The organism is Clostridium sp. 16K-1-R1 (assembly GCF_023921145.1).
Classification (GTDB): domain Bacteria; phylum Bacillota; class Clostridia; order Clostridiales; family Clostridiaceae; genus Sarcina; species Sarcina perfringens.
This window is the reverse complement of the sequence record NZ_CP046515.1, coordinates 1730142-1845484: the sequence shown is the minus strand read 5'-3', so window position 1 is coordinate 1845484 and position 115343 is coordinate 1730142. Positions and strand designations below refer to the sequence as shown.

General features: G+C 28.0%; 92 protein-coding genes, 1 other RNA gene, 4 riboswitches and 1 other annotated feature (2 of these 98 cut by a window edge). Of the genes, 69 read left to right on the top strand and 24 right to left on the bottom strand.

Translation table 11 applies throughout. The features are described from left to right. Nucleotides 1–679 carry the 3' portion of a calcium/proton exchanger gene (gene cax / locus GOM42_RS07985; protein ID WP_057231557.1) on the top strand. The gene continues 368 nt to the left of window position 1, outside the view, so the window shows 679 of its 1047 coding nt (coding positions 369–1047); its start codon lies beyond the left edge, outside the window; its stop codon occupies nucleotides 677–679. Between the two features lie 135 nt (nucleotides 680–814). On the opposite strand, the gene GOM42_RS07980 is transcribed toward cax, so the two are convergent. The 4 genes from GOM42_RS07980 to GOM42_RS07965 all read right to left on the bottom strand — a co-directional run bounded on the left by GOM42_RS07980 (nucleotide 815) and on the right by GOM42_RS07965 (nucleotide 5429). Beyond that, nucleotides 815–1891 (bottom strand): histidinol-phosphate transaminase, encoded by a 1077-nt coding sequence (locus GOM42_RS07980; protein WP_057231555.1) that lies wholly within the window; start codon nucleotides 1889–1891, stop codon nucleotides 815–817. A gap of 108 nt (nucleotides 1892–1999) precedes the next feature. After that, nucleotides 2000–2695, bottom strand: a complete 696-nt coding sequence (thiT, locus tag GOM42_RS07975) for an energy-coupled thiamine transporter ThiT (RefSeq protein ID WP_057231553.1) — start codon at nucleotides 2693–2695, stop codon at nucleotides 2000–2002. A 90-nt stretch (nucleotides 2696–2785) separates the two neighbouring features. Continuing rightward, nucleotides 2786–2890: riboswitch (TPP riboswitch) on the bottom strand. A gap of 95 nt (nucleotides 2891–2985) precedes the next feature. Then, on the bottom strand, nucleotides 2986–4299 hold the full coding sequence (locus tag GOM42_RS07970) for a sodium-dependent transporter (protein ID WP_003460070.1): 1314 nt from the start codon (nucleotides 4297–4299) through the stop codon (nucleotides 2986–2988). Nucleotides 4300–4649: 350 nt separating this feature from the next. Further along, nucleotides 4650–5429 (bottom strand): histidinol-phosphatase, encoded by a 780-nt coding sequence (locus GOM42_RS07965; protein ID WP_011590819.1) that lies wholly within the window; start codon nucleotides 5427–5429, stop codon nucleotides 4650–4652. Nucleotides 5430–5737: 308 nt separating this feature from the next. Here GOM42_RS07965 and GOM42_RS07960 point away from each other — a divergent pair, with 308 nt between their 5' ends. From GOM42_RS07960 to GOM42_RS07945, 4 genes are all read left to right on the top strand, one after another. Next, nucleotides 5738–6241, top strand: a complete 504-nt coding sequence (locus GOM42_RS07960; RefSeq protein ID WP_003449110.1) for a GNAT family N-acetyltransferase — start codon at nucleotides 5738–5740, stop codon at nucleotides 6239–6241. A gap of 236 nt (nucleotides 6242–6477) precedes the next feature. Beyond that, complete coding sequence (locus GOM42_RS07955; RefSeq protein ID WP_110077152.1) at nucleotides 6478–11610, top strand: CehA/McbA family metallohydrolase; 5133 nt, start codon at nucleotides 6478–6480, stop codon at nucleotides 11608–11610. A gap of 80 nt (nucleotides 11611–11690) precedes the next feature. Further along, nucleotides 11691–12839 carry a YibE/F family protein gene (locus GOM42_RS07950; protein WP_110077151.1) on the top strand — a complete coding sequence of 383 codons (1149 nt, stop codon included), beginning with the start codon at nucleotides 11691–11693 and terminating at the stop codon, nucleotides 12837–12839. A 91-nt stretch (nucleotides 12840–12930) separates the two neighbouring features. Further along, nucleotides 12931–13683: a hypothetical protein gene (locus GOM42_RS07945; protein WP_003460038.1), complete on the top strand. Its 753-nt coding sequence runs from the start codon at nucleotides 12931–12933 to the stop codon at nucleotides 13681–13683. 51 nt (nucleotides 13684–13734) lie between these two features. On the opposite strand, the gene GOM42_RS07940 is transcribed toward GOM42_RS07945, so the two are convergent. Continuing rightward, entirely contained in the window at nucleotides 13735–14361 is a 627-nt protein-coding gene (locus GOM42_RS07940) for a TrkA C-terminal domain-containing protein (protein WP_003449118.1), read from the bottom strand. A gap of 212 nt (nucleotides 14362–14573) precedes the next feature. Here GOM42_RS07940 and GOM42_RS07935 point away from each other — a divergent pair, with 212 nt between their 5' ends. From GOM42_RS07935 to ybaK, 6 genes are all read left to right on the top strand, one after another. Beyond that, entirely contained in the window at nucleotides 14574–19010 is a 4437-nt protein-coding gene (locus GOM42_RS07935) for a discoidin domain-containing protein (protein ID WP_110077150.1), read from the top strand. A 112-nt stretch (nucleotides 19011–19122) separates the two neighbouring features. Continuing rightward, a complete protein-coding gene (locus GOM42_RS07930) occupies nucleotides 19123–20073 on the top strand; it encodes a ribonuclease Z (protein ID WP_110077149.1) in 951 nt (316 codons plus the stop codon). A gap of 78 nt (nucleotides 20074–20151) precedes the next feature. Continuing rightward, nucleotides 20152–20712, top strand: coding sequence for an AAA family ATPase (locus GOM42_RS07925; RefSeq protein WP_003460069.1), 561 nt, complete (start codon nucleotides 20152–20154; stop codon nucleotides 20710–20712). A 163-nt stretch (nucleotides 20713–20875) separates the two neighbouring features. Beyond that, the gene (locus GOM42_RS15685) at nucleotides 20876–21004 is read left to right on the top strand and encodes a hypothetical protein (RefSeq protein WP_257243429.1); all 129 of its coding nucleotides are present in this window, start codon (nucleotides 20876–20878) and stop codon (nucleotides 21002–21004) included. 189 nt (nucleotides 21005–21193) lie between these two features. Next, on the top strand, nucleotides 21194–21568 hold the full coding sequence (locus GOM42_RS07920) for a hypothetical protein (protein ID WP_003460061.1): 375 nt from the start codon (nucleotides 21194–21196) through the stop codon (nucleotides 21566–21568). A 403-nt stretch (nucleotides 21569–21971) separates the two neighbouring features. Then, nucleotides 21972–22457, top strand: coding sequence for a Cys-tRNA(Pro) deacylase (ybaK, locus tag GOM42_RS07915; RefSeq protein ID WP_003460289.1), 486 nt, complete (start codon nucleotides 21972–21974; stop codon nucleotides 22455–22457). Between the two features lie 125 nt (nucleotides 22458–22582). On the opposite strand, the gene GOM42_RS07910 is transcribed toward ybaK, so the two are convergent. Further along, nucleotides 22583–22969, bottom strand: coding sequence for a hypothetical protein (locus tag GOM42_RS07910; RefSeq protein ID WP_003449125.1), 387 nt, complete (start codon nucleotides 22967–22969; stop codon nucleotides 22583–22585). Nucleotides 22970–23156: 187 nt separating this feature from the next. Between GOM42_RS07910 and GOM42_RS07905 the strand changes: the two genes are divergently transcribed. The 3 genes from GOM42_RS07905 (at nucleotide 23157) to GOM42_RS07895 (ending at nucleotide 26086) form a co-directional block, all read left to right on the top strand. Further along, nucleotides 23157–23525, top strand: a complete 369-nt coding sequence (locus GOM42_RS07905) for a DUF2164 family protein (RefSeq protein ID WP_003449139.1) — start codon at nucleotides 23157–23159, stop codon at nucleotides 23523–23525. Nucleotides 23526–23690: 165 nt separating this feature from the next. Next, entirely contained in the window at nucleotides 23691–25343 is a 1653-nt protein-coding gene (locus GOM42_RS07900) for a C40 family peptidase (protein ID WP_110071374.1), read from the top strand. 140 nt (nucleotides 25344–25483) lie between these two features. Next, complete coding sequence (locus GOM42_RS07895) at nucleotides 25484–26086, top strand: hypothetical protein (protein WP_252597641.1); 603 nt, start codon at nucleotides 25484–25486, stop codon at nucleotides 26084–26086. A 259-nt stretch (nucleotides 26087–26345) separates the two neighbouring features. Here the strand turns inward: GOM42_RS07895 and GOM42_RS07890 are convergent, their stop codons facing one another. Next, a complete protein-coding gene (locus GOM42_RS07890; RefSeq protein WP_003460746.1) occupies nucleotides 26346–26909 on the bottom strand; it encodes a CYTH domain-containing protein in 564 nt (187 codons plus the stop codon). Nucleotides 26910–27048: 139 nt separating this feature from the next. Here GOM42_RS07890 and GOM42_RS07885 point away from each other — a divergent pair, with 139 nt between their 5' ends. After that, on the top strand, nucleotides 27049–28092 hold the full coding sequence (locus GOM42_RS07885) for a nucleoid-associated protein (RefSeq protein ID WP_003460745.1): 1044 nt from the start codon (nucleotides 27049–27051) through the stop codon (nucleotides 28090–28092). A 46-nt stretch (nucleotides 28093–28138) separates the two neighbouring features. Here the strand turns inward: GOM42_RS07885 and fba are convergent, their stop codons facing one another. The 3 genes from fba to GOM42_RS07870 form a co-directional block, all read right to left on the bottom strand. After that, nucleotides 28139–29005 (bottom strand): class II fructose-1,6-bisphosphate aldolase, encoded by an 867-nt coding sequence (gene fba / locus GOM42_RS07880; protein ID WP_003449129.1) that lies wholly within the window; start codon nucleotides 29003–29005, stop codon nucleotides 28139–28141. Nucleotides 29006–29099: 94 nt separating this feature from the next. Beyond that, the gene (locus GOM42_RS07875; RefSeq protein WP_003472712.1) at nucleotides 29100–29534 is read right to left on the bottom strand and encodes a DUF4363 family protein; all 435 of its coding nucleotides are present in this window, start codon (nucleotides 29532–29534) and stop codon (nucleotides 29100–29102) included. Beyond that, complete coding sequence (locus tag GOM42_RS07870) at nucleotides 29531–30229, bottom strand: DUF421 domain-containing protein (RefSeq protein ID WP_003472738.1); 699 nt, start codon at nucleotides 30227–30229, stop codon at nucleotides 29531–29533. Before GOM42_RS07870 ends, GOM42_RS07875 begins: the two co-directional genes overlap by 4 nt. A gap of 130 nt (nucleotides 30230–30359) precedes the next feature. Between GOM42_RS07870 and GOM42_RS07865 the strand changes: the two genes are divergently transcribed. Continuing rightward, complete coding sequence (locus GOM42_RS07865) at nucleotides 30360–32015, top strand: nucleoside kinase (RefSeq protein WP_025647962.1); 1656 nt, start codon at nucleotides 30360–30362, stop codon at nucleotides 32013–32015. A 190-nt stretch (nucleotides 32016–32205) separates the two neighbouring features. Here the strand turns inward: GOM42_RS07865 and galT are convergent, their stop codons facing one another. Both galT and GOM42_RS07855 read right to left on the bottom strand, forming a co-directional pair. Continuing rightward, nucleotides 32206–33702: a UDP-glucose--hexose-1-phosphate uridylyltransferase gene (gene galT / locus GOM42_RS07860; RefSeq protein WP_110077148.1), complete on the bottom strand. Its 1497-nt coding sequence runs from the start codon at nucleotides 33700–33702 to the stop codon at nucleotides 32206–32208. A 122-nt stretch (nucleotides 33703–33824) separates the two neighbouring features. Next, the gene (locus tag GOM42_RS07855; RefSeq protein ID WP_003460744.1) at nucleotides 33825–34988 is read right to left on the bottom strand and encodes a galactokinase; all 1164 of its coding nucleotides are present in this window, start codon (nucleotides 34986–34988) and stop codon (nucleotides 33825–33827) included. A gap of 225 nt (nucleotides 34989–35213) precedes the next feature. On the opposite strand from GOM42_RS07855, the gene GOM42_RS07850 reads away from it, so the two are divergent. Further along, nucleotides 35214–36236 (top strand): aldose epimerase family protein, encoded by a 1023-nt coding sequence (locus tag GOM42_RS07850; protein WP_110077147.1) that lies wholly within the window; start codon nucleotides 35214–35216, stop codon nucleotides 36234–36236. A gap of 256 nt (nucleotides 36237–36492) precedes the next feature. On the opposite strand, the gene mglC is transcribed toward GOM42_RS07850, so the two are convergent. The 3 genes from mglC to mglB all read right to left on the bottom strand — a co-directional run bounded on the left by mglC (nucleotide 36493) and on the right by mglB (nucleotide 40179). Then, complete coding sequence (gene mglC / locus GOM42_RS07845) at nucleotides 36493–37521, bottom strand: galactose/methyl galactoside ABC transporter permease MglC (protein WP_003449090.1); 1029 nt, start codon at nucleotides 37519–37521, stop codon at nucleotides 36493–36495. After that, a complete protein-coding gene (mglA, locus tag GOM42_RS07840) occupies nucleotides 37493–39040 on the bottom strand; it encodes a galactose/methyl galactoside ABC transporter ATP-binding protein MglA (RefSeq protein WP_003449162.1) in 1548 nt (515 codons plus the stop codon). Before mglA ends, mglC begins: the two co-directional genes overlap by 29 nt. Nucleotides 39041–39114: 74 nt before the next feature. After that, nucleotides 39115–40179 carry a galactose/glucose ABC transporter substrate-binding protein MglB gene (gene mglB / locus GOM42_RS07835; RefSeq protein WP_025647963.1) on the bottom strand — a complete coding sequence of 355 codons (1065 nt, stop codon included), beginning with the start codon at nucleotides 40177–40179 and terminating at the stop codon, nucleotides 39115–39117. Nucleotides 40180–40396: 217 nt separating this feature from the next. Between mglB and GOM42_RS07830 the strand changes: the two genes are divergently transcribed. Continuing rightward, on the top strand, nucleotides 40397–41410 hold the full coding sequence (locus tag GOM42_RS07830) for a substrate-binding domain-containing protein (protein WP_110077146.1): 1014 nt from the start codon (nucleotides 40397–40399) through the stop codon (nucleotides 41408–41410). 117 nt (nucleotides 41411–41527) lie between these two features. Here GOM42_RS07830 and GOM42_RS07825 read toward each other — a convergent pair whose 3' ends face one another. Further along, entirely contained in the window at nucleotides 41528–42367 is an 840-nt protein-coding gene (locus GOM42_RS07825) for a patatin family protein (protein WP_252597640.1), read from the bottom strand. 122 nt (nucleotides 42368–42489) lie between these two features. Further along, nucleotides 42490–42599, top strand: a riboswitch (TPP riboswitch). Nucleotides 42600–42674: 75 nt separating this feature from the next. Here GOM42_RS07825 and thiD point away from each other — a divergent pair. The 9 genes from thiD to GOM42_RS07780 all read left to right on the top strand — a co-directional run bounded on the left by thiD (nucleotide 42675) and on the right by GOM42_RS07780 (nucleotide 52433). Beyond that, nucleotides 42675–43469, top strand: a complete 795-nt coding sequence (thiD, locus tag GOM42_RS07820; RefSeq protein ID WP_003460602.1) for a bifunctional hydroxymethylpyrimidine kinase/phosphomethylpyrimidine kinase — start codon at nucleotides 42675–42677, stop codon at nucleotides 43467–43469. Nucleotides 43470–43480: 11 nt separating this feature from the next. Further along, entirely contained in the window at nucleotides 43481–44278 is a 798-nt protein-coding gene (thiM, locus tag GOM42_RS07815) for a hydroxyethylthiazole kinase (RefSeq protein ID WP_003460606.1), read from the top strand. Beyond that, on the top strand, nucleotides 44271–44894 hold the full coding sequence (gene thiE, locus GOM42_RS07810; protein WP_003460600.1) for a thiamine phosphate synthase: 624 nt from the start codon (nucleotides 44271–44273) through the stop codon (nucleotides 44892–44894). The genes thiM and thiE overlap by 8 nt, the downstream gene beginning before the upstream one ends. A 230-nt stretch (nucleotides 44895–45124) precedes the next feature. Beyond that, nucleotides 45125–46903 carry a DNA helicase RecQ gene (gene recQ / locus GOM42_RS07805; RefSeq protein ID WP_252597639.1) on the top strand — a complete coding sequence of 593 codons (1779 nt, stop codon included), beginning with the start codon at nucleotides 45125–45127 and terminating at the stop codon, nucleotides 46901–46903. 89 nt (nucleotides 46904–46992) lie between these two features. Continuing rightward, nucleotides 46993–48915: a PrkA family serine protein kinase gene (locus GOM42_RS07800; RefSeq protein WP_003460607.1), complete on the top strand. Its 1923-nt coding sequence runs from the start codon at nucleotides 46993–46995 to the stop codon at nucleotides 48913–48915. A gap of 3 nt (nucleotides 48916–48918) precedes the next feature. After that, on the top strand, nucleotides 48919–50097 hold the full coding sequence (gene yhbH, locus GOM42_RS07795) for a sporulation protein YhbH (RefSeq protein ID WP_003460597.1): 1179 nt from the start codon (nucleotides 48919–48921) through the stop codon (nucleotides 50095–50097). A 26-nt stretch (nucleotides 50098–50123) separates the two neighbouring features. Further along, nucleotides 50124–51473, top strand: coding sequence for a SpoVR family protein (locus GOM42_RS07790; RefSeq protein WP_110077143.1), 1350 nt, complete (start codon nucleotides 50124–50126; stop codon nucleotides 51471–51473). A 51-nt stretch (nucleotides 51474–51524) separates the two neighbouring features. Next, nucleotides 51525–52061: a rubrerythrin family protein gene (locus GOM42_RS07785; protein ID WP_003460610.1), complete on the top strand. Its 537-nt coding sequence runs from the start codon at nucleotides 51525–51527 to the stop codon at nucleotides 52059–52061. 21 nt (nucleotides 52062–52082) lie between these two features. After that, entirely contained in the window at nucleotides 52083–52433 is a 351-nt protein-coding gene (locus GOM42_RS07780) for a hypothetical protein (RefSeq protein ID WP_003453576.1), read from the top strand. 46 nt (nucleotides 52434–52479) lie between these two features. On the opposite strand, the gene pssA is transcribed toward GOM42_RS07780, so the two are convergent. Continuing rightward, on the bottom strand, nucleotides 52480–53001 hold the full coding sequence (gene pssA, locus GOM42_RS07775) for a CDP-diacylglycerol--serine O-phosphatidyltransferase (RefSeq protein ID WP_003453570.1): 522 nt from the start codon (nucleotides 52999–53001) through the stop codon (nucleotides 52480–52482). Nucleotides 53002–53315: 314 nt separating this feature from the next. On the opposite strand from pssA, the gene GOM42_RS07770 reads away from it, so the two are divergent. Continuing rightward, nucleotides 53316–54197, top strand: coding sequence for a YegS/Rv2252/BmrU family lipid kinase (locus tag GOM42_RS07770; protein ID WP_003460604.1), 882 nt, complete (start codon nucleotides 53316–53318; stop codon nucleotides 54195–54197). A gap of 72 nt (nucleotides 54198–54269) precedes the next feature. Then, nucleotides 54270–54950 (top strand): hypothetical protein, encoded by a 681-nt coding sequence (locus tag GOM42_RS07765; protein WP_011590755.1) that lies wholly within the window; start codon nucleotides 54270–54272, stop codon nucleotides 54948–54950. A 168-nt stretch (nucleotides 54951–55118) separates the two neighbouring features. On the opposite strand, the gene GOM42_RS07760 is transcribed toward GOM42_RS07765, so the two are convergent. The 3 genes from GOM42_RS07760 to GOM42_RS07750 are packed head-to-tail and all read right to left on the bottom strand — an operon-like array spanning nucleotide 55119 to nucleotide 57266. Continuing rightward, on the bottom strand, nucleotides 55119–55811 hold the full coding sequence (locus GOM42_RS07760) for an amino acid ABC transporter ATP-binding protein (protein ID WP_011590754.1): 693 nt from the start codon (nucleotides 55809–55811) through the stop codon (nucleotides 55119–55121). 11 nt (nucleotides 55812–55822) lie between these two features. Further along, nucleotides 55823–56464: an amino acid ABC transporter permease gene (locus GOM42_RS07755; protein ID WP_003476607.1), complete on the bottom strand. Its 642-nt coding sequence runs from the start codon at nucleotides 56462–56464 to the stop codon at nucleotides 55823–55825. Nucleotides 56465–56477: 13 nt separating this feature from the next. After that, nucleotides 56478–57266 carry an amino acid ABC transporter substrate-binding protein gene (locus tag GOM42_RS07750; protein ID WP_110077142.1) on the bottom strand — a complete coding sequence of 263 codons (789 nt, stop codon included), beginning with the start codon at nucleotides 57264–57266 and terminating at the stop codon, nucleotides 56478–56480. Nucleotides 57267–57605: 339 nt separating this feature from the next. Here GOM42_RS07750 and GOM42_RS07745 point away from each other — a divergent pair, with 339 nt between their 5' ends. From GOM42_RS07745 to nth, 6 genes are all read left to right on the top strand, one after another. Beyond that, on the top strand, nucleotides 57606–58877 hold the full coding sequence (locus GOM42_RS07745) for a CBS domain-containing protein (RefSeq protein WP_003477931.1): 1272 nt from the start codon (nucleotides 57606–57608) through the stop codon (nucleotides 58875–58877). A gap of 58 nt (nucleotides 58878–58935) precedes the next feature. Then, nucleotides 58936–59172: a binding site (T-box leader), on the top strand. A 43-nt stretch (nucleotides 59173–59215) separates the two neighbouring features. Further along, nucleotides 59216–60118 (top strand): cysteine synthase A, encoded by a 903-nt coding sequence (cysK, locus tag GOM42_RS07740; protein WP_110077141.1) that lies wholly within the window; start codon nucleotides 59216–59218, stop codon nucleotides 60116–60118. Nucleotides 60119–60136: 18 nt separating this feature from the next. After that, nucleotides 60137–60646, top strand: a complete 510-nt coding sequence (gene epsC, locus GOM42_RS07735; RefSeq protein ID WP_003450775.1) for a serine O-acetyltransferase EpsC — start codon at nucleotides 60137–60139, stop codon at nucleotides 60644–60646. A gap of 144 nt (nucleotides 60647–60790) precedes the next feature. Continuing rightward, nucleotides 60791–61783 carry a tRNA epoxyqueuosine(34) reductase QueG gene (queG, locus tag GOM42_RS07730; RefSeq protein WP_011010387.1) on the top strand — a complete coding sequence of 331 codons (993 nt, stop codon included), beginning with the start codon at nucleotides 60791–60793 and terminating at the stop codon, nucleotides 61781–61783. A 37-nt stretch (nucleotides 61784–61820) separates the two neighbouring features. Further along, the gene (locus tag GOM42_RS07725; RefSeq protein ID WP_003477926.1) at nucleotides 61821–62525 is read left to right on the top strand and encodes a lysophospholipid acyltransferase family protein; all 705 of its coding nucleotides are present in this window, start codon (nucleotides 61821–61823) and stop codon (nucleotides 62523–62525) included. Nucleotides 62526–62536: 11 nt separating this feature from the next. Continuing rightward, nucleotides 62537–63166 carry an endonuclease III gene (gene nth / locus GOM42_RS07720; RefSeq protein WP_057231524.1) on the top strand — a complete coding sequence of 210 codons (630 nt, stop codon included), beginning with the start codon at nucleotides 62537–62539 and terminating at the stop codon, nucleotides 63164–63166. 29 nt (nucleotides 63167–63195) lie between these two features. Here the strand turns inward: nth and GOM42_RS07715 are convergent, their stop codons facing one another. Further along, the gene (locus GOM42_RS07715; protein ID WP_011590751.1) at nucleotides 63196–64059 is read right to left on the bottom strand and encodes a DMT family transporter; all 864 of its coding nucleotides are present in this window, start codon (nucleotides 64057–64059) and stop codon (nucleotides 63196–63198) included. A 201-nt stretch (nucleotides 64060–64260) separates the two neighbouring features. Between GOM42_RS07715 and GOM42_RS07710 the strand changes: the two genes are divergently transcribed. The 24 genes from GOM42_RS07710 (at nucleotide 64261) to GOM42_RS07595 (ending at nucleotide 95284) form a co-directional block, all read left to right on the top strand. Beyond that, on the top strand, nucleotides 64261–66624 hold the full coding sequence (locus GOM42_RS07710) for a PAS domain-containing sensor histidine kinase (RefSeq protein ID WP_011590750.1): 2364 nt from the start codon (nucleotides 64261–64263) through the stop codon (nucleotides 66622–66624). Nucleotides 66625–66743: 119 nt separating this feature from the next. Continuing rightward, nucleotides 66744–67649 (top strand): D-alanine--D-alanine ligase, encoded by a 906-nt coding sequence (locus GOM42_RS07705; protein WP_003481378.1) that lies wholly within the window; start codon nucleotides 66744–66746, stop codon nucleotides 67647–67649. Nucleotides 67650–67722: 73 nt separating this feature from the next. Then, entirely contained in the window at nucleotides 67723–68688 is a 966-nt protein-coding gene (locus GOM42_RS07700) for a glycoside hydrolase family 25 protein (RefSeq protein ID WP_003481377.1), read from the top strand. A gap of 164 nt (nucleotides 68689–68852) precedes the next feature. After that, nucleotides 68853–70415: a VanW domain-containing protein gene (locus tag GOM42_RS07695; RefSeq protein ID WP_011590749.1), complete on the top strand. Its 1563-nt coding sequence runs from the start codon at nucleotides 68853–68855 to the stop codon at nucleotides 70413–70415. Between the two features lie 157 nt (nucleotides 70416–70572). Then, nucleotides 70573–71406 carry a Cof-type HAD-IIB family hydrolase gene (locus GOM42_RS07690; protein ID WP_003473016.1) on the top strand — a complete coding sequence of 278 codons (834 nt, stop codon included), beginning with the start codon at nucleotides 70573–70575 and terminating at the stop codon, nucleotides 71404–71406. An 88-nt stretch (nucleotides 71407–71494) separates the two neighbouring features. Next, on the top strand, nucleotides 71495–71956 hold the full coding sequence (locus tag GOM42_RS07685) for a tRNA (cytidine(34)-2'-O)-methyltransferase (RefSeq protein WP_003450463.1): 462 nt from the start codon (nucleotides 71495–71497) through the stop codon (nucleotides 71954–71956). Nucleotides 71957–71970: 14 nt separating this feature from the next. Beyond that, a complete protein-coding gene (locus GOM42_RS07680) occupies nucleotides 71971–72810 on the top strand; it encodes a DegV family protein (protein WP_003470185.1) in 840 nt (279 codons plus the stop codon). A 90-nt stretch (nucleotides 72811–72900) separates the two neighbouring features. Further along, on the top strand, nucleotides 72901–73971 hold the full coding sequence (locus GOM42_RS07675) for a BMP family ABC transporter substrate-binding protein (protein WP_003470182.1): 1071 nt from the start codon (nucleotides 72901–72903) through the stop codon (nucleotides 73969–73971). Nucleotides 73972–74029: 58 nt separating this feature from the next. Then, nucleotides 74030–74203: riboswitch (cobalamin riboswitch) on the top strand. Between the two features lie 369 nt (nucleotides 74204–74572). Then, a complete protein-coding gene (locus GOM42_RS07670) occupies nucleotides 74573–75088 on the top strand; it encodes an ECF transporter S component (protein WP_003450471.1) in 516 nt (171 codons plus the stop codon). After that, a complete protein-coding gene (locus GOM42_RS07665) occupies nucleotides 75069–75836 on the top strand; it encodes a hypothetical protein (RefSeq protein ID WP_011590748.1) in 768 nt (255 codons plus the stop codon). The genes GOM42_RS07670 and GOM42_RS07665 overlap by 20 nt, the downstream gene beginning before the upstream one ends. Before the next feature lie 250 nt (nucleotides 75837–76086). Further along, the gene (gene rpoN / locus GOM42_RS07660; protein WP_011590747.1) at nucleotides 76087–77472 is read left to right on the top strand and encodes an RNA polymerase factor sigma-54; all 1386 of its coding nucleotides are present in this window, start codon (nucleotides 76087–76089) and stop codon (nucleotides 77470–77472) included. Nucleotides 77473–77698: 226 nt separating this feature from the next. Then, nucleotides 77699–78733, top strand: a complete 1035-nt coding sequence (locus GOM42_RS07655) for a sugar-binding domain-containing protein (protein WP_003450474.1) — start codon at nucleotides 77699–77701, stop codon at nucleotides 78731–78733. 90 nt (nucleotides 78734–78823) lie between these two features. After that, the gene (gap, locus tag GOM42_RS07650; protein ID WP_003460339.1) at nucleotides 78824–79822 is read left to right on the top strand and encodes a type I glyceraldehyde-3-phosphate dehydrogenase; all 999 of its coding nucleotides are present in this window, start codon (nucleotides 78824–78826) and stop codon (nucleotides 79820–79822) included. A gap of 143 nt (nucleotides 79823–79965) precedes the next feature. Then, nucleotides 79966–81159: a phosphoglycerate kinase gene (locus GOM42_RS07645; protein WP_003450483.1), complete on the top strand. Its 1194-nt coding sequence runs from the start codon at nucleotides 79966–79968 to the stop codon at nucleotides 81157–81159. 243 nt (nucleotides 81160–81402) lie between these two features. Continuing rightward, nucleotides 81403–82149: a triose-phosphate isomerase gene (gene tpiA / locus GOM42_RS07640; RefSeq protein WP_003450470.1), complete on the top strand. Its 747-nt coding sequence runs from the start codon at nucleotides 81403–81405 to the stop codon at nucleotides 82147–82149. Between the two features lie 124 nt (nucleotides 82150–82273). After that, nucleotides 82274–83812: a 2,3-bisphosphoglycerate-independent phosphoglycerate mutase gene (gene gpmI / locus GOM42_RS07635; protein ID WP_011590746.1), complete on the top strand. Its 1539-nt coding sequence runs from the start codon at nucleotides 82274–82276 to the stop codon at nucleotides 83810–83812. A 565-nt stretch (nucleotides 83813–84377) separates the two neighbouring features. After that, on the top strand, nucleotides 84378–85835 hold the full coding sequence (gene gadC, locus GOM42_RS07630; RefSeq protein ID WP_003460335.1) for a glutamate:gamma-aminobutyrate antiporter: 1458 nt from the start codon (nucleotides 84378–84380) through the stop codon (nucleotides 85833–85835). Nucleotides 85836–86042: 207 nt separating this feature from the next. Continuing rightward, a complete protein-coding gene (locus GOM42_RS07625) occupies nucleotides 86043–86183 on the top strand; it encodes a hypothetical protein (RefSeq protein ID WP_199408000.1) in 141 nt (46 codons plus the stop codon). A gap of 379 nt (nucleotides 86184–86562) precedes the next feature. Then, nucleotides 86563–87858, top strand: a complete 1296-nt coding sequence (gene eno, locus GOM42_RS07620; protein WP_003460354.1) for a phosphopyruvate hydratase — start codon at nucleotides 86563–86565, stop codon at nucleotides 87856–87858. 1615 nt (nucleotides 87859–89473) lie between these two features. Further along, on the top strand, nucleotides 89474–90031 hold the full coding sequence (locus GOM42_RS07615; RefSeq protein ID WP_060796330.1) for a tryptophan transporter: 558 nt from the start codon (nucleotides 89474–89476) through the stop codon (nucleotides 90029–90031). Between the two features lie 188 nt (nucleotides 90032–90219). Then, the gene (secG, locus tag GOM42_RS07610; RefSeq protein WP_003477916.1) at nucleotides 90220–90450 is read left to right on the top strand and encodes a preprotein translocase subunit SecG; all 231 of its coding nucleotides are present in this window, start codon (nucleotides 90220–90222) and stop codon (nucleotides 90448–90450) included. Between the two features lie 290 nt (nucleotides 90451–90740). Continuing rightward, nucleotides 90741–92996 (top strand): ribonuclease R, encoded by a 2256-nt coding sequence (gene rnr / locus GOM42_RS07605; protein WP_252597638.1) that lies wholly within the window; start codon nucleotides 90741–90743, stop codon nucleotides 92994–92996. Between the two features lie 755 nt (nucleotides 92997–93751). Continuing rightward, nucleotides 93752–94222: an SsrA-binding protein SmpB gene (gene smpB, locus GOM42_RS07600; RefSeq protein WP_003456486.1), complete on the top strand. Its 471-nt coding sequence runs from the start codon at nucleotides 93752–93754 to the stop codon at nucleotides 94220–94222. Nucleotides 94223–94675: 453 nt separating this feature from the next. Then, a complete protein-coding gene (locus GOM42_RS07595) occupies nucleotides 94676–95284 on the top strand; it encodes a hypothetical protein (protein ID WP_110077138.1) in 609 nt (202 codons plus the stop codon). A 347-nt stretch (nucleotides 95285–95631) separates the two neighbouring features. Here GOM42_RS07595 and GOM42_RS07590 read toward each other — a convergent pair whose 3' ends face one another. Beyond that, entirely contained in the window at nucleotides 95632–96621 is a 990-nt protein-coding gene (locus GOM42_RS07590) for a tetratricopeptide repeat protein (RefSeq protein WP_110077137.1), read from the bottom strand. Between the two features lie 172 nt (nucleotides 96622–96793). Between GOM42_RS07590 and GOM42_RS07585 the strand changes: the two genes are divergently transcribed. The 4 genes from GOM42_RS07585 to GOM42_RS07570 all read left to right on the top strand — a co-directional run bounded on the left by GOM42_RS07585 (nucleotide 96794) and on the right by GOM42_RS07570 (nucleotide 104611). Beyond that, nucleotides 96794–97372 (top strand): xanthine phosphoribosyltransferase, encoded by a 579-nt coding sequence (locus GOM42_RS07585; RefSeq protein ID WP_003465824.1) that lies wholly within the window; start codon nucleotides 96794–96796, stop codon nucleotides 97370–97372. Nucleotides 97373–97697: 325 nt separating this feature from the next. Further along, nucleotides 97698–98058, top strand: a transfer-messenger RNA (tmRNA) gene (gene ssrA / locus GOM42_RS07580). Nucleotides 98059–98179: 121 nt separating this feature from the next. Next, nucleotides 98180–101680 carry a hypothetical protein gene (locus GOM42_RS07575; protein ID WP_110077136.1) on the top strand — a complete coding sequence of 1167 codons (3501 nt, stop codon included), beginning with the start codon at nucleotides 98180–98182 and terminating at the stop codon, nucleotides 101678–101680. A gap of 348 nt (nucleotides 101681–102028) precedes the next feature. Beyond that, on the top strand, nucleotides 102029–104611 hold the full coding sequence (locus GOM42_RS07570) for a P-loop NTPase fold protein (RefSeq protein ID WP_158524430.1): 2583 nt from the start codon (nucleotides 102029–102031) through the stop codon (nucleotides 104609–104611). Nucleotides 104612–104680: 69 nt separating this feature from the next. On the opposite strand, the gene GOM42_RS07565 is transcribed toward GOM42_RS07570, so the two are convergent. Beyond that, complete coding sequence (locus GOM42_RS07565; protein WP_110077134.1) at nucleotides 104681–105133, bottom strand: DUF1097 domain-containing protein; 453 nt, start codon at nucleotides 105131–105133, stop codon at nucleotides 104681–104683. Nucleotides 105134–105441: 308 nt separating this feature from the next. On the opposite strand from GOM42_RS07565, the gene GOM42_RS07560 reads away from it, so the two are divergent. The 4 genes from GOM42_RS07560 to GOM42_RS07545 all read left to right on the top strand — a co-directional run bounded on the left by GOM42_RS07560 (nucleotide 105442) and on the right by GOM42_RS07545 (nucleotide 110758). Then, nucleotides 105442–106539 carry a S41 family peptidase gene (locus GOM42_RS07560; RefSeq protein WP_110077133.1) on the top strand — a complete coding sequence of 366 codons (1098 nt, stop codon included), beginning with the start codon at nucleotides 105442–105444 and terminating at the stop codon, nucleotides 106537–106539. 301 nt (nucleotides 106540–106840) lie between these two features. Further along, complete coding sequence (locus GOM42_RS07555; protein ID WP_004456063.1) at nucleotides 106841–107248, top strand: MarR family transcriptional regulator; 408 nt, start codon at nucleotides 106841–106843, stop codon at nucleotides 107246–107248. Nucleotides 107249–107293: 45 nt separating this feature from the next. Further along, on the top strand, nucleotides 107294–109192 hold the full coding sequence (locus GOM42_RS07550; protein ID WP_110077132.1) for an FUSC family protein: 1899 nt from the start codon (nucleotides 107294–107296) through the stop codon (nucleotides 109190–109192). Nucleotides 109193–109576: 384 nt separating this feature from the next. Continuing rightward, nucleotides 109577–110758, top strand: a complete 1182-nt coding sequence (locus GOM42_RS07545) for a nucleoside transporter C-terminal domain-containing protein (RefSeq protein ID WP_003456667.1) — start codon at nucleotides 109577–109579, stop codon at nucleotides 110756–110758. 119 nt (nucleotides 110759–110877) lie between these two features. Here GOM42_RS07545 and GOM42_RS07540 read toward each other — a convergent pair whose 3' ends face one another. Further along, entirely contained in the window at nucleotides 110878–111627 is a 750-nt protein-coding gene (locus GOM42_RS07540; RefSeq protein ID WP_003465816.1) for a GntR family transcriptional regulator, read from the bottom strand. 418 nt (nucleotides 111628–112045) lie between these two features. On the opposite strand from GOM42_RS07540, the gene GOM42_RS07535 reads away from it, so the two are divergent. Together GOM42_RS07535 and GOM42_RS07530 are read left to right on the top strand one after the other, a co-directional pair. Then, nucleotides 112046–113434 carry an MFS transporter gene (locus tag GOM42_RS07535; RefSeq protein ID WP_003477900.1) on the top strand — a complete coding sequence of 463 codons (1389 nt, stop codon included), beginning with the start codon at nucleotides 112046–112048 and terminating at the stop codon, nucleotides 113432–113434. A gap of 223 nt (nucleotides 113435–113657) precedes the next feature. Beyond that, nucleotides 113658–113741: riboswitch (cyclic di-GMP riboswitch) on the top strand. A gap of 142 nt (nucleotides 113742–113883) precedes the next feature. Further along, a protein-coding gene (locus GOM42_RS07530; RefSeq protein ID WP_110077131.1) for an NPCBM/NEW2 domain-containing protein crosses the window boundary here: on the top strand, nucleotides 113884–115343 show its start. Its footprint extends 3604 nt past the window's final position; the window shows 1460 of its 5064 coding nt (coding positions 1–1460); its start codon is at nucleotides 113884–113886; its stop codon lies off the right edge, out of view.

The window sequence follows — 115343 nt, the reverse complement described above, 5'->3', positions numbered from 1 at the left end:
GGAAACTAGTTCAAGTATGTTGTTATTTGCTGTTATTGGATTAACAATTCCTGCTATATTTATGCATACAATAAAGCCAGAATTTTTAAACACAAAATATGAAAGTTTAAGTGTAATAGTTGCTATAGTAATGTTTGCTATATACATATTAAGTTTAATATTCTCATTTTTCACTCATAAGGATATATATGCAGTGGAACAAGATGAGGAAGATGGAGAAGCTAAATGGTCATTAAAAAAGTCTATAACAGTGCTTGTTGTAGCTACAGTAATAATTGCCATAGAGAGTGAATTTTTAGTTGGGGCAGTAGAACCAATGACAGAGACTCTTGGGTTAAGTAAGCTTTTTGTAGGTATAATATTAATTCCTATAATAGGTAATGCTGCAGAACACAGCACTGCAATAATAATGGCAATGAAGAATAAAATGGATGTTTCAGTAGAAATAGCTATAGGATCAAGTCTGCAAGTTATTTTATTTGTGGCTCCAGTATTAATATTTTTAAGTCTTATATTTAAGCCTATGAGCATAATATTTAATGCTTTTGAATTAGTAGCTTTAATAGTTTCTGTACTTATAGCTAATAGAATTGTTAATGATGGAGAATCAAATTGGCTTGAAGGGGTACAACTTTTAGCTGTTTACATAATAATAGCAGCTATGTTTATGATCGTTTAAATTAAAAGATTAATTAAATAAAACAGGTAAATTTTAAAAAGTACTTATAATATAAGATATAATTTCAAAAATTAAGAGGTTGCATATATAATTAATAATAAAAATTATGTATATGCAACCTATTAATTTTTTAAATTATAAAAATAAATTTTTAAGATTTTCTATAAGAAGTTTATTATCTTCAGGTTTTAAGACACAAACCCTAAAGAAATATTCATTTAAACCTTCAAAAGAAGAACAGTTTCTTATTATTAATCCTTTTTCTAAAAGTTTATTATAAAGTTCAGTAGCAGTGAACTTTTTAGATGTAATTTTACAAAGTATAAAGTTACTGTAACTTTCATATACCTTTAAGTCCTTTATTGAACTTAATTCTCTAAATAAATAATCTCTTTCTTCTTTTAACTTAGAAGTATTTGAAAGAATATACTCTTTATCCTTAAACATAATTTCTCCCATTGTTGTAGCAAAGATATTTATATTCCACAAATCAAGTTTTTCAACCATTGACTTTTTAATTTTTTTATTAGAAATAAGTCCATAACCTAATCTTATACCTGGAGTTGAGAAAAATTTAGAAGTTCCTCTAATTACAAATAGATTATCAAATATATCAACCAGTGGAGTAGAGGAGTAAATTTCAGGCTCTGTAAACTCAACATAAGTTTCATCAACCATGAATATTGATGAAGTATTTTTTAGTAATAAAGAAATTTCATCCTTTGAAAAGGCGAATCCAGTAGGATTATTAGGATTACAAATTATAACTAAATCAAACTTTGAAGAGTTTATGCTATCTATTAATTTGTTAACATCTATTTTAAAGTTATCTTCTTCTCTAGAAAAAAACTTAGTTATTTCACAATTTATCTTTTCAAGTTCACTTTCATATTCTGAATAAGATGGAGAAAGTAATAAAGCTTTTTTAGGGTTTATAACACTTATAAAAGAGGAGATTAGTTCTGTAGCTCCACTACCAACTATAATATTTTCTTTTTTGCAATGACAATATTGAGAGATTGACTCCTTTAAATCTTTATATTTAGGATCTGGGTATATAGAAACCATATCAATATTATTTAAAATTGCATCTTTAGCTTTTTTAGATGCTCCAAAGGGATTTATATTTGAACTAAAATCTTTAATATCTTTTTTATTTATACCTAATTCATTTGATAAATCAAATAAATTAGCACCATGATTAATACTCATAAGTACCTCCTAAGTTTATATAACTTTTTATCTCTTATCTATAGTATAATTCTTTAATTAAAAAATAAAAAGGTCTAGATTTTAATGAAATCTAGACCTTACTTTATTTTAAGATGCGTATTTGCTTGTTACGCTTTTAGAACTTATGGCTTTAATAAGTCTATTAATAGGTAAAATGCCTAAAAGTACTACACATATTAAACCATCAGCACCTATTAAAGAACCATTTACTAAAAATGAATATAGAATTGGAGACATTCCTTCAGGAGCAAAGGATCCGAAGAAAACAACTCCTGAAATAAAGTGAGCCAAAAATTTTAAAAATATTGCTACTACAGCTCCTGAAATTCTATGATTTTTAAAGAATCCTGCTACCCCTAATGCCATATATGGTATAGGATAATCAAATAATACTTGTACAGGATGAAGGATATATGGATCTATAAATAAGGAAATTATACCAAATAAAAATCCAGTAAGCATTCCAACTAATGGACCATAAGCATAAGCAATAAGTATTATAGGAATCATACTACCTAAAGTTATTCCTCCACCTTGAGGAAATTTATATATCTTTAGCATGTTTAATACAGCAGTAAGTGCTAAAGCAATTCCTATTGTTGTAAGCATTTTTGCATCAAATTTGATATCTTTAGCCTTTATAAGTAAAACTAATATTATTAGGACTCCTATTAAAGTGAGAATTGTTAGTGGATTAGTTACAATCTCCTTAAAATTTCCTCCTAAATTAATTGATGAAAAACTTTGAATAAAATCATTTATTATTTGTGAAAATGACATCATAGTTTTTACCCCCTCCTTAAACTTTAAGTGTGCTTAGAGAGTCTAAAGAATGTAAATAAAAAACCGAATCTAAATATAGATCCGGTTTAAATACAGCCCTAAACGCTTCCCTACGCTGGAATTAACCAGATCAGGTGTTGAGGGTTAATGATAAAATAATCATCTCTCAGCCTAAAGGCACCCCTAGCACATGAAATAATTCTAAGTATATTTTATATGCAAATGACAATTAGGTCAAGTAATATTAATTATTAAATAAAAATTTTTATCAAAACTTACAATGTTTAAATTTAACCTATACCACCATATATTATTCCAAGAATTATTACTAGTATAGTAACTAAGATAAAAATGTATTTCCCTAAAGGAATAAACCATTTTCCAAGTTTTTTATGAGCTCCCTTATTTACTTCTATTAATACATTTTCGCCACCAATAATATAGTAGAATACAACAGCTACCAATAAAGCACAAAGTGGAGAAATTATTATTGTAATAAGATTTGAGAAGTTATCAAAGATTCCCATATTTAATGATAAAGGTATTCCACATAAAAAACAAAGGACTGATATTATAATTGAAGTTTTTATTCTATTTGACTTAAAGTGAGCCATGAAAGCTTCAACAGGCCCCTCTAACATATTTACAGAGGATGAAATAGCAGCAAATATTACACTAAGAAAAAATAATGTACTTAGTAAGGCACCAAAATTCATACCTTGAAATATTTTTGGTAAAGTTATAAACAATAAAGATGGCCCAGATGAAGGATTTAATCCATATGCAAAAACTGCTGGCATAATCATAAAAGATGCTAAAAGGGCAGCCAAAGTATCAAATATGGCAGTTTGTATTGCAGATGATGGAATATCAAATTTATCATTTATATAACTACCATAAACAACCATACCGCATCCATTAAGGGAGACTGTGAAAAATGCTTGGCCAAGAGCCATTACCCAAGTATCTATTTTAAATAAGTTTTCCCATCTTGGAACTAATAGATATTTGACTCCTTCAAAAGATCCTGGTAAAGTTAGAGATCTTATGATTAAAATTATAAAAATTAAAAGAAGTAGTGGCATAACTATTTTGTTTAATTTTTCTATACCACGGTCTATTCCTAAAGAAACTATTATTAAAGTTAATATTATTGCTAGGGAAAACCAAAAGATTGTATTAGGTGTACCAGCAAAATTACTAAAGTAAGTAGTAGTATCAATAGTATTAATAGATCCAGTTAAACTTAAGAAAAAGTATTTAAGAATCCAACCTATTACTATAGAGTAGAATATAAAAACTCCTGTTAATCCTATAGGAGGGAGCATACCAAAGAATTTTCCTCCCTTTAATGATTTACTTTTAAAAGATTCAACTATACCAGTATATGAACCTGCTTTAAACTTTCTACCAAAGGAAAATTCAGTTATAAGACCTGTAGTTCCAAGTATAAAAACAAATAAAAAGTATGGTATTAAGAAAGCAGCACCTCCATATTGACCAAGTCTGTAGGAGAATAACCATATGTTACCAAGACCTAAAGCAGCGCCAACACAGGATATTACAAATCCAAACTTTCCAGTAAAATTTTCTCGTTCTTTCATTTAAAATACCTCCTAGATTTTTATATAAATATAAAAAAATAGGTCATATAGTTAAACTATACGACCTATAGGGTATTAAAACTCTTTATTAAGGCCATATAGTATTACCTATGTGACCTATCTTTATAACGAAAATTAAGCCATCATAGATACAATCCAAAATTCCTTTGGAGTTTGTATCTATGACTGCATATATTCAATCATAAATACAAACTATCTATAATAGCAATAATAAGAATTATTAAGTTTTGCTTTTATTAAGTTTGTACTATTTATCATAAAAAATTCTCCTAAAAACAAATTTACATTGATTATATACCTAAAAATATTAAAATGCAAGGTTTTAATTGTTAAATATTATCAATAATGTTTAAATTAAGATTGTTAGTAAGGGTATAGGCATAATCCATAGTATTATCCCAAAGATCACAAGGAGTGTGACAATCAGAGTTAATTATGGTTTTAACCTTTGCTAAAGAAACCTTATTCCAAAACTTTTCATAGGGATAAGGGAATCTTTCTCCATCAGAATATTTTTTCTTTCCTCTTCTAATACCGTTTGCATTAAATTCTAATATGAAATCATATTTTTTTGCTGTATCAATAATTAAATTACAGGCTTTATCACAATTTTCGTCCCAAGGAAAATCATTTATAAAGATTAAATCAGGGTGAGCTACAAAGTCAAAGTATCCACTTTTTATACCAAGACAAATACTTTTAGCATATTCTATATACTCTTTAGTACTTTTTAAGGAATATGTATTTTTCAATTCGCCATTTTCAGTTAAAAATAAGTGTTGACCTAGAGCTAAGTAATCAAATTTGAGCTCATTTTTTAGGTAATTATAATAAAAATCATCTGAAGGCAAATATTCTATTTCCAAACCAATTTTAATCTGAATAAAATTTTTAAATTTTATTTTAAGTTTTTCTAAAGTAGTCTTATATTCCTCAAGTTCGTTAAAGTTCATTCTAAGATTAAATCTATTATCTGGATAAGGACCATGATCACTAAATCCTAAAATATCTAAGTTGTTTTTTATAGCTGCATCAATATAATCCTTATCTTCTCCCTTAGCATGTTTACATCTTTTAGTATGGGTATGAAAATTAATTTTTTTTAACATAAATTCCACTTCCTCTCCTCAAATAGAGTATATCAAAAAAGCAAATAAAAGATAAATATTAATAAATTTTAAACAGAAAAATGTTAACAGAAAATTCTTTGACTTTTTCTTTTGAATAAAATAAAATTATTCCACGATAAGTAATGAACCATATTTAAAGCAGATAGTTTACAAAGGAAACTTTATCTAATTAAAGTTATTTTATTATTAATATTTAAAGGAGATATGAACATGGGGTAAAATTTTGATTTAATTTTTTGAATAAAACATTATTTTAAATTAATTTATTAGAAGAGGTAAAAAGAGGAATGAAAATAAGATTAATAGAAGAACATGAATTAAACAAGGTTAAAAGTATTTATGATAATGTTGTAAAAGAAATGAATTTAAGAGGACTTTATAATTGGAACGAAAGTTATCCCAATACTGAAATAATTTTTAAGGATATCTCTAATAAACATCTTTATGGAATAGAAGCTTCTGGAGAAATAGTAGCTGTTGCAACTATTAATGATTATGCTTATGATGTTTATAATGATATTGCATGGCAAGTTGATGGACCATTTTTGTCATTTCATAGAATAGCTGTTTCACCATCTCACAGGGGAAAAGGATATGGAAGAAAAATGATAGATTTTGTAGAAGAAATGGCAAAGGAAAAAAAGTGCAATTCCATAAGAATTAGTGCTTATCATAAAAATGAAAATGCAGTTAATTTATATAAAAACTTAGGATATGTACATGTAGGAGAAATGATGTCTATGAGAGATATAGTAGAACCTTTCTTATGTCTTGAAAAATCAATAATGTGATTATGATATGAACCAATTTATAGTTTTAAATAGACTATGAATTGGTTTTTTTATTGTTAAATTTGCATTAAGGTTATGTAAAGTGAGAATAATGAGTTTTTTTTATGAATAAACATATAATGAATGCTATGAAAAAAATAGGGTAAAAGATTAAAAAATGTAGTTATTACTCTATATATGTTGAAAAGAGGGGAGGGAAAATTAGCATTTAAAAATTTGTTTCAAGGGGGATTCATATGAAAAAGGATTATAAGATTTTAATAACTAAAGCATTATCCTTAAGCATGGTAGGAAGTTTATTTACATCTTATCCTACTTTTGCTAAGGAAATTAAGATACAAGAGGGAGACTTAATAATATCTGAATATTTACATGGACCATCTAATTCAAAGGCTATTGAAATATTTAATGGAACAGGGGAAGGAATAAATCTTTCTAATTATGATTTGGCTGTATATTCAAATGGAAAATATGAGGGAAGTCCAGTTTCTCAAGGGTTAGAAGATAAGATTATAGAAAGTGGAGAGACTTATGTAATTTACAATAACCAAGGGAAAGATGAAAAATTTACTGAGATTATAAATGATTTAGAAAATAAATTAGGGGTAGGAAGCCAAACAGTAGGTTTCAATGGTGATGATGTTGTATTACTTAGAAAAAATACTGGAAATGGATACGAAATAATAGACTCCTTTGGAGCTAAGACAGAAAAAGATAAAAAGTTTTATGATAGTAAACTCATAAGTGCTAGAAGAAAATCTGAAATAAAAGATGGTGAAAATAACATAGATAAAACACCATTTGATGTTTCTATTCAATGGGATGTAGATACAGAAAATTTATATGATGATTTAGGAAAGCATGATATTTCATGGAGTGAAGGAGAAAATCCTTCAGGAAAAGTTCTTAAGGTAAAGGAAGCAAGAAATAAAAACTTAGGAGAGGAAGTTACTACAAGAGGTGTTGTAACTTTTAATGATAGAAATAAAACTCTCCATATACAGGATGAAACAGGAGCTATTGCAATTTCAAACTTTAAATCAGGAGTGGATTTTGGAGCAATAACTAAGGGGAATAAGATTGAAATAAGTGGCACATTAGATAATTTTAATGGATTACTTCAAGTACAAGCTACTGATATAAAAGTCTTAGGAGATTTAGGAATGCCTGATCCTAAGTTAGTTACTATTAAGGAATTAAAAGAGTCAAATTTTGATTCTCATTATATTGAGTTGAAAAATACAGTAGTTGATTTAGAAGCTAAAACATTAACACAAGGAGAGGATGTTTTAGATATTTACTTTATACCTTCAGGTTTAGAGGTTAAAACAGGAGATTTAGTAGATGTAAAAGGCGTTATTGGAAGATTCAATGATAAAGTTCAACTTTATGGTTCTTCAGCAGAGTTTACAAAAATAGTTGAAGATAATGAAAGTCCTGTAATAACTCATAAAAAAATTGAAAAGGCCAATATAAACGAAGATTTAAACATTGAAGCTAAAGTAAGTGATAATAATAAATTAGAAGAGGTATCTATTAGCTTTAAGGGAAAAGAGGATACTGAATTTAAAAAAGTAGTATTAAAAGAGGAAGATGGAATATTTAAAGCTTTAATACCTAAGGAAGATTTAAAAGCTTCTGGAATGGAATATTATATTGAAGCTAGTGATGGTAAAAATATTTCAAGAGTACCAGAAAGTGGAGTATATGCTTTTCAGGTAGTAGACGAAGACTTAAGTGGACCTGAGGTTAAGAATGTTTTACCTAAGGAAAACTCAAGTGTAGGAGAAAACAGAAAACCTATTATAAGTGGAGAATTTATAGATAATTCTGGAGTAAATGTAGAAAGTGTAAAAATTAAATTAGATAATGAAGATATAACTAAAGTAGCTAAAATAACAGAAACTGGTTTTTTATATGAGATTGAGAAAGACTTAGAGGATGGAGAACATAGAGTAGAAGTTAGTGTAAGTGATTCTTTAGGAAATAATAGGGTGAAAGAATGGAAGTTTAGAGTAGGAAAGATAAATCATTATTATGGACAACTACATTCACATACTAATATTTCAGATGGAACTGGAAGCTTAGAGGATGCTTATAAATGGGCAAGAGATGAAGGTAAGGCTGATTATTTTGCCGTAACAGACCATTCAAACTGGTTTGATAATGATACTGAAGCCAATATAAATGATGGATCAATGAGTAAAGCTTGGACTAATGCTCAAAATATATCTGATAAATATAATGATGATGGTAACTTTGTTGCTATGTATGGTTATGAAATGACTTGGTCAGGATCTACTGGAGGATGGGGACATATAAATACATTTAATACTCCAGGATTTGAAACAAGAAAAAATAGTGATATGAATTTAAAAAATTATTATAATACTATTTCTCAATTACCAGAGTCAGTTTCTCAATTAAATCATCCAGGAAAGACTTTTGGCGATTTTGCAGACTTTAGTTTTTATAGCGAAGGAGCAGACAAGGTAGTTAATTTAATAGAGGTTGGAAATGGAGAAGGACCGGTGAGAGGCAGTGGATATTTCCCAAGCTATGAATATTATACAAGAGCTTTAGATAAGGGATGGCATGTTGCTCCTACTAATAACCAAGATAATCATAAGGGAAAATGGCTTACAGCAAATGATGCTAGAACAATAATATTATCAGAAGAAAATTCAAGGGATGCTTTATATAAAGCTATGAACAAAAAGCAAGTGTATTCTTCAGAGGATAAGAATATGACTATTGATTATACTGTTAATAATCAAATAATGGGAAGCAATTTAGGTGAAGTAGAAGACTTAGATTTTAATATAGAAATAAATGATGAGGATAAAGAGGATACTATAAAGAAAGTTTCAATAATAGCTAATGGGGGAGTAGAGGTTATTTCAAAGGAATTTAATAGCAATAAAGTTTCTTGGAATTTTAAGCTTAAACCTGAATATAGCTACTATTATGTGAAAGTAGTACAAGGAGATCAAGATATTGCAGTTACAGCTCCAGTATGGATTGGGGAAAATGTAAATGTAGGATTAAATGAATTAAAAACTGATAAAGATATGCTTTTAGTTGGTGACGAGGCTAAATTCTCAATAGAAGTTTATAATAATAGTTCTGAAAGATTAAACAATATAAAGGTTGAATTCTTCAATGGAGAAATTTCAGATGAGAAGAAAATTGGAGAAGAAATTATAGAAAGCTTAGAAGGAAATAGCTTAAAGGAAAGTTCTATAACATGGCAACCTGAAAGAGTAGGAGAATTTACTATTTATGCAAAAGCTACAATTTCAATAAATGGAACAGACAAGACATTTACTAAGAGTTCTAAGATAGAAGTTGTAAATGAAGGTGATGTTTATAAGGTAATGATAGATGGAGCTCATGCTAATCAATATGTAACAGGAAACTATGCAGGAAAAATAGATGCTTTTGAAAAGTTATTAACAGAAAATGATTGTATTCCTATAATAAACAAAGAAGAAATAACAGAGAAATCTTTAGAAAATGTTGACTTATTAGTTATAACTGACCCTCAAGGAATTGATGAGCCTAAGTATGAAGTTTACAAAAGTAATTTTACAGATTCAGAAATTGACGCAATAGGAAAATACATGGATAAGGGTGGAAATATAATCATTACATCAAGGGCAGATTATAAAGATGGAGTTGGAGAGTATAGTAATGGTGCTCAATTAAATCCTATTTTAGAGAAGATAAATTCAGAGTTAAGAGTAAATGATGACCAAGTTGCAGATTATGAAGTTAATGAGGGACAACAATTTAGACTTATGTTAAATAAGTATTCTTCTCCTAACTTTAATCTCGTTGAAGGATTAGGTGAAGAGGATAAATTTAGCTTCTATAGTGGATCATCAGTAGTATTAAAGGATGGAGCTAAGGGAGAAAAGGTTGACTTCTTAGTAAGTGGTCATGAATCTACAGGAACAGATGATTCAGATAAACAAGGGGATAATGTTCCAGTAGAAAAAGGACAAGTTAATGTTTTAGCAGTAGAAGAATTATCTAATGGAGGAAAGGTAGCCGTAGCTGGAAGTACTTTCTTCTCAAACTTTGAAATAGATGGAACTAATGCTGAAAGTAAAAGCAATAGTAAGGTAACAAAAAATATAATAAATTGGATGTTGCCTGAAAAAGAATTAGAAAAGCTTACTATTAAAGAATTTAGAGAAGATAAAAATAATGATGGAGAACCAGATAGATTAGGAGAAGAGTATGTTTTAGAGGGAATAGTAACAGCTCAGTCAGAGGCTGTAGAACCTAAAAATGCTTTCTTTGAAGTTATATACATTCAAGATGAAACTGGTGGAATAAATGTTTTTGGTGTTTCTAATACTCCTGTAAAAGTTGGACAAAAAGTAAGAGTTAAGGGAAGAGTAGAAGCATACCAAGGTGAATTTGAAATACAAATAAGTGATGAAAGTGCAGATTTAGAGATAATTGATGAAAATATAAATGAAGTTAGTCCTAAAGAAATGAGCACTGGGGATAGTATGCTTCATGAAAATGAAGGATGGTTAACAAAGGTAACAGGCAAAGTTGTTAACATGGATGATAGCAATCTTTACTTAGATGATGGTTCAGGAGTTTCAAGAATATATGTTGAAGGATATATATGGGATGGAATAAATGAAAATATGAAAGGTAAATGGGATCCAAGAATAAAAGTTGGTGATACTGTTTCAGCAATAGGACTTAGCTCAGAAGACCCAGAGGGCAATAGATTAAGAGTAAGAAATACTGGAGAAATTGTTCTTCAGGAAGAAGAAAATCTTGGAGTTATAAATACTGAAATTACAAGTGATAAAAATGAAATAAAAGAAAATGAAAAAATAAGCTTATTAGCTAAAGTAGAAAATAGCACTAAGGAAGCTTTAGAAAATGTAACTTTAAAAATCTTTGCTAACAATGGTGAAAATGAAGTTTTATTAAAAGAAGAAAAAATAGATTCTTTAGGTGTTAATGAATCTAAGGAATTAACTTTTGAACATGCTTTTGAATTAGAGGGTAGATATAGTATAGGAATAAGGCTTTTTAATTCTGAAGGAAATGAAATAAAAAGTGAGAATAAAGAGTTTTCGCTAGTTGTTTTAAAAGAAATTAATGGTGGAGATTCTGATAATAATGGAGATGCCAATAATGGTGGAGATTCAAATAATGGATCAGGAAATGATTCAGGTGAAGAAAATAAACCAGGCACAGATAAACCTAATACAGAGAAACCAGAAGAATTACCTAACACTGGTAATAGAATGAATGCTAACATGCTTATGGGCTTTGGAGCTTTATACTTAGTTTTAGGATTTTATATGGTTTCTAAAAGAAAAAAAGTAAGATAAATAATTTATTAAGTTTTTAGGGCTGGCCTTCTTTAGGTCAGCCTCAATAATAAGTAAGTTAGGGTAGTAGGAGAAATATTATGAAAAATAGTAAAAAGAGTATTATTTTTATTATAAGTACAGTTTTAATATCTTTTTTAATTATAGGATTTTCAAGATTTATATTTGATAATGGCTTTATGAAGGATAGACTAAATAAAAATGTTAAATATTATGAAGGAAAAGTAAAGAGAATAACTAAAGAGATGTTAGAAGGAGATAAATACATAGAGGGTATAGAGCTAGGATATCAAAATATAGTCATAGAAATTTTAGAGGGACCAGAAAAGGGGAAGGAATATGAAATCGTAAATAATATTAGCAGAATATACAATATGCCAGTTGAGGAAGATACTAAAGTAATTCTAGGTTTCTTTTATGAGAAGGACGAAATAAAAGATATAGCTGTTTATAGTTATAAAAGGAGCAACATAATATTTTTGCTAGTACTATTATTTGTAATAGTCATAATTGGAGTAGGTGGAATAAAGGGAATAAAATCATTAGTTTCACTGTTTTTTACTTGTGTTTGTATAATATTTTTAATGATTCCACTAATGTTAAGAGGGGTAAATCCAATATTAGCAGCAATTTTTTCAGCACTTATAAGTATTATTGTTACATTGGTTTTAGTTTCTGGAATAAATAAAAAAACTTTTACTGCTATTTTAGGAACCTTAAGTGGAATAATTATATCAGGGGTAATAGCAATAAGTTTTGGAAAACTTGCAAATTTATCAGGTATTAGTATGGAAGAAGCTGAAAGTATGATGTATATAGCTGAAAATACTTCCTTAAATATTCATGGAATAATGTTTGCAGCTATATTAATAGCATCCTTAGGAGCAGTTATGGATGTTGCTATGTCTATTTCCTCATCAATTTTTGAAATAAATGATATTAATGATACTTTAAATAAAAGGGAATTATTTAAAAGTGGAATGAATATAGGAAAGGATATAATAGGAACAATGGCTAATACATTAATATTAGCCTTTGCTGGAGGGTCCTTAAATACAATAATAATGTTATATGCTTCTAATATGAGTAAAAATCAAATATTAAATTTAGATGTGCTTTGTATAGAAGTTATCCAAGGACTTGCAGGCAGCATAGGAATTATACTTACAGTGCCAATAACAGCTTTTATAGCAAGTTATTTTTGTAAGTTGAATTTAAAAAAAGTGTAAAAGGTCTTTCAAATCAGGGATATAATATGATAGTATAAAAATCTAGACATTATTAATTGAGAATATTTAAGACTAAATGAGGAGGACAAGAATGAGCAAACAAAAGAAAGAGTTTCTTATGATTGGAATTGGATTAATAGGATTATCTCTAGTTTTACATTACGTGCATTATCTTATATTTCAAGATTTACATCATACACTAATATTTCTTTTTGCAGATATAGCCTTTATACCTATGGAAGTATTCTTTACTACTTTAGTAATTGATAAATTACTTGAAAAGAGGGAGAAAGAGCATTTAAGGGATAAGCTAAGTATGCTTATAGGAGTATTTTTTAGTGAATTAGGAACAGATATTTTAAATACATTTGTTTATGCAGATGATAATACAGAAATAATTGCTAAAGAGGCCTTAGTAACTAAGGAATGGAACAAAAATGAATTTAAGAATTTAGAAAAATTAGTAGATGAATATGAGTATGATATAGATATTAAAAAGGTGGACTTAATAGCTTTAGAAAAGAAATTAAATGCTCAAAAGGATTTAGTTATAAACTTAATAACTAATCCCATGTTAATAGAGCATGAAGAGTTTTCAGACATGCTTATGTCAATATTACATCTAAGAGAAGAACTAAGTAGTAGATGTTCTCATGAATTAGAAGAGTATGAAATAAAACATTTAGCAAAAGATATAAATGTTGCTTATAAGTATTTAACCTTTGAATGGATTCAGTACATGAAACAATTAAAAGCTAATTATCCACAATTATTCTTAAAAGCCTTAATTACAAATCCTTTTGATAAAAGATCATTAAAGGAAAAAGAATGTAGTTATTTATAAAAAAAGAAGTATGATATATCCTCTTAAGGTCATATCATACTTCTTTTTTAGTTATTCATTATTTGATATGTAGTTTTTTACATTTTTTAAAACTTCATCTTCACCAACATACATTATTATATCATCAGCCATTATTTTGAAATAAGGTCCTGGAGAAAGGAACATTTCTCCTTTTCTTTTAACTCCTATTATAGTTGCCTTTGTATTTTGCCAAAAGTCTAGATCTCCAATGCTTTTTCCAACAGCAAAGCTTTCACTTTCAACAATGCTTTCAAAGGGTATAACAGTCCCTACATTCCTAAGTTGCGTAGCAAATTCAATTATATTTTCTATGTTTTTTTCAAGTTGCTTGTCTAATTCGTTCTTAGCTTTTAATATTTTATAAGTATCATTACTTAGGGTTGTAAAGTCAGATTGAGCTTTAAACTTGCTTAAAAAGTCCTTGGCATTTTCTTTACTATTTATGATTATTCCACTTTTTTCATTAACAGATACTACGTTCATATCCTTAAGTAAGGCCACTGAGCGTCTTATAGTTTCTGGTGAAACTTTATATATGCTAACTAGGGTTGTACGACCTGTAATTTTACTTCCTTCTTTAAAATCATTATTTAAAACTCTATTAGCTATATCAATAGCTATTTTTATGTAGTTTGGCGTTTTTGTACGTTTAGCCATTATAATATCACGCTCCATAGGATTAATATATTGCACTAAATTGATTTTATCACTTAGATAATGGCTTTGTAAATTATAAAGGATGTTTTTAGTAAAAAATAAGAGTAGAAAATAAAATTTAATCAACATATATATTAAAAATTATTCATATATATTTAATGTATTGAATAAATATGGTACTTAGAATAGTGTGAAAATTTGGGGGTGGAATTTTGTTAAAGAATAGAGAGAGGATGAAAAGGTTAATAGCTTGTGGAATAGCAGCAAGTATAGTTTCAGTTAATGGATTATCTGTTCTTGCTTCTGAGTTAAATAAGTCAGATAAAGTTAATTTAGCTTTAAACAAAAAAACTGTTGCCTCTTCAAGAGAAGTTAATGACAAATGGGGTGCAGAATTAATAACTGATGGTATTAAGGATAAGCCAAGTGATCCAAATGCTAAGCCAGGAAATTCTAGGTGGGCTAGTTCAAGAAGTGTACCACAATGGATATACATTGATTTTGAAGAAGCAACAACCTTTGATCAAGTTGATATACTTTGGGATGGTGCATATTCAAGAAATTATAAATTAGAGGTTTCTAATGATGGGGAAACTTGGGAAGAAGTTTACGCAACTAGTGAGGGGAAAGGAAATCAAGAGTCTATAAATCTTGGAGAAGATATAACTGCTAATTATTTAAGAGTTAGTTGTGAAGATACAACTCATGAATGGGGAAATGTATCAATATATGAAGTTGAGGTTTATGATAACGAAAATGAGGAAAATGTAACTCCTCCAGAAACAGAGATAGGAGTTAATATTGCTTTAAATAAAACTGCTACGGCATCAGCATCAGAAACTAATACACTTACTCCAGATAAAGTTGTAGATGGAGATACATCTTCAAGAAATTCAAGATGGTCAAGTGGAGGATTTTCTAATGGTGCTAAACAGTGGATAACTATTGACCTAGAAAAGGAAAGCACTTTTGACAAGGTTAGATTATTCTGGGAAGCTGCCAACGCTAAGGTCTATGAAATTCAAACTTCTAATGATAATGAAAATTGGAAAACAGTTCATAGAAACGAAGCTGGAAAAGGTGGCACTGAGGTTATAGAATTAAGTGAAAAAGAAAATGCAAGGTATGTAAGAGTTTATTGTGAAAAAAATAATCCATCAGTATGGAATGCAGTATCTTTATATGAAGTAGAGATATATAATGGAGAGATTCCTTCATCTGGTGATTTAGATGAAGTTTTAAACTCATTAGAAGTTCCTACTATAAATAAGGGGGACTCTAAACTTCAAATGCCAGAGGTTCCAAAAGGGTTTGAGATAAAATTTATTGGGGCAGATTATAATCAAATAATAAATGATGATATGACCATAAATGAACCTTTAGTAGATACAAAGGTAGTTGTGGATTTTGAAATAAAAAAAGGCAGTCTAAAAAGAGAAACTACTGGTATTGAAATAACTGTACCTGGTAAATATTCTGGTTCTTTAGGAAGTAATACTAAGCCAGAAGTAGTTCCAAGTTTAAGAGAATGGGTTGGAAAAGATGGAAACTTTACTATAAGAGATTCTTCAAGAATAGTTATTGATCCTACCTATGAAAATGAACTAAGCAAAACTGCAAGTGAATTTAAATCTGATTATGAGGAGATAGTTGGTAAACCAATTGAAATAGTTTACTCAAGTTCACCTGTAGAAGGAGATTTTTATTTTACTTTAAATTGTGAAGATACGAGTATTGGAGAAGAAGGATATTATATGTATGTAGATGAGTACGTGAAAGTTGAAGCTACTCACAATACAGGAGCTTTCTACTCAACTAGATCAATACTTCAAATATTAAAGCAAAATGGAGAAACTATTCAAAAAGGAATAGTTAGAGACTTCCCAAGATATGAAAATAGAGGATTTATGCTTGATGTTGGAAGAAAATTCTTTACAATGGATTATTTAGAGCAGTTTATGGAAGCTATGTCTTGGTACAAATTAAATAACTTCCAAGTTCATTTAAGTGATAACTATATTTGGACTAATAATGAGAATTGGGAAACTGCTTATGCTGCTTTTAGATTAGAATCTGAAACATATCCAGGTTTAACAGCAACAGATGGAAGTTATACTAAAGAAGAATTTAGAGAATTTATAGAAAAGTCTGGGGATCATGGAGTAGAAATTATTCCAGAAATAGATGTTCCTGCTCACTCCTTAGCATTTACTCGCTATGATCAATCTTTAGCCTTAGGTACAGGAGGAGATGCAACTTATTTAGATGTAGGTAATCCAAAGGTTTATGATTTTGTAGATGGATTATTTGATGAATATTTAGGAGGAGAAAATCCAGTCTTTGGAGATCAAGATTTCCATATTGGAACAGATGAGTATAAGGGAGCACCTGAGAAAAAAGAAGAATTTAGAGCATTTACAGATAGATATCTTAAAAGAGTAAGAGATGATTATGGTAGAAATCCAAGACTATGGGGAAGTTTAGATGTTTTCCCAGGACAAACTCCTGTAACTAGCGATGGAGTCCTTATGAATATATGGTATAGGGGATATGCTGATGCTAGAAATATGATAAATCAAGGATATGATATTTTAAATACACAGGATGCAGATCTTTATATAGTTCCAGAAGCAGGTTACTATAATAACTATCTTAACACAAGATTTTTATATAATGAGTGGGAACCAAGAAGATTTGCTTCAGATTACAAACTTCCAGCAGGACATCCTCAATTAAAGGGAGGAATGTTTGCTGTATGGAATGATATGATAGATGAAAAAGCCAATGGAATATCTGAAAGAGATATTTATGATAGATCATTCCAGGCAGCTCAAGTTTTATCAGAAAAAATGTGGGCGGCACCTGATAGTGAAACAAGCTTTGAAGAGTTTAAAGAAAGAGTAGACAAAGTAAGTGATGTTCCAGATTCTAACTTAACTTATGATGTGGAATCTAAAACTGAAACTGTAATTGATTATGACTTTGAAGACGAGGCTACAGAAAATATTAAAGATAGTTCTGGAAATGAATATAATGCTACAGGAACAAATGTAGAATCTGTAGAAGGTAAAGAAGGAAAAGGAATTAAATTAAGTGGAGGAGAAAGTTATATTGATACTCCAATTGATAACAAAGGTTTAGACTATACAGTTTCTATGTGGGTGAAGAAAGATGCAAATGGAGATTATAGTGAGCAAATATTATCAGAATCTAACACAGGGGTATTAAAGGCTTGTCAAAAAGAAACTGGTAATGTTGGTTTCTCAAGAGAAGGATATGACTATTCATTTAATTATAAATTACCAGAAGATGAATGGGTTGAGTTAACCTTCATTGGAGAATTAAATAAAACAAGTCTTTATGTAAATGGAGAATTTATAGAAACTATAAATAAGAGTAATGGTGGTAAGGTAGGAACATTTATTTTACCTTTAGATAAAATAGGAAGTTCAACTAATTCCTTTAAGGGTAGCATAGATGAAATTACTATTAAGGATGGTGCTCATAAAATTGTAGATCCTACAGTTATACATCAAGAGCAAATGAGTGCAACTGCTAGCAGTGAGCATCCTAATATAGGATCAGAGGGAATAGCTGATTTTGCTATAGATGGAGATGAAAGTACTATATGGCATACTAAATGGAGTCCTGTAGAAGCATTACCTCAACACATTACTTTAGACTTAGGTGGAAGTTATAATATAAATAAATTTACTTATATGCCAAGACAAGATGCCTTAAATGGTAGTATAAGTAGATATGAATTCCAAGTTAGTACTGATGGAGAAAACTTTACAAAGGTTTTAGAGGGAGATTGGACTGCTGACCATAGTACTAAGGTATTAAAATTTGATCCAGTAGAAGCTACTCATGTAAGATTAGTGGCTAAAGCTGGTCATGGTGGATTTGCCTCAGCTGCTGAATTAAATGTTCATCAAGTTTTAGAGGTTCCAGAGGAAAATGTGGGTCAAAGTTTCTTAACTTTACCTGAAAGTGTTAAAGTAAATGAGAATTTTGATGTTTTCTTAGGTGCTAATGAAATAAAAGAAGATTTATCAGCTTATGCAGCAGAATTTACTTTAAAATATAATCAAGAAGTATTTGATTTAGTTGAAGTTACAAATGGAATAGATGGAGTTTTAGTAAATTATAAAGAATTAGAACCAGGCGTAGTAAAAATATTAGCTGCTAGTTTAGGAAATCCTATAGAAAATGCTGAAAACTTAGTAAAGGCAACACTTACTCCTAAGAGTGAATCAGAAAGAGAAATTTTTGAAGTAATTTCAGCAAACTTAGGTGATGGAGAAAATGGAAAGGTTTATGAATTAGGATTAACAAGTGGAGAGGTAGCAGTAGGCAAAGGTAGTGCAGAGATAATTGTTAACCCAGTAGAAAACTTTGTGGCTTCAGAGGTTAGTAGAAAATATGTAAATGTAACTTGGGAAGCTCCGAAGACAACTGAAGGTTTAGAAGGATATATTTTATATAAAGATGGTAAAAAGGTTGGAGAAGTTGGTGCTGATGAGACAACTTATAAATTCAAAGGCTTAAATAGACACACAATTTACAACTTTAAAATAGCTGCTAAGTATTCAAATGGAGAAATTTCTAGTAAGAAGTCAATAACTTTAAGAACAAGCAGAAATTAGAGAAATAAAAAAATAAGAAAAAGACCAGAATCTTTGATTTTGGTCTTTTTTTATAATAAATATTATTTTGCTATATAATATAATTAGTTATAGAAAGAGAGGATTGATTAACATGTTAAATGTAACCTTGTTGGGAACAGGGGGAGGCATGCCTATGCCAAATAGATTTTTATCATCAGTTGTTATGAATTTCAAGGGAAGAAAAATTCTTTTAGACTGTGGAGAGGGAACACAGGTTGCCATGAGAGTAAATGGAACTGGATTTAAAAGTATAGATATTATTTGTATAAGTCATCTTCATGGAGATCATATATATGGATTACCAGGATTACTTTCTACAATTGGGAATAGTGGAAGGGTAGAAGAAATATATATAATAGGACCTAAGGGAATAAAAGAGGTTATAGATGGATTTTTAATAACTCTTCCATATCTTCCATATAAACTTAACGTACTAGAAGATGTAAGTGATTTAGAATTCATGGTTAAAAAAGAAAAAATGGAATTAGTTGAATTGAATGAAAAAATAAGTTCGGATTTAAGTATAAAAACTCTAGAATTAGACCATTCCTCTCCTTGTTTAGGATACTCTTTTAATATAAGGAGAGGAAGAAAATTTAATGTAGAAAAAGCTTTAATGAATAAAGTTCCAAAGGAATTGTGGTCTAAACTCCAAAGAAATGAGGAAGTTAGTTTAAATGGAGTTAAATATTATAGTTACATGGTCTTAGGAGATGAAAGAAAGGGAATAAAACTAAGTTACACAACAGATACAAGACCTATAGAGGATATACCAGGTTTTATAAAGGAAAGTGATTTATACATATGTGAAGGGACTTATGGAAGTGAAGAGGATATGCATAAGGCCATAAAAAATAAACATATGACTTTTAAGGAGGCACCTAATTTAGCTAAAAGAGGTCAGGTAAAGGAATTATTATTAACTCATTTTAGTCCATCTATTAATGATCCAAAGGAATTTATAAATAATGCAAGAGAAGTATTTGAAAATTCCCATGCTGGAAGTGATGGAGAGGAAAGAATTTTAAATTTTAAAAAATAATTAAAATAAAATGTTTAAAAATTCCAATAAATGTTATAATTAATATGTAATCTTATAACTAAGAAAGGGATTGATAATATGAAGGGGTTAATAGTTTTTGGAGAAAAAGGTTCAGGAAAAGATACTGTAGCTAAGCTTATAAATGAATATTCAGAAAAAAGTGTTAGTTTCTTTAATATAGGAGACTTAGTTAGGGATATGTCATGTATATTTTTAGCAACAGATAAGTGGGAAAATAAAAAAAGAGAATTTTATGTAGATACGGCTATAAAACTTAAGGAAATAGATGAGGACTTTTTAAGTTACTATGTATTAGGTAAAATACTAGATAAGTTTAAAAAGAAATCTATGAAAGATATAGATAATGAGCAACTTATAATAGTAACTGGTGGAAGAACATATGAGGATTTTGAATTCTGGAAAAAGAGCGGTTTCAAAACATTAGGGGTTAAATGTGATGAAAAAGTAAGAATAGAAAGATTAAAAAGTAGAGATGGTTATGAACAAAATTCACAAGATGACCTTGAAAAGAATACAAGAAAAATAATTGATTTATGTGATTTTACAGTGGATAATAGCGGATCTTTTAAGGACTTAACAAAGGAAGTAACAGATTTTGTGGTTGAAAATGGATTATAAAATTCTACTAAGATAAATAAAAATAAGGTGTTTTAATAAATTTATAAAATTAATATTTGGGAATAATATTAAAAGAATAGGTAGGTTAATTCTTACTTATTCTTTTTTTTTTGTTTACAATAATGTTATATAATGTTAATATATGGTTTGCTGGGAGGAATATATGAAAAAGAAATTTGTAATAGGAATTTTAATTGTAATAGTTTTATTTTTAATTTTCGGATTTAAAGACATTAAAGGCGGCTTTGAAGATGGATTTAATGCGGCGATAAAAACAGAGCATTTAAATTAGCATTATATGTGTAAAAGTATTATAAGTGTAAGTATTCTGAATTAAAAGTATAGAGTTTTTAACTGTGCTTTTAATTTAGAATTATTATGGTTATATATTTTAAGTACTTTATTTTATAATTATATAGAAAATAATAGTATATTAATATAATAGCTAATTATTTTTAAAATTACTTTTTAGGAGGAACAAATGAAAAAAATCTCTTTAATATTTATAGCTTTAAGCTTTGTTCTTTTATTTATATTTTATGGAAATGATGAAGTACCTAGATACTCTTCTACAGGAGATAGAGATACTATGGAATCCTTTGGTGTAGATGGACAGTTTGCTATCTATAAATTTTCTGATGAAAATTTCAATAAAAAATTAGATTTGTATGATACTAAAAATCAGGACGCTATTGATATTATATCAAATTATAAAGAAATAGAACCATATGTTTATACTATAGGAGAAAAAGGTTATACTAAATTAAACTATGCCAATGGGAATCTTATACAATCAAATGATTTAAACAAATTTTCAAATAATGATAAAGCTATATTTGAAGATTTAAACAAATAAAAAGAAATGCTTTTATAATAAATTTATTATGAAAGCATTTTTATTATATATGTGTAGAAAAGGAATGACATAAATGACCACCTGGAAGTAAATAAGTAGAATAAATCTAGATAATAATGTAGCTTAATTAATTTAACTTTGGTTAGATGAGTTTGTGTTTTAGCTTCTAAATTATTTATATATGATCTTTATAATCTTACTAGATTTAAGAGTTTATAATTAGTGTATTTTACCATTAATCTAGAATTTTGGTTCAATAAGATTTGATATTATATACTGAAAATATAGACACAAAATATCTTAATTTATATTAACTTTATCTGAGTTAATATAAAGTTAAGCTTAGTTTTTAAAGAATTTTATTGTATAATTATAAATGATTTAAGTTTAAGAGGTGAAAATTATGGCAAAAGATAAGAAGCTTAAGACAAATGCTATGAGAATATTGGATTCTAAAAAGGTTTCATATGAAATGTTAAGCTATGAAAGCGAAGATGGAAAGATAGATGGAATTTCAGTAGCTCATAAAATTGGGGTAGATGAGAAAAATGTATTTAAAACATTAGTAGCTCAAGGAACAAGCAAAGAGCTTTATGTTTTTGTTATACCAGTTGCAGAAGAATTAGACCTAAAGAATGCTGCTAAGATAGCTGGAGAAAAGAAGGTTGAAATGATAGCAGTTAAAGATATATTAAAATATACTGGCTACATTCGTGGTGGATGTTCCCCTATAGGAATGAAAAAGAACTATAAAACATTTATACATGAGAGTGCAGAAGATTTAGATTTTATAATATTTAGTGCAGGAAAGATAGGACATCAAATAAAAATGAATCCAAAAGACTTAGTAAATGTTGTAGAAGGAGAATTTGCATTTTTAATAAAATAGTAAAAACTAATTAGAGTATAGTTTAAAAGAACTTTTAAGAAATTAAAAGTTTAAAATTTTAAAATAAAATTTAATTATTAAATCAAAAAGAAGCCACAAAGTTTTATGTGGCTTCTTTTTACTTTTTAAAGCATAGTTTTAGCAAATTTCATTAAAGAAGGAGCAGCTGCTAAAAGACTTTTGTTTGATTTTGAATTCATTTTTTTCATTGCACAGGTTACACCTATAATACCTGCTGCAGCTCCTATGCAGGATGCAATAAGAACTTTTTTATTTACTTGAATTTCTTTGTTTAATAGACAAGATCTTATTTTGCAATCCTCATCATTAGAGTTAGCACAATCCTTTAAATCTTCCATAGAATCAAAGAATGAATAATCCTCTAAGTCATCTTCCTTAGAGTTATTCATTGAATAGTTATCTCTATAATGAGATGGGGGAACAAAGCGTTTAGATTTTTTTCTTAAGGCTTTGTATTCTTTATCCATATTTATACCAATTGCTTTATACATAAAATCACCTCAAATTTATTATTTACAAAATTAATTTATATAATCACAAATTAAAATCTTTTTATAATTTCCTTAATGATAAAAACTTAAAGATTAAAATAATATATTAAGTAACTTTAATATGATTGGTGAATAAAATGTATTATATGGGATATATTCCAAATTTATTTAGAAGGCGTGAATTTGTATGAATAAAAATGATTTAAATAAAGTTGAAGAAGGATATTATGGGAATAAAGAAGATTATTATGATAAGCAAGGGCATTGTTACACTAGTTTTTTTATAAGTGATATTATTATAGATAACAATAAGAAAGGTAGCGTTACAATAAATAATAATTTTGATATTTCTAAAGAAAAAAAAGATTTTTTGAAAGAAGAACTTTTAAAATATTTTAAACTTGAAAAAAATGAAAGTTTAGATGATGAAGAGTTAGATAAACTTATAAGATTTTTTGTAGAAAATTTAGGAGCACAATTTTATATACAAGGGGTTATAGATTCTTATAAATATATTGTTGAAAAATCTGATGATTTGTTAAGTGTAGAAAGATGATAGAACATAGAAGTTGTCCAATTTAAATAGGGACAACTTCTTTTTTTGTTATTTTTGATATTTTTTTGTAACTATTTTGTTGATAAATTCTACTAAAGAATATATTATAGAAGGTGAAGAATTATTTTAGGCAGGGCTTAATATGACTACTAGGGAGGATTGTGTATGAATAGGAATAAGATAGCAGCTTTGATTTTTGCTGTATCAACGGTATGTGTTGTTTCAGCACACAGTGAAAATGCTTATGCAACAGAACATAAAAATTCTAATCAATTAGAAGAGAATAATCAAACTAGATCGGTAAAAAAAGGACAAGTTATAAACGTAAGTACAAATTTAAGAATTAGAAAGAGTCCAAATACAAGCAGTGATGTTATTGGATATTTAACTAATGGTGAAATTTTTAATATAGATGGAAAAGAAGGTTCATGGTATAAAATAAATGCTAATGGTAAAGTTGGCTATATTCATGGAGATTATGTTAAAGAAGTAAGTGGAAATTCTAATAGTAGCAGCAATAATAGTGGAAGTAATTCAAATTTAGATACTTCATTAGCTGGGAAAAAGGGTACTGTTGTAAACGTAAGTACTTCTTTAAGAGTTAGACAATCACCAAGCACAAGTAGCTCAGTTGTAGGTAGCCTAAGAGGTGGTCAGACATTTGAGATAAAGGGTAAAAGTGGAAGTTGGTATTATATAAATGCAAATGGACTTACAGGATATATTCATGGAGATTATGTACAAGTAGGTGAAAATAGTTCAAATAATGGTGGACAATCATCAGAAAATAACTCAGGAATGGATACTTCATTAGCAGGAAAAACTGGTAAGGTTGTAAATGTAAGTACTTCTTTAAGAATTAGACAATCACCAAGTACAAGTAGCTCAGTTGTTGGATCATTAAGTGCAGGCCAAACTTTTAAGATAAATGGTAAAAATGGAGCTTGGTATAATATTGATGCACAAGGAACAAAAGGACATGTTCATGGAGATTATGTACAAGTATTAAGTGGAAACGAAAGTTCTAATAGTGGAAGTAATAATAACCAAAGTGGAAGCCAAAATAACAATTTAGATGAATCTTATAATGGAAAAGCAGGAAAGGTTGTAAATGTAACAACTAATCTAAGACTTAGAAGTCAACCTAGTACTAGTAGTTCTGTTTTAGCATATTTATTACCTAATGAAAGATTTACTTTACAAGGAAAGACTTCTTCAGGATGGTTTAAAGTAAATTATAATGGAAAAATTGGTTATTTACATGAAGATTATGTTAAAATAGTATCTTCAAATGAAGGTTCAAATGGAGGCGTAAATGAAAATTTAGGTTCAAGCCAAAATGGAAGCACAGGTGGCGGACAAGTTAACCAAAGTAAATATGAACAAGTTTTAAGTATTATGAAGTCTCAAATTGGTTCTCCATATATTTATGGAGGAGCTGGAGAAACACTAACTTCAAGCTTATTAAGTAGCTTAAGAAGAACTTTCCCAGATCATGCTGCAAGAGGATTTTATGATATACCATCAAACTATTTAAATGGAAATTACAGAGCCTTTGATTGCTCTGGATTAATGCAATGGAGTTTTAGACAAGCTGGAATTAGTTTAGGAAGAACAACTTGGGATCAAATAAACAATGGATATGAAGTTTCTCCAAGTAATGCTAAGCCAGGAGACTTGTTATTCTTTAGTAATTTAGGCCATGTAGGTATGTATATAGGAAATGGTCAATGGATAGAGGCTCCTAACAAAGGTAAATTTGTTTCTATTACATCTGTTCCATGGAGTAAAATAGGAAGAGCAAGAAGAGTTCTTTAAGATTAACATAATAAATTTATTATAAAGCAAGTTATATTTAGTAAGTTATTACTAAATATAACTTGTTTTTTTATTTATTTAATATACAAATTTTGTAAAATATTATATAATTAAAATGTAAAATAATGGGAGGTAGTTTGGTGAAAAAATTATTATTATTTATTAGTAGTTATGAAGGGGAAAAGAGTAATTCCTATTATATAGCAAATTATATAGAAAAAAAGTTATTAGGTAAGGTAGAATGTACTAAAATATTATTAAGTGATAATGAGTTAGATGGAATAAAAGATAAAATTAGAAATTGTGATAATGTGATTTTTATTACTTCATTAAGAAAAGATGAGTTTAATAGAATATCAAAAATGTTTTTAGAGGCCATTAAAGAGGAGAATAAGAATAAGGAGCATAATAAAGAAATAAAGTTTTCAGCTATTTTAAATGGTGATGTTGAAGTTTTAAGTGGAGTAGAAAAAATAGAAAAATTATTAGAAAACTGCATGGAGATATGTAACAAGAAATATATTGTTTGGCAGAAGGGTATAGGAGTATTAGCTAAATTAAATCTATGGGAAAGTGGTTTAGAAAACAATGCTTTAGAATATGATCAATTAGAAATAGAATTAGAAATGTTTTGTCAAGATATAGTAAATGAAAAGAGATACCACCATAATAGCTTTGCTATACCTAAAAAGGGAAGTGGATTTTTTAAATTTATAAATAATAAAATAAAGCAATTTACTTAGGTTTATAACTAGAATATAATCATTAAATAAAAAATATATAATTTATGGAGATTAATTATATTTTTTTATGATTTTGAGACTATTAAGTTATTATATAGATTAAGTTATTTAAATAAAAAGGGGATTAGAGAACATTATATAGCTTTGTGTAAAAAAACAAAACTATATAATGTCTTTTTCTTTAAATAAATTTTCTTCAGTGAAAATTACTTGTATTTTTATAATTTTTTTTATTATTTTTATAGATGAAGGCTATTTTCTAAAGTCCTTTTTTATTAGAATCAGGGGAAATACCTTTATCTTTTAAAATTTCATAAATTGTTTTAGAGGTTGTATCTTCCATTGAATAGCCTAAGTCTATTAAAATTTCATTAAGTTTTTCTTCAGAAGAAGTTTCTATTTCTATGTATGGAAATGGACAAAATGATGGATCATTAATATCTACTTCTATTAATGAATCTTTATATTTATAGCTTTCTCTATACTTCTTTATAGTTTCAAATAATTCTAACCCTAAAGATTTAAAAATATTTTTACCCATAGCTCCATCTTCTATGATTGTTTCATTTTCTTCCATTACTTTAAACTTATCTTGGCTAAGCATTTTTTTTGTAGTCATAAAATAAACTGTTTTATTGTTTATAAGGTCTTCAACAGTTCTTATTCTTGCATAACCTTTTTTATCTAATAATTTTCTATCTGGAAAATCAAAAATATCGTTTGTTTGATTTTCACGCTTTACATTTTTCGCTCCAAGTTTATTTAATGTTTCTCTTAGCTTTTCAACATCTATATCTATAATACGTGTTTCAAGTTCTTTCATAATTAAACTACCTCCAAATTCTTTATAATATTATTATAAACAAATTGTTAAAGGGAGAAAAGAATAGTATGGTGATTTTTCCTTTATACTTTGATAAAATATAAGATGTGTCAAATTTAAGAAAAGTGGGATGAGAAAGATGGAATACGTAAATGATATAAATATAATAGAAGCTGTTATACATATATTAGACAGTAACAGTGATGAACCTATATTAAATGAGTATAAATTAGAGTTAACAGATGAAATTTATAAGTTTATATATAAACATGTAGAAAAGGGGTTAAAAAGTGAAGATTTAAAGTATGCTGTTTTTAATCCAGAAAGACATATAGTTAAGGAAGTTTCTCAAGATTTTTTAAATGGAGTTAATAATGATATAGTAGAAGTTTCTAAGGAACTAGCAAGACAGATGTTTTATATTATGAAGGCAAATATAAATATTCCAAGTTGTGATTTACTTACAGTATCAATATCTACAGATCAAGGACCTATGCTTGGGATTTTAAAAATGGATTACATAAAAAATTTTACTCATAAAGTTGATTTTGTACATGATAAAATAGGAATAGGAATAGTAGAACAGGCAGCAGGACTTCCAGCATCAGGACAAAAAGTTCAAAAGTGTGCATTTATAAAACCTATAAGAGAAGATCAAAAGGTTAATCTTATGGTAATAGATAAGAAAAAGAAATCTTCAGAAGAGGATGAGTTATCTTTAAATTACTTTGTAGATAACTATTTAGGATGCACAGTTTTTCAAAATGAAAGAGATATGACAAAAACTTTTGTAAAGGCAACAGAAGAGTGGACTAGAAATAATATTATTGAAGATGCAGAAAAAGCTGAAGGTATAAGAAGTAAAATAAAGAATAAGCTTAAAGAAGAGGAAATTATAAATATAGAAGAATTATCCCGTGAGTTATTTAATGAAGAAGAGCCTATACTAAAGAATGATTTTACAACCTTTGTAAGAGGTCATGGCTTAGAGAATGATGTTGAAGTTGATAAACTTTGGATTGAAAAAAAGATGAAGAGAACTAGACTTAAAATAGATAAGGAAATAGACTTATATATTGATGATGAAGCTTATCATGATGACTCTAAATTTGAAATTGTGAGAAATGGTGATGGAAGCATAAATATGGTTATAAAAAATATTAAAAATTATATAGAGAAATAAAAAAAGAGATTAGAAAATCTAATCTCTCTTTTATTATTTAAAACTATTAAGCTCTGTTTACTGAACCGAATAATTCCATTTTTTCTTTAACTGTAGCTTTTATAGCTTCGAATCCAGGATTTAATAATTTTCTTGGGTCAAATCCTTTTCCTTCTAAGTCTTTTCCAGCTTCTATATATTTACGAGTAGCTTCAGCAAATGATAATTGACACTCAGTATTAACATTTATTTTTGATACTCCTAATGATATAGCTTCTGCGATCATATCTGAAGGGATTCCAGTACCACCGTGTAATACTAAAGGCATATCTCCAGTAGCAGCTTTAATGTTAGCTAAAGCTTCGAAGTTTAATCCAGCCCAGTTTGCAGGGTATTTTCCGTGAATGTTTCCGATACCAGCAGCTAACATAGTAACTCCTAATTCAGCGATTTGTTTACATTCAGCAGGATCAGCGATTTCACCAGCTCCAACAACACCGTCTTCTTCTCCACCGATTGATCCAACTTCAGCTTCAACTGATACGTTTTTAGCAGCAGCTAAGTTGATTATTTCTTTAGTTTTAACTATGTTTTCTTCGATTGAGTAGTGTGATCCATCGAACATTACTGATGAGAATCCAGCATCCATAGCATCTATAGCTCCTTGGTAGCTACCGTGATCTAAGTGTAATGCTACAGGAACAGTTATTTTTAATTCTTCTAACATTCCGTTAACCATTCCAACTATTGTTTTGAATCCACACATGTATTTAGCAGCACCTTCTGATACTCCTAATATAACTGGTGAGTTATTTTCTTGAGCAGTTAATAATATAGCTTTTGTCCATTCTAAGTTGTTTATGTTGAATTGACCAACAGCGTATTTTCCTTCTCTTGCTTTATTTAACATTTCTTTTGCGTTAACTAATGCCATTTTGTTTACCACCTTTCAAAATCTTTCATTAACTTTTATTAGATTTATATAGGGACAAAAAAAGTCCATGCGGGACTTGCCCCTTTCAATAACATTATAAACTAAAATCATTATAAATTCCACAATAAAATATATTTTTTAGGTTGGAATTTAAAATATTACCTATATTAACCTTCTGAATATCCTTTATATGCTTTGTATAGCTCTTGATTATATGTACTGAGGATAAACTGTTGGAAACATCTTCAGCCTTTATATATTGAGTTAGACTAAGTATTTCCTTACTTAAATTATCTAATTGTTCATGATTTATGTAAAGAGATAAAGAAACATAATTTTCTTCTAAGAGATTACTTAACTTTAAAGACTCTTCATAAGATTCATTCCAATCCTCTTTACTTAAGGAACTTTCTATTTTATTACTATAATCATTTACCTTGTCACATACATTTATTAGTTTATTATTAAAAAATAGAACAGAAGCAAGGAGGGAAAAAAATATTACTGATGAAATTAGGGTATTTTTCATAGTATTATGTCCTCCTTATCTTTCTGATTTTTTCTTTGAATAAATAATTTCCCATTAGAATCCATCATAACTAGGAATAATTTATCTCTAGGTGGATAATTAAGGGACTTTAATTTTTCATCTAACCATTTTTCATCCTTGTTCATTCCTTGAAGAGCTTTTTTATTTAAACGCCCATCTTCAAATAAAACAATTGGAATTTTTGATTCACTTTCTTTTATTTTCAAGTCTTTTCTCTTAACATTATCACAAGCACTTTTAGGAATTATTGATATGGTTCCATTAGTTTCTATAATTGCATATTGAATATCGCTTATATCTAAATAACCAGCGCTTCGTAATTCTTCTAATATATCGTTCATTGTTAGCCTTTGTTTTTTCATCATTTCTAGGTTGATTTCTCCATCACTTATTATTATGGAAGGAGTACCATCTAGGATTTTTTCAAATAAACGGCTATGTTGTTGGATTTCAGATATTAATATTTTTACAAATAAAAGTGTAATTATAGGTACTATTCCTAAAAGGAGAGGAAGACGAGTATCTTGCATTGGTAAGGATGCTAAATCAGATAGCATTAAGGTTATTACAAGCTCGTAAGGTTGCAATTCCCCAATTTGACGTTTACCCATAAGTCTAATACTTATAATTACAATGAAATAAAGTATTGCTGTTCTTATAAAAGTTATTAGCATAAAAAATACCTCCTCTAATAAAATAGGGTAACAAATTTAAAGGGGATTTATACAAAAATAGATAATTTTTTTGAAGTTTTAAGTGTATAATAACAATAAGGCGGCTTATAAGTAGAGAGGAATGGTGTTTATGAAAAGCTTTAGGGTTAATGTAAATGGGGAAAGTTTACTCTTTAATGAGGGAGAAAAATATTCAGCAATTTTAAAAAAGGACTATATAAATGAAAAAATACCTATTACTTTAGTTAAACAGAGGAATAAGTATTATGAGTTTACTGATTTAATAAATAATGATGGGGATATAGAACTTATAAATATAAGTGATCCACATGGAAAAATAGCTTATAGTAGAACTTTACAGTTTGTATTTATAAAAGCAACTTTAGACTTATTTAAGGATGCTAGAATAAATATAGAGCATTCTATAAGCAAGGGAACTTTTGGAGAAATTCACAAAGAAAAGGCCTTAGATGAAGAGGATATACTAAAAATAAAGAAAAAAATGCAAGAGATAATAAATAAAAATATTATAATAGAAAAAATAAAGATGCCTAAGAAAGAGGCTATTGATATATTTAAATCTTATAAGATGCAGGATAAAGTTGATTTATTACATTGGGTTCAAGAAGAGTATGTAAACTTATATAAATTAGAAGATAGGTATGATTATTTTTATGGAGATATGGCATACTCTACAGGAGTTTTAAAATATTTTGATTTATTATATTATAATCCAGGTTTTATACTTATGGTACCAAGCCATAAGGAACCAACAGTTGTACCTGTATTTAAGGAACAAAAAAAGTTATTTAATGTATTTAGAGAGAATGAAACATGGTTAAATATATTAGGAACTCCAGATGTAGGTTCTTTAGATTATAAATTAGAGGGAGAAGAATCCTCAGACATAATAAGGGTTTCTGAGGCTTTGCATGAGAAAAAAATAGCACAAATTGCAGATATGATAAGTGAGAGAAAAGAGGTTAAAATTGTTTTAGTAGCAGGGCCTTCCTCTTCAGGTAAAACAACATTTTCAAAAAGACTTTCTATACAGCTTAGAGTTAATGGTTATATACCAATAGCTATATCCTTAGATGATTATTTTATAAATAGAATTCATACTCCTTTAGATGAAGAGGGAAAACCTGATTTTGAATCTATAAATGCTTTAGATTTAGAATTATTTAATAAGAATCTTTATGATATTTTAGAGGGGGAAGAAGTAGAAATACCTTCTTATAATTTTAAAATAGGAGAAAGAGAATGGCTAGGCAATAAGATTAAACTTCCTGATAATGGAGTGCTTGTTATAGAGGGAATACATGGACTAAATCCAAAACTGACAGAAAAAATTCCTTCAAAGAATAAGTTTAAGGTTTATATTTCTGCTTTAACACAATTAAATTTAGATAATCACAATAGAATTCCAACTACAGATGTGAGAAAAATAAGACGTATAGTTAGGGATTCTTTATCAAGAGGATATGGAGCAGAGCAAACTTTAGAAATGTGGAGTTCTATAAAAAGAGGAGAGGAAAAGAACATATTTGTTTATCAGGAAGAAGCAGATGTTATGTTTAACTCCACTTTAGTTTATGAATTAGCAGCGTTAAAGGAATATGCCTTAAGAGAATTAGAAAAAGTAGATAAAAACAGCAGTGTTTATTATGAAGCTAAAAGAATAATAAATACATTAAAGTTTTTTGTGGAAGTTAAGCCAGAGAGAGTACCTGAAAATTCGATTTTAAGAGAATTTATAGGTGGAAGTTGCTTCTATAAGTATTAATTAAATTAAAATTAAAAATATAGTAAGGAATTTATTATCTGTAATACTTAAAATATATTAGAAATTAAGTAGGGATTAATATAATTTATAAAGATTAGTTTGAAGATATTTTAATAATAAAGTATATTAAAATAAATGAGATGTATCAAAATAAAGTGTAAGCTTTATTAATGATACATCTCTATTTTATTTAGCTATTAAGTGAATTTGTAAATCTCTTGAAACCTTCTAAGCCTTCTTCATTTAATTTAAACACACCACAATGCTCTAAAACAGATACGAATTTGTTTGATAATTCTTTATTTACAAAGTCATTTAAATCTGTTGATGATTTTAAATAATCAAATTTCTTCTTTAATTCAAGGGCCCATGGTCTGTGATATTCTTCAATATTATCTAAAGAAATTTCATCCCTTAAGTATTCCTTTATTTTTTCAAGCTCTTTTAAAAGTCTTCCAGGTAAAACAGCAAGTCCCATAACTTCTATTAGGCCTATGTTTTCCTTTTTAATATGATGAACTTCTTCATGAGGATGGAATATTCCAAGAGGATGCTCTTTAGAAGTTCTGTTATTTCTAAGAGATAAATCAACTACGAATTTTCCATCTTCTTTTCTTACCATAGGAGTTATTGTATTATGCATTTCACTATTAGAATAAGCTAATATATCTAAAGTTTCATCTGAATAATCTCTCCATTTTTTTAGTATTAAATCAGAAGCTAATACTAGAGAATCTATATTTTCTCCTCTTAATCTTATAGTAGAAATTGGCCATTTAATAGCTTCACATTCCACATCTTCAAAGCCCTCTATAGAGAAATTAAATAGTTTCTTAGCATCATTCATAGGGAATCTATGATTTCCTCCTTGATAATGCTCATGGGAAAGAATAGAACCTCCAACTATAGGTAAATCAGCATTTGAACCAGCAAAGTAATGAGGGAACCTATCCACAAAACTTAATAAATTTTTAAATGTTGAAATATCTATTTTCATTGGAACATGATTCTCTGAAAGTATTATGCAGTGTTCATTATAATAAAGATAAGGGGAGTATTGAAGCATCCAAGTTCTATCATTAAGATTTAATCTTATCATTCTATGATTAGCTCTATCAGGATGAGTTACTGTTCCCTCATATCCTTCATTTTCTATACATAATAAACATTTTGGATAATTACTTTTAACAGAATTTCTTGCTAAAGCTATTTCTTTAGGGTCTTTTTCAGGTTTTGATAAGTTTATTGTAATATCCATAGTACCATATTTAGATGGTGCCTTAAAATTTATATTTTTAGCTATTCTATCAGTTCTTATATAATTTGAACTTTTACTTAAAGAATAGAAATAATCTGTACTTTCCTTAGGTGAAATAGCATATCTTTTATAAAATTCCTTGTTTATTAAAGATGGCGTAGGTAAAAATATATTCATTATATCACTAGAAAATATGTCTTTTGAATATAAAGCATCTTCTATGATTTTCTTTTCTATAGCTATATTTATTAGTTCATTTAATGTTTCATGAAAAGAAAGCGTAAGCTTCTCTTCACATGGAGTATAACTATTTTCATTAAATAGACTAAGAAGTCTATTTCTAGTATATACAGTGTCCATGTCTTCTATGAGATTATTATTTATTGATATCTCTATTAATCTATCTATTAAAGCATTTAAATTATACATGAAAAATCCCCCTTAATTAAATTGAAGAGGGCATGCATCAAAATAGGTTTTTATAAAACTTACAAAGAGTATGTGTTTGTAAGTTTTATTATTATATTTTGATACAGCCCAAAGGTTTTATTTTAAAGTTCAGTAGGACCATTACCTATAGAAGCAACATAGAATGATGCTTCATATCCTATAGCATCCTTATAAGCCTGTCCAACATTTTTAATAAATTCATCAACATGAGCATTATTAACTATTGCTATGGCACATCCACCAAAGCCAGCCCCAGTCATACGAGCACCTAAAACTCCAGGTTGTTTCCAAGCATTTTCAGCTAAAGTATCTAATTCTTTACCAGTAACTTCATAATCATCTCTAAGAGAAATATGAGACTGATTCATAAGTTGTCCAAATAATTCAAGATTATTTTCTTTTAAAGCTTTTACAGCATCTTTTACTCTTTCATTTTCAGAAATAGCATGTACACATCTACGTAATTTATTAGAATCTTCTATTTTATCTTTATATGTTTCAAATTCTAATGAAGTTAGTTCACAAAGAGAAGAAATATTAGTATATTTCTTTAAAGTGTCTAAAGAATCATCACATTCTTTTCTTCTTTCATTATATTTAGAATCTGCAAGTTCACGTCTTTTATTAGTGTTCATTATAATTATTGAATTATCTCCTAAGTTTAAAGGAACATATTCATAATATAAGCTATTACAATCAAGTAAAATTGCCTTATCCTTTTCACCTAGAGAAATAGCAAATTGATCCATTATACCGCTATTAACACCTATATAAGTATTTTCTACCTCTTTACCTATTAGTGCAGCATCTACCTTTGAAATATTAAGAGAAAAGAAAGTATCTAAAATTTTTACTATTAACATTTCTAAAGATGCTGAAGAGGAAAGACCAGCTCCATTTGGAAGATTTCCATTGATAACTAAGTCAATACCCTTATCTATTTTATATCCTTTTTCTATAAGTACTTTTAGTACTCCTTTAAGATAGTTTGTCCAATTATCCTCTTTTTTATAAGATAAATCATCTAAAGAAAACTCTATTACTCCAAGAGATTCAAAGTTAAGAGAGTAAGCTCTACAAATTCTATCATCTCTTAAGCTTGCTGCTGCAAAAGTTCCAAGAGTTATTGGGCAAGGAAATACGAATCCCCCATTGTAGTCAATATGTTCACCTATAAGATTTATTCTTCCTGGTGAGAAAAATAATGAAGTAGGTTCTTTACCAAAATTATTAATAAAAGTTGATTTAAGTGTATTTAATTCCATGATATACCTCCGAATAGAAAATCTGTAACTTAATTATACGATTACAAAAAATAAAAATCAATTGTTTTACTAAAAATTTTACTAATTTTTTGTTAAGTTATTTTTAAATATAGAATTTTTGATAAAATTCTTAAAACTAGCATGTTTAATAGAGTAAAGATTATTGAAAAACTTATATTAAGTTGTTAAAATCAAACTATAGATATGAGAGGGAGAGTGAATAATTTGGTTATAGAAAGTAAAATTAATGATGAAATAAGTAAAATAGTATTAAAAAATAATAAAGTATCTGTGGAAATATTAAACTTAGGTGCTATTGTAGAAAAAATAAATGTAGAGGATAGATATGGAAATAAAGAAAATATAGTTCTTGCATATAAGGACGAGAAAAGCTATATTGAAAATCCTTCAAGTTTAGGTGCTATAGTAGGAAGAGTAGCAGGTAGAATAGGAAAGGGTTCCTTTAAATTAAATGGTATTAATTATGAATTAGATAAAAATAATAATGGAAACTGCCTTCATGGAGGGTATAAAGGTTTTAGTAAAAAAATTTGGGACTATTCATATAATGAGGATGAAGAAAAATCTACAGCAACATTTACTTGCTTTAGCAAGGATGGAGAAGGAGGATTCCCAGGTAATTTAAAGGTCAAGGTTACTTATTCTCTTGAAGGAGACAAGCTTTCCATAGAATATAGAGCTTATTCAGATAAAGATACAGTAGTAAACTTAACTAATCATTCATATTTTAATTTATCAGGAAACAATAAAAGAAATGTATTAGAACAAAAACTTTATATAGATTCAGATAAAATATGTGAATTAGATAAAAAATTAATTCCAACAGGAGAGTTTTTAAGTGTAGAAAAAACACCTTTTGACTTTAGGGAGTTAAAAAAAATAGGTGAGGATATAAATAAAAACCACTTGCAATTAGAAATTGGATCAGGATATGATCATCCATGGGTTTTAAATAAGAAGGGTGATTTTGATGCAATCTTAGTAGATGAAGAATCAGGAAGAATTATGAAGGTTAAGACAGATCAAAAGGCAGTAGTATGTTATTCAATGAATTTTCCAGATGAATTGCCTTTAGAAAATGGCAAAGTAGCCAAAAAGCATGATGGAATATGTTTTGAAACACAAAACTTACCAGTAGGATATGATGATTGCTTCTTAGATGGAATAATACTTAAAAAGGATGAAGAGTATTATCAAAAAACAACTTTTGAATTTGAGTATATGTAAAAAAATGGAGTGTATCAAAAAACTTTTTATAAAACTTACAAACAGTATGAAGAGAATATCTAGATGAGCTTTAGAATTTAAAGTATTACGGAGAAGATATTACGTTAAGAAGCTGAAACTGTTCGAAGCGAAGCAAGTTTTGAAGCTTTAGTAATATCTTCGGAGTAATACTTATAAATTCTTAGCGAAATCTAGTAATTCTCAGAATATGTTTGTAAGTTTTAATTTGTTATGTTTTGATACATCTCCATTTTTATTAGTTCTTTTTCATGTATTTTCTCATATCAAGAGCTACAGCTAGAACTATAATTAAACCTTTTATAACGAATTGTAAATAAGGGCTAACACCTATAAAAGCTAGACCATAGTTTATAACTTGGAATATTAAAACACCAGTTACTATTCCAGGAACAGTACCAACACCACCAGCAGTGGAAACTCCACCAACAACACAGGAAGCTATGGCATCTAGTTCATACATTTCACCAGTACTAGCAGTAGCACTACCAACACGACCAGCTTCTAGGGTACCTGCAAAACCATAAAGAACTCCAGCTAACATATAAACTAATAAAAGTGTTCTAACAACATTTACACCTGAAACCACAGCAGCTTCTCTGTTACCACCTATGGCATAAAGGTTTTTACCAAATTTAGTTTTATTCCATAAAGTCCAAATTACAGCTATTACAATAATTGCATATATAACTAAATAAGGTATTTTTATATTTCCATATATAGGAATGGAACCAAGTGTAAAATTACTAAAGGATTGGCTAAGACCACCTATTGGCATAGCTCCATATGGAGGTCTATCAAAGTATATTGAGTTAAGTCCATATATTCCTGTCATCATTCCTAGAGTAGCTATAAATGGAGGAACATTAAATTTAGAAACAACTAATCCATTTACAAGACCAACTATTCCACAAACAGCCATTGCTATTAAAATTGGAATGAATATAGGTAATTCAGGTAAATTAGGATACATTTTATATGCATAATCTCCAGCTTGAAGTAAAGAAGCTGATACTACGGCAGCAAGTCCAACTGTTCTACCAGCAGAAAGGTCAGTACCTTCAGTTAAAAGTATTCCTCCAACTCCAAGGGCTATTATTATACGAGAAGAGGATTGGCTTAATATATTAATAAAGTTTTTTAATGATAAAAAATCTGGTGAAATAATACAAATTCCTATTAATAAGGCCACTAAAACTATATAAATAGCATTATTCATTAACCATTGGCTATTTAAATTAAACTTTTTCTTTGATTTGGTTTGCATTGTTAACTCCTCCTGTTACTGATAGATATTTTGCAGATAGATGCATAATTTCCTCTTGGGTAGTCTCATTAGCATTAACTATGCCAGAAACCCTACCATTACTCATGACTAGTATTCTGTCACATACACCTAAAAGTTCAGGCATTTCAGAAGAAACCATAATTATTCCTTTGTCTTCTTTAGCAAGTTCATTTATAAGTTGGTATATTTCGAATTTAGCACCAACATCTATACCTCTAGTAGGCTCATCTAGAAGTAGTATTTCAGGTTTTCTAAGAAGCCATTTTCCAATTACTATCTTTTGTTGATTACCACCAGAAAGGCTACCGATTAGAGTTTTTTGACTTGGAGTTTTTACTTTCATTGAATCTATAACCCATTGAGTATCTTTAGAGATTCTTCCATTTGCTAAAAGACCTGTTGATGTTTTATAACTATCTATATTAGCTATTATAGAATTAAAATCTATAGGTAATTTTCCAAAGATTCCAGTTTGTCTTCTTTCTTCAGTAACAAGTGCAAAACCATTTTGCATAGCCTTAAAAGGCTTACTGTTATCAACTTTTTTGCCATGTAAAATAATATCTCCAGAGCCCTTTTCTCTAAGGCCAAATAAGGTTTCTAAGGTCTCAGTTCTTTTAGCACCAACAAGACCTGCAATTCCTAAAATTTCTCCCTTTCTAAGTTTAAAGGAAACATTCTTTAATTCATTTTTGGCATCACTAAGATTATTTACTTCTAAAATAGTTTCTTTAGGAATATGATCCTTTTTAGGGAATCTATCAGTAAGTTCACGTCCAACCATAAGTTTTATTATTAAATCCATAGTAAGATCTGAAGCTTTTTCAGTAGCAATCCATTTACCATCTCTCATTATGGTAACTTCATCAGAGATCTCTAAGATTTCTTCCATCTTATGAGAGATATAAATTATACTTATTCCTTGCTTTCTAAGTTTATTTATTATTTTAAATAGATGACTTACTTCTTTTTCTGTTAAAGAGGAAGTAGGCTCGTCCATTACTATTATTTTAGAGTTATACGAAACAGCCTTTGCTATTTCAACCATTTGCATTTGAGAAACAGATAGGGTAGAAACCTTATCACGAGGATTAACATTTATATCTAGATCTTTAAAGATTTTTTCTGTTTCATCATACATTTTCTTTTCATCTATAAAAAGTCCTTTTTTAGGATATCTACCAAGCCAAAGATTATCCATAACATTTCTTTCTCTAACTTGATTTAGTTCTTGGTGAACCATAGATACTCCATTATCTAAGGCGTGTTTTGAATTTTTAAATTGTACCTTTTGGCCAGAAATAAAAATTTCTCCTGAATTAGGGTGATATATACCAAATAGACATTTCATTAAGGTTGATTTACCAGCACCATTTTCTCCCATTAATGCATGTACAGAACCTTTTTTTACTTTTAAGGTTACATTATCTAAGGCTTTAACCCCTGGGAATTCTTTAGAGATATTTCGCATTTCTAACAGGTTTGAAGAGTCTTTCATCTTTTTTTACCTCCTGTTTTATTAAGGGCATATATCAAAATTAATTTTGATATAGCCCCTTTATTTTTTATAAATTATTTATATGAATCCTCAGCAACGTTTATATTGTCCTTAGTTATTCCTACATATGGAACACGAATTGATTTTTTATCATCAAGTTTCCAATTAGTTCCTTCAGTTATCTCTTTTCCATTTACTAAATTCATACAAGAATCCACTAGAGCTTGAGCTTGGTTCTTAGCATCGTTTAATACTGTACCAGCCATTTTACCAGCTTTGATTTTATCTAAAGCTTCAGGAATAGCATCAACACCATATATTGGAATAAACTTTTCAGGAGTTCCATCTAAATATCCTGCTTTTTCAAGAGAAGAAATAGCACCTAAAGCCATTCCGTCATTATTACAGATTACCATTTCTATATTGTCACCATTTTTAGCAATCCAAGCATCCATTTTTTCAGTAGCTTTAGTTGAGTCCCACATAGCTGTATCCATTGCTAACTCTTCAGTTTCTATACCAGCCTTGTTTATTGTTTCAATAGAATATTTTGTACGAGCTTCTGCATCAGGATGACCAGGTTCTCCTTTAAGCATTACATATTGTATTTTTCCATCACCATTTTTGTCCCAAGCAGGATTAGCTTTCCAACCTTCTGCCATTACTTCTCCTTGGATTATTCCTGATTCTTCAGAAGTTGTACCAACATACCAAACCTTGTCGTAGCTTTGCATAACAGCTTCGTCTGGTTCCTTATTAAAGAATACTACTGGTAAGTTGTCTGCCTTAGCTTTATCTACTACAGTAGGAGCAGATTTAGGGTCAACTAAGTTTATTGCAAGAATATCAACACCCTTAGCTATCATAGTGTCTACTTGTTCTATTTGCTTAGATTGATTATTTTGAGAGTCATTCATTAATAACTCGGCTTTTCCATTACAAAGTTTTTCTATATTTCTACGTTGGTATGACATGAAGTTATCTTCAAAACTATAAATTGTAGCTCCTATCTTAGGTGAATCGTTTTCTTTTGGTGTATCACCAGATGATCCAGTAGAGCCTGAACCTCCACCACAACCAACTAAAGTACCCATAGTTAAAGCTGAAATTAAAATTAGTGCTAAACCTTTCTTTTTCATAATAAGTCCTCCCTATTTTACCTTAAAACTTTATTGTAATTTTAAGTAAATTATAACATAAAATGGAAATAAAACAAGGGAAATTTGTTAAAAAATAATAAAGAAAGTATTATTTTATATTTGTTTAGTTAAATTTTATATATTATACAAAGAAAAGGTTAGAAAATTTTAGTAAAAAAATATATAATATAAAATAAGAAAAGTAAGGAGTGATTATGTGGCTACTATTAAAGATATTGCAAAGGGTGCTGGAGTTTCAATAGCTACTGTATCTAGAGTTTTAAATTTAGATGAAACGCTTAACGTATCTGAAGAAACAAGAAAAAAAGTAATGGAAATAGCTGAAGAATTAAATTATGTACCAGTAAAAGAAAGAAAAAATAAAATAAAAAATTACACCATAGGAATAGTTTATTGGTACACAGAAATACAGGAATTAAACGATCCATATTTTCTTTCAGTAAGAATGGCTGTTGAGAAAAAGTGTAATGAAGAAAAAATTAAATTTAAACCAATAGATTTTCAAAAGATAATTAATGAAGGAACAAGAGAATATAGGGATTTAGATGGAATATTGGCTATTGGAATATTTGAAGAAGAAGAGATAAGCTTAATGGAGAAGTTATCAAAGAACATAATTTTTGTAGATTCTTCTCCAGAAGAGTGGAAATACGATTCAGTGGTAGTAGATTTTAAGTATGGAGTAAATATTTGTTTAGATTATTTAACATCCTTAGGCCATAAAGATATTGGATATTTAGGTGGTGAATCAATTCCCCATAATGGCAATGAGTCCATAAGAAAGGTAAATTACAGAGAGAAAACCTTTAAAGAATATATGGAGAAAATGGGTAACTATAAAGAAAAGTGGGTTCTAAAGGGAAGATTTTTACCAGAGCATGGTTATGAACTTATGAAGAAGGTATTAAAAGAGAAGGATCTTCCTACAGCATTTTTTATAGCTAGTGATCCTATGGCCATAGGAGCCTACAAAGCAATATTTGAAGAAGGATTAAGAATACCAGAGGATATAAGTATATTAGGTTTTGATGATATATGTACTGCTAAATTTTTAACACCTTCCTTGACAACAATAAAAGTTTTTACAGATCATATGGGAAGTATTGCCGTTGAGACACTTTTAGAGAGAATGAGAACAGGAAGAGAAATAGCTAAGAAAATAGTTTTACCTGTAAAATTAATAGAAAGAGAAAGTTGTAAAAGACTTTAAAGATAAATTTAATTTTATTTACTAAAAGAGACTACATGAAATTTTTTATGTAGTCTCTTTTAGTTATGGTAAAAATAATTTTAAAATATAAATTAAGATTTAAAATAGAGCTTAATATTAAAATAAAGCCTTTATTTTTTCTAAGTTTTTTATGCAGGCATTATATCCATAGTTATAAGCCTCTTCTAATTTAGTTACATCTTTTTCAAAACTTTCAATAGCTTCATCTTCATTTGGTCTTATTATAATCGCCTTACCAGCCTTTTCTAATTCTTCGCAAAATTTTACTGTTTCATTATATTTTATATGTCTTGATAAAAATGTATCTTTTAAGTTAGGGTATTTACGTCCCACTATTTTAGATGCTAACTTATTACTTTTTCCTAAGGTTTTTCTATAACTTTTAGGTCTAGTAAGAACTATTAAGTGTTTTTCATTTCCATCTGCTATAGCTTTTTTTATTGGAATAGGATCTAATAGTCCACCATCATAATATTCATTTCCATTTATTTTTATTGCTGGGGAAAGTATAGGAATAGCGCAAGTTGCTCTTAAAGCCATATATTTTTCATCTTTAACTTTTCCATCTAAGTATTCTGTTTTTCCTGTGTTAGCATTTGTAACACCTACTAAAACTTTTCCCTTATAATTTGAAAGTGCATTAAAATCATAAGGGAAGAGTTTATTTGCTAATTCATCAAATACAAAATCTAAACCAAAGATGCTTCTACACTTAAAGAAGTTAGAAAGACTTAAATATCTCTTATCATTTCTATATTTTTTTAATATTTCAATATTTCTTCCTTTTTGATTAGAAAAATATGAAAAACCATTAGTTATTCCTGCTGAAACTCCAATACAATAAGGAAATATTATATTATTATCAAGAAGAGCATCCATAACTCCTGCACTAAAAATAGGACGAAAAGTTCCTCCTTCTAAAACTAAGCTAACCATAAAATATCCTCCTAAGCTTCATCATATATTTAAGATTATAATCCTTAAATTAAAAAAATTCAAAAAAGGTATGTTGAAAAAGAAAAGGAGCTATGGTATCATTTGGATTAGAAAATAGCATAAAAAATAGCTAGGGGGGCCAGTAGTGTCTGGCTGAGATTAGAAATGAAATTTCTTGACCCTTTAACCTGATCTGGTTAATACCAGCGTAGGGAAGCCCAAGAGACACATATATTTAAATTGATTTTAAAGCATATATAGCCTTAGGGCTGTATATGCTTTTTCTTTTTTAGAAGGAGTGAAAAATATGAGTAAATTATTTAATGCATTAACAATTGCAGGGTCAGATAGTTCAGGGGGAGCAGGAATACAGGCTGATATAAAAGCTTTTTCTGCTAATGGAGTTTACGGAATGAGTATAATAACTGCCATAACAGCTCAGAATACTCAAGGAGTTTTTGGAATAATGGATGTTACTCCTGAAATAATAGAAAAACAAATAGATGTTATTTTTAATGATATAGAAGTAGGTGCCATAAAAATAGGTATGGTATCTAAAATTGAATCAATAAAAGCCATAAGTAATGCTTTAGGAAGAGTAGAAAAATTGCCTCAAATAGTATTAGATCCTGTTATGATTTCAAAAAGTGGATTTAAGCTTTTATCAGATGATGCAAAAAATACTTTAATAGAAAAGTTAATACCGATAGCTACTTTGATAACTCCAAATTTACCAGAGGCAGAAGAATTATTAGGTAGAGAAATACTTACAATAGAAGATATGAAAAAGGCAGCCTGTGATCTTAAAAAATTAGGAGCAAAAAATGTTTTAATTAAGGGTGGACATTTAGAAGGAGAGGCTACAGATATTTTATATGATGGTGAAAACTTTATTCTTTTTAATGAAGAGAGAATAAATACAAAGCATACCCATGGAACAGGATGTACCTTATCATCAGCTATTACAGCTAATTTATCAAAGGGAATGAATATAGTTGATTCTGTGAGATGTGGAAAAGAATATATTACAGGTGCTATAAAAAATGGGTTTGAACTTGGAAAGGGTGTTGGACCAACACAGCATTTCTATAAATTTTACTAGGAGGAATAAAAATGGAAGTTTTAAAAAGAGAAAATCCTTTAATACATATGATAACTAATTATGTTACAGTTAATGATTTAGCACAAGTAACCATTAATTATGGAGGCTTGCCTCTTATGGCTACCCATCATGATGAATTAAAAGAGATAACAAAAATGGCTAATGGATTATTAGTTAATATAGGAACTTTAGAGCCTTACCAAATGGAGTCATCAATGATTTCTATGAAAATAGCAAAGGAAAAAGGAATTCCCTCTGTTTTAGATCCAGTAGGTGTACAAGCATCAAAACTTAGAAAAGATTTTGCTAAAAAATTAATACTAGAGGGAGAGCCTTCACTTATAAAGGGTAATTTAGCTGAAATAAAAACCCTTATAGGTGAAACTTCAAATTCAATTGGGATAGATTCCTTTGATGATTCTTTAAGTGAAAATACAAAAAATAAGATAAAGGAATATGCAAGAGAAAGAAATCTTATAGTAGTTGTTTCTGGAGTGGTTGATTTTATAACTAATGGAGAAGAAAGTGCAAGTGTTAAAAATGGAACTTATAAAATGAGTAAAATTACAGGTACTGGATGTATGTTAGGAGCTTTATTAACACTAGCTTTAAGTTTTTATGACCATAAAGATTTAAGATTTAAAGAAGTGGTTAAAGCAGTATCTACATGGGGAATATGTGGAGAATTAGCTGAGGAAAGATTAAGAGAAAAAGAAGGGTTAATGACATTTAAGCATAATCTTTTAGATGAACTTTCAATTATTAATGATGAAACAATAAAGGAAAGGGAGAAGGTTATTTATGATTAATAAAGATTACAAAAAATTATATTTAGTAACAGACTATAGAATTCCCTTTAATGAGCTTTTAGAAAAAACAAAGGAAGCTTTAATTGGAGGGGTATCCATTGTTCAATATAGAGCAAAGAATAAAAAAACTAAAGAAATGTGTAAGGAAGCTAAGGAGTTAAAAAAGCTTTGTGATGAGTTTGGAGCATTATTCTTAGTAAATGATAGAATAGATGTAGCCTTAGCAGTAAAAGCTAATGGAGTTCATATAGGACAAGATGATATGGAAGTTTTCATAGCAAGAGAAATAATGCCAAAGGATGCAGTTATAGGTGTTACTGTTCATAATAAAGAGGAAGCTTTAAAAGCTATAAAAGAGGGAGCAGATAACTTAGGTGTTGGAGCTTTATTTTCAACTAATAGTAAAGATGATGCAACATTAATGACCTTAGAAACCTTAAGAGAGATAAAATCTGTTTCTAATATTCCACTTTATGGAATTGGAGGTATAACTCCTTATAACTTAAATAAGGATATTTTAGAAAATCTAGATGGGGTAGCTGTCATATCTGCTTTGTTAAATAGTGATAATATAAGAGAAAAAAGTAAGGAATTTTTAAATATTCTTAGTAAATAAAAATTTTTGAATATTAAACTTAAAATATGAAATAATCAAAAAGAGGTTCTTAAGTTATAGAATCTCTTTTTTATTTAGAGTTTATTTTATAGTATAATATTTATAATTTAAGGACTATTTTAACTAAACCTTAATTTTAAATAGGTATAAATTTTATTTTACATATGCTTAGTTTAGATGTGGTCTTAATTTTATATAAGTTAGATAAGTAGTGATTTTAGGAGAAGGATATGAGAAGAGAGTTTGAGGTATTAAATAATATTTTTGGATATAGGGACTTTAGAAAAGGGCAACAGGAGGTAATAGATAAGATTTTAAATGGAAAGGATGTATTTTGTATATTACCTACTGGAGGAGGAAAATCTTTATGTTATGAAATACCTGCTTATATTTTTAAAGGAACAACACTTGTTATTTCTCCCTTAATATCTCTTATGAAGGATCAAGTTGATAACTTAAATTCCTTAGGAATTAATGCTGCTTATATAAGTGGAGGAAATGACTTTGAAGAGGTTAAAAATATAATTAGGAAATTCATAAAAGGAGAATTTAAGCTTCTTTATGTATCACCGGAGAGATTAGAAAATAAATATTTTTTAGATAATATAGATAAGGCTAATATTACACAAATTGTAGTTGATGAAGCCCACTGCGTATCAATGTGGGGCCATGACTTTAGAAAAAGTTATAGCAAGATAAAACCATTTATTTGTAATCTAAAAAAAAGACCAATTATTACAGCCTTTACAGCTACGGCTACAGAGATAGTTATGAAGGATTCCATTGAACTTTTAGGTCTCCATAATCCCTTTATTTATAAGGGTAGCTTTAGTAGAGATAATTTAGAGATAAATGTATTAAAAGAAGTTGATAAATTAGAAATTATAAGTGAAATTATAAGTGAACATGAGGAAGAGTCAGGAATAATTTATTGCTCAACTAAAAATGAAGTTGAGGAGCTTTATAAACATATGATTTATAGAGGGAAAAGTGTAGGGAAATATCATGGATCTTTAAAAGATAAGGAAAAAAATTATTACCAAGAAGAATTTTTAAATGATAATTTTAAGGTTATGATTGCCACAAATGCTTTTGGTATGGGAATTGATAAGCCTGATGTTAAGTTTATAATACATTCAACATTTCCAAAAAGTATAGAAAATTATTATCAAGAAATAGGCCGTGGAGGAAGAGATGGAAGCTTAGCTAAGTGTTATCTTCTTTATTCAGAGAAAGATATAAGAGTCATGGATTATTTAATAAGTTCAACTACAGAACTATCTAGAAGAACTATAGAGCTTAAAAAACTAGAAAAAATAATAGAGTTTTGTAATTATGATAAGTGTCTTAGAAAATATATTTTAGATTATTTTGGAGAGGAAAATTCCATAAAGTATTGCAACAATTGTACTAACTGCTTAAAAAATAGTGATTTAATAGATATGACATTAGAGGCACAAAAAATATTATCATGTATATATAGAACAAAGGAAGCCTTTGGAGAAAGTGTTTTAATAGATATTTTAAGGGGGATTCATGGGCCAAAGATTGAAAAATATAAGCTATACGAGCTTTCAACCTTTGGAATAATGAAAGAATATACAAGTAAGTATATAAAGGACATAATAAAGGAGCTTTTATCTATTAAGGCTTTAGAGAGAAAAGAAGGAACATATTCTATGCTAAAGTTAAATAGAAAATCTATAGGAATATTAAAGGGAGAAGAAAAGGTACTTTTAGAGGTTAATAATAATGAAGAAAGCATGTGCATGGATTTAGAACTTTTCAAGAAACTTCGCATTTTAAGAAAAGATATATCAAGAAGAGAAGGAGTAAAACCATATATAGTTTTTACAGATTCAATGATTATGGAGATAATAAATAAAAATCCTAAAAGTAAAGAGGATTTAAAAAATATTAGGGGCTTTGGAGAGAAGAAAATAACAAAGTATGGACCTTTTATTCTTACAACCTTAAGAGATTATGAAAAGTATGGAAAAAGAAATTAGTTTTACTAATTTCTTTTTTGTTTTATAAGGATATTTTGTCATAGAACATAATAGATAAGGAATATATTTAGGGTAAAGGAGGGATTACAATGGATTTTAAAGAGTTTATAAAAAGCGATAGGGAAAAACATAATAAGCAGAAGTTTAAGGGAACATTTCTTGATTATTTAGAAATTGTAAAAAATAATCCTGATGTTGCAAAACTTTCTCATAAAAGGATTTATGATCTTATTATGGATAAGGGCTTTGAAATATTAAGACCTGAGGAAAATGCAAAAATTAAAAAGATATATGGTAATGAAAAAATAAAGAGATATAACTTTTTTAAAGAAGATTTTTATGGAATTGATACAGTTGTGATGAAATTAATGAATTATTTTCATTCAGCTTCAATGAGGGGAGAAGAAGCAAGACAAGTATTATACTTAGTAGGACCTGTAGGAGCTGGTAAATCCTCTTTAGTAGAATCAATTAAAAGAGTTTTAGAAACAGCACCGCCAGTATATGTTTTAGATGGATGTCCTATGCATGAAGAGCCACTGCATTTAATACCTAAACATTTAAGAAAAGAATTTGGGGATATGTTAGGTGTTGAGATTGAAGGAGATTTATGTCCAGTTTGTAAGTATAGATTATTAAATGAATTTGGTGGAGAATATGAAAAGTTTCCAGTTTCAACAAAGAATTTTTCAATTCGTTCTAGAAAAGGAATTGGAGTTGTACCTCCAGTAGATCCTAATAACCAAGATACCTCAATTTTAACAGGATCTATTGATATTTCTAAAATGGACATGTATCCAGAGGATGATCCAAGAATATTCTCATTAAACGGTGCATTTAATGTTGGTAATAGAGGGTTAGTTGAATTTATTGAAGTATTTAAAAATGATGTGGAATATTTACACACCATAATAACTGCAACTCAAGAAAAATCTATTCCTTCACCAGGTAAGGGATCAATGATTTATTTTGATGGACTTATAATAGCTCACTCTAATGAAGCTGAGTGGAATAAATTTAAATCAGATCATACTAATGAAGCAATCTTAGATAGAATAGTAAAAATTGAAGTTCCATATTGTTTAGAGCTTAGTGAAGAAATTAAAATTTATGAAAAAATATTAAAGAAATCTAATTTTGATGCTCATATAGCTCCTCATACTATGGAAATTGCTTCAATGTTTGCTATATTAACAAGATTACTTCCTTCTATGAAAGTTGATCCAATTACTAAACTTAAACTTTATAATGGAGAGGAAATTGTTGAAAAGGGAACAACTAAGAGAATTGATGTTTTAGAGTTAAAAGAAGAAGCTGGAACCATGGAAGGCATGAAGGGAATTTCAACAAGATTTATTATAAAGGCAATAGATAATGCTCTATCAAATGCAGAGCATAAGTGTATAAATCCACTAAGCGTTATGGAAAGTATAATAAAATCTGTTAAGGATATGGATATATCTCAAGAGGATAAGAAGAAATATTTAGGATATATTCAAGATACCATAAGAAAAGAATATAATAAGATTCTTGAAAAAGAAATTACAAAGGCATTTATTCACTCTTTTAAGGAGCAAGCAGAAAGTTTATTTAATAATTATATAGATAATGCAGAGGCTTATGTAAATAAAACAAAACTTAAGGATTCTTCAACTAGTGAAGAGTTAGAGCCAGATGAAGAATTTATGAGAAGCATAGAGGAACAAATAGGAATATCAGAATCTTCTTCCAAGGGATTTAGGGCAGATGTAACATCATATATGTTCTATATAGTTAGAAGTGGCGGAAAAATGGACTATAGATCTTATGAACCACTAAAAGAAGCTATTGAAAAGAAACTAACAGCTTCAGTTAAGGATTTATCAAGAATAATAACTAAATCTAGAGTAAGAGATAAAGATCAAGATAGAAAGTATAATTCAATGGTAAATCAAATGGAGAAAAATGGTTATTGTCCACATTGCTGCGATGTAATATTAAAATATGCAGCTAATAACCTATGGAAGGATTAAAATATGGCCATATTTAGAGATCAAGCAGAAAACCATGTAGAACATGATAGATCTATAGAGGATAGAAGACGTCACAGGCAGTTAGTAGAAAAATCTATTAAAGAAAATTTAGGAGATATACTTTCAGAGGAGAGCATAATTGGAGAAACTAAAAATAAAAAATATAAAATTCCTATTAGAGGAATAAAGGAATATCAATTTATTTATGGTGCAAATAATAAAGGGGTCACAACAGGTACTGGAGAAGAAAGACGAGGGGATAGAATTTCTAGTGATAAGAGAAAAGCTATTTCTAATAATAAAGCAGGAAATCAGGAGGGAAAGGATATATATGAAACTGAGATAACCTTAGAGGAACTTATGGATTATATAGTTGAGGATCTTGATTTACCTAACTTAGATAGGAAGAAGTACTCTGAAATAATAGTTGAAAGTGCAGCTAAAAAAAGAGGATATCAAAAATATGGTGTAAGGCCAAGGCTTGCAAAGAAAAAAACTGTTATGTGTAAAATAGCTAGAAAACAAGGAAAAAAAAGAGCATTGCGTGAAATAGGAGAAGAAGCGGAAATAGGAAGATTTCCTTTTAGAGAAGATGACTTAAGATATTATAAAGTGAAAAAACATCCTAAAAAAGAAAGCAATGCTGTAATGATTTTTATAATGGACGTTTCAGGTTCTATGGATAACACTAAAAAATATTTAGCTAGATCATTTTTCTTTGTTTTATCTAGGTTTATAAGGAGAAAATATAATAATGTAGCCTTTGAATTCATATCTCATACTACTACAGCTAAGAATGTTAATGAATATGAGTTTTTCCACAAAGGGGAATCTGGAGGAACGTATATATCTTCGGGAATAAATGCTGCCATAGATTTAATAAAAGAAAAGTATAACCCAGGCGTTTGGAATATATATCCTTTCTATGCTTCAGATGGCGATAACTGGAGTGAAGATAATGAAAAAGCTATGGAAGCTGTAAATGAAATTTCAGATTTAAGTAATATGTTTGGATATATAGAGCTTTTACCATCCACTTATTCCACTACAATGTTCTACAGATTTAAAAAAGAAATAAGTAAGAAAAATTTTGTCTCTGTAACTGTAAAGGAAAAGAAGGATCTGTGGAATGCTATAAAATATATGCTATCTGAAGAACTACAGGAAAAGAATAAGGAATGAGAGTTTTAAGATAAGGGGCTTTAAATATGGATTATAATTTAAAAGATTTAGAAGGATGGAACAATAAGATAGAAGAAATAGCAAAGAGTGAAGGACTAGATTATTATCCTCAGGAATATGAAATTATAGGCTATAATGAAATGCTAAGTTATGAAGCATATGTAGGAATGCCTTCTAAATATCCACATTGGAGTTATGGTAAGGCTTATGAAAAGAATAAAACCTTATATTCATTAAATATGACAGGATTACCATATGAGATGGTTATAAATTCTAATCCTTGCCTAGCTTATTTAATGAAGGATAACACTTTATTGCTTCAAATATTAACTATGGCTCATGTATATGGTCATAATGATTTCTTTAAAAATAATAGATTGTTTAAAGAAGGAACAGATGCAAATAATGCTTTAGAAATGTTTAAGCTAGATGCAGATACTATAAGAGGATATATAAATGATCCAAGTATAGGTTATAGCCAAGTTGAAAGAATATTAGATTCTGCTCATTCCATAAGATATCAAGTGCCAAGGGTTATAGGTGAAAAGAGGGAGTCGCAAGATGAGCAGAGAAAAAGAGTATTAGAGATATTTAATAAGAAAAAAGAAAATAGAGGTATTTTAGACTCTATGGAAGAAATACTTCCTCCTGATATAAGTAAAATTCCACTTAATCCAGATGATGATATTATTCAGTTTATAATAGACTATAGTAATTTAGAAGAGTGGGAAAAAAATATTCTAAAAATAGTTAGAAGAGAAAGCTTATACTTTTTACCACAAATAGAGACTAAGATAATGAATGAAGGCTGGGCAAGTTATTGGCATTATAATATTTTGAAAAAGTTAAATTTACCACAGGGACTTCATTTAGAGTTTTTAAAAAGACATAATGATGTTGTGGCTCCTGTTTCTTATGGACTTAACCCTTATTATATAGGTTTTAGAATTTTTCAGGATATAGAAAAAAGGTATGGCAGAGAAAAGATCTTTGAAGTAAGAGCATTAGAAAGAGATAATTCCTTTATAAGAAAATATTTAACTAGGGAGCTTTGTGAGGAGCTTAATTTATTCCAGTATGTTAAAAAGGGATTTGATTATGTTGTAGAGGAAGTTTCTGATGATTTAGGATGGAAGATTATTAGGAATCTTATTGCAGATGAATGCGGTGTAAGCTCTATTCCACATATTAGAGTTAGAGAGCTAAATAAAAAAGATATGACTTTAAATTTAGAGCATGTTTTTGATGGAAGAGAATTAGAAGCTAATTATGCAAAGAAAACCTTAAAGTATATAAATATTTTATGGGGAAGAAAGGTAAATTTAAGTAGTAAGGGTAAAGATGGGTCAGATATATTATTTATGTGTGATGAATAGGAAAAAACTTTCATATTATAGAATATAAATAATATAAAATATGGAGTTAATATGAAAAGTTTAAAAGGATCTCAAACTGAAAAAAATCTTTACAAAACCTTTGCAGGAGAATGTCGTGCTCGAACAAAATATAATTTATTTGCTGAAGAGGCAAGAGAGGAAGAACAACATTGGATAGCAGATATCTTTGATGAAACTGCTAAGAATGAATATGCTCATGCTAGAGAAGTTTTTAGAAGATTTTTAGGTAATGTAGGAGACATACTAGATAACCTTATGGTAGCAGCTATGGGGGAAAGTGATGAATTTAAAGAAATATATAAAGAGTTTGAAGAAACAGCACGTAGTGAAGGCTATGAGGAAATAGCAGACTTTTTTAAGGAACTTAGAGAGGTAGAGGAATCTCATAATGAAAGATATATGGACTTTTATGATAAGGTTAAATCAAAAAGTTTATATTCATCAAAAGAACCTGTGAAATGGGTATGTACAAATTGTGGATATATCCATGAAGGAAAAGAAGCTCCAATGAATTGTCCTCTATGTAGATTCCCTCAAGGATACTTTAGACTTTTAAATGAATGTTAGTATTAAAGAGGAGAATTTTAAATGGGACAAATCGAGATTTTTAGAAAACATTTTAAAGAAGTTAATAATTTAAGTGTTGTTTTAAGTAGTTATGCTAATACCTATAGACTTTTAGTTGGAGCTGCTGGAGAATTAAATAATATATCCAAAGTTAGAAAGAGAGATTTAGATGATGCCTTAGATAGAGTTGATGAAATGGGAAAGATAATAGATTCTATTTTAGAGGTCATTAAGGATAATGAAGAAGCTTATATTAAGTATATAAAACTTAAATCTAAATTTATAATGGAAAAGGCTTCAAAGGATATAATACAAACTGAAGTAGAGCAGGACTTACTTTTTGAAAACTCTAATAGAGAGGAAGAAGAATAAATAATAAAAAATCCTATTAAAGAAAATTCTTTAATAGGATTTTTTGTTAAAATTTCTTTAATTGTAAATTACTAACCATTAAGTAAGAGAATACAACTAAAATTACTACTGGGAATAAAATATTTAAAGTAAACTTTATTGATAATAAAATAAATAAAGCAACAACAGCTCCAGCAATAGTTATAGGTACTCCTCTAAATACACCGTCAAATTCAGTTGCATTGTATCTAGCTAATCTGAAAGCTCCACAAATAGGGAAGCAAAGTAATAATGCATAACCTATAATTCCCATAGGACCTAAAGATTCAAAATTATAAAATACAAAAGTTAATACTGATGGTGCCACACCAAATGATACTAAATCCGCTAAAGAATCTAGTTCCTTACCAAGATCACTAGAAACATTTAAATAACGAGCAACTCTTCCGTCATATCTATCAACTAATCCAGCAAGAAGTATAAATATTGCTGCTAATAAATACTCTGATTTAAATGTTGCTAATAATGATAATATACCAAAAGATAGGTTTATAAAAGTAAATATATTTGGTATACTACTTTTTCTCATATAATCACTCCTAATAAAAATATTAACAATAATAAAATTATATTAATGTAAATCCCAAAATTAAATATATCTTAGAACAAAATAACTTTGGACTAATTGTGAATAAAAAGTTAAAACATAGATATTATTGCATAATTTTTAGTATAAGTCAAAATGTAATTACTTATACAGCATTATCGACAATAGGATTAACAAATGATATAATTTTATAATATTGTAGGGTTTGTATAATATATTAAAAATGATACCATTAATTGAAAGAAATATCAATTTAATTTATTTATAGTAAGTAATTAAAAGTGGAGGGTAAGACATTGAAGAAAGTAAGATTTATATATAACCCATATTCGGGAGAGAATGCTATTTTAAAGGAACTTGATAAAATAATCACTATGCATCAGGATAAGGGATATACTATAGTTCCCTATAGAATTCAAAGGGGAGTAGATGTAATAAATGCTCTAGATATAGTAGATTCTACTTATGAATACATACTTATTGCAGGTGGAGATGGAACTATAGACACTGTTGTAAATGCTATGAAAAAAAGAGGAATAGAAATTCCAATAGGAATTATTCCAGTGGGAACAGCAAATGACTTTGCAAAACATTTAGGTATGCCTCAAGATGCAGGTGCATGTGTTGAGCAAATATTAGATTCTTATGCAGTTGGAGTAGACCTAGGTAAGGTAAATGATAATTACTTTGTAAATGTATTATCTACAGGATTATTTACTGATGTATCTCAAAAAACAGATACAAATTTAAAAAATACAATAGGTAAATTAGCATATTATTTAAAAGGTTTAGAAGAATTGCCTAACTTTAGAAAACTAGATGTTAAAATAACTGCTAATGGCAAGGTGTTTAATGAGCCTATATATTTAATGCTTGTGTTTAATGGTCAAACAGCAGGAAACTTTAAATTAGCAACTAAGGCTAAGGTTCAGGATGGACTTTTAGATATAGTTATATTTAAGGCTTGTCATATTCCAGAATTAATACCTATGTTTATAAAGGTATTAAAGGGAGAACACTTAGAAGATTCTAGAATTGAGTATATAAGAACAGATGAGCTTCTTATAGAATCTGATGAGGAAATAGTTACAGATATAGATGGAGAGAGAGGGCCAGATTTCCCATTAAGAGTTCAATGTATTAAAGATGGAATACAAGTTTTAGGAATAAATAAGTAATATAAATAATAACTTATAGTAATGAGATTTAATATGTAAACAAGATAGGTGAGAAATAAATTAGGAGGAATTATGAATCAAACATTTATTTATTACACAGTATTGTTTCTTATAATTTTCATTACTATAAGTAATTTAGTAGAAAATTATAGGTATTCACCTAAAAAAATAAAAAATATAATAGGTATAGCTTTTTTGTTGCAAATTATAAGAATCGTATCCTTAATAGCATTAGCTTTAGTAAGTGATCAAAGGTATATAAGTTTATTTAAATATGTAGGTTTTTTAGATATAATATATATTCCTTTAATGGCATTAATAGCCTTTTATATTTTACTTAGAAGTGACAAGATAAATTTTCAGTTTTTTAAATTTGCACCAATGGTATTAACAGGATTTTATATTGGAGTAATAACTATTTTTAAACCTTTTTTTAAGATGTCTTGGGAATATGGTTACGTAATTACAACGGAAAAACAAATTTTACTTAAATCCATATATATTCTTTTTTTAGTAGCTATATTAAGCTTTTTAATACTTTTTAAAAAGGAAAACCATTCTGATAAAAAAGGTATAGTATTTTTAGGGGTGACCTTAGCTTTTATAATAATAGAAAACTCCTTAGAATTATTAGGAGTTAGATTTTTAAATGGTGCTATAATTAGTGAGCTAATATTATGTATTTTAGGTTTTTATATAGTTTTAACTTTTAAGAAAAATAGAATTTCTATAAGGGACTGTATCAAGAGTTAATAATAAAACTTATAAACAGATTCTGAGAATTACTAGATTCTAAGTGAAAGTCAAAGTCTAGTAATTCTCTTTATACTATTTATAAGTTTTGCTTAAGTAATTTTGATACATTCCCTTATTTTTTGAGGTAATAATAGAGTAAAAATAAAATTTAAAAAGTTAAGTGGATTAGATCCAAAACTCTTTTGAAGGTATATCCTCTAATATTTTTCCAGAATCTAATTTTATAATTCTTGAAGAGACCTCTTTTGCAAATTCCATATCATGAGTTATTATTAATACTCCAATATTTTCCTTAGCTAAGGATTTTATAATATTTGAAACATCCTTAGTTAAAGATGGGTCTAAGGCTGAGGTAGGTTCATCAAAACATATATATTTAGGGTTTAACATTAAAGCTCTAGAAATGGCAACTCTTTGTTTTTGCCCACCTGATAGTTCACAAGGGTAAGATCTAGCTTTATCTTCTAAAGAAAGTTTAGAAAGAATTTGCAATGCTTTTTTAGTAGCCTCTTCTAGGGAAAGGTTTAGAGTGTGCATTGGAGCTAAAATTAAGTTTTCTAAAATATTCATATGAGGAAAAAGATTGAAGGTTTGAAATACTAGTCCTATTTTTTTGTGAATTTCCTTTTGTGCTTTGGAATCTTTATATATTCCCTTTTCGCAAATTTTTAAAGAATCTAAGGTTATATCTCCAAAGTCACAGGTTTCAAGTCCATTTAAAATTCTAAGTATTGTTGTTTTACCAGCTCCAGAGGGGCCTAGTAAGGTTAATATTTCTCCTTCCTTAAGAGTGAAGGAGATGTTTTCTAATATCTTATTCCCCTTAAAGGATTTCTCTAAGTTTTTTATTTCTATCATTTTTAATCCTCCTAATTATAATATGAATATTTTTTCTCTAATCTATTAAATATTTTAGTTAGAATTCCTATTAACAGTAGATATATTATGCCTATTAAAAACAAGGGAAGGAGAGAAGCATCTCTGTTACTTGCAATTTTACCAGCTCTTAAAAGTTCACCTATGCCAACTACATAAACTAAGGATGTATCTTTAACTAAGGTAATAACTTCATTAGCAATTGAAGGCAAAGTCTTTTTAAATGATTGAGGAAGAATTATCTTTTTAAAGGTAAACCATTTTGAAAGACCTAGGATTTTACTTGCTTCAAATTGTCCTTTATCAATATCTTTTATACCAGATCTAAATATTTCGCCAAAATAAGCTGCGTAATTTAAGGTGAATGCTATTATGGCAGCTGGGAATCTATCTATGCTAACTCCTATTATTGGTAGTCCAAAAAATATAAATATTAGTTGTAATAATAAAGGGGTTCCACGCATAACTAAAACATATAAAGATGATATAAAGTTTACTATTTTAATATTTGATAATCTAAGTATTGCAACTATTATTCCTAAAGGAATAGATAAAAGTAGTGTTAATATAAAAACACCTAATGTATTTTTTAAGCCTTCTATTATTGAGGGCATTAAAGTAATAATATAATTCAAAGTTAATACCTCCTTATTTCTCTAAATCTTTTCCAAACCATTTATTAGATATTTTAGCTATAGTTCCATCCTCTTTCATATCTTCTAAAGTTTTATTTAAAGGATCTATTAAATTAGAATTTTTTCTAAGTCCTATGCTATAACTTTCTTCCCCTAAGTCTTCAGTAAGAACATGAAATTTACTAGGGTCATTTTTAAAAATATAATACTGAGCAAGAATTTCATCACAAACAACTGCGTCACTTCTTCCAGCTTCTAAATCCATAAAGCAATCATTAAAGCTATCAAAAAGAACAGGCTCTCCATTTTTAAAGGATTTAGTTAGTTCTGGATTTTCAAATAGAGTGTCAAGAGAGCTAGAACCATCTTGAGTAGTTACAGTTTTTCCTTTTAAATCCTTTAAAGTATTTATATTAGAATTAGAAAGGGTAACTATAACTTGTCTATTTTTTAAGTATGAATTTGTAAATGCAACTTTTTTTTCTCTTTCAGGTGTCATGGTATATCCATTCCAAATTAAATCTATATTTCCATTAGTAAGTTCAGTTTCTTTCATTGACCAATCTATTGGTTGGAAAATAACTTTTAAATTCATACGCTTAAAAGCTTCTTTTGCTAAATCAACATCAAAACCAACTATGTCCCCTTTTTCATTTTTAAAACCCATAGGAACGAAAGTGTCATCTATTCCTATAATTATTGTGTTACTATCTTTTTTAGTTTCTATTTTCTTTGAGGAACAACCAAAAATAAGAATAGATAAAATTACTATGCTAATTAATAAAAATAATAACTTTTTCATATCTTTCTCCTTTCGATTTATTACATTAATACTTTATCATGATGAAGTAATAAAGTCAAATGAGAAATGAAATAATTTTATTTAAATATTGACAAAACGTTGCATTTTAGAGTTTATATAATATAATAAATTAGAGAGTTATGTAATTTTTTATTTATAGGTGGTGAAACTAAATGGAAGATAGCCCTCGAGAAGATAGGTGCAATTTTAAATTAAATATTATAAGAAAAGAGGGAAGTTATTTTCTAGATTAGATTAAACTTATAATATACTTCTCCTTTTCTTAAAAATGAAATTTAATTTTAAAATTTTTTTAAAATTAAAAAGGAGGAGAGCTGGATGAACAAATTAACAATGTTTTTATACAGTAACATAATCAATAAGAAAATATATGATGAATTCAATGAAGTCCTAGGAGTTTTAAAGGATGTTTATGTAACTACAGAGGATGGTTATCCAAGAATTATAGGATATAAAGTAAAGAGAGATGGAGTCATATTTGATTATGAGTTTAAAAATATAGATTTTTATCAAAAAGATAATGGGAAATTTAAAATACAAATAAGGGGTAGTAGAGAGATATTACCTAGAAATTATAGCTATCTTTTATCTCAAAATTTATTAGATAGAAAAATAGTAGATATAAATGGAAAAAAAGTAGTTAAGGTTGATGATTTAAGAATAGTAAAAATAGCAGGTGAGTTTAGGGTAATAGCTGTTGAAACTGGAAAGATAGTAAAGTTTAGACGTAATGGATTAGAGGGATTAGGAAAATTATTAGCTAAAGTTTTTAAAGAAAAGTTTCAAGAAAAAGTTATTATGTGGGAAGATGTTGAGTCTTTAGAAATGATTAATGATAACTTAAAGTTAGCTATTCCATATAAAAAGCTTCAAAAATTACATCCAGCTGACTTAGCAGATATACTTGAAGAACTTGATGCCATAAACAGAAAAAAAGTTTTCGATAGCTTAGATGAAGATTTAGCTGCAGATACCTTAGAAGAAATAGAACCAGAAGTACAAAGCAGTATAATAAAGGGACTTTCCCATTCTAAAACTGCAGAGCTTTTTGAAAATATTCCAAATGACGAAATAGCAGACATTATAGATGAACTAGATGAGGAAGAAAGAGAAAAAGTATTAATTGCCTTAGAAAATGAAGACGCAGAAGAAGTTAAAGAGCTTATGGGATATTCAGATGAATCTGTAGGTAGTATAATGAACAAGGATTTTATATCTTTTAATTTAGATCTTACTGTAAAAGAGACTATAGAACTTTTAAGAGAATTAGATGCAGATGAAGAAGTTATGTACTATGTTTATATAACTGATGAAGAAGATAGATTAAATGGAGTTGTAACTTTAAGAGATTTAATAATGAATGAAGAAAATAAGAGACTTAAGGAAATTATGCACACATCTTCCATAAGTGTTAATATAGATAGTACTATAGAGGATGCCATAGAAAAATCAACAAAGTATGATTTAATATCTATTCCTGTTGTGGACTATGAAGAAAAATTAGTTGGTATGGTTCTTATTCACGATATAGTTGATGAATTAATTCCTAATAACTTAAAAAGAAAATTTAAGAAAAAGTACACAGATTAGTTGACAAATTTTAATAAAAGAATATAATAAAGTATATAATTCGTATCAAAATAGTCGGATAAATGTTGTGATAAAGTAAAGTATTATAAGGATAGGTCACAGAGAGAAAGTGGTGCTGGAAATCTTTCACCAAAGCTTTATAAGAAGTGCGCTTTTGAACAGGAATTTCGAAAAGTTATAAGTAGAAATTTTCGAGTATCACCCGTTAACGTGATAGAGTATTTATAGTACTTGATTAAGTGAGGTCTTTACCTAATTAGAGTGGAACCACGGAGTAAAAAGCTTCGTCTCTAAATAGTGTAAGGCCTTTTTATTATATTTTTAAGGAGGAAATTTATATGGTTTTTAACAGTCTTTTAAGTTTAATAGGAAGCACACCAATATTAAAAGCAAATAATTTATTTCAAGGGAATAATGTATTTGTTAAGCTTGAAAAATTTAATCCAGGAGGAAGTATAAAAGATAGAGCAGCTTTAGGAATGATAGAAGAAGCTGAAAAAAATGGATTATTAAAAGAAAATGGAGTTATAGTAGAACCAACTAGTGGAAATACAGGAATTGCCATAGCTATGATTGGTAAAATTAAAGGGTATAAAGTTATTATAACTATGCCAGAGACAATGAGTAAAGAAAGAAGAGATATGATTAAAGCTTATGGTGCAGAGATAATTTTAACTGAAGGAAGCAAAGGAATGAAGGGAGCTATTGAAGAAGCAGAGAGGTTAGCTAGTACAAAGGGATATTTCATGCCTCAACAGTTTTTAAATGAAGCTAATGCTAAAAAACATTATGAAACTACTGCGGAAGAAATAATAAGAGATATTCCAGACTTAGATGTATTTATTGCAGGGGTAGGAACTGGAGGAACTATTACAGGAGTAGGAAGAAAATTAAAGGAATATAATCCTAATATAAAAATAGTTGCTGTAGAACCTAGTGATTCAGCTGTATTATCAGGAGAAAATTCTGGTCCTCATAAAATTCAAGGAATAGGTGCTGGATTCATACCAAAGATATATGACTCATCAGTAGTTGATGAAATAATAAAGGTTAAAAATGAAGATGCATACACTATGGCAAAAAACTTTGCTGATAAAGAAGGGGTTTTAGTAGGTATATCTTCTGGAGCTGCACTAAAAGGAGCAAAGGATATTTTAGAAAATATAGCAAAAGATAAAAAAGTGTTAGTTATAGCACCTGATGGAGGAGAAAAATATTTTTCAACAGGGCTATATGAGTAATTTGTAGGAGTGAAAATTTTGTTCAAAAATTTAAAATATGATATAGAAAATGTTATGAAAAATGATCCAGCGGCTAGAACAAAACTAGAGGTTTTATTGCTTTACCAAAGCATACATGTTTTGATATTTTATAGAATAGCACATGGACTATATAAGATAAAATTATTTTTTCTAGCACGATTAATTTCTCAGTTAGGAAGATTTTTTACAGGTATAGAAATTCATCCAGGGGCAAAAATAGGAAAAGGACTTTTTATAGATCATGGAATGGGTGTTGTAATAGGAGAAACTGCAGAAATAGGAGATAATGTAACTATATATCATGGAGTTACTCTTGGAGGAACTGGAAAGGACAAGGGTAAGAGACATCCAACTATAGGGAATAATGTTATTATTGGATGTGGAGCTAAAATTTTAGGGCCTATAAGTATAGGCGATGGAGCAAAAATAGGAGCAAACTCTGTAGTATTAAAGAATGTTCCAAAGGGAAAAACTGCTGTTGGAATTCCAGCAGTTATTAAAAATTAATTTATAAATATGCCAATTTTTATTATTTGGTTTATAATAAGACTATATATAAATTTTATTAGTTAGAGAAAAATTAAAACCATATGTTTTACATTTACTAACTAAAAATTTAATATAGTCTTTTTTAGTTTGAGGTGATAATTTTTGAAGGAAAAGATTTTAGAGTTTTGTAAATCTTTAGGATTAGATACTGTGGGATTTGTAAAGTGTAGAAGATTTTCAGAACTTGAAGAGGTGTACAATATAAGAAAAGATAAAGGGTTTGAAAATGAGTTTGAGGAACAGGATATAGAGAAAAGAGTGAATCCTAATGTGTACATGGAAGACGGGAAGACCATAATAACAATTGCTTTTCCTTATTTATATAATGAAGACTATGTTGATAATGGATTTTCAGTTTATACTAGAGGAATGGACTATCATTATGTTGTCTCTAATTTCCTTAAGAAGATAAGCGAATATATAGAGTCTTTAGGGGGACGGGCAATTTCTTTAGTTGATAGTAATTCATTACCTGAAAGATATATTGCATACTTAGGTAATATAGGATTCATAGGTAAAAACAATATGCTAATCACTAAAAAGTATGGTTCCTATGTGTTTTTAGGAGAAATAATTACGGATTTAGAAATTCAGTGTGAAGAAGAAAGAACTTTAGAGGAATTAAGAACTCATAAGGAATGTGGTACCTGTGAGATATGCTATAAAAATTGCCCAACTAAGGTTTTAAATAGAAGTAAGATGAAAAATACTAATTCATGTATGTCTTATATAACTCAGAAAAAAGATATAGAAGATAAATATTTAAAACTTATGAAGGGAAGAATATTTGGATGTGATAGCTGTCAAAAAGAGTGTCCATATAATAAGGAAATAACTTATACAAATATAGAAGATTTTAAACCTCTTACTTTTATGCAAAAGGATTCTTTTGAAGATTTTCATCAAATAAGTAAAAAAGAATTTAATGAAACTTTTAAAAAGACTTCTTGTGGATGGAGAGGTAAAAATACAATTTTAAGGAATATAATGATTAAAAAGGTCTTAATTAATAAGGAAGATATATCAAACTATCAATTAAATTCTGAAAGTCTTAAAAATTTTAGAAATAGACTTTTAAATTTTTATGATGTATAATAATATATTGTTAAAATTTGATACAGGAGGTAAAGTTATGTTTACTCGTATAGGAGCTAATATATTAGTTAGATTACCGGATAGTATTTTTAAACCAATAGCAGGAAAGTTAATCGGTGGATGTTTAAATAAATATGCTGACCTTAATGTTTATGGACTTGATAAAATAAAGAAGGAAGAGGGTCCATTTATATTTATAGGAAATCATTTAAGTAATGCAGATGGATTAGTTTTAGATAAGGTTTTACAAAAAGAATATGATCCATATTTTATTGCTGGAGTAAAGCTAAATGATGAGGCTTTAACTAATATAGGTACAAGATTAGTTAAAAATATAAAAATAAAGCCAAATTCAGCAGACAGAGAATCCCTAAGCAAAATTGTTAAGGCTGTTAAGGGTGGAGAAAATATAGTTATTTTCCCAGAAGGAACAAGAAGTAGAAATGCAAAAATGATAGAAGCTAAAAAGGGAATTATACTTATAGCAAGATTAACAAAGGCCAAAATAGTACCTTTTGGAATGACTGGAACTGAAAAGCTTATGCCAATAAATGATGAAAATATGGGAGCAGAAAAGTTTCATCATTCAAAGGTTAACATAAAGTTTGGAACTCCTATTGACCTTCCAAAAAAAGAAAAAGATGAAGGAAAGCATGAGTATGAAGAAAGGGCTTTAAATTACCTTATGAAAAATATAGCCAATCTTTTACCAGAAGATTATAGAGGGGTATATAAGGATTAGGGGGATATACTATGAAAAAGAGAACTAAAGAGGTATTAGAAATATTAAAAGAAGAGTATCCAGATGCTAAATGTGAGCTAAATTATGAAACTCCCTTTCAACTTTTAGTTGCTACTATTTTATCAGCACAGACTACGGATAAAAAGGTTAATGAGGTAACTAAAGGGCTTTTTAAAGACTATCCAGATGTAGAATCTTTTTTAACTATAAGTCAAGAGGAACTAGAGGATAGAATAAAGCAAATAGGACTTTATAGAAATAAAGCTAAAAATTTAATTATGATGGTTCATCAATTAAAAGAAAATTTTGGTGGAGAAGTTCCTAAAACTATGGAAGGAATAACTTCTTTAGCTGGGGCTGGAAGAAAAACTGCCAATGTGGTTTTATCAAATGCCTTTGGAGTTCCATCTATTGCAGTAGATACTCATGTATTTAGAGTTTCAAATAGAATTGGCTTAGCACATTCAGATAATGTACTTGAAACTGAAAAACAACTTCAAAAAGAATTACCTAAAAAAGAATGGTCCTTAACCCATCATCTTTTAATTTTTCACGGGAGAAGATGTTGTATAGCTAGAAAGCCTAAATGTGATATATGTAAGATAAATAAATACTGTGATTATTTTAAAAATAATAGATAAAAAGCTACACAAAATAGTGTAGCTTTTTTTTATTTGCTAGCTTCTTTTTTATTATATAAAAATATAGAAAAAGATGCTAATAAAATTAAGACATATCCTATTAGGGATATTTTATCTGGTATATCTCCAAATAATACAAAGCCTATTAAGGCTGTGAAAATAACTTGAGTATAGTCATAAATTGAAATATCTCTTGCTGGAGCATATTTATAGGCAGCTGTTAATGCAAATTGAGCACAAGAAGCGGCAACCCCTGCAAGAATTAAAAATACAAATTGTTCTAAGCTAAAGGTTTCAAATTGAAATAACATAATAGGAAAAGTAGTTACTATTGAGAAGAAAGAAAAGAAGAAAACAATAGTAGCTCCCTTTTCTTTACCACCTAAGTATCTAACAAAGGTATAAGCACCTCCAGCAAAGGCTGCTGAACAAAGTCCAATTATAGCAGGAATAAAGTTACTTGCTAAATTCCCAGAAGGTCTAACTATAAATAAAACTCCAGAGAATGCAGCTAAAAGACATATTATATGAATTGGTTTTAATTTTTCTTTTAGGAATAAATAAGAAAATATAATAACGAAAAACGGACTTAATTTATTAAGAATAGTAGCATCTGATAATATTAATCTATCAATTGCATAGTAATTAGCCCAAATTCCTAAGGTTCCTAAGGCAGAACGTCCTATAAGAGCAAGTCTATTTTCCTTGTGTCCAAAAAGTAAGGCATTATCTTTTTTCACTAAATAAAATGCCACAAAACAACTAACTAAGTTTCTAAAGAAACTTTTTTCTATTGATGGTAAATCACCGGATAATTTTACAAATGTACTCATAAGAGCAAAACTAAGTGCTGATATGGTTATTAAAATTATACCTTTTGTTTTATTATTCATTTAATCCTCCTATTAAATTGTTGAAATTTTTATAATAACATTTTAGATGTTAAAAATAAATAGGTCAATATTAATAATATATAGTAATTTTATGAAGAAATGAATAAATTTTTGAAAAAAGAGGTATTTTTACTTATTTTAAATATTTATTTAATATATAATAGAAGTACTATGCTAAATAAGAATGGGGAAAATTTAGATATGTTAATTGGACTTTTTAACAATTTAGGTATTAAAGAGAAAACATTAAAAAGAATAGCAATAGTCACAGTAATATTACTTAGTTTATTTTTTATAAAAGGGTTAAATTTAATTTGTGCCTTAAATAGAGATTTGTTTAAGGATGTAAGTGTAGTTTATGCTGCTGAAGAAATTATAGTAATGACTCAAATAATTCTTTGTATTATGATATTATCTATATGCTTTATATATTATAGAGGACTTAAACGAAAAGAGTTCTTTGGTATATCCCTTGTTTATGTAAGTATTATTACTGAAATGATTTTTATAGTCTTAACAGGAAAAATAGTTGAAAATCAGGTTTATGACTTGAATTTATTTAGTTTGTTATTTAGAGGGATATTACTACTTTTAGCTGTTTTATGCCTTGAAAATTTTGATGCTTTTATAAGGAAATATAAAAAATTAACCTTAGTATTTGTAATATTGGTAACGATTATATTACAAATATTAAATGTTAATTATAACATAGGAATATATACATATAATTTTATATATAATTTAACTTTAGTTTTAATAGTTTTAACATATATATCTTGTATAATATTTTGTTTAGTTAGAATTTTTCAATTTAGAGAAATAACTTATTTAGTAATAATGATAAGTGCTTCACTTATGTTATTAAAATTAGTTTATGGCCTTTCTTTAAGTATAACTAATAATAATCTTATAAAAATAAACATTGTATTTTTTAATTTTATATCATTTATGAGCTTTGTATTTGGTATGTTTTTTGATTTACTTCAAGTTATAAAAAATAAAAATTTTATGCAAGAAGAACTAAGTGCATTTTTTAACCTAATAGAATTTGATTGTAATAGTGAAGTTGTAGTACTTAGTAACAATTTAAAAGTTCTTTATGCAAATGAAAAATGTAGAAGTAAGAGAATATCACCTAAAAATAGAGAAAATAAAACTTATATTGATTTAGAAAAACAAATTAAAGGATTTTTATATGATAAAAATATAATTTGTATAGAAAGTGTGCTTAGAAATTCTAAGGAATGGAAAGGTATAATAAAGTTAAATGAAGAGGATGAAGTTGTAAAAGTAAATCTTCAGAGAATAAAAAAAGAAAAAAATCTTTATTATGTACTTAGAATTAATGATATAACAGAAGAATACAAAATGGAGAAAAATTTAAAATTAGAGGAGCAAAGGCTTAGAGGAGTTACTGAAAATATAAAAGATTTAATATTTACAATTGATGTTGAAGGAAAAATAAGCTATGTAAATAAAGCAGTAATAGATGTTTTAGGATATAGTGAAGAAGAATTAATAGGAAAAAATTATTATGATTTATTATTAGTTGAATCTAATTTAAATATAATAGACAGCAAATATTTTAATGAAGATAAGATTTTAACAATAGATAAGGTAAGATCTAAAAAAGGGTTGGTTCAATTAGAATCCATTTCTAGTAGAATTAAGGATAATAAAAATAATACCTTAGGATGGGTAAGAGTTGCTAGAAATATAGAGGATGTAAGAGAAATAGAAATATTAAAGAATAAATTTGAAGAAATAAAGCAATATGACAAGGTTAGAAGTGAGTTTTTTGCAAATTTATCTCATGAGCTTAGAACTCCTATTAACATAATATATTCATGCATACAGCTTTTAAACACTAGTAAAAAGAATAAGGCAAACTTTGCTAATTTATATGATAAGTATGAAAAAACTTTAAAACAAAATTGTTTTAGGATGTTAAGGCTTGTAAATAATCTTATAGATATAACAAAAATAGACTCTGGTTTTATTAAGATGGACTTTATTAATTATGACATAATAAAGCTTACAGAAGATATAACTATGTCTGTAATTCCTTATGTAGAATCTAAGAATATAGATATAATCTTTGATACTAATTGTGAGGAATTAGAGATAAGATGTGACCCAGATAAAATTGAGAGAATAATTTTAAATTTATTATCTAATGCCATAAAATTTACAGAGCCAGGTGGAAAAATAGAAGTTAGTATTTTTGCAGATGAAACTTGGGTAGATATAAGGGTTAAGGATACAGGTATAGGAATTCCATCACACATGAAAGAATTTATTTTTGAAAGATTTATACAAAATGATAAATCCTTAAATAGAAATAAAGAAGGAAGTGGAATAGGATTATCCTTGGTTAAATCCTTAGTGGAATTACATGAAGGAAAAGTTTTCTTAAGAGAAAGTAATGAATCAGGTAGTGAATTTTCAATATTACTACCTAATGTGAAATTGGAGAATGATGTTTGCGAAAATGGAAGCTTAGATTATAAAACAGAGGTTGAAAAAATATCAATAGAGTTTGCTGATATTTATGAAATATATTAGGAGATTTAATAAGTTTAAATGATTTCATAAACTTTCTATTTTAAAAAGATAATGATATAATATTAAGGGCTTGTTTAAAAAAGACAAGTCCTTAATTATTTCTATTTGGAGGTAAAAATATGAAAGTTGGAGTAATAATGGGAGGCATTTCTTCAGAAAGAGAGATATCAATACAAAGTGGCAATTCTGTAGTTCATGCCTTAGATAAAGATAAATATGAAGCTATTCCTATAGTTTTAAATGAAAAAGAAGATTTAATAGAGAAGGTTAAAGGAATTGATTTTGCTCTTTTAGCTTTACATGGAAAATTTGGTGAAGATGGAACTGTTCAATCTGTTCTTAAAACTTTAGGAATACCATTTTCAGGATGTGGTCCATTAAGTAGTGCTATATGTATGGATAAGGACATGACAAAGAGAATTTTAGCCTTTGGAAATGTTAGAACAGCAAGATGGGTAATGGTTTCATCAGTAGATGAAATAGACTATGAAAAAATAGAAAATTTAGGTTATCCAGTATTTATAAAACCTAATAATGGGGGATCATCAGTTGCTACAACTTTAGTTGAATCTAAAGAAGCAGTTAAGGATGCTGTGTTAGAAGCCTTAAAATATGATACAGAAGTAATGATTGAAGAATACATTAAAGGTGATGAGATAACTTGTCCTATAATTGATGGAAAAATGTTACCTGTTTTAGCTATAAAACCAAAGGGAAAATTCTTTGATATAGCTTCAAAGTATGAAGATGGAGGAGCAGATGAATTTATAGTTAAATTAAATGAAGATCTTCATAAAGAAGTAGAAAAAATGGCTTTAGAAACTTACAAGTTATTAAAGTGTGATGTATATGCTAGGGTAGACATGCTAGTAAAGGATAATATTCCATATGTATTAGAAGTAAATACATTACCTGGTATGACAAAGAATAGTTTATTCCCTAAAAGTGCAGCAGGAATAAATATGAGTTTTGAAGAACTTTTAGATACAATAATAGAAAAATCTTTAAAGGTTAATAGAGAATAATTTTATTTAGTAACAACTTTCCCTGTAATATTATATTTTATATAGTAAGAACTACTTTGCAGGGAGAGTATTAATGCAAGATAAAAATCCATTAAGTACATTTGGTCCAGATTTAAATGAATTTAGCAGAGATGTTAATTTCTTAACACTAGCTAAAAATTCAGATTTTATTTATTTAAGAGCTTCAGGCTCTGGAACAGGTAAACTAAGAATTGATAATAAGTTTTTAGAGTTTGCAAAAGAGTGCAGAAGATTAGGAATTCCATGTGGTGCATATCATTTTGCTAAACCTTCTAAGGATTTAGATAGTGCTGTTATTCAAGCAGATCAATTTATTGATGTTTTGCAACAGGGTTTTGGAGATGGGGACTATGGAGATCTATTTCCAGTATTAGATGTGGAAACTCCTACAGATAAATCCTTAACTACTACAGAGCTTGTAAATTGGATTGATAGATTTAGAGATAGATTTGAAGAAAAAACTAGAAGAAGATTAATGTTATATACAGGATTATTCTTCATAGGTCTCTATGATGATTTTAAAGTTCCAGGAAAGGGATACCCTTTAAGTGATATGCCTTTATGGATTGCTATGTACACTAGAATTCCTTCTAATCCAAGGATTCCACCAAATGTTGGAGGATGGAAGAGATGGACTATGTGGCAATTTACTGATGAAGGAAAATTAGATGGAGTTGGAAGTCCGGTAGATTTAAACTGGGGGCCAAATAGCATAGATAGTTTAATGCCACCTTCTGCAGTTACTGGACTAAACGCATATATATCTGGTAATAAAATATTTGTTAATTGGACAGCTAATAAAGAGGATGATTTAAATGGATATAATGTTTTTGTAAATGATAATTATGCAGGAACATTACCAAGAAAAGCAACTAAAATTGTAATTGATAAAAGTAGATTTTATCTTCCAAAAGGAAAGCCAATAAGAATATCAATAGAAGCTTTTGATATTACTGGAGATTTTTCGAAAGAAAGAACTGAATATGTTTTAGATAATAATGGTGAATTCCTAGGATAGATTGGTTTTTATGTTAAATAGAGTTAAATTTTTTTAGCTCTATTTAATTTTTCTCCAAAAGCTATAAAAATTTTGTTATAATAAGAAATGTTATTATATTGTAATAATTTTTAGTAATATTTAGATTATAGTTTTTTTAGAAGGTTTTAGAGAGGAGAGTAATTGTGAAAGAAGAAAAGAAGAAATCAAGCACAGGCTTACTTAAAAGCAAAAAGAAAATAATAATATCAATAGTTATTGTATTAGCAATTATAATAGGTTCTATTGTTGCATATATAGTTAGTATTCAGAAAAAAGTTGAAGAGTGGAATGATAAGATATATCCTAACGTATATGTTGAAAATGTAAATTTATCAGGAATGACAAAGGAAAAGGCCATTGAGGTTTTAGAGAAGGATGTAAAAGAACCTGTAGAACATAAAACTATAAAAGTTCAGGCGGCAGATAAAAGTATTGAAATAAAATATTCTGATTTATCACCAGAATATAATATAGATGAAACTGTTAATGAAGCTATGAATTATGGAAAAGATTTAAATCTTTTTGAGAAAAATAACCTTATAAATGGAAAAGATAAAAAGGAATTAAATTTAGATTTTAAATATGATGAATCTAAGTTAACAGATTATGAGAAAAAACTTACTGAAATGGTAAATCAAAATGCTAAAAATGCTACCATAAGTATAAATGGTAGTAATATAAGTGTAATAGAAGGCGAAGATGGAAGAGCCATAGAAGAAGATAAAATGGTTTCTTTAGTAAAAGAAGCTATAAATGCAAATCCAGAGGATAATTCAGTTGTGGAAGTACCTGTAGAGGTTACAAAACCAAAAATAACTAAGGAAATGCTTTCAAAAATAGACGGCGTTATAGGAAGTTTTACAACAAGTTATACAAGCTCAGATGCTAATAGAAGTGCTAATGTTGAAATTGCAGCTAAAACGGTTAATGGAACTATTTTAATGCCAGGAGATACATTTAGTTATAATAATACTTTAGGGGAAAGAACCACAGCTAAGGGATATAGAGATGGAGCGGCTTACGTAGGAAATAAAGTAGTAATGGTTACTGGTGGAGGAATCTGTCAAGTTTCTACAACATTATACAGAGCTGTTTTAAGAGCTGGAATAATGCCAACAGAGAGACATAATCATAGTATGACAACTACTTATTCAGGCCCAAGTGAAGATGCTACAGTTTCATGGGGATCTTTAGACTATCAATTTAAAAACCCTTATGATTTCCCAATATATATACAAGGATATACAAGTAATAAACATGTAACATTTAATATATATGGAAATGTACAAGGTATGGATGGAAAAACTTATGAATTACAAACTGTAGTAAATGAAACTCTAAAACCATCAGTTAAAACAGTTGATGATCCTAATTTGCCAGAGGGACAAAAAGTTGTTGAGCAAAGACCAGTTACAGGATATAAGTCATCAGGATATTTAGTAACTTATCAAAATGGAAAAGAAATAGATAAGAAATTAATAGGACATGATGTATATAAACAAAAGGATGAAATTATAAAGGTTGGAACAAAAAAAGCTGAGCAACCAAAGCAAGAAGCACCAAAACAAGAACAGCCAGCTACTGCAAAGCCAGAGGAGCCAAAACAAGAGGCAACTCAGCCATCAACATCACAACCTGCTACAAATCAAGCACCTGATGCAACACCTCAAACACCTAATGCAGGGCAAACACCACCAGCGCAGTAAAATGCAGGAATAAATTAAAAGATAAAATAAATAATTTTTAGTTTTAAAGTGAATTAAAAATTTATTTTAAAACTTAAGCCATAAAATAAATTTAATATGCTAAAAGGGGGAGAGGTTAATAAATTAACTCTCTCCTTTTATTTTGGGAGGAGAATTTATGAAGTATAAAATGATATGTATAGATATGGATGGTACATTATTAAATTCAAAGAAAGTTGTAAGTGAAGAAAATAGAATTGCATTAAAAAAAGCTTATGAAAAAGGAGTACACATAATAATATGCACAGGAAGAAATCCTAAAAATGCAATATATTTTTCAGAATTTTTAGGAGTAAACTGTGCTGTAATAGCTAATAATGGAGCTTGGGTAATTGATGAAGATAAGGAAGTTATAATATCAAAGGATGTTTTAGATGAAAATCAATGTATGGATATTATGAGCATATGTAAAGAGTATAAAGGGGTTCCTAGTTTTCATTCAAGGGATAGTGTGTATTGGCCATCAAGATTTAGAAAATATTTATGTGATATTATTTTGAATAAAAAAATACCTGAAAAATATAGAGTTAAGAATATTTATGTGAAAGAAAAAGAAGAGTGGAGAAAGGTCTTTAAAAGCAATAACATAGGTAAGTGTATAATAATAGAATTAAATACTAAAAAGCTAAAGAAAATAAGAGAAAATTTAATTAAAAAAGGTAATTATGAAATTACTCAATCAGGAAGATATGCCTTAGAAGTAAATAATAAAGGGGTATCAAAGGGAAGGGCTGTAAAGGCTTTAGCAGAGGAATATAAGATAAAAAGAGAAGAGATTATATGTATAGGTGATAATGAAAATGACTTATCTATGATTACTTATGCAGGCTTAGGTGTTGCTATGGGAAATGCCATAGATTCTTTAAAGGAAAAAGCAGATTATATAACTGAAAGTAATGATAAAAATGGGGTAGCAAAGGTAATATATGAATTTGTATTAAAGAATGATTAACTTGCATTTTATTTCATTAGATAATATCATATACTTGTGACTTAACTTAAAAATTTATAATTTTTTACATTTATTTGGAGGGACAAAGGTGAATCTTAATATAGTATTATATCAACCAGAAATACCACAAAACACTGGTAATATAGCAAGAACATGTGTTTTAACAAATTCAAAGCTTCATATAATAAAACCTATGGGCTTTGTTATAGATGATAAACATTTAAAAAGAGCTGGATTAGATTATTGGAGTCAATTAGATCTTGAAATTCATGAAAGTTATGAAGATTTTATGAAAAAGTATGGAGATAAGAAAATTTACTTATCAACAACTCATGCTGAGGATCATTATGATGAAGTAAAGTATGAAGAGGGAGCTTTTATAATGTTTGGAAGAGAGTCAGCTGGAGTTCCAGAGGACGTTCATAATGCTCACCATGGAATAAAAGTACCAATGATAAATACAACTACTAGGAGTTTGAATTTATCAAACACAGTAGCTATTATAGCTTATGAAGCTTTAAGACAAATTGGATTTCCAAACATGAAATAAGGGGGAAATATATTTTGGATAAAATAAAGATCATAACAGATAGTACCTGTGACTTATCTAAGGAGATTATAGAAAAGTATGACATAGACGTAATGCCTATGTTAATAAACTTTGGAGAAGAGAGCTATTTAGATGGAGTTGAAATAAAAGTAGACTCTATGATGGAGAGAATTGAAAGAGAAGATACTCTTCCAACTACAGCTCAAATAGTTCCAACTAGATTTATAGAGAAATATAAGGGTTACTTAGAAGAGGGATACAAAGTTATATCTATACATATATCATCTAATATGAGTGGTACTTATCAATCAGCATGTTTAGCTAAAGCTGAGTTAGAAAGTGATGATATAGTTGTAATAGATTCAAGAAATGTAACAGTTGGACTTGGATTAATTGTATTAAAAGCAGCTAGATTAATAGAATCAGGAATAACTTTAGAGGATTTAGAAAAAGAAATTTTAGAATACAGGAATCATATTAAAAGTACTATAGCCTTTGAAAGTTTGGACAACTTAGTAAGAGGGGGAAGACTTTCAAAAGGGAAAGCTTTATTTGTTAATGCCTTAGGCATAAAACTTATGCTTAATGTACTAGATGGGGAAATGAATGTTCAAGGAAAAATAAGAGGAACTAAAAAGATGGTAAAGGCTATGATTGAACAATTTGATTCAATCCCTAAAAAAGAAGGAGAGCCTATTATATTAGTTGAACTTGAAAATGAGGACATTTACTTACCTATAAAGGAATATTTAGAAAATAATAATATTGAATATTTAAAACTTCCTCTAGGATGTTCAGTAGCAATTCATTCTGGTCCTAAAGTTTGTGCATTATTTTATGTAGAAGAATATTAAAAGAAACTCCTAAGGGAGTTTCTTTTTTTTACATAAATTTTCTTACTTAAAGAAATAATAATTTTGACTAAAAAAATAGGAGGACTAAAAATGAAATTAAAAAAAACGTTTAAAGTTTTGGCTTTGCTTTTAGGAGTAACTTCAATAATTGCTGGGTGTGGTGCAAACAATTCATCAGCTTTAAAAAAAGTAGATGTTATAGAAAAACAAGTTTATAATTTTGCTTTAGTAAAAGATGACTTTTCTAATGAGGAAAATTATTTTACTGACTTAGCTGTAGATGGATTAGAGAGAATAAAAAAAGAATATGGTGCTAGAATAGAAGTTTTTGATACTAATTCATCAGAGGATTATGAGAAGAGACTTAGAGAAGCAGCTCAAAATAATGACTTAACTTTTGCTTCAGCCTTTAAATTTCTAGAGAGTTTAAATAATGTGGCTAAAGATTATCCAGATAAAAACTTTGCTATAGTAGATACTGTATCAGACCTTCCAAATGTAAAATCTATAGATTTTAAGGATGAAGAAGGTGCATTTCTAATGGGAATAATAGCTGGTAATACTACTAAAACAAACAAGGTAGGTTTTATAGGTGCAATAAAGGAAGAATTAATAGAAACATTTTTATCAGGATTTATGGCTGGACTAAAGGTTTCAAATGAGGAAGCCTATAAAAATATAAGAAAAGGAAATTTAGTTCAGTACATAGGAAACTTTAATGATCAAAAGAAAGCAAATGATATAGCTAAAAAAATGTATGATGAAGGGGCAGATATAATATTTGAATCAGCAGGAGAAGCTGGAAAAGGACTTTTTAAAGCTGCTAAGGAAAAAGGAAAGTATGCTATTGGAGCTGATATTGATTGGGCAGAAAGATTTCCAGAGTATGCTGATGTTATATTATCATCAATGATAAAGAATCTAGATGATGCAGTATATACTACAGCAAAAGAAGTTATAAATAGTGATTTTAAAGCTGGCCCAAAGAATAAAATGGAAATAGGGCTTAAGGATAATGGAATTGAGATAGCTAAGACAACAAGCAATTTAGTTTCTAAAGAAGTTTTAGATAAAGTAGAACAATATAGAACTTCTATTATACAGGGAGAATTTAATGTGCCAAAGACCTTAGATGAGGTTGAAAATTTTAATATTAAGTAAAAGCAATATAAATATGAAGGTTGACAAAAGGTATATAAGTGTGTAATTATAAAGTGAAAATAAAATAAGAGCATTAGGTGTTTAGTAACTTAATAGGGAAAGTTAAAAACTGCAGCCCCCGCTACTGTTGATAAGGACGAGAACAAAAAGCCACTGTGATAAATAGTCATGGAAAGGATTGTTTTAGGATGATTTATTAGCCAGGAGACCTGCCTAGTATGCTATTCTTATTGTTTCGGAGGGAAGCGTTATATAAGTTTAAAAGTATGTAAATTATTTTAACTGGTGGGGATAGTTATCCGTACCAGTTTTTTATTTTGAAAAAATATTTACAGAAAGAATGAGTATAAGCTTTTCTAAAGATTAATTAGAAATAGAGATTTCTAATTAAAAATTTTAACTCTATTTAATTAAGGATCAATTATTCTAAGGTTATACAAAGATATTATGTTTTAGTATAATTATGAAAAATTGAAATTATAATTTATGTTTTGTTGGGTATGAAATTTTATTTAATATTAAAAGTATAACTTACTAGTTAATAGATGCCTTATAATGTAGAGAGAAGGAAAATAATATTAATTAGGAGGGTAAAATAATTATGAATTTTACTAAGGAAAAAAAGAGATTAGATGTTAAGAGTTTGTGTTTTTCAGCTATACTTATAGCAATAAGTGTTATATTAGCTAACTTCCCTATATTCTCTAGTATAGCATTAGATTCAATGCCAGCTTTTGTTGGGGGAATAATAATATCACCTGTAGTTGGAGGAATAATAGGACTTTTAGCTCATTTATTTGTAGCTTTAAGAACAGGATTTCCTTTAAGTTTACCAGTACATATTTTAGTAGCATTAGAAATGTTTGTTGTTGTATACATAACATCAATAATATTTAACAGAGGAAAAGTAATTTTAGCAGGAATTGTTGGTACTCTTTTAAATGGAATAGGATTTACTTTTATAACAGGAGTATTTATGTATTTTGTTTTAGGAGGAATGAATCCTGTAGACTTTTTAAAACTTTTAGGATTACCACTTACTTTAGCAAGCTTAGTTAATATAGTTATAGCATTTATAGTAAGTAAGGGATTAAAAAATGCAAATATACAAGTTTAGAGACTTAACTGTATTAGAAAATGAAAAAAATAAACTAGTAATAGCTTGCGATAGTTGTGGTGGAATTGGTGAAAATGAAGGAGACTTTGTAAAAGCCGAAAATGAGATTGTATCATATTTCTCAGCTAGAGTATGTCTTTTTGAGCTTTTAGCTTTTAGGGCAAAACCATTAGTAATAGTTAATAACTTGGGTATGTCTATGAATAATGGAGGAGAAAAAATAATACAAGGAATCAATAGAGCCATAAAAGAGTATAATGCTGAGGACTTTTTCTATGAAAAATCCAATTTATCAGAGTGTGTAACAGGAAGCACAGAGGATAACTTTAAAACTATTCAAACCTTTTTGGGATTAACTATAATAGGAGAAAAAGAAGAAAACTTAAAGGTTAATTTTGAAAAGGGAGATTCCATTTGTTTATTAGGAATACCTAAAGTTGGACAAGAAGTTTTAGAGGATATAAATAATAATATTGGAGAAATCGTTACTTTTAAAGACTTTAAGATTTTAATGGATAATAAGGATGTTAAAGATATATTACCTATTGGATCAAAGGGGATTATTCATGAAATAAGTGAATTAGAAAAGAGTAATAAAATAAGGATAAACTTATCCTATGAAGGTGATTATTTAAGAAAATCAGCAGGACCTGCTACAGCTTTATTATTTATTTTAAGAAATAATTCTTTAGAAGATATAAAGAGAAAAATAAAAACTCCTATAATAAAAATAGGAAATATTATTTAAATTAAATATAAAAATAGTAAGGGCATTTATCAAAGCTTAATAAAACTTAAAAAATATTCTTAAAATCATTAGATTTTCCTAAGAAGTTTTGTAAGTTTTATTAAAAATTATTTTGGTATATGCCTTTCTTTTATAATTAGCTAAAATTTTAAATTATTGAAAAATAATTTTATTTGATGGATAATTATATAAGAAAGGTTAAAAGATAAAAGTAATAGGTTAGAATTAGATAATTTTAGGTGATATATATATGTTAATGGATTTTAATTTGAATTTAACCCAAGAGCAAAAGCTTATTATGACCCAGCAAATGCAACTTTCAATAAAACTTTTGCAAATGTCAACATATGATTTAAGAGAATATATTGAAAAAGAATTTTCAGAAAATCCTGTATTAGAAGCTCAGTATGAGGATATTAAAGAGGTATCAAAAGAGCAAGATAGATTAGAATATAAAGAGTTAGTAAAATATTTAGAGTCAGATAACTATGGTTCTCAAAGTTATGGTGAATATGATGAGGAAGGAATATCACCTTTTACTTTCATAAGTAAGCCAGAATCTTTAACAGATTATTTAGAAGGTCAAATATTAGAACTACCCATAGACGAATATATGAGAAGTGTATGTAGTTATATGGTCGAGTGTTTAGATCAAAAGGGATATTTAGATATAAAAAAAGAAGAATTAATGAATGAGCTAGAGTGTTCTGAAGAGACTTTTAATAGGGCTTTAATAGTTATTCAAAACTTAGAACCTGCTGGTATAGGGGCAAGAGATTTAAAGGAATGCTTAGAAATTCAGTTAGAAAGAAAAGGTGAAAATGACCCTATAGTTAAAGAGATTATAGATAATCATTTAGACGATTTAGCAGATAATAGATATCAAGTTATTGCAAAGGATTTAGACATTACTCCTAAAAAAGCACAAGATTATGGAGATTTAATAAAAACTTTAGAACCAAAACCATCAAGAGGCTTTTACACTGGTGATGAGGTGGGATTTATAATTCCTGATGCGGAAATAAGAAAGATAGATGGAGAATTCCTTATATTAATGAAGGATGGAGTTTTACCTATGCTTTCAGTTAACCCTTTATATAAAGATATATTAAAAGATAGTACTAATGATAAAGAGGCTACAGAGTATGTAAAGGAAAAAATAGATAAAGCTATGTTTTTAATTAAAAGTATAGAACAAAGAAAAAGCACTCTACACAAAGTTCTCCAAAAAATACTTGAAAAGCAAAAGGATTATTTTGAGAAGGGTGAAAAATATTTAAAACCTATGACTTTAAAAGAAATAGCTGAGAAGCTAGAAATGCATGAATCAACTATTTCAAGAGCCATAAGAGATAAGTATATTTTAACTTCCATGGGAACAATAAAGATAAAGGATCTTTTTGTAAACTCAATAAGTAATAAGGAAAAGAGTCATGGAGAAGAAGATGTTACAGTTATAAATATAAAAAAGGCTTTAGAAGAAGTAATTAAGGAAGAGGATAAAAGGAAGCCCTTATCAGATCAAGCCATAAGCGAAATTTTAAAAGAAAAAGGAATGGCTATTTCAAGAAGAACTGTGGCAAAATACAGAGAAGAGTTAGGCATAAAGTCATCTAGCAAGAGAAAAAGATTTTAAAATAGAAAAGAATTTCTATCTTGTGGTAAATGAGGTTATAAAGTGCTTATTTTCAGTGAAAATATAGAGAGACTGGGTAATATCTCTATATTTTTTTATATTTTTTAAAAAAATAAGAAAAAATTTTCTAAAAACCCTTTAATTTTTTCTTAATATGTTTTATAATAAACGTGCGGGACATTTGAGAAGCGAGTGGGACTTAGAGTGTCCAAAGGAGTTGTTAGATTTGCTAGAGATTTTAAAATTGCAAAAGATAATAGTTCCTGAAATGGTAGAACTATTAGTTAAAAGATACAATATAATCAGAACAATTTATTATAATCAGCCAATAGGTAGAAGAGCTTTGGCAAACAATTTAAATTTAGGTGAAAGAATTGTAAGAACAGAAATAGGTTTTTTAAAATCTCAAAACCTTATACAAATAAACACTCCAGGTATGTCTGTAACCCAAGAAGGAGAGTTCATGTTAGAATCTTTAAAGGGATTTATACATGAAATAAAAGGGCTATCTAATCTTGAGAAGCAATTATGTGATATGCTTCATGTAAGAAATGTAATTGTTGTTCCAGGAGATTGCAGTGAGGATGAAAACACTATAAAAGAGCTTGGAAAAGCCGCTGCAAATTATTCTAAGAATATCATTAAAGATGGCTATACTATTGCTGTTACTGGTGGAAGTACTGTAAAAGAAGTTATAGACGAATTACCAGAAATGGCAAACCTAAAAAATGTGTTAGTGGTGCCTGCAAGAGGTGGTATGGGTAAGAAGGTTGAGACGCAGTCAAATACATTAGCTGCAAATTTAGCTAAAAAGTTAAATGGAACCTATAAAATGCTTCATGTTCCTGATAATATAAGCAAAGAAGTAATGGATGCTTTAATGAAGCAGGAAGATATGAAGGAACTTATACAAAATATTAAAAATGCAGATATGCTAATATATGGTATAGGTCAGGCTAAAAAGATGGCTAACAAAAGAGGAGTGCCTAAGGATCAAATAATAAAGTTATTAGATTTAGGTGCTATAGGAGAAGCTTTTGGATGCTACTTTAATGATAAGTCAGAAGTTGTTTATGTAATGCCAACTTTAGGGGTTACAATAAATGATCTTAGAAAAATAAAAAATCACATAGCTGTAGCTGGTGGTAAGAATAAAGCAGAAGCTATTTTAACTACTGTTTATGGCAATGAAAATGCCGTTCTTATTACTGATGAAGGAGCAGCTAATGAAATTTTAAATTTTTTAAATAGAGATGAATAAAAAAATATGAAATCTCTAAAAATAACTTTGTTTAAAATATTTTTAAATATTTTATATATAAAAAACAACATCTTTTAGGAGGTATTTATAATGGTAAAAGTAGCTATTAACGGATTTGGAAGAATAGGAAGATTAGCGTTAAGATTAATGATCGACAACCCTGAGTTTGAGGTTGTAGCAATCAACGACTTAACTGATGCTAAGACTTTAGCACACTTATTCAAATACGATTCAGCACAAGGAAGATTCAATGGTGAAATAGAAGTTAAAGAAGGAGCTTTCGTAGTTAACGGAAAAGAAATCAAAGTAACTGCTAAAAGCAACCCTGCTGAATTACCATGGGGAGAATTAGGAGTAGACGTAGTATTAGAGTGTACTGGATTCTTCGCATCAAAAGAGAAAGCTTCAGCTCACTTAACTGCTGGTGCTAAAAAAGTTGTTATCTCAGCTCCTGCTGGAAACGACCTACCAACAGTTGTTTACAACGTAAACCACGACATATTAGATGGAAGCGAAGATGTTATCTCAGGTGCTTCATGTACTACAAACTGCTTAGCTCCAATGGCTAAAGCTTTAAATGATAACTTCGGATTAAACAAAGGTTTCATGACTACAATCCACGCTTACACTAATGACCAAAACACTTTAGATGCTCCACACAAAAAAGGAGACTTAAGAAGAGCTAGAGCTGCTGCTGCTAACATAGTTCCAAACTCAACTGGAGCTGCTAAAGCTATCGGTTTAGTTATCCCAGAATTAGCTGGTAAATTAGACGGAAACGCTCAAAGAGTACCTGTAATAACTGGTTCATTAACTGAGTTAGTTTGTACTTTAGATAAAAAAGTAACAGTAGAAGAAGTAAACGCTGCTATGAAAGCTGCTTCAAACGAATCATTCGGATACACTGAAGATCCAATAGTATCATCAGACGTTATCGGAATAAGCTTCGGATCATTATTCGATGCTACTCAAACTAAAATAATGGAAGTTGACGGACAACAATTAGTTAAAGTTGCTTCATGGTATGACAACGAAGCTTCATACACTAACCAATTAATCAGAACTTTAAAATGCTTAGTTTCTAAGTAATTTTTAAAATTAAATATTTAGACTGATTATATAAAAGGGTCTGGTTTTATAGTTAAAGCTATGAGGCCAGACTACTTTAACATATAAATGATTTTTGTTTATATTAAAGGTAATTATAAAATATTATTTAAGAGGTGAATATAATGAACTTCAATAAAAAGACTATAGAAGACGTTCAAGTAAAAGGTAAAAAAGTATTAGTAAGATGCGACTTTAACGTTCCATTAAAAGATGGTGTTATAACTGATGAAAACAGATTAAACGGAGCTATGCCAACTATAAAATACTTAGTTGATAACGGCGCTAAAGTAATCCTTTGCTCACATATGGGTAAACCAAAAGGAGAAGCTAAACCAGAATTCTCATTAGCACCTGTAGCTAAAAGATTAAGTGAAATGCTTGGTAAAGAAGTAGTATTTGCTGCTGACGACAACGTTGTTGGAGAAAATGCTAAAAAAGCTGTAGCTGAAATGAAAGATGGAGACGTAGTTTTACTTCAAAATACAAGATACAGAAAAGAAGAAACTAAAAATGGTGAAGAGTTATCAAAAGAATTAGCTAGCTTAGCTGAAATGTTTGTTAACGATGCATTCGGTACTGCTCACAGAGCTCACTGCTCAACAGTTGGAGTAACTGAATACTTAAAACCAGCAGTATGTGGATACTTAATTCAAAAAGAGCTTAAGTTCTTAGGAGATGCTGTAGAAACTCCAGAAAGACCATTCGTTGCTATCTTAGGTGGAGCTAAAGTTTCAGACAAGATAAACGTTATAAACAACCTTTTAGAAAAAGTTGATACTTTAATAATAGGTGGAGGAATGGCTTACACATTCTTAAAAGCTCAAGGATATACTGTAGGAAGTTCATTAGTAGAAGAAGATAAAGTTGAATACGCTAAAGAAATGTTAGCTAAAGCTGAGGAAAAAGGTGTTAAATTATTATTACCTGTAGATCACAGAGTAGCTAAAGAATTCAAAGATGTTGAAGCTGTAGTTACAGAAGATCAAAACATTGCTGAAGGATTCATGGGATTAGATATCGGACCAAAAACTGAAGCTATCTACGCTGAAGCTATAAAAGATGCTAAAACAGTTATCTGGAACGGACCAATGGGAGTATTCGAATTCGAAAACTTCAACAAAGGAACAATAGCTGTTGCTAAAGCTATGGCTGAAGCAGATGCTACTACTATAATCGGTGGTGGAGATTCAGCTGCTGCTGTAAATATCTTAGGATTCGGTGACAAAATGTCTCACATCTCAACTGGTGGTGGAGCTTCATTAGAATTCTTAGAAGGAAAAGTATTACCAGGAATAGCTGCTTTAAACGATAAATAATATTATAAACCTTAAAGTAGATATTTAGATTGAAGTATAAAGATTGTTGTTTTATAAAAAAATAAGACTAAGTTCAATGAAATTTATTTTTCATTGAATCTTAGCCTTATTATGCTAAAAGTTAAGAAAATCTTAGGCTTATTATTTAATATTTTCAAAGCTTTTAGAGAAATAATATATAGTAGGGGATTGAGCCTTATATATATTATTTAATATTTAAAATATTAATAGAGGTGAATATAGATGAGAACTCCAATAATCGCAGGAAACTGGAAAATGCACTATACAATAGACGAGGCTGTTAAATTAGTTGAAGAATTAAAGCCATTAGTTAAAGATGCTAAATGTGAAGTTGTTGTTTGCCCAACTTTTGTTTGCTTAGACGCAGTTAAAAAAGCTGTTGAAGGAACAAACATAAAAGTAGGTGCTCAAAACATGCACTTTGAAGAAAAAGGAGCATTCACTGGAGAAATCGCTCCAAGAATGTTAGAAGCTATGAACATAGATTACGTTATAATTGGACATAGTGAAAGAAGAGAATACTTCAACGAAACAGATGAAACTTGCAACAAAAAAGTTAAAGCTGCTTTCGCACACAACTTAACTCCAATCCTTTGCTGTGGAGAAACTTTAGAGCAAAGAGAAAACGGAACTACTAACGACGTTATAAAAGCTCAAATCACTGCTGATTTAGAAGGATTAACTAAAGAGCAAGCTGAGAAAGTTGTTATAGCTTACGAACCAATCTGGGCTATCGGAACTGGAAAAACTGCTACTTCAGACCAAGCTAATGAAACAATAGCTGCTATAAGAGCTATGGTTGCTGAAATGTTCGGACAAGAAGTTGCTGATAAAGTAAGAATCCAATACGGTGGATCAGTTAAGCCTAACACAATAGCAGAGCAAATGGCTAAATCAGACATCGATGGTGCTTTAGTTGGTGGAGCTAGCTTAGTTGCAGCTGACTTTGCTCAAATCGTAAACTACTAATAAATATTAGTAATTAAATAGTAGCAATAGGCAAGTAATACCAATTGTCTATTGCTATTGTTTTTTAATTAGGTACACATTATAATAAATGTATAAATAGAAATTTAGTTTTTGGAGGGTTATTATGAGTAAAAAACCTGTAATGTTAATGATATTAGACGGATTTGGAATTTCTCCAAACAAAGAAGGTAATGCAGTAGCTGCTGCTAATAAACCAAATTATGATAGATTATTTGCAAAATATCCACACACTGAATTACAAGCTTCAGGATTAGAAGTTGGTCTTCCAGAAGGACAAATGGGTAACTCAGAGGTTGGTCATTTAAATATAGGTGCTGGTAGAATAATATACCAAGAGTTAACTAGAATAACTAAAGAAATAAAAGAAGGAACTTTCTTCACAAACAAAGCTTTAGTTAAGGCTATGGATGAAGCTAAAGAAAATAATACTTCATTACACTTAATGGGATTATTATCAAACGGAGGGGTTCACTCTCACATAGATCACTTAAAAGGTCTTTTAGAGTTAGCTAAGAAAAAAGGACTTCAAAAAGTTTACGTTCATGCTTTCATGGATGGTAGAGACGTTGCTCCATCATCAGGTAAAGAATTCATAGTTGAATTAGAAAATGCTATGAAGGAAATTGGTGTTGGTGAAATAGCTACTATAAGTGGTAGATATTACGCAATGGATAGAGATAACAGATGGGAAAGAGTAGAATTAGCTTATAACGCTATGGTTTTAGGAGAAGGTGAAAAAGCTTCTTCAGCTGTTGAAGCTATAGAAAAATCTTACCATGATAACAAAACTGACGAGTTCGTTTTACCTACAGTAATTGAAGAAGATGGACACCCAGTTGCTAGAATTAAAGATGGAGACTCAGTAATATTCTTTAACTTTAGACCAGATAGAGCTAGAGAAATAACTAGAGCTATAGTTGATCCAGAATTCAAAGGATTTGAAAGAAAGCAATTACACGTAAACTTTGTTTGTATGACTCAATATGACAAAACTTTAGAGTGTGTAGATGTTGCTTATAGACCAGAAAGTTACACAAATACTTTAGGAGAATATGTTGCATCTAAAGGATTAAACCAATTAAGAATTGCTGAAACTGAAAAATATGCTCACGTAACATTCTTCTTTAACGGTGGAGTAGAACAACCAAACACTAATGAAGATAGAGCATTAATAGCTTCACCAAAGGTTGCTACATACGATCTTAAACCAGAAATGAGTGCTTATGAAGTAACTGATGAATTAATAAATAGATTAGATCAAGACAAATATGACATGATAATATTAAACTTCGCTAACCCAGATATGGTTGGACACACTGGAGTACAAGAAGCAGCTGTTAAAGCTATAGAAGCAGTTGATGAGTGCTTAGGAAAAGTAGCTGATAAGGTATTAGAAAAAGAAGGTACTTTATTCATAACTGCTGACCATGGTAATGCAGAAGTAATGATAGATTACTCAACTGGTAAACCAATGACTGCTCATACTTCAGATCCAGTTCCATTCTTATGGGTATCAAAAGATGCTGAAGGAAAATCATTAAAAGATGGTGGAAAATTAGCTGATATAGCTCCAACTATGTTAACTGTTATGGGATTAGAAGTTCCATCAGAAATGACTGGAACATGTCTTTTAAACAAATAATATAAGTTAGTTATATATTTTAAATAGTATTCTTCTTCATGAAGGATACTATTTTTTTATAATAAAATAAGTTTTTAGCTTGTGATTTTATTACTCATATAGGGCTTTATTTTTTTATTAAGTAAGCTCTATAGATAAAGGTTTAATTACTATTTATTTTTATTAATATTCAATATGATTTAAGCTTAAGGCTTTTATCTTTTAAGATTAATATTTATTTTATTAACACTTAAATTTGATTATTAATATTGATGATAAAATAATTTTAATATAAGAAAAGTCAATATGTTAAAAAATATATCTTTATTTTATATTAATAGTAATTTAAATCATTTAATTTGTCTTATTTTTAAAGATTAAAATTAAATAATGGAAGTTTGAAATATTTTCAAAAAACATTTAACAAATAAGGAGTAAAGAGTTATAATATATATAAACAAAACGTTAACAAAATGTTAACTATGTTTATAACTCAAAAATTTAAAAGTTTCTTACTTCTATTTGAAGCAACTAACTTTTTAATTTATTTGAGCTAATCAAATAACTTAAAAGGAGTTGAATTTAAATGAAACAGGAAGGAACAACAAAAAAATCATTGACACTTTTTGGATTCTTCGCAATGACAGCCTCCATGGTTATGGCTGTATATGAATATCCTACTTTTGCAACATCTAAATTGCACTTAGTATTTTATCTACTTTTAGGAGGTTTCTTATGGTTTATTCCAGTTGCTTTATGTGCTGCTGAAATGGCAACTGTAGATGGCTGGGAAAAAGGTGGAGTTTTCACTTGGACTGGAAAGAACTTAGGTAAAAAATATGGTTTTGCAAACTTATTTTTTGAATTCTTTGAAATAACAGTTGGATTTGTAACCATGATTTATTTCATCCTTGGGGCTTTATCATATGTATTTGACTGGCCAGCACTAAATAGTAACCCAATGATAAAATTTATAGGTGTATTAGTAATCTTTTGGATTTTAGCATTATCTCAATTTGGAGGAACAAAATATACTGCTAAAATAGCTAAAATAGGTTTTATAGTAGGAATACTTTTACCAGCAGCTATTTTAATAATCTTAGCTCTTGTATATATAATTCAAGGAAACCCTATATATATATCAAGTAAAGATACTTTTGTTCCAGACTTTACAAAGGTAAATACCTTAGTTGTATTTGTATCCTTTATCTTATCTTACATGGGTGTAGAAGCATCAGCTACTCATGCAAACGAAATGGATAATCCAAAGAAAGAATATCCATTAGCAATGCTTTTATTAGTTATAGTAGCAATTGTTGTTAGTACTTTAGGAGGGCTTGCAATAGCAGCAGTTATTCCTCAAGATCAAATAAATTTAAGTGCTGGGGTAGTTCAAACCTTTGCTGTTTTATTAGGTCACTTTACAGCTAACAATACAATTTTAGTTAAGATAATAGCTTTATTACTTGCCTTTGGTGTAATTGCAGAAGTAAGTTCATGGGTTGTAGGACCAACAAGAGGAATGATTATAGCAGCTGAAGAAGGCGCTATTCCAAAATCATGGGCTAAAACAAATGAACATGATGTACCAGTTTACTTAGTTATAGCACAAGGTATAATAGTTAGTATATGGGATGCTGTTTTAACCTTTGGAGCAGGTGGAAGTAACCTTTCATTCTTAGCAGCAATGTCCTTAACAGTTGTAATTTATTTAAGTGGATATATTCTATTCTTCGTAGGATATATAAAAGCTATATTAGGAGAAGGATTAAATGGTGCTTATCAAATGCCTGGTGGAAAACCAGTTAAGATTATAGTAGCCATAATTGGACTTGCAACTTCTATATTTGCATTCTTTATATCCTTTGTTCCACCAACATCAATTGCAGGAAATGCAGTTCAATCACATGAATATATGTGGATGCTTATTATAAGCTATGTAATATCATTAATATTACCATTTGCTATTTATGATTTATGTCAAAAATATATGCATTCTCATGAAGGAAATATCCACCATATAGTAGCAGGTCATAAACACTAATTTAAAGAAGGCTGTCCTAAAGAGTTGATAACTCATCTTGTTTAGGAGAGCCTTTTTTATTTAGTTATAACTTAAGTTTATATAAATTATTTCTGCAAAATAATATTAAAGTAAAATTTTAAAATTAATTTATAAATTCCTTTATAAGTGTAAATAATAAAACTAGAATTTAAATTACTTAATTACAGAGGACAAGGAGAATAAAAAATGAGCAAGAAAAAAACTTTAAATGGAATACAACAAAGTATGAAACAGCACAATGCTGAATCTTCAAATTCAAAAACTGGATTTAATGAGAGAAGTAATACAGCTAAAGAAGCAGGAATAGCAAATACAAAAGGACTTTAAAATTAGAAAAATGAGCTTTTAAATAGCTCATTTTTCTTTTAAGGAATTTAAATTATTAAATAGTATTTGAATTTAAAAAACAAAATTTTATAAAAATTTTTTTGGGAGTATTAATTATTAATATTATAGTTAATTCATAATAAAACACTATTGTATTAAGTATAATGAACATTTGCTTATTAAATTATAAATTTTATAGGTATTTAAGGATTATTTTTCTAAAAAGATGAAAAGTGATAATCATTTTCAATAAATGTGATTTAAATCATATTTTTAATATAAAAAATAGATTAAAATTAAAGCATAAAATTTATTAGAAAAGTAAAGAATAAAAAATAATTGAGTATTAACTTGAATTTTCTTAAGGAGGAATTTAAAGATGAAACAATATATTGAAATAATTGACGTGGTAGCAAGACAAATTTTAGATTCAAGATGCTTCCCAACAGTAGAGGTTGAAGTTTATTTAGAAGATGGAACAGTTGGAAGAGCAGCAGTACCTTCAGGAGCTTCAACAGGGATATATGAAGCTGTTGAATTAAGAGATGGAGATAAAGATAAATACCTAGGAAAAGGTGTTGAAAAGGCAGTAGCAAATGTTAATGATACAATTGCAGAAGAAATAATAGGATTAAATGTATTAGATCAAGCTTACATAGATAAAACTCTTATAGAGTTAGATGGAACTAAAAATAAAGGTAAATTAGGAGCTAACGCAATCTTAGGAGTTTCTTTAGCAGTAGCTCAAGCAGCAGCTAACTATTTAGGAATGCCTTTATACCAATACATTGGAGGAGTAAATGCTAAAGTTTTACCAGTTCCAATGATGAACATAATAAACGGAGGAAGTCATGCTGATAACTCAGTAGATATCCAAGAGTTTATGATTATGCCAGTAGGATTTGATTGCTTTGAAAGAGCTGTAAGAGCTTGTGCAGAAGTTTATCATGCATTAAAGAAAACTTTAAATTCAAAAGGATACTCAACTGGTGTTGGTGATGAGGGTGGATTTGCTCCAAACTTAAAATCAAATGCAGAAGCAATAGAAGTTATCTTAGAAGCTATTGAAAAAGCAGGTTATGAGCCAGGAAAAGAATTCTTCATAGCAATAGATGCAGCTTCATCTGAGTACTACAAAGATGGAAAATATGTTTTAGAGCATGAAGGAAAAACTTTAACAGCTGCTGAAATGGTTGACTTCTTTGAAGATTGGGTTAACAAATATCCAATAATCTCAATAGAAGATGGTATGGCCGAAGAAGACTGGGAAGGTTGGAAGCTAATGACTGAAAGACTTGGTAAAAAAGTTCAATTAGTTGGTGATGACCTATTCGTTACAAATACAGAAAGATTAAAAACTGGTATAGAAAAAGGAATTGCTAACTCAATTCTAATAAAACTTAACCAAATAGGAACATTAACAGAAACATTAAATGCTATAGAAATGGCTAATAGAGCAGGATATACAGCTGTTGTTTCTCATAGATCAGGAGAAACTGAAGATACAACTATAGCAGACTTAGTTGTTGCAGTTAATGCAGGTCAAATAAAAACTGGTGCTCCGGCTAGAAGTGAAAGAGTAGCTAAATACAACCAATTAATCAGAATAAATGAAGAATTAGGTGAAGTAGCTGAATACAGAGGAAGAAATGCATTTTTCAACCTTTCAAAATAATTATATTAAAAGATAAAAAATAAAATTTTATAAATAAAAAACCTCTAAGCTTTCTTAGGGGTTTTTTGCTTTCGTATATTTATAAGTTAGTTTTATATTAGAAATTAGTCCTACATTAGAAATTACTTCTATATTAAAATTTAGTTTTATAGTATTTTTTTATATTGAAAAAATAGAAATTTTTATTTGAATAAATAAAGCTAAATAATATGGAATATGAGAAAAAAATAATTAGGTTATTTTAAGTCTTATAACTTTAGTGGAACATAAATATTTTTTAGGTTGTCATGACTTTAAAAGTTTAAGATTTATTAAAGCTATATTAATTATAAATAGCAACTTATATATTGATTATTCTTAAATAATATACTCGTAAATGATAACAAATAAAATAGTAAAAAAGAAAAAGTAAAAATAACAAAAGGTGGGTATAAAAAATAAATAGCTTTAATAAATAAAAAGAAAATTGAATTTTTTATTTTAAATAGAGGCTATAACAAAAGGGAAGTAACATTTAGTAATTGTATATTATATAATAATAAAAAACGATAAAATAATTTTAACTATTGAAAATAATACATTAATAAAGTAATATAGGAAAAAAGAAAATATTAAATAATCCTTTGAAGAGGAGTAAGTAGTTAAGCTTAGTTTCAATAAAGAGAGTCAATGGTGGTGGAAATTTGGCAAGAAAGAGTTTAGTGAATGGACCTTGGAGGAATAAAATGAAATCTCTTTAAGAGAAAGTAGTGGAATGGTGTGCTGCACCTTATAGCAGATAGAGTATGTTAGTACTTGAAAATGAGAGATATTAGTAAGTATTTTAAGTTTAAAACCCTAGCTAGGTCTATTTAGTTATAATTAAAATACAATACTAATATAAATTAGGTGGTATCGCGGATTCAACTTCGTCCTATTTTTAGGGCGGAGTTTTTTTATTTGTTACAAATAAAACTAGAAATTATTTGGCTAAGGAGTAACACCATATATTTAGCTGAATGATAAAGTTTATATTTTTAGCTAAAAAGAAAAAGCTTACATTTAGCTAAAGGGGGAAAACTTATATTTAGCTAAAGAGTAAAATCTTATAGAACTAAGAATATACAGATAAGTTTAAAAATAGTTTTGATTTTTAAATGTTCTTTAGATAAGTAAACATAGTTTCATATAAATAGAAAGCTTTAATAATTAATAAAGGTTTTTATTGTTTTTATGAGACAAAATTTTAAAAAGAGGGAGTAATATACTTCTTAATTAGTAAACCTACTTAGCATTTTTATTACTAAACTTTTTGTACCCTCACTTAAATTCTATAAACAGTAGTAAACCTACTTATTATTATGACGCATTGATTATTTTATGAATTAAGGAGCTTTAAAATGTAATAAATCTATTTATTATTTTATTACTATAACCTAATAAATATTATGTTTAGTCTTAGTTAAGAGATTTAATTAGGGAGTTAGGACCTTATTAAGTATGGTAATTGAGTTTGAATTTGATAGGGGGAGTTAATTATGAAATGAAGTTTAAAAAATCAATATAAAAAGAAAATAGAAAATTTAAAGTTAAAAACTCCCTTGAGGAGAAAATAGATTATTAGGAGGATTTTAAAATGAACGTAAGAAATAATACAAAACTTATAACAATAAATGCTTTATTATTAGCCATAGGAGTAATATTACATCAAATAACACCAGTATTAGGCTTGCCAATGCAACCAGACTTTGCTCTTACTATGTTATTTATAATAATTATATTAAATGATAACTTTAAGATAACTATGGTTTCAGGAACTTTAATGGGGATATTTACAGCTATGACAACTAAGTTTCCAGGTGGACAATTACCTAACGTAGTAGATAAGATTTTTACTGCACTTATAGTATTTTTATTTATAGCTTTAATAAAAAAATCTAATATATTAGGAAGATTATCAGTAGAAAAGAGAAATAATATATTAATGGCAATTATTTTACCTTTAGGAACTTTAATAAGTGGAGTTTTATTTTTAGGAACTGCTCAAATAATTGTGGGACTTCCAGCAAGCTTTTCTATATTGTTTTTAACTGTTGTAGTGCCTTCAGTTGCTTTAAATACTGTTATAGGACTAGTATTATATAGAATTGTAGAAAAGTCTCTAAGAAGAGCCTCTTATAGTATAAGAGGATAGAAAATTAGATGAGTTATATAATTATAGAAAGAGGAAAAGTATATAAAAGAAAAATAGGTAAACTATATAATATGCATTGTTTTATAAAAGTGTGATGGACAAGGATATAAATATTGTAAATTTTTCATTGGTGTGATATGATAATTGCATGGAATTATGCAACTATACAAAGCTTAGGAGGTTTTCTTATGAACACAATTTTAGTAGTGGTCCAAACTATTTTAGCTATAGTAATTTTGGTTTCAATAATGATGCAACCAAGTAAAGCAGATGCCTTAAGTGGATTAATTCAAGGAAGTCAAGACAGCTTCTTTTCAAGAAATAAAGGTAGAACAAGAGAAGCTAGACTTATAAAAGTTACTATCTTTGCATCTGTATTATTCGCTATAAATACATTAGCTATAAACTTAGTTAAATAGTTATTTTTTGGCCACCCATATAATTAGGGTGGCTTTTAAATTATATTGGATTGATTAAAAAATTCATATTTAACATTTTGCAAGAATGGTTTTTAAGCTAATACTGGATTGAATTTCCTTAATCAAAGATAGGATTTAAACATATCATATTAGTAGAATGATAAATCAATGTTTCCTGGCAGTATCTTAGATAATTAGGTGAGTTAATCCATTAGAATTTAAGAGAAACAGGCTTTGAGCTAAAATATAAAAGTTGCATTTAAATCTATATATAGAACGGAGGAAAAAGCATGAAAATAAAAGATATAATTTTAGGTCTTATGAAAGAAGAAGCATACAGACCAATGACAATGTTAGAATTATCAAAGATATTTAACATAAATAAAGCTGAATATAAACAATTTAAAAAAGTCTTTAAGGCCTTAGAAGCAGAGGGTTTAATAGCAAGAGATGAGGAAGATAGATTTGGCTTAATAGATAAAGTAGGTTTAATACCTGGAAAAATTCAAATACATCAAAAAGGTTTTGGTTTCTTAATACCAGATGAAGAAGGTGTAACAGATGTATTTATACCTAAAAATGCTTTAAATGGCGCTATGAACGGAGATAGAGTATTAGGTAAGGTTATAAAAGAAAGCCAAGAAGGCAAAAGACGTGAAGGTGAAATAGTAAGAATAACTGAGAGAGTTAATACAAAGGTAATAGGAATATATGAAGATAATAAGAGTTTTGGATTTGTACTTCCACAGGATCAAAGAATTCAAAATGATATATTCATATCTAAGAAGGATAGAAATGGAGCTAAAAAAGGTAATGTAGTTGTTGTTGAAATAACTAAGTGGCCAGATGGTAGAAGAAAGAATCCAGAAGGAGTAGTAGTAGAAATACTAGGAAACAGAGGAGATTTAGGTTTAGATATTATAACTGTAATTAAGAAATATGCTCTTCCAGAAGAATTCCCTCCACAAGTTTTAGCCTTTGCAGAAGAAATTTCAGAGGAAATCCCAGAGTCAGAAATTAAGAGAAGAACAGACTTAAGAGATGTAAAAATGGTTACTATAGATGGTGAAGATGCTAAGGATTTAGATGACGCTGTATCTATAGAAAGACTTCCAAATGGAAACTATAAATTAGGAGTTCACATTGCAGACGTAACTCACTATGTAAAAGAAAATAATCCTTTAGATAAAGAGGCCTTTAAAAGAGCTACTTCTGTTTATTTAGTTGATAGAGTTATTCCTATGCTTCCTAAAAAATTATCAAATGGAATATGTTCATTAAATCCACAAGTGAACAGACTTGCCTTAACTTGCTTTATGGAAATAGATCATAAAGGAAATGTGGTTAACCATTCAATACATGAAAGTGTAATTAAAACTAATGAGAGAATGACATACACTGATATAACTAAGATTTTAAGAGATAATGACCAAGAGTTAATTGAAAGATATAAAGATTTAGTAGATGACTTTAAGGCAATGGAAGAGTTATGCAAAATCTTAAATAAGAGAAGAATGGGAAGAGGAGCTATTGACTTTGAATTTGCAGAGAGCAAAATAATCTTAGATGAAAAAGGAAAGCCAATAGATATAAAACCATATGAAAGAGCTATAGCAAACAGAATCATAGAAGAATTTATGCTAGTATGTAATGAAACTATAGCAGAATATATGAATAAGGCTGAAATACCTTTTGTATATAGAATACATGAGGAACCAGATAATGAAAAACTTCAAAGATTTAAAAACTTTGCATATAGCTTAGGATATTCATTTAACTTTGGAGAACTTATTGAACCTAGAGATTTACAAAAGGTTGTTGAAGAAGTTAAGGGCAAAAATGAAGAGATGGTAATAAATACATTACTTTTAAGAAGTATGATGCAAGCTAGATATTCTCCAGACTGTGCAGGTCACTTTGGATTAGCAGCTGAATACTACTGTCACTTTACTTCACCAATTAGAAGATATCCAGACTTACAAATTCATAGAATAATAAAAGAATATATAAATAAGAAGATTGATCCTAAGAGAGCTAAGAGACTTTTAAGCATTGTTGATTCTGCATCTAAGCAATCTTCAGAAATGGAAAGAATAGCTCAAGAAGCTGAAAGAGAAACAAATGATCTTAAGAAAGCTGAATATATGAAAGACAGAATTGGAGAAATATTTGATGGTATTATTTCTTCAGTTACTGGATTTGGAGCCTTTGTTGAACTTCCAAATACTGTAGAAGGTCTTGTTCATGTAACAAGCTTTAGAGATGATTATTACATCTATGATGAAGAAAACCTTCAATTAATAGGTGAAAGAACTAAGAAGGTTTATAAACTTGGAGAAAAGGTTAAGGTTCTTTGCTCAAGAGTAGAAATGGATACTAGAGAAGTTTATTTTGAAATAGTTGAGGATAAGTACACTATTGAGGAAAAGGAAGCTGAAACTGAAGAGAGAGAGAATTTACTTGATGAAGTAAAAAAAGAGCTTGAAGCAGAGGGGAAAGTTGAAATAATAGAACCAAGAGAAGAAACTGCTGAGGAAGAGCTTTAATAATAGGAAGATAAAAAACTTATAGATAGATTTCGAGAATTACTACATTTCATTAAGAATTTATAGTAGTCACTCCAAGTAAGTTACTAAAACCTGAAAACTTGCTGCGCTTCGGACATTCAGGTTTATTAACGTAACTTACTTTACGTGACTACTTAAATTCTAAAATTCATGTAGATATTCTCTGCATTCTATCTATAAGTTTTATTAATATCTTTTTATTAAATTAATGAACTTAGTATTTAATATAATAGGAGTAGCTATATAAAAAGTAATTTAGTTTTATTTTATATAGGAGCTGTTTAAAATTACTATTTAAATTGTAAAGCTTATCTAGATATTCTCTTCATATTGTTTGTAAGTTTTATTAATATCTTTATATAATTAAAGGCTCTTAAGAGATAAGTTTGTATAATAGGATAAAATCTAAAATTAGACTATTTATTAGCTTATTAAATATTAGAATAATTCACATAGAAAATTAGTATGTTTAATAGTTATTTAGTTAAAGCGTAAGGTGATTTGAAACTTTTTATATGGAAAAGTATAGAGGGATATGATAACGTGATTTGAAGATTTTATGGTTTTATGGGGAGGATATAGGGGCTTATTAGCTTAAGGTTAATAAGTATAGTTTTGTGAATTTACATTTAAATAGTAAATATGTTAAAATAATAAGCAAAGAAAAGAAATAAGAGGCGTTTTGCTTTGGGTAAGTAAAATTGCTTTTAATATAACCATAGTAGGTGAGAAGTATGGCAAAGAGAAAAGACAATAAGACATTAGCAGAGAATAGGAAAGCTAGACATGATTACTTTGTTGATGAGGCTATGGAAGCAGGTATAGCTTTAGTTGGAACAGAGGTTAAATCTATTAGAAACGGAAGAGTTAACTTAAAGGATTGTTATGCAGATATAAATAATGGAGAGATATTTATAAATAACATGCATATAAGTCCTTATGAGCAAGGAAACATTTTTAATGTTGATCCTTTAAGAAAAAGAAAATTACTTCTTCATAAAAGTGAAATTCAAAGATTAATAGGAATAGTTCAACAACAAGGGGTTGCTTTAATACCACTTTCTTTATATTTAAAGAATGGAAGAGTTAAGGTTAACTTAGGTGTTTGTAGAGGTAAGAAAAACTACGACAAGAGAGATACAATGCTTGAAAAGGCTCATAAGAGAGAGATGGATAGACAACTTAAGGAAAGAAATAGATATTAGGTTCTTTTCTAGAAGGTACTTAGAAGAAAAAGTTATTATTTTAATTTTAAAACTTTATCTTTTAAGTACCTTTTTTATATTTAAGTCAAGTAACTTTTGTTTATTATTAATTTATAAAGTTTTAGATTAAATTAGGTTATTATATGTTTTTATTAACTTATGTAAAGGAGAAATTTTATAAGGGGGAAGGAGGTTAAAGTTTAGAGAGGTAGTAATTTAGGAAACTATAAATTAAAAGGAGGCAGTATTTAGGGTATTTATAAATTAAAAATAGTCAAAATGTCTTAGGAAAGCCTTAAAAATTAAAAATATACAAGACTTTAAGTAAGAATAAATTTTAAAATACTGGGTTAGGATTTTATCATATAATATAAAAAATAGTTACAATTAATGTAATTAATATAAATAGGCATTTTAAAATTATAATATAAAAATTAATATAGGGGTGTTTTAATGAGAATTTTAAAAGGGGTAATTTTAGCTATGATTCCAGCAGTCTTGTTTGTGGGATGTGGAGAGCTTTCTAAAAAGGATGTTGCAAAGGTAAGTTTTGAGAAGCTTTCAGAAAAAGAGGAGCAGATTTTAAGCTTAACTGACAATAGAGTTTTTTTCTATAAGGTGAAAAATATTTCTAAAGGTAAGGGCTATAAGATTGATTTAAATTATGAGGTTTATAAGGAGGGGAAAGAAGTTAAAAATGAACCTATTTTAACAAGTGTAAGTGAAACCTATGAAAAGGGGAAAGAGAATATAACCTTAGGAATAAACTTTAAAGATGATAATAGGATAAATTGTCTTTTAGGAGGAGATGGAGCTTATAGTCGTCATAATTACAAGGCTGAAGAAAATATAAAGGACTATTTTAGTGCTAATTTTGCTGGTGATTATGATTTAGAGCTTGAAAAAGGAAAGAGAGTTTGTCTTTATTATGCAACTTCAGGAAATGGAATTAGTAGTAATTTTATAGGAATGGACATGGATTCAGAGGAAATAAAAGAAGCTATTAATAAAAATAGTGATTGTATTTTCTTAAGTATAAGTGTAGATGATTATAGTAAGTAGTTTATAAATTCATTTTAGAGATTAAAATAAATCTAAAAGAGTAAATGTTCCTTAGAAAAGTTAGTGGTTTATAAATAGAATTTAGAGCCTTAATAAAGTTAGTATAGAAACTAAGTATTATTAAGGCTCATATTTTAAACTTCTTATATAAGATTTTTCTATAGAAATTTAAAAAGGAAGTATAATTAAAAATTAATAGTTAAAAAATTAATCAGTATAAATTTATATTAACTCTTAAAGTTTTAAAATTAATAGGTGTAATTTTTAAACTTTAAGAGTTTTTTTAGATTGATTCTAAATCTATGAAAAAATTAATTAGAATAATTTTTAGCTTTTCACTTTAAAAGTTAGTTTTGTATATTATGAATCCCTAATAACTCACTAAACTTTGAGAAAAACTTTAAGTTTGTAAGCATTTCATCCTTAAGAGCTATTTCTTTTAAGGAGTCACAATAGTTAAAGGCTCTTTCTAAATAATAAAAGGCATTATCAAAATCTTTCTTTAAGGAGTAAGCTCTTGCTTTGTAATAAAAGGCCATAAAGTTATAGGGTGATATGGCAAGGGCTTTATTTAAATTGTTTAGGGCTTTATCATAGTGACCTAAGCAAAGAAGTACATTTGCGTATTCACAATAAGAAGCATCATTTTCTTGGTCTATTTCTAAGGATTTCTCATACATTTTAGAACTGTTTTTTAAGTCATTTAAAAGAAAGTAACATTCTCCTAGTTTTTTATAGGCAGAGGCATTATTTTTTTCAATTGAAACAAAATCTTGAAGGTATTTAGTAGCAAGAAGATAATCATCTTTTTCAAAAGCGCAATATGCCTTTCCAGATAAGGCATTTTTAAAATGAGGATTAAATTCTAATGCTTTATCAAAACACTCCTCAGCTTTAGAGTATTCCCCTATTTCAATGTAAGAGAAACCTTTATTGTTTAAAGCAAAGGTATCTATAGGATTTAAGTTTAAGGCTTTTTCTGAAAAATCTATGGCTCTATGGTAAAGTTTTAGATTGTAATATACAAATGCAATATTATTATAAAGTTCATAGTTAGGTTCTTTAAGCTTTTTTATTGCCTCTATGGAAATTTCATAGGCCGCATCAAAATCTTTTTGCTTTGATAGTACTAAAATTTTATTATTATAGAAAAATAGAGGATCTAATTTTTCTGAATACTTGTCTAAAAGATAAAGAGCATGTTTAAATTTCCCTAGAGAGACATATTTCCTTATTTGTTTTTCTGGCAGAAAATTATCTGACTCGATTAAATATAAAATTATAATTATGGATAAAATACATATAAGTATTATTATTAATGATTGAAATGAAGTCATATTTATCTCTCCTAAATATTCTTCTACTATTATTATATAAAGAATTACTAAAAAGGATTACATGAATAATAAGAATACTGTATAATAAAATTAGATAGCAATAGGTTTTCCTATTATGATATAATATAGGAAGTTAATACTATAAATTAATAGTAAGAAAGGATGTAACCAAATGGAACTATTAAAAGATAAGATAAAAAAAGAAGGTAGAGTTACAGAAGATAATATTTTAATGGTTGATTCTTTTTTAAATCACCAAATGGATGTAGAATTTTTTAACGAAGTAGGAAAAGAATTTAAAGATAGATTTAAAAATGATCAAATAGACAAAATCCTTACAATAGAATCAACAGGAATAGGATTAGGAATAATAACTGCTCAATACTTTGATAATGTACCAGTTGTTTTTGGTAAGAAAATAGAAAGATTACCAAGAAACAAGAGAGAAGAGGTATTTAATTCAGAAGTTTATTCATTCACTAAAAAAACAATATACAATGTTGTTGTTGATAAGAAATTCATAAAACCAGGAGAAAAAATCCTTATAGTTGATGATTTCTTAGCAAATGCCTGTGCAGTTTTTGGATTAATAGATGTTGTTAAACAAGCTGGAGCAGAAGTTGTTGGAGTAGGAATAGTTATAGAAAAAGGATTCCAAAGCGGAAGAGCTCACTTAGAAGACAAAGGAATAAGAGTTGAATCTCTAGTTACTATAGATAAGATAGAAGATGGAGAAGTTTACTTTAAATAATTTTTTTAAGATTATTTTTATTAGCTAAATAGGGCTAAAAAGTAACATTTTAAGCCTGAAGAGAGCAAAAGATAAGAAATTTTAATTTAGGTAAAATTAACCATTGATATTTTAAGTAGAATTAGGTATTATATAAATTGTCTGTTTTAGAATGTTAAAAGTTAATTAATTAGTCAAGGAATTTATCTCTTACAAACAAAAATATATGTCCCTTGACTAAATTAATTAATTAATATATAATGAGAACATAAGTTTGATTAAAACTTTAGAATTTAAAAATTGAATATGGAATTTAGCGTTTAGACCATATTATTATCTCATACATGGGGGCGTTTTGGCTTCGACGGGGGTAAGATGGGTTTGATAAGCGAGTCGAGGGAAGCATGGTGCCTCGATAATAAAGTATGCATTAAAGATAAACGCAGAAGATAATTTTGCATTAGCAGCTTAATTTAGCGCTGCTCATCCTTCCTCAATTGCCCACGGTTGAGAGTAAGGGTGTCATTTAAAAGTGGGGAACCGAGCCTAGCAAAGCTTTGAGCTAGGAACGGAATTTATGAAGCTTACCAAAGAGAAAGTTTGTCTGTGGACGTTCTCTGAGGGAATTTTAAAACACAAGACTACACTCGTAGAAAGTCTTACTGGTCTGCTTTCGGACACGGGTTCGACACCCGTCGCCTCCACCATAAAAAACCACGATAGAAATATCGTGGTTTTTTTTATGAAGTTTTGTTAAAATAATACCATAAAGTTATATTATGTAATATAATTTATATTATTGAACTAATTGGAATGAAAGGAAAAGTTATGGATAATTTTATTGATGTAAACAAATATTATGATAATGAAATCATAGAAAAATATCCAGCTATTATAGCACATGAGTATAAGCGTCTATTAGACTTGATAGAATGTAATAAAATATATGGAGCATTTCTTCAAATTAAAGATATGTACGAAGTATTATTGAAGCTGCCCGTATTATTAGTAGTAGCTGAGATTAATAATAAAATAGAAAAATCAGATTTAGAAAATAAATTATTAGGACAAGTTTTAATAAAACCATTGTCAATGGGGGATTGGTTAGAAATAGCAACTAAAATTAAAAGTGATAGCTTATGTAAAAATGATAAGGTTTTAAATATTATATTAGAAATAATTAATGTTATAAATAAAAATCAAATTGTTAAATGGAGAAATGATAATATAGGGCATGGAGCTTTGGCTTTAAATGATGATGTCTTTCATAATGAAATAAAAAGAAATTTAGATATAATAAAAGAATATCTAATTAACTTCAAAAATATATACACTGATATTGAACTCTTTGTTATTAATAATAATGATGGATATGAGTCGCTTATAGGAGATAAAAGAGCTAGAAAAATTGAAAATGTCAAGGGGGATGAGATATATGCTAGGTATGAAAGTAATGATTATAGATTATATCCATTTATTCAAATAATTAATGAAGGAATTTACTTTTTTGATAGTTATATTTATAAAAAAGAAAAGACAAGTTTATTGAATTATATTATTGGAAATAAGATAAATTTAAAAGATGAATATATAAACAAATTATATAAAGTTTATAGTAGTACAGAACTATTTAGTAAGTTAAATAGTTTAATGAATGATGATATTTATCTTGAATCAGAATTGGAGATATTAAATCAGATAGAAAAAACTAGCGGATTTGAACCGCCACAATATATAAATACGTGGATAGAGTCAATTTTTATAAATGATAATAAAAAGGGATTAATATTATTACAAGCAGAACGTGGTATGGGAAAATCTATTTTTGTAAATTCTATAGATCAAATAGGAGAGTATAAACAAAAAAGTTTAGATAAATATGGCGTTAGTATTAGAGCATATTATATAAATGATACTTATGGTTCTAGTATAGATAATTTTGAAAGAGAAATTAATGATATATTTACATATGATAAATCAAAGAATGATAAGCTTAAAGGAACAAAGATATTCGGTATTGAAAGCAAAGAAGATGTGGCTAAAGCATTAAATTATTATAGAAAAATTCACGAACGATATTATAATAAGAATAAAATTTTATTTATAGTAGATGGAATTGATGAAAATATTAAAAGTAATGGACATTACTTATTAGATTTAATTCCAGATAACAGCATGCTTGATGAAGGGGTGTTTATATTATTAACTTGCAGAACTAATGAAGAGATTATTAGCAATAAAGTATTAATTAGTAAATTAGATAAAATTAAATTTATAGATAAAAAAAGTTTCTATAGAATAGATAATGATGACTATAAAAATATATTAAAGAAATATATAAAAAAGAAACTTAAAGATTTAAAAAGTTCTGATGAGGATGAATTAGATAAAATTTTAGAATATAGTGATTATAGATTCTTATATTTAAATGTCATATGTCAAATAATTAATAGTAATAATGTAAATGTAAATATAAGTAATATTAATAGTAATGATTTCATAGAAAGTTTCTTTAAGATACTTGAGGAACAGTATGGGGAAAAATTTTATAATAAACTTATAGATATCTTTTCTATAATATCTATCGCATATCAACCTATATCAATAAATCAAATAAGTGAACTATTAGGTGAAAGTAACCCTAGTTTTGAAATTATTCCTATGTTATATGATATTAAAGGCTTTTTAGTAGTAGAAAGATTCAAATGTGGAAATGTTTATTCAATAAGTAATGAAGAGATAAAAGATACTATATTGAATAAATTTAGGACTAATGTAAATAAGATCATTAATAATTATTTTGATGATATTTTAAACGCCGAATTTAATGAAGAATATTATATAAAATGTACTGAAGTTTTTTTTGTGAAAAATATTAGGTATTATGCAAGGCTTGCTGATATTAATCAAGAAAGATATATAAATATAAGATTTATAGAAAATTTATTTAAATTAATTAGTAATGTGAAATTTAATTTAAATAATTATGATGAAGTGGAGATCTTTATTGAATTATGTTCTGAAGTAATTGAATTAATTAATAGTTTACGATATAAGTTTGATACTCTGAATAATGAAAGCAATAATTTGAAATATTTTATTAATAATAAAGTTCTAATAGATTTATATATGATGAGAGCATTATCATATACATATATAAATAAACAAAGTAAAGCGTTGGAAGACTATGTTATATCAGTTAATAGTTTAATTAAATTTAAAGATACTGAAGAGCAAAAGATAAAATTAGCAATGTGTTATTCAGAATTGGGTAAAATATATAGATATATTAATACAAATATATCTATATATAATTATGATAAGGCTATAAAACTATATAAAGAACTAAGTAAAAATGATGTGAAATATAAAGAGGATTATTTAGGAAATATTTTAAATAAAGCTAACACATATTTAAGGATAGATGCTGAAAAAGCAATATATATGTATAAAATGTTTATTGATGAATATAAGATAGATATTAATAATGATAACAATTTAAAAAACTTATCTATAGCATATGTAAGTAAAGCAAGGGCGTATAGAAGAATAGATAACTATAATAAAGCAATAGAAAGTATAAATATTGCTTTAGAATATTATAATAAAATTAATATAGAATTAAAAGACGAATATTTTTTGGCAAAACTATATGTTAATAGAGGAAGTATATATTTAAAGTATTATGAAAAAGAGAGTAATATTTTGGAAAAGGTTATAAATGATTCTGAAAATGCGATAAATATATTGAATCAGATGATAAATGATGATAAATTTATTGAAGTCAATACAATGATAAATGCATATTTCAATAAAGGAGTGGTATATTTCTATAATAATGAAAAAGAAAAATCACTTAACATATTTAGTAAAATAGAAAAAATGATATTAGAAGCATTAAGTAAAAATGAATATATAAATTATGAACTTATAATTTTTACTTATAAATATATGATTATTTTAAATAAGGAAAATGTATTTGATTATTATAATAGAATAATTAGTACATTGAATATATTAAGAAACATGGATGATGTATCTATAAATAAAGCTTTAGAAGAAGTGTATTACATATTATTAGAATTACTTCAAGAACATGAATTTGATATAATTATTAAAATAGCTAATTTGACAGAAAGTTTTATTAATAATACTATAAGTGTAATGAGTTCTAAAATTAAAGAGGATATAGTAGCTATATATACAATTATTTCTATTGCATGTATTAAAGGGGAAGATAACAATAAATTCAAGTATTATTCAGAATTGGCTAACACTATAAATCCATTGTTATATCAAGTAATTTATTCTAATTTTATTTATATATAAAGGAATAAGTTATTAATAAATAATTATGGATTTTAAAGATAGTTTATCGCCTCTACCATAAATCCATGAAAACTCATATCAAAGAGATATGAGTTTTTTGTTTGTACGGTATAATATGTTAAATAAATTAAACGAAAATAAATGATTTTATCAATATATTGTTTAAGAACATATAGTTATAGAGAGTTTGTAATATGAATAAAGATATAATTTTCAATTTTTGCAAGGTAATAATAAAAAATATAATTATATATTACTTAATTTATATTTATAAATACAGTAAAAAACTAATGCAATAAATGCTAGTCTAAAGATAAACAAATTAAAATAATGATTATGGGAGGAGTTATGAAAAAGTATTGGGAAGAATTTAAAAATCTATACAATATTACTAGCATAATAAAATATTCACTAATAATATCAATGACATTGCTAGTGATAGATTGTTATAATTTACCAACCGAAGTTATATCATCTAGTTTCAATAAGTATCTATTATTTTTGGGGATATTATTTATTATAGTAAATTTATTTGAGATTCATGTGTTTAGTTCTTTGAAAATAAAAATAGTAAATGACTTAGATGCCATTATAATATGCTCAATGAGCGCAGATATTATATATATAATTATTTCTTATCTAATGGGAAATGTGTTTAATTACAGAGGATACATAGGATTAACATTCTTTTTAGCTTGCATATTTATGATAATTTATCGATTAAATCAACTAAAAGAAGCAAATAACACTAATGATAATATATCTAGAGTATATACGTTGAAAGATTTATACAATGGAAATATTGATGATATTAATGAGCTCGTATTTATAAATGAGGAAGATATAGATTATGATTTACTAAATAGAGGCATTATTATTGAAGATTTATACAATACAATAACACAGTATAGCCCTAAGCGAAAATTTGTAATAAGTTTAGAGGGAAGATGGGGAAGTGGAAAAACAACTATATTAAATATATTAAAAAAGACTATAAGAGAGAAAAATGAAGATATTATTGTAATTGATGATTTTGATCCATGGTCATATAACGACCAAGGAAGTATGTTTAGAGGTATGTTTGATATATTATTAAGTGAATCTGGTATAAAATATAGTATATCTAGGTCAAAGGAAATTGTAGACAATTTATATAATGCTTTGTTTAATGACAGCAATAAAAAGAAAATTAAAGCATTAGGTATATATAATACAGATAATCTAAAACAAGTAAAGAAGATAAAAGCAATGATTAATAAATATCTAGAAGTTAATAATAAAAGAGTTGTTTTTATAATAGATAACATAGATAGAATAGAGAAAGAAAATATAACCTTATTATTTAAACTTGTTAATAATATATTAGATTTAGAGTATGTTACGTACATATTATCATTTGATAATGAACAAATAAAAAAGATTATGGAAAATGATTTGACCATTGATTATGATTATTTAAAAAAGATAGTACAGCTTCAAGTAAAAGTACCTGAAATTGATTCAGATGTAAAATCAAGAGTTATAAATGTGTGTACAACTAGACTTTTAATTATGTATGGTGAAGATACTAAAACTTTAAGGAAATATGAAAATTTAAATAAGTTGCTTAATGAAGTGATTTTTGATATAAGAGATTTTAAGAGATTCATAAACTCAGTTTTAAGCTTTCACTATAAGAGTAAGAGATATTTAAATATAAATGAAATATTGATAATGGAATTAATAAAAATAAATAATAGAGAGCTATATGAATCTATATTGGAGAATAAGAAGTACTTTATATCTCATGATAAAGTTTTTGATAAAGAATTATTTATACTTCTAGATAAATCTAAGTTTAATGAAGAAGGAAAAAAATATTTTAAAAGTTTATTTTCAAGAAGTGAAAATAAAAGGTATTTGAATGTGCTAGCAGAAATTTTCCCTTATGTGAATAAATACAATCGTAATGAAGATTTAGAATATAATGGAGGGGTGATAATTCATAATGATGATGAATATGCAAAAATTATAAAAAGGAGAAGTATTTGTAGTGCTAAATTTTTCGAATTATATTTTACACATACTAAAAATGAATTTATAGTAATTAATGAGCTAGTGGAAATGTTTATTAAATTACTTAATAATAGTAATAGCGTAGAAAATATATTAGAATTACTAAAATCATCATTTAGTAATATACCTAATGGTGGAGAGAAAGTATTTGTAGATACCTTATACTTATATTTAGATGAGATAGATAAAAGAGTATTTCTTAATTTTTCTATAGCATTATTAGAAGGAATAGAAATAATACAGGATATACCACAGTTTTTTTATTCAAGTGCCAGAGAAAAAGTTTTAATAACTATATCAGAGTTATTATTAAGTATAGACGAAATAGAATTTGATTTTTTTATACAACGATTTAAAAATGATTTTAAAAGTATAAAATTTATAAGTTGTATCTATAATTATATGGGTAATAACGGAAAAAATTCCGATTATATTATAACGAATAGAAGAAATAAATTAGATGAAATTCGTAAACAGATTGCTAAATATATATATGATAATAATATTGATATATATAAAGAGTATTATTGTAGACATAATATATGGAGCTTATATCATATACTTAAGGACTTTGATATAGACTTGAAATTTTATGTATCAAAAATATTAAATAGTGAAAATGTATTTAGGTTTTTGTATGATGTAACTAGGGAAAGTGCAAGCAGTTTAGGATATTGTTATTCTATAGAAGAAGAAAATATATTAACATTAACTAGTATTGAAGTAGTAGATAAGGCGTTAGAGAAAAGAGTGGATATTAGCAAAGATGAAAAATTTCTTTTAGAAATATATAATTATTTTAAAGAAGGTAAAAAAGATTCGTGGGGAAATCCTGCTGGAATTTATCTTGATTCACCTAAAATTTTTAGTTTATAATTGATTTTAAATGTAGCGCTTCGTCTCCACCATAAAAACCCACGATATTTCTATCGTGGGTTTTTTTATTTAAATCTTACTAAATACTTTATGACAGTAGATTCCTATCTTTTGAGATATATATCCTAATACGTTTCCACAAAGTAGTGCTGGTACTACAGCTTGCCAGTTTCCGTTTAATCCAAAGGTTGAGAAGCAACCACAGAATGCTCCAGAGATAAATTCGAATTTTTTAAGCTTGGCTTGTATTACCATCATAAAAGAAAAAAAGGCTGTTAAAAAATAAGACCAATATTCATTTGGGAAAATAGATGATCCTTTTATAATAAGCAGGGCGTAAATAATTCCTGTTGCATTTGAGAAAAGAGATCTAAAAAGTCCTTTAGCCATTCCACCTGAGGAATAATAACTAGTCCAACCAACAAAGCCAGTCCAACTTACCATTCCAAATACTGCTGCCATCCATGCCCAAACTCCAGATAGTACACCAACACTGATAGCCACATATACAAGTACGTCCATAGAAAAATATCCTCCTCATTAGTATCTTATAAACTTAATCTTAATGTTTTGTATCGTACCTTAATATTTTATCCAAAAGTAAACCTTTAATCAACTTATTAATGTGTTAAAATATAAATAGTTTACAATAGATATTTTTAAAAGGAGACATAGATTGTGTCTTAGAGGATTTAGAAAGAGAAGTAGTCTTAAAGAGATTAAGAGATAAATAAAGAGTTAAAGGTAAATTTAAAATAATCTATATATATTTGAAAAAATAATTTTATTTATAGGACTAGTATTTTAATATTATCTGCAAAGGAGAGCTTATGGAAAATACATGGGAGAAAAAGTGGGTAGAGGATATTGAATATTTAAAAGAAGAGCTTAAGAAAAGGCATAAAAATCTATTTGCTTATACAGAGGAAGAAAGTTTTAATGAAAAGATAGAGAATTTAAAAAACATGGTTAATGAGTTAGATTATGAGGAGGTGAAGGTTGAAATATCAAGGGTTGTGGCTTCTTTAAGGGATGCTCATACTTCACTTATATTTCCTGCTAAAAGGTTTATTCCATTAAAGTTTTATTATTTTAATGATGGGGTATATATTATAAATACATGCAAAGGATATGAAAAGCTCTTATTTAAGAAGGTTTTAGCCCTTGGTGATATGAAGATAGAAGAGGTTTTAGAGGAACTTTCTAATATTATTTCCTTTGAAAATGAGTATTTCTTTAAGGCTCAAAGCATGAAATATATGCAAATAGCAGAGGTTTTATATGGGCTTTTAATAATTGATACCATGGACAAAGTAAAAATAACCTTAGATGAGGGAGAATATGAAGTTTCAACCTGTTCCTTTGAGGATTTAGTTTATACAAATAAACGACTTCCTATGTATGCTAAAAATGATTTTTCTAATCTTTGGTTTGAAGTTTTGGAGAGTGGAGAGTTATACATAAAATATAATAGCTGTAGGGAACAGGGAGAGGAAAGCATAGGGAAAAAGATTGAAAATATAATATGCCTAATTGAGAAGGAAAACATAGAAAGGGTAACTGTAGATTTAAGAAATAACTTAGGAGGAGATTCAACACTTTTTACTCCTTTAATAGATTATTTAAAGAACAGTGAAAAGATAAATAAAAAGGAAAATTTAAAAGTTCTAATAGGAAGAGAAACTTTTTCTTCAGCCCTTTTAAATGCTTATACCTTTAAAAATAGTACTAATGCAAAAATAATAGGGGAACCTAGTGGAGGAAAGCCTAATTGTTATGGGGAGATCTTAAGAATTACTCTTCCAAATAGTAAACTTGTAATTACTTATTCTACAAGATTTTATAAGCTTATAGAAGATGATTCAGTTATGGCTCTTTACCCAGAGGAGATTCTTTTAGAGTCTATAGAAGATTATATAAATGTATAATTTATCAATAAGACAACTAAAGGGGAGGAAAATAGTTAGAAGAAAAAAATTTTAACATATGTAACTATGCCAGAATGCATATTAAGCTAAAGTCACAAATAGTTTAGTATTATATAAATACACAATTTATTAAAGAAGCAGACTGTAATATTATTTAAAGTATAATTTTTTATAACAACATGAATATGTTATATAAATATATTCATGTGTTTTTTTATGGAAATTTGATTGTTATAAATTAAGATGATATAATTACCTAGGTAATTATTACTTAGGTAATTAAATGAAAGGAGGAATAAAATTGAATTTATATGGGCATAAAGTGAATCAACTAGCTAGAAATTTTACTAAGAAATTAAATGAGAAGATTGCTCCTCTTGGGCTATATTCATCACAGTGGGGTATTATATTATATTTACATGAAAAAAAACAGTGTACTCAAATTGAACTAAGCCAATATCTTGGAGTAGAGGCTCCAACAATTACTAGAACCTTAAGTAGAATGGAGGAAATGGGATTAGTTATTAGAACTGAGGGAAAGGATAAGCGTGAAAGAATTATAAATTTAACAGAAAAGTCTTATGAAATGTTTCCTAAATGGTTTGAAGAAGCTAAGAATATAGAGGTAGAGGCTATAAGTAATATTAATAAAGAAGAATTAGAGATTTTTAATAGTGTTTTAGAGAAAATGATGAATAACTTAGATTAAGAAACTTAAGTTTAATGGAAAATATAAATTAAAAAAGGAGTGTACATGGATAAAACTATAATAAAGCAATTATTTAAGATTAATAAAACTCCTTTTCCTTGGCAAAAAGCAATAAATGCTGGAATCTGTGCAGGATTTCCAGTGCTTATAGGAGTTTTAATAGGAAAAATTCCTTTGGGGTTATTAGGTGGAATAGGAAGTTTTTCATATTTATATGTTATAAATGAGCCTTATGCTCAGCGTGGTAAAAAAATATTTTTTGCAGCCCTTGGTATTAGCTTGTCAGTTGCCTTAGGAACTTTATTAGCTCCCTATCCAATACTTATTATATTAATGGTAGGTTTAATTGGAGGAATTGCAATTTTTATATTTGGTGTTTTAAAAATACCAGGACCTTCTTCAATGTTCTTTGTATTAAGTTTTTTAGTGTCAACAGGAATGCCTGTTAATCAGTCAGAAGCATTTATAAGATTTTTTGTTGTGCTTATGGGAGGGCTTTTCGCATGGTTAATGAGCATGAAGGGATATTTTTTAAATCCACATGATCCTGAAATAAAAGTTATTAAAAGACTTTATTTAACCTTAGCAGATTTTAGTGAAGCTATTGGAAATGAAGATATTAATGATATAAGAAATAAAACTGTAAATGCTTTAAGGGAAGCAGAGGAAATCCTTTTAACTGGATATATTCCATGGAAGAATTCATTCTTATTTAATAGATTATACCTTTTAAATGAAGAGGGTAATAAATTATTTTTAGAAATGCTTGAGTTGCATGTTAACAAAAATAAGAAGTTGCCAAAAGAATTTAGTAATATGATAAGAAGGTTAGCTATGGCAATTGACCTTAAGGATGGAGACAAGCTTAAGATAGATTCTTATGAAAACTTAGATATGGATTATAATAAGTTTTTACAAATAATTTATGATACTGAAGCTATCATTAATTTGCCATTAACATACATTGGAAGAAGCATTAAAATTTCAAAAACTTCATTAATGAGTAAGGTTAAAAGAGCGTGTAATAAAGATTCAATAGTATTTATTAATGCGATTAGATATGGATTTATTCTTTCTATATCAGCTATAATAGCCTTTAGTTTTCCTTTTTCAAGGCCCTACTGGATACCTTTATCCTGTGCTGCTGTCATGTCAGGTTCAACTATTATATCAACCTTTCATAAATCAATTCAAAGATCCTTTGGTACAATTATTGGAGTAATAATAGCTACTATTATTTTAAAAACAAATCCAAATGGTTTTATAATAGTTATAATTAATATGATTTTAACAGCTTTAACAGAGCTTTTTATTGTAAAAAATTATGCCATAGCAGTAATGTTTATTACGCCAAATGCTTTACTTATAGCAGAGACTTCAACACAAATACATAATATTACTTATTTTGCAACAGCACGTATTACTGATATAGTGGTAGGTTCTTTAATAGGTTTAATAGGTATTTATATTTTTGGACGACGCTCAGCTTCTAGTAGATTAAAGGATTTAATAGTAAAGTTAATACATAGTCAAAAGAATTTATTAGTTCTTCTATCAACTAATGATAAAGAAATTAACAATAAAAAGATAAAAGATATGAAAGAAAAAATGGGTGTAGACTTAATGAATCTTAAGGTGGCCTATAACACTGCCTTAGGGGAAGTTCCTCGTAATGAGGAAATGCTTGAAATGCTGTGGCCTGTATTCTTTTCCTTAGAGCATATTAGTTATTTACTTTCTAAGTATTGTGAGGCTAAGAAATGTTTAAGTTTATGTGATGAGGAATTAGCCCAATTATTACTTGTATTGGAAAAAATAGCAATATCTATTGAGCAAGGAATAGATATAAAACCTAAAAAGGTTCTCAATATAAAAGAAATATCTCAAATTTGCGAAGAATTTAATTCTATACAAAGGGCATTTTATATTAATTCTCATAAATAATACACTTTATTTATTATGTTCAACCTTAACTTTTTAATTAAAGTTTAAGTTAAGGTTGAATATTTTTTTGTAAAATTCTTTTTAATGTATAAAAATTCGTATTTGGATGTTCGAAACGTATTCATATGGCATAAATCAAAATAATTTTTGATTCTTCTTTTAATTTAAATATTATTAAGTCTTTACATATATTTAAAAGAAATTTATAATTGAAATGTTTATAAATGTGTCGAAAAGATGTACGAATTAATATTTTTTTAAAAAATAAAACTGAATAAGGATTTTTTTGGGAAATATTAAAAACAATCTACTAAAAGTGTATTTATTGTACCATATGCAAAAGATAATAATATTAAACTTATGGTATATAACAAGGAGGAGAAAATGAAATATATTATTGGAGTTGTAGGATTAATTGTTATTTTAGCACTTGCGTGGATTGGAAGTAGTGATAAGAAGAATATAAAATATAAACCTGTATTTTTAATGCTTATTTTACAATTCGTATTAGGATTTATACTTTTAAATACTCAAGTAGGAAATTATTTAGTTGGAAGTATAGCAAATGGGTTTCAGGTTCTTCTAGATTGTGCTGGAGATGGAGTAAACTTTGTATTTGGTGGACTAGTTAATAATGATCAATTTTCATTCTTTATTAGTGTTCTTTTACCAATAATCTTTATTTCTGCCTTAATTGGTATTTTACAATACTTAAAAATACTTCCTTTTGTAATTAAATACATAGGCTTAGTTTTAAGTAAAATTAATGGCATGGGTAAATTAGAGTCTTACAATGCTGTAGCATCAGCTATACTTGGTCAATCAGAAGTATTTATTTCTGTAAAAAAAGAACTTGGTTTATTACCTAAACATAGATTATATACTTTATGTGCATCAGCAATGTCAACAGTATCTATGTCTATAGTTGGTTCTTACATGGTTTTATTACAGCCTAGATATGTTGTAACAGCAATTGTTCTTAATTTATTTGGTGGATTCATTATAGCATCAGTTATAAATCCATACTCTGTATCAGCAGAAGAGGATATTTTAGTAGTTGAGGATGAAAAGAAACAAACTTTCTTTGAAGTACTTGGTGAATATATCTTAGATGGATTTAAGGTAGCAGTTATAGTAGCAGCTATGTTAGTTGGATTTGTAGCAATCATTGCTGTAATAAACATGATCTTTAGATCAATCTTTGGAATGAGCTTCCAAGAGATACTAGGATATGTATTCTCACCTTTTGCATTCTTAATGGGTGTACCTTTAAATGAGTCAATACAAGCTGCCAGCGTAATGGCAACAAAGCTAGTATCTAATGAGTTTGTTGCAATGAATTTATTATCAAGTGGAACTTTAAATTTATCAGCAAGATCAATTGGTATTGTTTCAGTATTTTTAATTTCTTTTGCAAACTTCTCATCAATTGGAATTATTTCAGGAGCAGTAAAGGGGCTTAACCAAGAACAAGGAAATGTGGTTGCACGTTTCGGACTTAAACTACTATATGGTGCAACATTAGTAAGTATGTTAACAGCAACTATTGTTGGATTAATTATATAAATAAAAGAATTAAATTTGTTTAGTTTATATAGTACAATGTAATGAGAAATGAAAACAGCAATAATATTTAAAATATTATTGCTGTTTTTTTTATGTAGAAATATTTTTAAAAGTTTAAATTATTCTTTTTTTCTTGCTTTAATTTTAAAAGTACTATATTGAGATGGGATATAGTATTTGTTAAATAATATAGGAGGGGAATAATCATTAGCATATAATGTTTCTAAGACTAAATCGCATTGATTTCCTCCAACAAGCTTATATTTTGGATTTAAGGAGTTACCAGCAGAGGAATGCTTTATTTCTAATATAGAACTTTCTGATATTTCATAGGATTTATGTTCAAGAAAGTCTAGTAGCTCACTTTCATTATTTAAATCTATTTTAAGTTCTTTTACGGTTTCAACAGATATAAAGGTAAAAGCGTAGGCTAAAACTTTATTTTTGCTTTTATAATAACGTTCACAAGCAACCACTGCTGTGGAATCCTTTTCTAAAACCTGTTTAGTATAATCACTATCAAGTTCTAAGCGGAATACAAATTCAATATCTTGAATTTTTTCAGTATGACACTTGTATATAGGATTTCCTATTAACTCTAAGAAATCTCTTTTAGCACATTTTTCTGGAGATATTATAAAATTCCCTTTACCTCTTATATTTTTTACTAAACCGTCATCTTGTAGTAAAGCAAGTGCTTGACGCAAAGTCATTCGGCTAACCCCAAAGCTTTTTGCAAGTTCAGGCTCAGAGGGTAATTTTGAATTTAAAGGGTATTCCCCATCAATAATCATTTTATATAACTTATCATATACAGATGTATAGAGCAATTTTTTTGAAGTTTTAGTATCTTTTGTAGTGAGTTTCATCTTAACACCTTACTTATTTATAAAATTTATATTATATACAACCTTTAACAGAAATAGTATATCATAAATTTCTATTTATTTGAATTAATAGAGAATTATTTTTAAGTAGAGGTGATAAAAATATACAAGTTAAAATAAGGTAAATTATATATATTATAGGACAAAATATAAAAATAAGGGATAAAATAAAGCTTTATAAAGGGTATTGAAATTGAAATAAAGATATGATAGTATTAACTTGTCTAAAAAATAAGCAAAACTTAGACAAGTTTACTTACTGCTAAACAAGTTGATTTTAGTATGTTCTGTAAACGATTATTGAGGGAGGATGAAGTAAAAAGAGTAGACAAGTTTATAATGATTATTAGTAAGCTATTATTTAAGAAGCACAAATGAAAAAGAAAAGAGAGGATTTAAAATGGACATTTCACTTAATACTTTAGAAAATGTTGAAGAAGTAAAAATAAAAAAAGCGGTACCAGCTGTATTAGCTTTAATGATTTTTGCTTTAGTTATTGACAACTCATTTAAAATTATTTCACCAGATTTGGCTAAAGCTTTTAACATATCAGCTACTGCTGTTAGTTGGCAAGTAACTTTAGCTGGATTAGTTATTGGTATTGGAGCAGTTGTATACGCTTCTTTATCTGATTCAATAAGTGTTAGAACCTTATTGGTACTAGGAATTATATTAATATGTGTTGGTTCACTATTAGGATTTATTTTTCAGAAATCATTTTTAATTATTGTTATTTCAAGAATAATTCAGTCAGCTGGATTAGGAAGTGCAGAAACATTATATGTAATATTTATAGCAAAGTATTTTAAAGAGAGTGAACATAAAAAATACTTAGGATTTAGTACAAGTAGTTATGCTATTTCACAAGTAATTGGTACAATTACTGGAGGATACATATCAACATACTTAAGTTGGCAAGTACTATTTTTAATTCCATTATTAACTTTAGTAATATTACCTTTTATATTAAAATATATTCCTAAGGAAAAGAATAAAGCTGGTAATGTGGATTATATAGGATTTATATTAGTTGCAACAGTTGCAGCAACATTAATGATCTTTGTTTCAGGATTCCAATGGGGAGTTTTAATAGGATTTATAGTTGCACTTGCATTATTCCTTATATACATAAGTAAAAATGAAAATGCTTTTATAAGCATTAAGTTTTTCACAAATAGAAACTTTATATCAGTATTACTTGTAGCCTTTGTTATATACAGTGTACAACTTGCATTTATATTTATGTTCCCATTCTTAGTTGAATCTATATACAATTATAGATTAGACCAAATTTCATTACTTTTAGTTCCTTCATATGTTTTAGCTGCTACTGTAGGAGCTTTATCAGGAAAGGTTTCTAAGAAAATAGGAAGTAAGCAATGTATTCAAATGGCTATAGTAGGTATAATAGTGAGTCTTATTATAGGAGCTTTATTTGTAAAAACATCAGTTTTAGTATTTATTTTTGTAATGATACTATTCTCAAGTTCTTTTGCTTTAATGTATGCACCTATGATTGATACATTAACAAGAACAATACCTAAGGAAAAAACAGGAACTGCTATTGGTTTCTATAATTTCTGTTTAAATATAGCTACTTCAATAGGAATAACATATGTAGCAATATTTATGGAAACTAAGTATTTAGGAAAGAACTTTACTGGACTTTTCAGTGATTTAGTAGCTATACAATATAGTAATGTTTTAATAGTATTAGCAGTTATATCTTTAGTAGCACTTGTATTATACTGGACTTTAATCGGAAGAAGAGAGAAAAAGGACATATAAATAAAACTTTAAAATTTTATAAAGAATAGTTTTAAAAAACTAAGTGTTAAAGAGCCTATAGGGTGGTCCATTTAAAAGACTATCTTATAGGTTTTTTGTTTATAAAATTTTAGTGGATTATAAATCTATTAAGTTTTTGGATAAATTATTAAAAAAAATGCTTATTTATATTAAATTTATTATAAAGACTATAAAATTAAAAGAAATTATGATATTATAACTTTAAAAAAATGGGCAAAATTAGAGAAATCTAATGACGCAAAGCTATAGGGACTAAGGTTTATAACTATGTCAGCCAGTTGCCAAAGAGTGCATTAAGCTTTTTGTTTTATATTAATTAAGGAGGAGGGTGTAGGTTAAAAATTTAAAATTTATTTTGTACAAGCTTATATTAAATTGTAAGTAGAAATGCACTTCTGAGGGAAAAGTCAATCAGGAGGAGAGAAAAAATGAATAAGAGAAAAATAGCAGCTATAATTTTAGCTACGATGATTACAAATCTTTCTGCTACAACAATTGATGTTTTAGCACAGGAATTAAACACTAAAAACAATTCTAAGGTAGAAGTTAGTCATGATGATGAATCACATCAAGCAAGGGTAAGTAAGTTTGATTTATATAATAGTGATAAATTAGACGCTTATAATCAAGAATTTCAAATTAGCAGATCAAATATAAAATCCATAACTAATAATGGTGGAAAGTATAATAGTTCCACTATTGATAAAGCCATAGATGGCAATCTAGAAACTCATTGGGAAACAGGAAAACCTAATGATTCAAATTTCACAAACGAAGTAGTAGTTACATTTAATGAAATAACTAATATAGATAGAATTGTATATTCTGCAAGAAGAGACTCTGCAAGGGGAAAAGGCTTTGCAAAAGAATTTGAAATATATGCTTCTCTTAAAGATGAGGGAGATGATTTTAATTTAGTAAGCATTGGAGAATATACAGAATCAACTAGGGATTTAGTTGAAATAAAGTTTAATCCAACTGATTTTAAAAGATTAAAGTTTAAATTTAAAAAGGCTGACCAGAATTGGGCTTCAGCAGCAGAATTTATGTTTTATAAAGAAGATAAATTAAATGAAAAGTTTAATGGATTATTTACAGATTCTAGTATGAATAAAGTATCTGAGGAATTTAATACATTAGAGAAATTAAATGCTTTTGAGAATGAATTAAAAGATCATCCAATGTATGATTTATACAAGGAAGGACTAAATAATGCTAGAGCTATTTTAACAGAAACTTCTGAGAATCCTACTAAGGCAACTTTAGGACAAATAACATATAATCTTAATGATGATTATAATAATCAATATAGAATGCCTTATACAAACATAAAATCAATAAAAAATAATGGAAGACATTATTCTGCTCAAAATATTGAAAAAGCTATTGATAATGATGTAAATACTTATTGGGAAACAGGAACATTAAATAGTTCTTCATTTAACAATGAAGTTGAGGTTGAGTTTAATGATTTAGTAACTTTAGACAGAATAGTTTATGGTTCTAGACAAAGTGACTTAAAGGGCTTTGCTGAAGAGGTTTATATATATGCTTCTAGAACAAGTAAAGGGGATACATATAAGTTAGTTGCTACAGGGGCTCATGAAGCTACTAAGGGATTAGTGGAAGCTAAATTTGAGCCTACAGAATTTAAAAGAGTTAAGTTTAAATTTAAGAAGTCTAAGCAAAATTCTGCAACTTTAAATGAATTAATGTTTTATAAACCAGATGAAGTTTATTCTTCAATACCTAAGCTTTTCACAGATGGTACTATGAGTGAACTTAGTGAAGAGTTTAATAGTTTAGAAAAAATAAATGCCTTTAAAGAAAAAGCTAAAAATCATCCATTATATAATGACTTTAACGAAACTATAGAATTAGCGGAATC

Excerpts from the sequence above, each read along its gene's own strand:
- rpoN (WP_011590747.1), top strand. The coding sequence starts at position 76,087 with ATGTTAATGGATTTTAATTTGAATTTAACCCAAGAGCAAAAGCTTATT.
- thiM (WP_003460606.1), top strand. The coding sequence starts at position 43,481 with ATGGAAGTTTTAAAAAGAGAAAATCCTTTAATACATATGATAACTAAT.
- GOM42_RS07615 (WP_060796330.1), top strand. The coding sequence starts at position 89,474 with ATGAACGTAAGAAATAATACAAAACTTATAACAATAAATGCTTTATTA.
- mglB (WP_025647963.1), bottom strand. The coding sequence starts at position 40,179 with ATGAAAAAGAAAGGTTTAGCACTAATTTTAATTTCAGCTTTAACTATG.
- GOM42_RS07550 (WP_110077132.1), top strand. The coding sequence starts at position 107,294 with ATGGATAAAACTATAATAAAGCAATTATTTAAGATTAATAAAACTCCT.
- GOM42_RS07725 (WP_003477926.1), top strand. The coding sequence starts at position 61,821 with ATGTTTACTCGTATAGGAGCTAATATATTAGTTAGATTACCGGATAGT.
- GOM42_RS07945 (WP_003460038.1), top strand. The coding sequence starts at position 12,931 with ATGAGCAAACAAAAGAAAGAGTTTCTTATGATTGGAATTGGATTAATA.
- thiT (WP_057231553.1), bottom strand. The coding sequence starts at position 2,695 with ATGATGTCATTTTCACAAATAATAAATGATTTTATTCAAAGTTTTTCA.
- GOM42_RS07575 (WP_110077136.1), top strand. The coding sequence starts at position 98,180 with ATGGATAATTTTATTGATGTAAACAAATATTATGATAATGAAATCATA.
- nth (WP_057231524.1), top strand. The coding sequence starts at position 62,537 with ATGAAAAAGAGAACTAAAGAGGTATTAGAAATATTAAAAGAAGAGTAT.
- GOM42_RS07875 (WP_003472712.1), bottom strand. The coding sequence starts at position 29,534 with ATGAAAAATACCCTAATTTCATCAGTAATATTTTTTTCCCTCCTTGCT.
- mglA (WP_003449162.1), bottom strand. The coding sequence starts at position 39,040 with ATGAAAGACTCTTCAAACCTGTTAGAAATGCGAAATATCTCTAAAGAA.
- recQ (WP_252597639.1), top strand. The coding sequence starts at position 45,125 with ATGAGAAGAGAGTTTGAGGTATTAAATAATATTTTTGGATATAGGGAC.
- GOM42_RS07535 (WP_003477900.1), top strand. The coding sequence starts at position 112,046 with ATGGACATTTCACTTAATACTTTAGAAAATGTTGAAGAAGTAAAAATA.
- GOM42_RS07665 (WP_011590748.1), top strand. The coding sequence starts at position 75,069 with ATGCAAATATACAAGTTTAGAGACTTAACTGTATTAGAAAATGAAAAA.
- GOM42_RS07885 (WP_003460745.1), top strand. The coding sequence starts at position 27,049 with ATGGAATACGTAAATGATATAAATATAATAGAAGCTGTTATACATATA.
- GOM42_RS07765 (WP_011590755.1), top strand. The coding sequence starts at position 54,270 with ATGAATCAAACATTTATTTATTACACAGTATTGTTTCTTATAATTTTC.
- gpmI (WP_011590746.1), top strand. The coding sequence starts at position 82,274 with ATGAGTAAAAAACCTGTAATGTTAATGATATTAGACGGATTTGGAATT.
- GOM42_RS07560 (WP_110077133.1), top strand. The coding sequence starts at position 105,442 with ATGGAAAATACATGGGAGAAAAAGTGGGTAGAGGATATTGAATATTTA.
- rnr (WP_252597638.1), top strand. The coding sequence starts at position 90,741 with ATGAAAATAAAAGATATAATTTTAGGTCTTATGAAAGAAGAAGCATAC.
- GOM42_RS07715 (WP_011590751.1), bottom strand. The coding sequence starts at position 64,059 with ATGAATAATAAAACAAAAGGTATAATTTTAATAACCATATCAGCACTT.
- GOM42_RS07540 (WP_003465816.1), bottom strand. The coding sequence starts at position 111,627 with ATGAAACTCACTACAAAAGATACTAAAACTTCAAAAAAATTGCTCTAT.
- GOM42_RS07705 (WP_003481378.1), top strand. The coding sequence starts at position 66,744 with ATGAAAGTTGGAGTAATAATGGGAGGCATTTCTTCAGAAAGAGAGATA.
- GOM42_RS07625 (WP_199408000.1), top strand. The coding sequence starts at position 86,043 with ATGAGCAAGAAAAAAACTTTAAATGGAATACAACAAAGTATGAAACAG.
- GOM42_RS07675 (WP_003470182.1), top strand. The coding sequence starts at position 72,901 with ATGAAATTAAAAAAAACGTTTAAAGTTTTGGCTTTGCTTTTAGGAGTA.
- thiE (WP_003460600.1), top strand. The coding sequence starts at position 44,271 with ATGATTAATAAAGATTACAAAAAATTATATTTAGTAACAGACTATAGA.
- GOM42_RS07590 (WP_110077137.1), bottom strand. The coding sequence starts at position 96,621 with ATGACTTCATTTCAATCATTAATAATAATACTTATATGTATTTTATCC.
- galT (WP_110077148.1), bottom strand. The coding sequence starts at position 33,702 with ATGTATAATTTAAATGCTTTAATAGATAGATTAATAGAGATATCAATA.
- mglC (WP_003449090.1), bottom strand. The coding sequence starts at position 37,521 with ATGCAAACCAAATCAAAGAAAAAGTTTAATTTAAATAGCCAATGGTTA.
- yhbH (WP_003460597.1), top strand. The coding sequence starts at position 48,919 with ATGGCCATATTTAGAGATCAAGCAGAAAACCATGTAGAACATGATAGA.
- GOM42_RS07970 (WP_003460070.1), bottom strand. The coding sequence starts at position 4,299 with ATGAAAGAACGAGAAAATTTTACTGGAAAGTTTGGATTTGTAATATCC.
- gadC (WP_003460335.1), top strand. The coding sequence starts at position 84,378 with ATGAAACAGGAAGGAACAACAAAAAAATCATTGACACTTTTTGGATTC.
- GOM42_RS07565 (WP_110077134.1), bottom strand. The coding sequence starts at position 105,133 with ATGGACGTACTTGTATATGTGGCTATCAGTGTTGGTGTACTATCTGGA.
- thiD (WP_003460602.1), top strand. The coding sequence starts at position 42,675 with ATGAGTAAATTATTTAATGCATTAACAATTGCAGGGTCAGATAGTTCA.
- GOM42_RS07905 (WP_003449139.1), top strand. The coding sequence starts at position 23,157 with ATGAATAAAAATGATTTAAATAAAGTTGAAGAAGGATATTATGGGAAT.
- GOM42_RS07595 (WP_110077138.1), top strand. The coding sequence starts at position 94,676 with ATGAGAATTTTAAAAGGGGTAATTTTAGCTATGATTCCAGCAGTCTTG.
- GOM42_RS07890 (WP_003460746.1), bottom strand. The coding sequence starts at position 26,909 with ATGAAAGAACTTGAAACACGTATTATAGATATAGATGTTGAAAAGCTA.
- GOM42_RS07920 (WP_003460061.1), top strand. The coding sequence starts at position 21,194 with ATGAAAAAAATCTCTTTAATATTTATAGCTTTAAGCTTTGTTCTTTTA.
- GOM42_RS07785 (WP_003460610.1), top strand. The coding sequence starts at position 51,525 with ATGAAAAGTTTAAAAGGATCTCAAACTGAAAAAAATCTTTACAAAACC.
- GOM42_RS07570 (WP_158524430.1), top strand. The coding sequence starts at position 102,029 with ATGAAAAAGTATTGGGAAGAATTTAAAAATCTATACAATATTACTAGC.
- GOM42_RS07760 (WP_011590754.1), bottom strand. The coding sequence starts at position 55,811 with ATGATAGAAATAAAAAACTTAGAGAAATCCTTTAAGGGGAATAAGATA.
- GOM42_RS07940 (WP_003449118.1), bottom strand. The coding sequence starts at position 14,361 with ATGGCTAAACGTACAAAAACGCCAAACTACATAAAAATAGCTATTGAT.
- gap (WP_003460339.1), top strand. The coding sequence starts at position 78,824 with ATGGTAAAAGTAGCTATTAACGGATTTGGAAGAATAGGAAGATTAGCG.
- fba (WP_003449129.1), bottom strand. The coding sequence starts at position 29,005 with ATGGCATTAGTTAACGCAAAAGAAATGTTAAATAAAGCAAGAGAAGGA.
- GOM42_RS07900 (WP_110071374.1), top strand. The coding sequence starts at position 23,691 with ATGAATAGGAATAAGATAGCAGCTTTGATTTTTGCTGTATCAACGGTA.
- GOM42_RS07930 (WP_110077149.1), top strand. The coding sequence starts at position 19,123 with ATGTTAAATGTAACCTTGTTGGGAACAGGGGGAGGCATGCCTATGCCA.
- GOM42_RS07745 (WP_003477931.1), top strand. The coding sequence starts at position 57,606 with ATGAACAAATTAACAATGTTTTTATACAGTAACATAATCAATAAGAAA.
- GOM42_RS15685 (WP_257243429.1), top strand. The coding sequence starts at position 20,876 with ATGAAAAAGAAATTTGTAATAGGAATTTTAATTGTAATAGTTTTATTT.
- ybaK (WP_003460289.1), top strand. The coding sequence starts at position 21,972 with ATGGCAAAAGATAAGAAGCTTAAGACAAATGCTATGAGAATATTGGAT.
- smpB (WP_003456486.1), top strand. The coding sequence starts at position 93,752 with ATGGCAAAGAGAAAAGACAATAAGACATTAGCAGAGAATAGGAAAGCT.
- GOM42_RS07710 (WP_011590750.1), top strand. The coding sequence starts at position 64,261 with ATGTTAATTGGACTTTTTAACAATTTAGGTATTAAAGAGAAAACATTA.
- GOM42_RS07855 (WP_003460744.1), bottom strand. The coding sequence starts at position 34,988 with ATGGAATTAAATACACTTAAATCAACTTTTATTAATAATTTTGGTAAA.
- GOM42_RS07545 (WP_003456667.1), top strand. The coding sequence starts at position 109,577 with ATGAAATATATTATTGGAGTTGTAGGATTAATTGTTATTTTAGCACTT.
- GOM42_RS07690 (WP_003473016.1), top strand. The coding sequence starts at position 70,573 with ATGAAGTATAAAATGATATGTATAGATATGGATGGTACATTATTAAAT.
- pssA (WP_003453570.1), bottom strand. The coding sequence starts at position 53,001 with ATGAGAAAAAGTAGTATACCAAATATATTTACTTTTATAAACCTATCT.
- GOM42_RS07585 (WP_003465824.1), top strand. The coding sequence starts at position 96,794 with ATGGAACTATTAAAAGATAAGATAAAAAAAGAAGGTAGAGTTACAGAA.
- GOM42_RS07965 (WP_011590819.1), bottom strand. The coding sequence starts at position 5,429 with ATGTTAAAAAAAATTAATTTTCATACCCATACTAAAAGATGTAAACAT.
- eno (WP_003460354.1), top strand. The coding sequence starts at position 86,563 with ATGAAACAATATATTGAAATAATTGACGTGGTAGCAAGACAAATTTTA.
- GOM42_RS07825 (WP_252597640.1), bottom strand. The coding sequence starts at position 42,367 with ATGGTTAGCTTAGTTTTAGAAGGAGGAACTTTTCGTCCTATTTTTAGT.
- GOM42_RS07955 (WP_110077152.1), top strand. The coding sequence starts at position 6,478 with ATGAAAAAGGATTATAAGATTTTAATAACTAAAGCATTATCCTTAAGC.
- GOM42_RS07790 (WP_110077143.1), top strand. The coding sequence starts at position 50,124 with ATGGATTATAATTTAAAAGATTTAGAAGGATGGAACAATAAGATAGAA.
- GOM42_RS07925 (WP_003460069.1), top strand. The coding sequence starts at position 20,152 with ATGAAGGGGTTAATAGTTTTTGGAGAAAAAGGTTCAGGAAAAGATACT.
- GOM42_RS07960 (WP_003449110.1), top strand. The coding sequence starts at position 5,738 with ATGAAAATAAGATTAATAGAAGAACATGAATTAAACAAGGTTAAAAGT.
- secG (WP_003477916.1), top strand. The coding sequence starts at position 90,220 with ATGAACACAATTTTAGTAGTGGTCCAAACTATTTTAGCTATAGTAATT.
- GOM42_RS07800 (WP_003460607.1), top strand. The coding sequence starts at position 46,993 with ATGGATTTTAAAGAGTTTATAAAAAGCGATAGGGAAAAACATAATAAG.
- GOM42_RS07750 (WP_110077142.1), bottom strand. The coding sequence starts at position 57,266 with ATGAAAAAGTTATTATTTTTATTAATTAGCATAGTAATTTTATCTATT.
- GOM42_RS07780 (WP_003453576.1), top strand. The coding sequence starts at position 52,083 with ATGGGACAAATCGAGATTTTTAGAAAACATTTTAAAGAAGTTAATAAT.
- GOM42_RS07865 (WP_025647962.1), top strand. The coding sequence starts at position 30,360 with ATGAAAAGCTTTAGGGTTAATGTAAATGGGGAAAGTTTACTCTTTAAT.
- GOM42_RS07950 (WP_110077151.1), top strand. The coding sequence starts at position 11,691 with ATGAAAAATAGTAAAAAGAGTATTATTTTTATTATAAGTACAGTTTTA.
- GOM42_RS07645 (WP_003450483.1), top strand. The coding sequence starts at position 79,966 with ATGAACTTCAATAAAAAGACTATAGAAGACGTTCAAGTAAAAGGTAAA.
- GOM42_RS07700 (WP_003481377.1), top strand. The coding sequence starts at position 67,723 with ATGCAAGATAAAAATCCATTAAGTACATTTGGTCCAGATTTAAATGAA.
- GOM42_RS07870 (WP_003472738.1), bottom strand. The coding sequence starts at position 30,229 with ATGCTAATAACTTTTATAAGAACAGCAATACTTTATTTCATTGTAATT.
- GOM42_RS07670 (WP_003450471.1), top strand. The coding sequence starts at position 74,573 with ATGAATTTTACTAAGGAAAAAAAGAGATTAGATGTTAAGAGTTTGTGT.
- GOM42_RS07910 (WP_003449125.1), bottom strand. The coding sequence starts at position 22,969 with ATGTATAAAGCAATTGGTATAAATATGGATAAAGAATACAAAGCCTTA.
- GOM42_RS07980 (WP_057231555.1), bottom strand. The coding sequence starts at position 1,891 with ATGAGTATTAATCATGGTGCTAATTTATTTGATTTATCAAATGAATTA.
- tpiA (WP_003450470.1), top strand. The coding sequence starts at position 81,403 with ATGAGAACTCCAATAATCGCAGGAAACTGGAAAATGCACTATACAATA.
- cysK (WP_110077141.1), top strand. The coding sequence starts at position 59,216 with ATGGTTTTTAACAGTCTTTTAAGTTTAATAGGAAGCACACCAATATTA.